Consider the following 114,866-nt stretch of genomic DNA (forward strand, 5'->3'; position numbering starts at 1 on the left):
TCTTCCACATGATCTACCTTTGTCATATCCGGCATAAGCGAAGGATTATCGACAGGAACCATCGTCCCATCAGTACAATATACATGATAAATAACCGATGGTGCCGTAGTGATTAGCGTCAATCCATATTCTCGCTCTAACCGCTCACGAATAACATCCATATGCAACAAACCCAAAAAACCACATCTAAAACCAAACCCTAAAGCCGTAGATGTTTCCGGTTCAAATAACAAAGCCGCATCATTGAGATGTAACTTTTCCAAAGCATCCCGTAGCGCATCGTATTCATTCGTTTCAATAGGATATAAGCCACAATACACCATCGGTACAGCTTTACGATATCCTGGAAGCGGTTCAGCCGCCGGTTTATCAACTAACGTAACCGTATCCCCTACACGGCAGTCACGAACATTTTTCATGCTCGCAGCAAAATATCCTACACTCCCACATTCCAGTGAAGAAACTGTATGCATTTGTGGTAAAAATACGCCCGTTTCAATGACTTCAAAAGTTTTATTCGTTGCCATCATACGAATTTTTTGACCCGGTCGGATACTCCCTTCCATAACACGCACATTGGCAATAGCTCCCTTGTAAGAATCAAAATGGGAGTCAAAAATTAATGCTCTCAATGGTTTATCACTCGCTTCAGGTGGTGCTGGAATATGCGTTACAATCGCCTCTAGCACCTCATCGATACCTTCTCCGGTTTTAGCACTCACAAGAATAGCCTCAGAAGCATCCAAACCAATAACATCTTCTATTTCATGTCGTACCCGTTCTGGATCAGCACTAGGTAGGTCAATTTTATTTATGACAGGAATAATTTCTAAATCATGTTCTAATGCTAAATACACATTGGCTAGTGTTTGTGCCTCTACCCCTTGTGTCGCATCGACAATCAATAAAGCACCTTCACACGCAGCCAAACTACGCGATACTTCATAGTTAAAATCAACATGCCCAGGCGTATCAATTAAATTCAAGCAATACTGTTGTCCATCTTTCGCATCATATATCAGCCGTGCTGACTGTGCTTTAATTGTTATACCTCGTTCACGCTCTAAATCCATCGTATCTAATAGCTGTGCTTCCATTTCGCGTTGTGATACCGTTCCTGTTCGTTCTAATAAGCGATCTGCCAATGTTGATTTACCATGATCAATATGTGCAATAATAGAAAAATTACGAATATATTTCGTCGTCACCGTTATTACTCCTTTTATTTAATAATACCGCCACCCAATACACGCTCTCCCGTTTGGACATCATACAATACTAAGGCCTGACCAGATGTAACTGCCCGTTGCGGTTGCTGAAATTCAACGTATGTCATTCCTTCTGTTGACGGATATACTTGACACAACGCTTCCTTTGCAGCATATCGAATTTTCCCTAATGCAACAAAGGGTTTCGTTGGAATTTCTTCTACCCACGAAACCTCGTAAATAGGAACATGTGTCGTAAACAATTCTTTTTCAGAACCAACAATAACCTGATTATGAGCTACATTTAAAGCAATAACATAATAAGGGCCTCCCGGTCCCCCTAACTGTAAGCCTCGTCTTTGTCCTATCGTATAACAAGGAATGCCTTGATGTCTACCTATGACTTTTCCCGTCGTGTCCACAAAATCACCTGGCTGAAAACAGGCAGGAACACGTTTACGTAAAAAAGATTTATAATCATTATCTGGAATAAAACAAATATCTTGACTCTCCGGTTTATTGAATACAGGTAATTTCCATTCTGCTGCCAACGCCCGCGTATCTGCCTTCGCAAAGTCCGCCATAGGAAACAACAAATGAGGCAATACTTCTTGAGTCAACTGATATAAAACATACGATTGATCTTTTTTGCGATCCGCTCCTCGTAGCAACGAATATACTTGTCTATCCTTATCGTAAACAATGCGTGCATAATGCCCCGTAGCTAAAAAATCCGCACCAAATTGCTTTGCTTGTTCCCACAACAAACCAAATTTAATCCACTTATTACAAGCAATACATGGATTCGGCGTTTTCCCCTGCGTATACGCTTCTACAAAATAAGAAATAACATCTTGTGAGAAAACCTGTCGAAAATCTAAAGTATAATGAGGAATTCCCAATACATCAGCCACTTCTTTCGCATCATCTACAGATGCGAGAGAACAGCACGCATGAATATTATCGGTTACAACACAAGTATTCTCTTCTTCCCATAACCGTAAAGTAATCCCAATCACATCAAAACCTTGTTTCTTTAGTAAGCCAGCCGTAACAGAGCTATCCACCCCACCACTCATTGCTACTGCTACACATTGTTTCATATCCTTGCTCCTTTATCAAAAACCGCGGCGATATCTTTCATAACCGCAATAAAGCGATCCACTTCCGTCTCCGTTGTTTCTTTTCCCAGCGAAATACGCAAACTTCCCTTTAACCACTTTGAAGATATCCCCATCGCTTGTAATACATGTGAAGCTTGAGCTGCTCCCGCTTCACACGCAGACCCAGCCGATACAGCAATCCCTGCTCGATCCAGACGAATCAATAAAACGGCACTATCACATTCAGCCATACTAAAATTCATAATATGGGGTGCACTATTCTCTAAAGTTCCATTATAACGTACATTCTTGGTAGATACAATAAATTCTTGGAAAATACGTTTTTTTAACCGAAATACGTGTTCAGCCCATTCTTGACGATGGGCTTCTACCAACTTAACAGCCGAGCCAAGACCAACAATTGCCGGTACATTTTCTGTTCCCGCATGCAAGCGATGTTCTTGTGGTCCACCAAAGGAATTAGCATGTACCTGTATGCCTGGTCGAATATACAACACACCTATACCCTTAGGTCCATATATTTTGTGTCCACAAATCGTCAACAAATCAATATGCATACGCTTTGGCTGTATATTGATATATCCAAATGCTTGTACGGCATCTACGTGAAAAGCAATGCCCAATTCATGTGCTAACATGCCAATTTGTTTTATCGGCTGAATCATGCCAGTTTCGTTATTTACGGCCATAACCGAAATAAGTACTGTATTTTTCTGACAAGCCGCTCTAACTGTCTGTATGTCTACGCGTCCATCCGCCTGAACTGGCAAAAACGTAACTTCATAACCTTGTGTAGCTAACCACTCAAAGGTACGTAACACTGCATGATGTTCAATAGCCGTGGTTATAATATGACCACCTTTAGGAAAATTAGCACGCAAATATCCTAAAATAGCTAAATTATCAGCTTCTGTTCCCCCTGCCGTGAAAACAATATCCTGATTTTTTACAGCTAAAGCCTTTGCAACAATTTCTCTTGACCGTTGAACAGCTGCACGTGCTTGCTGTCCAAAATAATGCAGACTCGATGGATTTCCATATTGTGCGGTTAAATAAGGAAGCATATCCTCTAATACCTGTTTATCTAAAGGCGTTGCCGCCGCATAATCCAAATAAATTCGTTCCATTATATATTTTTTAAATTCCTCTCTTCCATAACCTAACCAAGCCAATTTATATCAAATGATACAAATAAAGGACCCGTTTCCTTGGAAGCGGATCCTCTTATTCTTCCTATGTATTAAAAGCTATATCCTACCCCTACTTGTACTCCTTTGACCGTATCCTTATATCCTGCCGCATCCACCTTGCTATTACGATATTGAACATGTGCATCAATACCAGGTAATACGGGATATCCCACACCAACTACATACGATTGGGTTCGATTTCCTAAGCCAATATTAGCATATCCTTTGAATCGATAAGGTAAGTCCATTTCTCCCCGTACCCCAAATTGGTATCCCGAAGCACTCCGATAAGTCCCATCAACTTCCGTTTGAATATACGCCCCACCAGCATAGGCAGTAAGATTATCCGTCAAATGATATCCGCCAGTTACATATTGTTCTTGAATATGATTTCCCGTATTTCCACGGGCATAATGATGACTATACTGTACATTCCATTTAGGTGTCACCGTATAGATAACATCGCCACCTGCAAAATGATTATTTGCTGGACGGGATCCCTCTTTTTGCTGTAATCCATAATTTACATTTACTTTTAACGTACCCGGGGTAGCTGCATTTACAGAATATAACCCCATTGTACTACCCATGAGTCCTATTACTACTGTACCCGCTAACAATATCCTTTTCATATCAATACCCTCCCACGCATATAATACTACATTTAGTATACTCTATCCTAACGAAAATATAAAGTATTATGCTATTCCATTTTCCATACAACATTGCTTATACATATGCCATACCTGATCTACTGTAATTTGTGCCATACACTGTGCATCTTTTATTTTAGGATGCCAAACGGTAGCTCTAGATGTCGGTGATATAATAGTATGAATATGTGCATTATCAGTTCCATAATAGGGTGCACTTCGTTCTGCACAAGTAGTACCAAATAACGCAATTAACGGTCGTTTTAGTGCATTAGCAATATGCAATGGACCTGTATCAGCACTAATAAATAAAGCCCCTTGCTGGATAACCGCCATCATTTCTTTTATCGTTGTTTTCCCCATATAGTTTTTAATAAAAGGATGCTGAAGACCTTCTAGTAAGACATCTCCTTTTTTCTTATCGCCTTTACTTCCTAATAAAACCACCGATACTTGCTGCGAAATAAGTCGCTGTATAAACTGCCGCCAATATAAAACAGGCCACTCTTTTAACTCCCAACGACTTCCTGGCACAATAACAACATATGGTTTATGTAAACCATCTTTTTGCAAACGGTATGTCATAGTTTTCTTTTCTTTTGCAAAATCAGGCAAAGGGAATGCCACCGTATTCACCTTCCCCCCCAACACACGCACTGTATCCAAATAACGTTCAATCAAATTTCCATGTTGATATTTTCCAATCAACGGGGTACTAATCGCAGCACTCCCTTCTTGTAATTCCCAAAACCCTACTCTTCGTTTTGCGCCACTACACAAAGCAACGCCACCACTTTTAGCCCATCCTTGTAAATCTAAGGAAAGATCAAAATCATAAGCCCGTAATTGTTTATGCAGGTTCCACCAATATAAAGGATTTATAAACTGCCGTTCATCAATATATACAACTTCATCAATATAAGGTTTTCCTGGTAAAATATCGCGAAATTGTTTATGCACAGCCCAAACAATGCGTGCTTGTGGCCAATTATTTCGTATTGCATATAAAGTCGGTAAAGTATGAATAATATCTCCTAACGAACTCATGCGAATAATCAATATATTCTTATATGATTCCACGTTTCTTCCTTTCTGCCAAAATTCTATTTACAAATTCATATAAATTGTCCCCCATAAATAGATAAGACTCCACACCAGCCCGTTGACCACACTGTATATCACGTACACTATCACCAATAAGAAAAGATCTTGTTTTATCAATATCATAATCTTTACATGCTTGTAATACCATGCCTGGTTCAGGTTTACGCCAATCACTTTTCTTATTATAAGCAGGTATCAAGGCTCCCTCTAAATAAGGACAATAATATACTGCTGCAATGTTGCCTCCTGCTCGTGCTACCTCGCTACACATCCAACGATGCAATTGCCGTACAGCCTCTTCAGTATAATATCCTCGAGCAACGCCACTCTGATTCGTTACCACAATATTAGTATACCCTAATAAAGTTAGCCTTTGCAATGTTTCTTTAGCTCCTGGAAGCCAGCAAAATTGCTCCGTTGTCCCGACGTATCCTGAATCAATATTTAATACACCGTCCCGATCAAAAAACGCAGCCTTTCGCATATTTTACTCCTTTTTTAATTTTTATCTCCATAGACACTATGATAAAAAAGAAACAATCCATATAACATATTGTTTCTTTTTATCTATCCCTATTCTTGTTTTTCTTGTTTTTCTTGTTTTTCTTGTTTTTCTTGTTTTTCTTGTCTTTCTTGTCTTTCTTTTTTTTGTACAGCGTAAATTTTTTGAACCAATGCCGTTGTTGAATATCCTGGAGAAAACGGCATAATTTCAACCGATTTAACAAATTCTTTGCCTACCACTTCATCGCGTTGATAATCTCCACCTTTTACCAATATATCTGGTTTTAATACCGACAATACCTTTTCTGGCGTATCTTCCGTAAACAGTACCGCTTCATCGACACACCGTAACGAACGTAATAATAAAAGCCGATCTTCTTCCTTTATAAAGGGTCTTGTTTTTCCCTTTAGCCGCCGCACCGACGCATCTGAATTCACACCGATTACTAAATGGTCTCCCAACAATGCAGCTTCTTGTAAATATACAATATGTCCGCGATGAACTAAATCAAAACAACCATTAGTAAAAACTACCGTTTCACCTGCACGTTGCCAGTTCTTTATTTTTTCCGCTACTTCTTGCCAAGATGACATGTGATTATTTTGATTCTTACGTGCAAAATGCTGTTGCCACCATTGCAATAAATCTTCTTGATGAATAGGATATGTTCCCACTTTAGATACAGCTATCCCTGCAGCAACATTGGATAAAAGCAAACCCGCTTGAATTGATAAATGTCCCACCATAGCGGCCATAAACACCGCTGCTACCGTATCACCAGCACCAGACACATCAAATACTTCTTGTGCGGTCGCTGCATTATTCCACACCTTTCCGTCGTCACGAATCAAGGTTAACCCCTTTTCCGAACGCGTAACCAGGACATGCTTCACCCGATATTGCTCATGTATATTCATCCCCGCTTGCACAACATCTTCATTGGTATTTTCTATGTCATTCCCCAAACATTGCGCCACTTCTTTAATATTGGGAGTAATAAAATCAGCACCCACATATTTTAGCCAATCCACACCTTTAGGATCAACCAATACTAGTATACCCGCTTTTTTTGCCATATGAATTAATGTTTGAGTCAGGTTCGGTGTCAATACACCCTTTTGATAATCAGAAATAATAAGTCCATCTAATCCTGCCTGTATATGTGCTTGCAACCAAGATATAAAATATTTTTCTTCTTCAGCTGTACTATCCGTATAAGCTTCGAAATCCAACCTCAGCATCTGTTGTTGTGCCCCCAAAACACGCATTTTGGTTGTCATCATACAGTGTTTCCGTACAAGCACCCCTGAACTTTCGATATTAGCATGCTTAACTATTTCACTAAAAATACATGCATTTTCATCATCGCCTATCGTTCCCGCCAAAGCAACCTGACAATGTAAAAAAGCCAAATTAGCTGCTACATTTGCAGCCCCACCCAAAACAGCTTTCGTGTATTCAACCTTATTCACGGGTACTGGTGCTTCAGGGGAAATGCGTTGCACTTTACCAAATACATACTTATCGAGCATAACATCCCCTATCACGGCAATACGCAACTGCGATAAAGTATATTTTAAAAATTCATCAATATATTGCCCCATTTTACGCTCCACTATTTATGAGTTATCTTCCTTACTCCCCATTAAATGCTTCAATTCTGCCATAAAACTATCCAAATCCGCAAACTGTCTATATACAGAAGCAAAACGAATATAAGCTACTTCATCTACTGTCTTCAATTCATTCAACACGATTTCGCCTATTTTCTCGCTACTAATTTCCTGTAACAACAAATTGCGAATAGTCCGTTCCACCCTATTCACAATATCTTCTATTTGTTGTCTCGTAACGCGTCTTTTATTACATGCACGTAATAGTCCATTAATAATTTTATTCCGATCAAATAACTCTCGATCACCCGTTCGTTTTATTACAACTAATGGCACTTCTTCCACCATTTCATAGGTAGTAAACCGCCGGCGACACACTTGGCATTCACGGCGCCGACGAATTGCACTACCTTCATCAGTAGCACGAGAATCAGTAACTTTTGTCTCTGCACTTTTGCAAAATGGACATCTCATGAATTGTCCCTCCTATATCACAAAAAAAGCAGATCCTATCGGGATCCGCTTTTTATTTATCTCATCCAAGCTGGAATTTCCACACCCGCTGAATTTTTGGAATCAATATTACTTGTGCTATTTTGTCCAAAACTAGGAATCGAAGTAGGCTCTTTTCCAAATCCTGTTGCAACAACAGTAATACGAATGGAGTCTTCCATATCGGGATCAATAACTGAACCAAAAATAATATTAGCATCCGGATCCACCGCTTCAGCAACTTTTTCAGCCGCTTCATTAACTTCATATAAGCTAATATCTTGTCCCCCTGTTACATTAATTAAAATACTCTGAGCACCATCAATACTTGTTTCTAATAAAGCACTATGAATAGCACTATCAACAGCATCAATGGCTCTATTTTCTCCCGATGCAATGCCGATACCCATAATTGCTTCACCTTGATCAGACATAATCGTTTTTACATCAGCAAAATCTAAGTTAATCAGCCCCGTAGTCGTAATTAAATCAGAAATTCCCTGTACCCCTTGACGCAATACATCATCAGCTACTAAAAACGCTTCTTTCAACGGCGTTTTTTTATCAATAATCTGCAGCAACTTATCATTAGGAATCGTAATAATTGTATCTACTTTTTCTTTTAAATAAGCAGCCCCTTTTTCAGCCTGTTCTTTTCTTCTTTTTCCCTCAAAAGCAAACGGCTTTGTTACGACAGCTACAGTTAAAGCACCCATTTCTTTAGCACATTCTGCCACAATAGGAGCTGCACCCGTACCAGTACCACCGCCCATACCAGCAGTAACAAAAACCATATCAGCACCTTGCAACGCCTTCATAATTTCTTCTTTACTTTCTAATGCTGCCTGTTCACCTACTTGCGGATTGGCTCCAGCTCCTAGTCCGCGGGTTAATTTTTCACCAATTTGAATTTTTACATCCGCACGAGATACTTCCAGCACTTGATCTTCCGTATTTACGGAAATAAATTGAACCCCTTGCAACCCACTTTCAATCATTCTATTAACGGCATTATTACCGCCTCCACCGACACCAATTACTTTTATATTTGCAAATTCTGCCATGTTCAAATTTCCTCCTTCAAGACCGCACCCATTCTGCGCAGATTATATTCTTTTTTATTGTACACTATCTTGAAAAATTTTTCTATAATTAATTCAAATAAAACACTATTCTTCTGTCCTTTACCGTTTTATTAAAGGAGCACGAATATCTGTATCAATATATTGCACATGCAATTGCTGTTGTTCCACTTGTCGCAATAAATCCATCGTAATATCTGCCCGTTCGCGTGGATGATCAGCCTTGCCCAGATGAATTGCGATACTATCACTCGTATATACAACAATATCCGCTGTATCCGCCATGTTTACTTCCGTAATTTTTTCTTGCACAGCTACTGGTAATATCTTTATATATTGCAATACACCCTGTATAGTTGCATCATCTAACGTATCTCCTAATAATACGGCACCCACTTTTTTTCCCGTAATAATTGGTGCCGACACCCCTTTGATTTGTGATGCAGTTTGAATAATCATGCCCGTATCATCTATATAAGCAAATCCAAACATCGTCATAACAAGGGCAATCGGTTTTCGCTCGGTAAGCTGTATCGCAATCGTAAAGGGAAATTTGCGCGTAACCGTTACCTTCCCAATACGCAAATCCTCATGTAATCTGTTTTCCATTTGATTTGGCGATAATTGTACTACATTAATAGGTTTACCCACTCCCGCCGCACGATACACATCACTTTGTTTCATCGTTTCATTGCCATGCACTTCAACTGTACCAAAAGGAATAGGAGCCAATCGCAACAAACACCATCCTATCAAAAAAACAGCAATTACAAGCCATACCTTCCGCTTAACTAAGGGTTTTCTTTTTCTTATTCTCCTTGTTGAAAGACCTTGCCGTGGTACAGAAGTATGCGTTTCTATTTTTTTATGACCAAAGGAAGAATCATATTTTCCCCTTGTCATAAACTCATTGAATGTATCTGACTCAGTCATCCATCTATTATTATCGTCTGTATATTTCATTGTCTTATCCCATATACTTAAAATTTACCAAATGAAGCCTCTTGAAGAATTTGTTCACATAAGTCTTCAAAAGATACCCCCATAGCACGTGCCGCATCTGGCACCAAACTCGTTTCAGTCATACCTGGCACAGTATTAATTTCTAATACAAAAGGTTGTCCCTTGCGATCCATCATCATATCAACCCGAGCCACCCCACGTGCATGGCAAATTTGAAATACCCGATAAGCTAATTCCTGCATTTCTTTTGTTTTTTCTTCTGAAATAGGTGCTGGACACAGATGTTTTGCTATTCCTGGCGTATATTTTGAATAATAATCATATCGCCCTGTTTCAGAAACAATTTGAATCACAGGAAATATCACCTTTCCCATAACCGCTACGGTAAATTCATCTCCATCAATAAATGATTCAACTACAATAGAATCATTATAAGAAAAGGCTTCTTCTAAAGCAGCTCGTAAATCTTCTGCTCGCCGAACAATTACCGTACCAATACTAGATCCTTGACCAGCTGATTTAACGACAACAGGAAAAGAAAAATGTTGTATCACGTCTTGCTGTATTGATTGTATAGATTGTGTTGAAAAATAATACGAAAAAGGAGCCGTTGGGATACCGGCACCAACAAAGGCACATTTACTCATCACTTTGTTCATCCCTACGGCACTAGCCATAACGCCCGAACCCGTATAAGGAATTTCAAGCATTTCACATAATCCCTGCAATACACCATCTTCTCCGTATTTTCCATGTAAAGCATTAAAGACCACATCAATCTGTAATTCTTTCAATTGCTGTGCTAATTGTCTTGGTTCTAATTCCAATATGTCTAAGTGATATCCCTTACCTTGCAATGCGGCTGCAATAGCAGCACCTGTACGTCGTGATACAGCCGCTTCTGTTGATGGACCGCCTACTACAACAGCGATACGACTTTTTTCATCAAATTTCATATAAGTCTATTCCCCTTTCAGTAACGATATATATGCTTCGCCTACTTTATAAATGTCTCCAGCCCCCATAGTTAAAACTAAATCAAAGGGCTGCACATGTGCTTGTAAGAAAGGAATAATATCTTCTTTATGAGGGATATAGATAGCCTCTTTTCCCGTTTGTTCTTTAATTTTATCAACGATTAACTTGCCCGTTACCCCTGGCATGGGATCTTCATCGGCACCATAAATATCAGTAATAATCAAAATATCCGCTTGTAAAAATGCACTACCAAATTGTTCTAACAATAATTTCGTTCTCGAATACCGATGCGGTTGAAATAAACATATTACCCTATGTGTTCCCATATCACGTGCTGCCGTAAGTGTTGCATTAATTTCAGTAGGATGATGTGCATAATCATCGACAACCCAGATATCATGTACAATTCCCTTCGTTTGAAAACGCCGTTTCGCTCCACGAAAATGACTAAGTGCTGCACGTATATCTGTAAAGGAAATTCCACAATGTAATGCAACTGCAATGGTAGCCAATGCATTAAGCACATTATGCGTACCTGGTATACGAAGGCAGGCCGTTCCCACTAACGTCTGCTTGTGATATACATCAAAATAATGCAATCCCTTTTCATATCGCAATCCTCGTGCCTGATATTCAACATCATCCGAAAAACCATAAGAAATATAATGCCGTCCTATCGTTTTCGCAAGTGCACGAATGCGTTCGTTTTCAAAACAAAGAACCGCCAATCCTTGTACGGGATCTACACGTTGAATAAAATCCTTAAATGCATCTACCACATGTTCTATCGAACCATAATGGTCCATATGATCGGCATCAATATTTGTTACCACTGCAATATACGGTTTTTCCTTCAAAAAGGTGCCGTCACTTTCATCAGCTTCAACAATACTATATTCACCTGTACCTAATATAGAATTACTATGTAAGTAGTCTACTTCGCCACCAATGACAATAGTAGGATCCATTTTACTTTCGATAAAAACTTGCCCCAACATAGATGATGTCGTTGTTTTTCCATGTGCCCCGGCAACAGCAATCGATTTTCCCCAGCTCATAATATAAACCAATGCATCAGAACGATGAATAATAGGAAGCTGTTTTTCTCTAGCTGCAACCAACTCACAATTATCCTGATGAATCGCTGTTGAAACCACTACCACTTCTGCATCTTGTAAATTTTCAGGTCGTTGGCCTATACATATGCGTGCACCCTGTTGTGCAAATCGATCAGTAATATCAGATCGTACACTATCCGATCCAGATACGTCATATCCTTTAGCAATAAAAATATTCGCAATTGCTCGCATACCTGCTCCGCCAATACCAATAAAATGAATTTTTCGTATTGTATGTAAATCTACCACGTATATATCCACTCCTCTTATCTTCAGCTACGACGGTTTGCCATTGTCAATGCTAATTGAGCAATATCATGTGCTGCTTGCGGTTTTCCTAATGCCTTGCTTGCTTTTGCCATCGCCAATAACGCATTTGTATTTTCTTTTAACCGCAATACTTCATCTAATAATTCTTTTCCCGTGAGCATCTTATCTAAAATCATCTTCGCTGCCCCCTGTTTTACTAATTCAAGTGCATTATAACGTTGATGATCTTCTGCTGCATAGGGGTAAGGGATTAAAATAGAGGGCACACCTCGCACTGTCACTTCAGCTAATCCTACCGCCCCAGCACGATACACCACTAGATCTGCTGCGGCCAATGCCTCTGGCATCTGATGCAAATAAGGAATAATAAGACTACCTCGACCATACCTTCCTTTTTCATCCACTTCCGCAAGTGCCTGTACAACTCGTTGATATTCCCCTGCTCCCGTAACATGAATAATTTGAATATCATCCATATCCTTAAAATATTCATGTACCATAAGGGCCGCTGTATTAATAGAACGAGCACCTCTACTACCACCAGCAATCAAGAGAGTAAACGTATCTTTTTTTAAAGATAATGCAGCTCTCCCCTGTTCTTTTGTTACCGTAAGTACTTCTTTACGCACAGGATTACCCGTATAAATTAATCGATCTTTATGGGAAAATCTCTCTGCCGCAGCCTCATACCCCAAAGCAATACAACTAACAAATCTGCTTAAAATGGTATTCGTAACCCCGGGAATCACATTTTGTTCCTGAATAAGCGTAGGTATCTTCCGCATACTGGCTGCTAATAACACGGGTCCACAAACAAATCCGCCTGTACCTATCACAACATTTGGTTTAAATTGATGAATAATATGCATAGCTTGAATAACGCTCTTACCCGTTCGCCCCAATGTAACCACATTTTTCCACGAAATTTTTCGTTCTAATCCTCGCACATCTAACGTAACAAAAGGAATATTTTCTTTGGGAATCAAGGTATTTTCCAGTCCTTGACGCGAACCAACATATAAAAATTCTGTTTTTTCCAATTCCGCAATAGCACGGGCGATGGTAATTGCGGGATAAATATGGCCTCCCGTTCCACCCCCAGAAATAATGACTCGACGCATCTTTTGTCCTCCCTACTATTTACGCCCCTTATAGAGCATTTACAATCCCTTTAAAGACACGACCTCGTTGTTCATAATTATCATACATATCAAAACTAGAGCAAGCCGGAGATAACACTACTGCCTGAGGTGCTTTAGCAATAGAGCGTGCCTCCATAATAGCCCGTTCCATACTGTTTCCCATCAGACGAATATCCTTAACACCAGCCGCTTGTGCTGCTTGGGCAAAACGAGAAGATGCTTCTCCGATAAGAAGTAAGGTGTCCACTTTTTCTTTTACAAGCTTCATGAACTCATCAAGAGATGTCATTTTATCATGTCCACCGGCAATTAAAATAAGATTTCCTGAAAATGCTTCTAAGGCTTTAATCGATGCATCCACATTAGTACCTTTTGAATCATTATAATATGGAACGCCATGAATAACACGCACTTTTTCTAGACGATGTTCTACACCAGAAAAATTCATTATAACCTGACGAATCGTATCTAATGGTACACCTGCCACAAGTGCCAATAACGTTGCAGCTAAATAATTTTGTATATTATGTTTTCCTAATAATGGTAACGTATCAGCCTGACAGATTACCATATCTGCTCCATTATGCCGTATGACTAATTGATTATTTTCATAAAAAGCACCTTCTGGCACGGGGCCTTCCGTAGAAAAATAATACACTTGCCCAACCACATGTGCTGCCATTTCTCGTACTCGTGTATCATCATAATTTAAAACCGCTGCGTCTGTTTTTTCTTGATTTTGAAAAATTCTTTCCTTCGCCGCCGCATAAGCTTCCATCGTATGATGTCGTTCTAAATGATCGGGTGTTATATTTAAAACGGTAGCCCCCTTGGCATGTAAAAAATGAGTGCACTCCAATTGAAAGCTCGATAATTCTGCAACAACTACTGCTGTGTTAGGTAAATCCATCACATGCTCTGACAATCCGATTCCGATATTCCCACCTACAACAGTTTGTCTTCCTGCCGCTTTTATCATTTCACCTAACAACGTTGTTGTCGTTGTTTTGCCATTTGTTCCTGTAACACCTAAAACAGTCGCATTCGTCAACTGGCAAGCCACATCCACTTCACTCCAAATAAGCATATGTCGTTTTTTTGCCTCTTGCAATATATCCATGTCAAGAGAAATAACTGGTGACGGAACAACAATATCTACATCCGCCAACAAAGATATATCTTGGGTACCAAAAACACACTGAATGCCTAATTCTGTAAATCCTTTCCACGGTTCTTCCGCTATATCCTGTAGCTTTGCATCATTTAGCAACACCGTTCCTCCATGTTGAGCTATTGCCACTGCCGCAGACCGACCGCTAATCCCCGCACCTAAAACAAGTACTCGTTTGCCTGAAAAATCCATTATACTCATCTTGTACACCCACTTTATATGAACTATCGCATCAATAACGCCATACCACTAATAAAATAGAAAAAATCGCTACGACGGCAGAAAAGAACCAAAAAGCCGAAACTACTTTTACTTCACTCCATCCAGATAATTCAAAATGATGATGAATCGGACTCATTTTAAAAATCCGAACCCCTCTCAATTTAAAAGAAAGAACTTGTAAAATAACCGATAACGCCTCTAGCACATACAATGCACCAACCAGCAATAACAATAACTCCGTTTTCGTTACTATTGCCATTGCTGCTAATGCACCCCCTAATGCCAAGGATCCTGTATCACCCATAAAAACCTTTGCTGGATGCTGATTAAAATACAGAAAGCCTAAACAAGCTCCCGTAATTACCATAGGAAATAAAGAAAATTGCGTATATCCTAAGGTAAATGCAATAATCACATAAGCAGCAGAAGTAATCGCACATGACCCCGCAGCTAATCCATCTAATCCATCAGTTAAATTAACAGCATTACTAGATCCTACAATCATAAGAAAGACAAAAAAATAATAAAAATCGCCTAAATCTAACTGCAAAGAAGTTCCAGGAATAACCAGTGTCGTTGAAAAGGGTGTTGTCAAGTGCAATAATACACAAAAAACAATTGCAACAAGTGCTTGTCCGCATAATTTTTGTTTTGCCGTTAGCCCTAAATTTCTATGTTTTATTGCTTTAATTCCATCATCAAAAAAACCAATTGCCCCATTGCCTAAAAACAAAATCATCGCTAACCATTGACGACTTTCCACCGAATGAAAAATAAACATCGCCAAAATCATGGTTATCATCGTAGATCCAATAAGTAAAATGCCACCCATCGTGGGCGTTCCCTCTTTTTGCTTATGACTCGCTGGGCCCTCTAAACGTTCAGACTGACGTGCTTTTGCTTTTTTTAATTGTTTTATAAGTGGCCTGCCCAAAAATAATGAAATAACCAGGCTAGCCAAAAATCCAAATAGCAATATGGCTATCATACATTCTACATCCCTTCAAAATACGCAAGTACTTTTTCCATACTAAATCCACGCGAGCCTTTTAATAATATAATTGCTCCTGGCGACAAATGCTCTTTTATTTTACCTGCTGCTTCTTGATGTGTTTTCACTTCATATACCGCTGTCATACCCGCTTTTCTTGCTGCTCTAGCACTTGCAGCTGCTAGTTCTCCTAACGTAATTAACACATCAATATTCGCTTGTACCACGGCAGACCCAAGTGCTTCATGTTCAGTCACAGCCCACTCCCCTAATTCTAACATTCCCCCCAGTACGGCTATCTTTTTCCCTCTCGGTAACATCGACAAGGTTTGAATTGCCGCCATCATGGAAGCAGGATTGGCATTATACGCGTCATTAATAAACGTATATGAACCAATATGTATTAATTCTTCCCGCATGGGAACCCCTTTATATTCACTTAATCCACGTATCATTTGATTTTCACTTAATCCTAATAGCCTTCCCGTAGCAATTGCCGCCAAAGCATTATAGACATGGTGTTTTCCTAACACCGGTATTTTAACTTCAAATCCTTGATCAAAACACCGACACATAAACGAAACACCTTTTTCACTGACCCGTATTCGTTCTGCCTGTACAGCCGCTTCACACGATACCCCATAGCCAATGACCTTCCCTTTACATACATTTGACATAGCAGCAACACGAGAATCATCCTGATTCAAAATCGCTATTCCTTCTGCCGATAGTGCTTCTACCAATTCAGCTTTTGCCCTTGCAATATTTTCAATAGAACCTAATAACTCAATATGGCTTTTTCCCACATTCGTGACTACCCCAACGGTGGGTTCAGCAATAGAAGCCAGTGCTGCGATTTGTCCTAATCCACGCATTCCCATTTCAACCACACAAACCTCATGTGTTTTATCTAACTGCAATAACGTTTTCGGTAAACCAATTTCATTATTAAAATTCTTCTCCGTTTGGCATACATTGAACTTTTGCGATAAAACCGATGCAATAATATTGCGTGTTGATGTTTTCCCTACTGATCCTGTAACCGCAATAACCGGTATAGAAAATCTCCGTCGATGAAACTGTGCTAATTGCTGATATGCTTGCAACGTATCAGCCACCAAAAAGACAATCGCATCCAAAGACCTATATTCCGGTCTATTTTCAGAAACAACGATACCCGTTGCTCCTTTTTTCACCGCCTCCAAAACAAAGTCATGACCATTGAACCGATCTCCTGTTAACGCCACAAATAACGATTGTTGTGTCAATGTACGTGTATCCGTATCTACATGTTGAAAAACTTCTAACCGCGATTTAGGTGCCATCAGCACTTGTGCTTTTGTTGCTTCCTTTACTTCCTGTACTGTAAATGTTGCCATAATTTTACCTCTTCAACGCCAATACGGCCTGACGAGCCTCTTCTCGATCATCAAAATGAATAGTTTTATCACATAAAATCTGGTATGTTTCATGCCCTTTACCAGCAATAATAATAATATCGCCACTCCGTGCCAAGCCAACTGCTTCTTGAATAGCTTTCCGTCGATCGACAATTACCTTATAGGTTTTACCAGCGGTTATCGCTTCTTTAACACCTACTTCAATTTCTTTTACAATAGTTTCTGGATCTTCAGAGCGCGGATTGTCCGATGTAACAATTGATATATCTGCATGTTGTGCAGCAATTCTCCCCATAATAGGACGTTTCGTGCGATCTCGATCACCACCACAACCAAATACCACTAATACTCGTTGTGGATTTAATGCTCGTGCTGTAACTAGTGCTTTTTCCAAACTATCCGGTGTATGAGAATAATCGACAACAATCGCAAAATCCTGACCTGCTTCAACTAACTCAAATCTTCCTGGGACAGCATGAAAATTCCGTACAGCTTGTTCAATTACCTCCGTATCTACCCCTTCAGCATGTGCAGCCCCCATAGCAGCAAGGGTATTATATACATTGAACATCCCCGTCACGGGCATTTCTAACGAAGCATTTACAAAATTACCTTGCACCGTAAATGATGCTTTTTTTAATTCAACACGAACATTTTCTCCACGCAAATCGGCTTTTTGTTCTATTCCATACGTAAGCACTTTCGCCGTTCCACAAGCATCTAGTATTTGTTGTGCCCATTCATCATCCACATTAATAATTGCTGTTTTCCCCTGTTTCTTTTCACGATTTTCCGTCAACCCTCGAAACAGTTCTGCCTTAGCAGCCACATATCGTTCCATCGTTTTATGAAAATCCAAATGATCTTGTGTTAAATTCGTGAATACAGCTGTATCAAATTCAATTCCTGCCACCCGATGTAATGCCAATGCGTGACTGGAAACCTCCATGACAACATGGGTCATTCCTTTATCATACATCCATGATAAAAATCGCTGTAACTCAACCACATCGGGTGTGGTGTTATGAATGGGTAATTCTTCATCATCTAATAAAGCATGAATCGTTCCCAATACGCCTACATGATGTCCTGCCATACGTAACATATGTGCAATCATATGCGTTGTAGTCGTTTTTCCATTCGTCCCCGTGACACCGATCATTCTCATCTTTTTCCCTGGATAATCATAAAAATATGGCACCATCTGTTCTACTGCGACATGAACATCCGGAACAACAATTTGCGTAATCGTCGAAGGTAGTGCTAACGGCTTTACCGTTAAAACAGCTATTGCCCCTTTTTCTATTGCCTGAATAGCAAAATCCCCCCCCATCTACATGAGTGCCTGCTACGCAAACAAATAAATTTCCCTTTTCCACCTCACGAGAATCGGCCACAATACCTGTAATAACACCCGTTTCATTTCCTTGTAGTGTATATACACCTTGTATCTTAGCACAAAGTTCTTGTATTGTTTTCATGAATAATCCTCCTTATATCATCTATCCACCAATAGGAATAGTGTACAACAATAGCAGCCTAAAAAGGCTGCTCGTATATCCTCAGCGTTTTGCCGTCTCTTCGTTTGTTACATTTCCTTGATTCTTCTGATTATATAAAATATATGCTGGTGATACCATACCTAATTCAGTCGTGGCCATGGTATAAATCCGTTCTGGGGCTTCCAACTGGGCAATATCAACGCGTAAATTATCATTTTCCTGTTGTAATTGTTTAGTTTGTAATTTTATATTCGACAAAGCGTACTCGTTAGAAGTTTTAATTGCCGATAAATTTACATATAACACCAAAAAGATAGCTGCCAAACCAATTGCTTTCACTATTCGTTTACAATTTATCGTCATGCATGATTCGGTAGTACGTAGTGGTATCGAAAACGACGGTTGCTTTTTTACACGATATCCCATATATTCTGGATTTCTGGCCAACATATTTTAACACTTCCTCTTTTTTCTTATATTCGAACACCGATACGCAATTTAGCACTGCGTGCCCGTGGATTATGCATAATCTCTTCTGGTGATGGTACAATCACCTTATTTGTTATTTTTAAACTAGCATGATGATCACAAGTACATACTGGCATATGAGGAGGACAAATACACTCTGTCGCCAACTGTTTAAACGTGCGTTTTACAATTCTATCCTCCAAGGAATGAAAGGTAATAACACCTATTTTGCCGCCCCGTTTTAAACAAGAAACCGCAGCTTCTAAAGACTGCTGTAAAATAGATAGCTCCCCATTTACCTCTATACGAATAGCTTGAAATGTACGTTTTGCTGGATGAGGTCCATCTTTTCTAGCCCCCACAGGAATTGCTTTCTTAATAACCTGCACCAATTCTTGTGTCCGTGTGAAGGTTTTTTCTTTCCTCGCAGCCACAATAAACATAGCAATTCGTTTTGCCCATCGTTCTTCGCCATAGTCTTTAATAATACGATATAATTCTTCTTCCCTATACGTATTAACAATATCAGCTGCTGTTTTCTTATTTTCTTGATTCATACGCATATCCAAAGGACCATCATGCATATACGAAAAACCACGCTCGGGCATATCTAGTTGATAACTGGAAACACCTAAATCAAAAATAATGCCATCCACTGCGTCAACACCTAATTCATATAACGTCTCTTTCACTTCTCGAAAATTACGTTGCACACAAGTAACATGACAAGACACCGTTTTATCTAGTCGTGTTTTAGCCGCTTTTAAAGCCTCTTTATCTTGATCTAAGCCGATCAACCATGCTTCATTATCTAATAACATACCTAATGTCGCCGCATGACCACCGCCCCCCAAAGTGCAATCTACATACACTCCATTGGTCGGACCTAATACAGCCTTTACTGTTGCCGAACATAACACACTAACATGATGAAAATCCATACAGCCTCCTAAAAATCCAACGCTAATGTTTCGTCTAAACTTTCGGCTATCTCTTCCATATCAGGAACAACACGAGACGCGTATTCTTCATACGCTTTTTTATCCCAAATTTCAATTTTATCGCCAGTCCCTAACACCGTAACATCTTTATTCAACTTAGCATATTCGCGAAGTGTACTGGGAATAAGTACTCGTCCCTGTTTGTCAAATTCCACTTCAGCCGCACTCCCAAATAAAAACCGTTTAAATGCTCGTACGCTTTCTTTTGAGGCTTTCAACTGTTTCATTCCATTCGCCAACGCCATCCAATGATCAGCCGTATATACGGATAGACATCCTTCTAATCCACGCGTGACAACACAATGAATGCCAAGTTCTTCACGGAACTTCGCAGGCAAAATAACTCTTCCTTTAGCATCAATACTATGTGTATACTCACCCATGAACATTTGTCTATCACCTCTTTCACTTTCCACCACATTTTACCACATTTACACACTAAATGACAATAATAGGAAAAATTTTTTATATAAAAAAAAGAAATCACTGTTTTTTTTACAGTGATTTCTAAATTGGAATAATTATCAAGCGTCTTATTCCTTTTAGCTATTATATATTTTTCAACTCATCTACAAGATTCGTGATAACTATATCTTGTGTAGATAAACACTTCCATTCACTATTCTGAATCAATTCATCAAGCGTATAACAGCGTTTTTCTCTCACGAGTCCACCTCGCCATGCTAAATAAGAGAGAATCTGGGTTGGTCTAATGCCGCATTGACGTAAAGAATCAATCGTAATCCCCTGTTGGCGTTTAGAATATCGATTTCCCTCTGGATCCACTAAAAGAGGTACATGCGTATAACAAGGTATACCATAACCCAATTCACCAAAAAGCCAACATTGCACCGCGGTCCACGCCAACAAATCGTGTCCCCGTACAACATGTGTAATATCCATGGCACCATCATCAGCTACCACCGCTAATTGATAAGAATACAAGCCATCCGCTCGTCGCACAACAAAATCACTTGTCGCATTGGCAAATGATGCTTTCTGTAACCCAAAGACACCATCCACAAAAGAAATCGTACCATCAGGAATATGAACACGCCAAGAAGGTGTCTTAGTTTCATCAAATACATGTGCTTGCCATCGTTTGTAACAATGTCCATCATAGGTGCGATATTCGCCAGCATGGGGTGCATCAATATGTTGTAACCTACTCCGTGTACAATAACAAGGATATAACAATTGTTTTTCTCGCAATATCTCCAACAAATGCTCATAATGTGCATACCGCTGCTGTTGTCGATAAGGAGCATAGGGGCCTCCACGCTGCGGTCCCTCATCCCAAGTCAATCCGAGCCACAACAAATCAAACAAAATTTTTCGCGTATATACTGGCTTAGCACGTTGTTCATCAATATCTTCAATCCGCAATACCCACGTGCCTTGATACTTCCGTACTTGCAGCCATGATAAAAACGCGGTCCATACATTTCCCAAATGCAACTCTCCCGTAGGACTAGGAGCAAATCTTCCGCGCATGATAAATCCCTACTTCGTCAACGGAATAACCTGTGAAAATCGTGCAGCCGCTTCTTTTATTTTGCCCTCATTTCCCATGACACATACATTATTTTCAGCCATTACAGCACGAATTAACGGTGCTAACTGACGAATATCCGCTACGGTTACTTGCAGCAATTGATCTCGTCTATGCTGAGCTACTTCATCTGTTAGCCCGGAAAAATATTGACGCATCGCCTTTTCGCCTCGCAATGATGGCGTCAAAGGGATATCAACTCTACTCAACGTCCCAATAACATATTTTGTCATTTCTCGTTCTGATACAGCAAAACCTTCTAAATAATCAGCGACTGTATCATATACATCCAACGTACTACCTAAATTAGGATCTCGATAAGAACAAAAGATCATGTCCCCATTACCGGAAAAACGAGTCATCGCACCATATGCGCCGCCTTGTACGCGAACCTTCGTCCACAAATAACCATATTGTAAAATTGTATCTAAAATGGCTAATGCACCCGTATAATCAAATCCATGTGAGCGAATATTACCGCCTTTAGCCACATATTGCACTTTACCACTAGTCACAATTCCTTCATTGCGCTGTCGCAATGCAAACTGGCATAACGTCGTTTTTTTACTCCCAGCAGGCAACGATTTTATCCATGGGGCTAACGCCGAAAATGCATCTTGATAATCCGCATCACTACCAGTTATCGCTATGGTCAAAGCCGATTTAGTCATCACTTTTTGCAATATTTTTTGCAACGTATTTGCAAGTGAATCGACCTCTTGTTCGATATTATCTGCTAACTGTGAAATAAATTGATAATATGTCATTTCACCAGCATCACAAAACGCTTCTACTTGTGACACATAGGATAATAAGCGATGTGTTACCAAAATATTTCCACGCCGAAAAGCGTCCATATCCCAATTCGCCTTTACTTCTTCTACCAGTTCAATCAAGCGTTCTTTACGAGTAAAAATCGTTTCCAGCGTAACCTCACGCAGTAAATCACCAATAGCTGCGAAATTAGCCGTCAATCCCTTTGCCTTTACTTTAAAGACAGGTGTATATACCGTATTATCCTGATAATCAGCAATAGCTTCTACGGAAAAATCTAACCCACCCGTCACTAAATCCACCTGCATAGCTAATGCTTCATAAGATTGCTGAGATGTATCTATTTCACCTAACAAATCACTTAGCAAATATACATATGGCAACTCATCAACCGTAAACCCATGCAAATCAAAATATGCCGAAAGATAGGTAATATCATTCGTAATCGCTGGAATATGAATGACCTTTACCCCATCATGCATATATTCACGTCGTTCAATTTTTTCTATTTGTTTCGATAAATCATCTCGCGATAAGATAGGAATAGTCGCCAATGCTTCTGGTGAATCTGGTGCAGCTTGTCGTTTTTTTAACGCCTTAGTATCGGCAATAATCTGTTCAATTTTCGCTGCAGACAACGTTTTTTTATATTCAGCTAATGCTTGTGCCTGTGCTTGATCATGTTTTTCTGTTAATCCTGGTTCTGGTACTAACGATACCAATGCATAATAAGAATTATCCAATATATATTTTTTTAAAATTTCTTCATAATACCGTGTATGTAATCCATTACGCAATACTTTTAAACTTTCTTCATACCGCAAAGAATCCAAGGGATCTTTATCATATAACCATGTATCCATACACCGAATACCATAAATCAACCCTTTTGGACGTCCTGCAAAATCGGCCTCCCTCAAGAGAAATTCTACCCGATTTAACGCTCCCGTCAACGCTTTACGATCTAACCCAGTTGTAATGCATTCTTGTAAAACATTCTGTACAATAGGTATAATCTTTGCTTGATCGTCCGGATCCGAACCATGCACAGAAAGAGACCACATAGGCTGTAAAACGCCATCTTGAAAATCAGCAGAAATATCTTTCCCTACTTGAGCATCTAACAATGCTTTCTTTAACGGTGCTGCTGGTGATGTTACCAACACATAAGTCAATACTTTAAGTGCTAATCCCAACGTTGTATCCAAGGCATCGTCTATAACATAAGTTAAACTATGTAACGTCTTTTGGGTTGTATTTTCATCAGAAGCTACACCATAAGGAAATGTCTTCGTAATCGCCTTAAGACAATGTTGCCGTGTAACAGCCGAATCAATTTTTTGCTTATCAAAATGATGTAAATACTCGCTATCAATAAATGCCAAGGTGTTTTCAATATCCATATCACCATATAAAAAAATATAACTATTTGATGGATGATAATATGTACGATAAAAATTCGTAAATCCTTCAAATGTGAGCGTAGGGATATCATCTGGATCTCCGCCCGATTCCACACCATATGTAGTCTGCGGGAATAACGATGCCATAACATGACGTTCTAATTGAGAATCCGGTGAAGAAAATACTCCTTTCATTTCGTTATATACAACCCCACTATAAGTTAAAGGCGCGGTGGCACTCTCCAATTCGTAATGCCATCCTTCCTGCATCAATACTTGCCGATCATGCAACATGTTTGGAAAAAAGACCGCATCCAAATAAACATCCATTAAATTATGAAAATCTTGAGCATTGCGACTAGCTACTGGATACATTGTTTTATCGGGAAAAGTCATCGCATTTAAAAAGGTATTTAACGAGCCTTTAACTAATTCTACAAACGGTTCTTTGAGTGGAAATTTCCGTGAGCCACATAATGTAGAATGTTCACATATATGTGGTACTCCCGTGCTATCCATCGGGGTCGTTCTAAAGGAAATAGAAAAGACCTTATTATCATCTTCATTTTGAATATATAATACACGTGCTCCCGATTTTTCATGCTGCAATTCATATACCTGACTTGCAATTTCGGTAACATATTCCCCTCGGATAACACGAAATCCATGTACCATACACGCTTTCTTTAACTCCATCATAATCCCTCTTTTCTTTTATCAGCGAAGCAACCATTTGGCTAATTCATCTACACTATATGCCGTAAAATCCGGTTTACATGCTTGTCTCTCTCTTTCACTACCATACCCATATGCTACGGCTACACTTTGTATTCCTACAATATGTGCCCCGTCTATATCATATTTACGATCACCTACCATAACCACCTCTTGTTTAGTCCCAATACAACGTATAATGCGGTTAATGCAATCGATCTTAGTTTCTTTTCCTCCTACAGTTGGGCCCGCAATAGCGGTTAAATATGGCAAAAGTTGAAAATGTTGACAAATTTCTCGTGCATGAATTTCTGGTTTTGACGTTGCTACATACGAACGGATATGCCTAGTTGCTAGTGCTTTCATCAACTGTATAATACCCGGAAATAATCGATTTTCAAATTTGCCAATAGTACTATATCGCTCTTGAAAAAATGCATAAATAGCACGAGCTTTTTTCTCTGAAAAGCCATATGTTTCTTGAAACGTCGTCAACAAAGGCGGCCCTACAATAATCTCCGATGACAACCGATGAGCTGTCGTTTCGCCCGCTTTTTGCAATGCGTACTCAACAGATCGTATAATACCTTCTTTAGAATCAGTCAATGTGCCATCTAAATCAAAAATAACATGTTTAATCATTCTTTTCTCCTACCCTATATCGCTATGTATCTAATAATACCATCTTTGTCTTGTTTCGGCTAGTCATCACCGTGCGTTTGTCCCTTTTCCCTCTTTCTTCCTAATAAAAAAATCTTTCTTGTCAGATATAAAAATACATGCTATGATAGGAAAGTATTCTTTTATACAACATGCGCCTATAGCTCAGGGGATAGAGCACCGGTCTCCGGAACCGGGTGCGAAGGTTCGAATCCTTCTAGGCGCACCATCAAGGTCTTGCATAGCAAGGCCTTTTTTTATACAACACGGGTTCTAAGCCAAAGTATTGATTTTTCTCTATTATGTAGTATGATAAAAGAAATAATAGATAATGATTCCCAAAATCCAAAGAGAGGATACTGCATGAAATCAAAAACCCCTGTTGTACTGCATATGGAAGAAAAAATTTATTATTATACCCTCGAAAGTTCTCGTAATTACATATACTATATAGGATATACTCAAACGGAAAAATTATTAATAACGTGCTTACAATTATTAACGTTTACCGCATCTTATTTGCAATTTATCAATGTATATAGTAGTATTTGTAGCGGTATCATGAGTGGTATCGTCGATATCATTCATTCCATACATTCCTTATCCTTACAACACGCAAATTGGCAAGATTATAAACAACTCGCACTTGCCTTACAACAAGAAAAATTCAATTATATGACCCATCTATCCATTTACACCGATGACTATAAACGAGATGAACGGTTACAACAGCGTATTTATGATCTAATATGTACTTTCCATATCAATCAAGCTACCGTTTCTACCCCTGTATTATCAGTATTGACGTATGGACAATATATCTATAAACTTCGTTCGTTAAACGATAAATTATGTGTCCATTATAAAAATTTTTTTTCCTAACTACTACCTAGACATGAATAAGCGTCTATCATTTGCTCTCTATTATACAAGGAGTTCCTAATAATGAAATTATTAATTGCTTCTGATATCCATGGCTCTGCTTATTATTGTCAAGCCCTAATGCACCAACTAGCCATAGAAAAAGCAGATACTTTATTGCTATTGGGTGATCTGCTTTATCATGGACCCCGCAATGATCTGCCAAAAAACTATCACCCCAAAGAAGTCATTACATTGCTAAACAACTGTCCCAGCCGTATATTATGTGTACGAGGAAATTGTGACTCCGAAGTAGATCAAATGGTACTTTCTTTCTCTATATTAAGTGACTATGCCTTTTTATACCTAACAAAACGGCAAGTATTTATTACCCATGGACATCTATTTAATTTGAACCATTTACCTCCTTCTCTAAAAAAGGGCGATATTTTATTACATGGCCATACCCATGTTCCTGCATGGAAATCCTTTGGCGATGACAATTTATATATTAATCCAGGGTCTATCTCTATCCCAAAAGAAGAAAGTCCCCATAGCTATCTACTCTTAGAAGATCATAACCTAACTTGGAAAACCTTAGAGGGAAAGCCGTATCACCAACTTTGCTTATAAAAAAAGCTCAGCAATAATACTTGCTGAGCTTTTTATTCTTGCAACGAGTTTGTCTTCTATGTGTATAGAAGTTACCAAAGCCACATACCATCAATTTAATTCAAGGGGGGTATCAGAATATTCCGATATAACATTAATGTTATGTAGTCTCCCGTTGCAAGAACAACTTAATGATGAAATAACCGTATTCCCGTACAAGCCATAGCAATGCCATATTTATCACACGTAGCAATCACATGATCATCACGAATAGAACCACCCGCTTGAGCAATATAGGCTACGCCACTCCGATATGCTCGTTCAACATTATCACCAAAGGGAAAAAACGCATCACTTCCCAAACTAACCCCCTGTAACTTCATCAACCAAGCTTTCTTATCTGCTTGTTCTAACACAGGCGGACGCTGTGTAAACAATGTTTGCCAAATGCCATCTACCAGAAGATCTTCTTGATCTGGAGAAATATAAATATCAATAGCATTATCCCGATCTGCTCTTTTAATATCTTCCCGAAAAGGTAATGCCATCACCATAGGATGCTGACGCAACCACCATATATCAGCTTTATTCCCAGCTAAACGAGTACAGTGAATACGCGATTGTTGTCCCGCACCTACACCAATGGTCATACCATCTTTTACATAACATACCGAATTAGATTGAGTATATTTCAACGTAATCAAAGCAATCAATAAATCCTGTTGTGCGGTCAAAGGAATCTCCTTATTTTGAGTTGGTCTATTCTGCAACACCGATGCGGTAAGTTTCACTTGATTCCGTTCTTGTTCAAAAGTAATACCGAAAACATCTTTTTGTTCAATTACTTGCGGTGTATATAATGGATCTACTTGCAATATACAATACTTTCCTTTTTCTTTTTCTTTAATATATCCAATGCTTCTGGCGTATACGCTGGTGCGATAATACCATCCGAAACTTCTCGTTGTAAGACCCTGGCTGTAGACTCATCACAACATGCCGACAAAGCTACAAAATCACCATATGAGCTCATCCGATCCGCCCCACGAGCACAAGCATACGCACTAGCAAGTGGACTTAATACCAAATCATCAACATAATATATTTTTTTTAAAGTATCACTCATATCCGTAGCAATCGCTGCCCCAGCCGGACTAACATGTTTAAAAGATGTCGCTGCTGGTTTTCCCGTTGCTGCTTGTAATTCTCGTACTAATTGAAAAGCATTAAGTGCGTCTAATAAATTAATATATCCAGGCGTTCCATTCAATACAGTAAAAGGCAATTCTTGATTTTGTTTCATATAAACTTGAGCCGACGCTTGATTGGGATTACATCCATATTTTAAAGACAATTTCTGCATGATCTACCTCCTGAAAACAAAAAAACCGACACGTCTGGATACATCGCCCAGACGGTCGGCTATATTCTTCATGCTCCCCGTGGTTAACTCCACTTCCGTCAGTCACATGATATGTATTTAGTATACAAAGTGTTAATTTATTTGTCAATCATTTTTTCTCTATCTATTATCATTTGCCAATAACTTTTGCATTCGTCCCAAGCGAGTAATACATTCGGTTACGGTAGCCGGAATTCGCAAACGCACATAGGCTTTCCCTAAACCATCAAAATCTTCTCCTCGCTCTGTTTTTATTCCCTGTGACAGCAATAGCTGATATAAATCAAGCGTCTGCGATGTATATAATAATAAAATCGGGGTTTCCTCATCCGTTACACTTACGTTTAATTCCGTAAGACAATTTATTATTTGTCGCTTATTTTCTGCCATAATCTGACGACTCCGAGCAAGATGATCCATATCAGACAACGCAACAGGAAGTATCGCCGAAGCAATCCCATTTACAGTCATCTCGCCAGGATAATGTGACATATATGGAATAAAATCAGGATGCATCACAACATAACCTGTACGTAATCCAGCCAGCCCAAACCCTTTTGAGAAGGATTTCACAACAAGTACATTCGGATATTCTGCAATAAGCGTCACAGCCGAGTTTTCCAATGGCATAAATTCTCCATATGCTTCATCTATTAAAACATACGTATCTTGTGCTAATGCTTTATGTGCTAAACGCCGTAACGCCTCAATAGGAATAACCTGCCCTGTCGGATTATTGGGATTATCTAAATACACTAGATGATGTTGTGGCTTGAGGTGATAAATCAATTGATCTATATCAATTAAAAAACGATCTTTTTCTGTCAATGGTACCGCATCAATCGTTCCACCTAACGAACGCATATCACTAAGAGTAGAAGAAAAACCTGGTATAAATGTAAGAATACAGGTTTTTTCGTCAATAAGCAACTTATTGATATTCCAAATAGCCCCCATCGATCCACCGTAAAATCGCACTTGTTCAGGTGTAATCGTAGCAACTGATTCCATGTATTGACAAATACAACGCCGCAACCCTTCATATGGATAATCAGGATACGCATAAATGCGATCATACGCCTCTAAAAATACCTCCTGTGTAATCCGAGGTGAAAACCCTAGCGGATTAATACCTAATGAACAATCTATCACATCCGCACAATTTCTCCCCTCATCTCCATGTAAATATCCTATACTATGATAGTTCTGCAAAGAATGACGAATTCGATATTTCATAATATATCTTTTCCACCTCAAGTATGTTATCTATTTACTTATTTCCTGCAACAAATACATACACCTTTTTCTTATATTTTTTATATAATATGCTCCTTTATTTGCAAAGTCAAGAAATCGCACCGTATTTTCTTTTTATTAAAAATCACACCAAAAAAAATCAAATTTCCTATATCTTCTCCAGACGCTACAAATAAAAAGCTTGCCAAAACACTAAAATTAGTGTAATATACTTATTGTACTAAAAAACGTCTTGGATCATTAGCTCAGTTGGTAGAGCACCTGACTCTTAATCAGGGTGTCCAGGGTTCGACCCCCTGATGATCCACCACAAAAAAAGACCATTGTCTAGCAATGGTCTTTTTTTTATTAAAATTCCACATGTTGACGTAAATTATTAACATACGCTCTACCAACAGGTATTTCTAAATTTTTCTTTCCCTTTAAAATCAATAAATACCGTTGTTTAAACCATGTTGTAATTTGTTTTATTTCATCAACATTCACAATATAATTCCGATGACATCGAAAAAAAGATGTTCCCGCCAATCGTTCTTCAAATTCTTGCAACGTAATTTTCACCCGACAGACTTCATCATCCTTAGTCATAATAAAAACCTGTCTATTTTTACCATAAATCAACCGAATATCTTGACAATCTATAATTTCCAACCGATCTCCTTTATTAATCGTTAATTTACGCAAATAACTATCACTTTCTTTGCCAACACGAGAAGATTTGATTTGCTGCATCCGTTTTTTAATCTTCAATAAAACTCTTGCCAAGCATCGCTTACTAACAGGTTTAACCATATAATCAAGAGCATTAACGGAAAATGCTTGTACCGCAAAATCTACATATGCCGTAACAAACACAATAAGCGGTACTCTTTCCATCTCTTGTAATGCTTGGGCTACTTCAATCCCCCGTAACCCTGGTAATTCCACATCCAAAAAAATCACATCGGGACAGACTTGCTGAATATCTTTTAACGCCGTTTCGCCATCATAACAAACACTACAGACTTCCATATCCGAGCAAAGTCCTTCTACCATGTGTTTTAAATCAGCAGCCGTTGCCTTTTCATCTTCTACTATCATTAATCGAATCATTGTCTTCACCTTCATCCCCCAGCAGTATAATCTGCTTGTCACTTTATCCATAAATAAGCTATTGGTTCCTTACCCCCAAGGAATGATAATAGACACACACGTACCTCCCTCTTTCAGATTTTCTACCAAAAATTTTCCCCGTTCACCATATAATTGATGCATCCGATCATAAATGTTTTTCAAGCCAATACCCGTACTTTCTGACTTCATTTCAATATCATGATCTATAGAAAAATGATTGACTTGTTGTAATGTCGCCTGATCCATCCCCATCCCATCATCTTGAACAGATAAAATCAACTGGTCTTGCTTACGCATAGCACAAATTTGTATAGTACCACCATATTTCTTCTTAAAAATACCGTGTTTAATCGCATTTTCTACCAACATTTGTAATACAAAACAAGGTACCCTTTGCATCCAAGTTTCCACCTGTATATGCTGTATTACTTGCAACCTTTCACCATACCTCATTTTTTCTAAACGAATATATGTTTCTACCGCTTCTAACTCATCCTTTAAACAAATCGTATCAGATGCATGATGCAATCTATTTCGTAAAAAAGAAGATAAATCGCAGATCAAATCTTTTGCCTGTTCTGGTTCTGTACTGACAATAGCTTTTATTGTACTCAACATATTAAAAATAAAATGCGGTCTAATTTGTGATTTTAAAACAGCCACCTCTGCCTGTGAAAGTAATACAGCCTTTCGATCTAATTCCATTTGATACAATTCCAAACTTAATAATTCAGCAAAACGCAACAACCACTGCTTTTCATAGCTTCTAAACGAACGCAAACCTGGTCGCGATACATAAATTTCTGCAATTTTTTTATCCGCCAAAATTAAGGGTAAGCTAATCGTATTGGGGCTATTTTTTTTATCTTTACCTTGCATGCACGCTGCCCATATTCCCTGAGGAGATGAAATCGCCACATAATCTACCGTAAGAATATCGTACATGGTTTTTGCAATATGATAAGCTGCCTCTTGTGTAAATCCTTGCTGACGAAAAACACCCCGCGTGCAAAAAATAATATCAATGACTTTTTTAGCTGCTTTCGCCTTATGAATATCTTCATCTTGATAGACCCCACGAATAATATATACAGCGAGCATCACACCTAGACAAGTAGCCATCCCCGCCGGCAAAGCTATCGTTTTTTCTACACAAAACACATCTACCGATTGAGCTTGCCACAACACGCCTATTCGCAAAATCACTTCAGATAATAGTCCTACTAAACAAGCTATCTTTAAGGAAATTTGTCGTGCACCATATCGTTTATTTATATAGCCCGCAACTATACCAATAATAATATTAGCAATACCGGCTACTACAATAATAGGAATAGCACTAACCGAAATAAAGTATCGCGGTATCATACCGATAATAGACGCACCTACACCTACTAACGGCCCCCCAAATAAACCTCCAATAATCGTTCCGACTAACCGAGTATGTACCATGCCATCCTGTTGAAACGGTACATTTAGATAATTGCCAACAGCCGATAACATACCAAATACCACTAATAATGCCCATTTATCCTTATATGAATAAGACGATTGATTCATGGCTCGTCTAAACGGTTTCCACTGGGTAATCAGATATACGGCAAGGGCAATAACCGAAAGATTTTTTGTAATTTCTAAGACCAGTCCATTCACATCCATCACCCACTACACTCCAGGCTATTTGTTTTCTCATTATTTTTCTCAATTATCAATTTTATTTTATCATATTTTTATTTTAATAAAAAGCAACTTAAATTCCTATTACGAATGGTTATTTCATTTTTATTTAAGCTAAATTATTAAAAAACAAGTATCAACATTCTTTTATACATAAGAAAAGGATAAAACAAAGGTTGCACACTATATGCCGCAATCTATTGTTTTATCCCTTAATTCTTATGATGATTTTACCTATCAATACAATGCTTTATAGATACTATACACTTTATCATAATCCAATTCTACAAAGTTATGCGACATTAACCGACCTTGATTTTTCATAACGGAATCGGCAAATTCAGCCAAATCTTCTTCCGTTACACCATATTCATGCAACGCTTTTTTCGGTAAAATTGTATTTAATAAATTTTCTAATTCTTCATATACATGATCCACATCACAGCCTAAAATTTCTGCAATAAACGCATTAAGACGTGCAATTTCTCCATCCGACTTGATAGACATGTAACAATTCATAACGCCGATGAAGATAACATAATTAGATTCTCCGTGTGGAACGTGATATTTTGCACCAAAAGGATAACTCATAGCATGAACAGCTGCACATCCAGGAGTACTAAAAGCAATCCCCGCCCAGTTGCTTGCTAACAAAAAGTTTTTCATCAACGGACCCCGTGCCTCTAATCCTTTTTCTCGCATTTCCATATATCCATGTAAAATCAAATCAATTGCATGATAGCTGAAAAGGCGGAAACTCGGTGTGGAATGCGGCGATAATGCTGATTCAACAGCATGTACTAAAGCATCAATCGAACTTGTAGCAAATACTTTAAAAGGCAATGTTTTTAATAACTGTGTAATCAATACGGCCTTATCAGCATACATCGCATCATCAGCAATACCTTTTTTGGTATTACGACTAATAAGTGCCATAACCGAAACATTTGTCACTTCACTACCAGTACCGCAAGTAGTCGGAATTAAAATAAGTTCTTTTCCTTTTTCAATGGGTTTCTTTCCATCAAACAAATCTAATATAGGACTTACATGACGTAACGAAAATAGTTTACATAAATCCATGATCGTACCGCCACCAATACCGATAATGCGCGTTACATCTTTCGGCATGTCCCGATACATCGCTTCTGCCATTTCATCTGAAGGTTCACCCATACCATATTTTTCTTGAAAAATAACCGCACAAGGAAGATTCATTTCGCCAAAATTGGGTTCATAAATGTATTCATTCGTAACGATCAAATCACCTTGTCCAATTTTTAATTCATTAACAAACTCTTGGCATGACTCATACGTATAAATAGTTGGTTTTAATTGTAATTCAATCATTGCTCTCATCCCTTTCTAATGGTGTGCAGTGATATCAACTACCACTGCACATATACCGGAAGAAATTAGTCCCACAATTCCTTGGTAGTAGGAATTTTAGCATCTTTAATCACATACGCAACGCGTGAAATATTCAGAAAATGCTTATACGTAATATTTTCTGACATACTGTTACCGCCCCAGCTGCCACAGCCCAACGTAGTTGTCGGATTCAAGCCATTTGTATAGCTTCCACCAGCCGTAGAAGAGCATGGTTGATTTACGGTTACACGGCTAACTGGTAATTTCGTGCCAGCTGCTTCAATATGTTTATCATTAAATGAATGTACCGATGCCGTATGACCTGCACCCTTGAAAAGATAATTATCATTAGCCATTTTAATAGCTTCATCAAACGTATGATACTTCACGCACACCAAAACGGGGCAAAGTTTTTCATCGCATAAGATTTCATCTTTTCCATGTTTATCCAATTCAATTAAGAATACTTTTGTACCTTCAGGAATCGTTAATCCTGCTTCTGCAGCAATTACAGCCGGTGATTTACCAACCAATTTTTTATTCATCACTCCACCAGGGAAGATAACATCACGCATTTTTTGACGAGTAGCTTCATCGCTAATGACAAAAGCACCATCTAATTTAAATTCATTAATAATAGCATCATATTTATCATTAGGAATAAATACACATTGTTCACCCGAACAAATAATACCATTATCAAACTTTCTACCATTAATAATCATAGGAACAGCTTCCGTAATATCTACATCACGGTCAATAATAACTTGCGTGTTACCAGGACCTACACCTAACGAAGGTTTACCACTACTGTATGCAGCAGTAACCATTCCAGGACCACCTGTTGCTACTACGACATCACAAGCTTTCATCAAATCATTAGAGGCTTGAATACTTGCTTCTGGAATAATTTGAACTAAATGTTTCGGTGCACCTACTTTATCCAATGCTTCATTAATCATTTCTACCGTTTTAATACTACATTTTACTGATGCTGGATGGGGCGAAATAATAATGGCGTTACGCCCTTTTAATGCGGACATACTATTCATCATCGGTGTTACAACTGGATTTGTACATGGCTGAATAGCACCTACTACACCAACGGGTTTTGCTACATATAAAAGTCCACGTGCTTCATCACGCTCAATAATACCCACGCTTTTTTTATCTTTTAAATAATTCCAAATCATACCAGATTTACCGCGACACTTTGCGATTTTATCTGCAGCTACACCCATTCCCGTTTCTTCTGCTGCCATGGGACCAAGTAATTCTGCATTTTCATATACCACTCGCCCAATCACACGAACCACCGCATCTACTTGTTCCTGCGTGTATGTGGAAAATTCTTGTTGAGCGACTTTCGCTCTTGCTACATATTCATCCATATTAACTGCCATAATTACAACACCCTTTCTTTTGGAAACTATAAGTTTTAGGCATTTATATTATTCCTGCATTGCCTTATGGCTGTATTGTAAAATATCGTGTAGTTTTTCACAATAAAACGACTACCAATGCCCAAATTTAATAACCCAACAACAAAAAAAGGATGTCCAATAAATATGAATGAAAAAGTTTCACCTCCTTTATCACAAAAAAAACCGCCCTTTATAGTATACCAAAAATAAAAGACGGTTTCATTCACTAATTTATTACACTAATTATTATGCTTTTTCATCTGCTGGTGGTGTTGGTGGCTTATATTGCTTCGACATGGGATTCGTTTGCGGCGTAACATGTTTCATCGGACCGAGTAACTCCGATTGATTTTGATAATACGTATGCAAAAATTCTTCTGACCGTTCTGATAACGGCTTTTCTAAGAAATCATTATATAAATCCTTAATTTCCGGATTTTCCCAGCTAGCTTTTACCGCCGCATCTGTATCAGATTGATACAAAGAAGCCATTCGTGCTTCTTGTACTTTTTTAACTTGTGGCATTTTTACCAAAGGCTGACCGCCACCACCAATGCATCCGCCCGGACAGGCCATGACTTCAACAAAAGCGTAATCAGTCAATGTATTATCACCCATATGTAAATCTAAAAATTTACGAACATTGCCCAACCCACTAATAGCAGCAATCTTCAACGTATAATCGCCAATCGTCACATCCGCTTCTTTAATTCCATTTAGACCGCGAACTGGTTCAAACGGAATAAATTCGGCGGGTGCATTTTCACCTGTTTGGAAATAATACGCTGACCGTAAAGCCGATTCCATAACGCCACCGGTATTACCAAATATCTTTCCCCCGCCAGAAGATTGTCCAAAAACTTTATCAAAGGCACTATCTTCAAGTGCGTTAAAATCAATATTTTCTTCTTTTATCCAATTGGCTAACTCCCGCGTCGTAATACAAATATCTGTATCAACCAAAGTCGGATCATCCCAATAATCGCTAGAAGCATTTAATTGAGGACGAATAATTTCCGATTTCTTTGCCGTACAAGGAGTAACACAAACAACCACCATTTTTTTGACATCAATTTCTTTCTTCTTAGCAAACCACGTTTTAATGATCGGACTAAAAATACTAATCGGACTTTTCGTAGTAGAAAGGTTCGGTATGATTTCAGGATAATAAATTTCAGCAAATTCCACCCAACCAGGACAACAACTCGTAAACTGTGGAGTAGGAATCTCATCCGACTGTACCCGATGCATTAATTCAGTTGCTTCTTCCATAATGGTCATATCCGCACCAAAATCGGTGTCAAAGACAAAATCAGCACCTAACGAACGCAAGGAGGCAACCATTTTCCCTTCTACAAAGGTACCCGGATCCATTCCAAACGCCTCGCCAAGACCAACGCGAACGGCTGGAGCCGTCTGAAAAATAACTATTTTATCCGAATCTTGCAATGCCGCCTTTACGCGCTCAACATCGTTAACTTCTGTAATCGCACCAAATGGACAGGCATTGGCACATTGACCACAATGCACACAAATGGGCATATCGCCTGTACTAGGTAAATAATAATAATCCATAATAGTCTGCGTATTACAGCATGCTCGTAAACACATCGTGCAATTTTTACACTTTTTCACATCAAACTGTACAGAACAATTATGTTCATCAATTGGAACGCGACGCTGTAATTGTTCAAAACGAGAATGAAATTCAGTCATAACGTATATCCTTTCATAAAAACACATTAACGAATCGATCTCATCCGTTAATTTATCTTAATTATACAATATCCTTTTCATATGGTAATACAAATTCATGCCAATTACTATATTTTTTTTGAAATTAATCTTCGTAATTATAGATATATCATATTCAAAAAATACATGACAAATAATTTCACGTATTTTTCCTACAATTTTATTGTACCCCCATCACCTCACAGAGTAAAAATAATTTCATTTTTTCAAATAAAATGAAATTATTTTTTCATCCCGTATCTATATGATTGTTTATACCACGTATAAAACTACATTCACTTATACTCTCTTTCTATATATCTTACCATAACTACTGAAAATAGACCAGCTTTCTCCCCTTCTAACGTATATCATAACTGCAACATACATACCCTCATTTTATCAATTTTTATGCATATTTTCTTTCTTTTGATACTACACTTTTATGTGCCTAATTTAAATTATGAAACTTAGTTATTATTTTCACAATAATTATTTTTCCAATAAAATTACTACCAAGTAGATTTAAAAAGTCCATTCTGACTTGACAAAAAAAATATTTTATCGTGTATTCTCAATAATCACGTATTTTTAATGACTTATATTGCAAAAAAAGTATAACGATATACGTTGCCAAAGTATACAAAAAAACAACAACAGTCACTTCTCCCACCACCTTTTCATTCTCATTTATAAGAAAAAAAGACCTCATCAAGAAGGCTTTCTTCCTTCTCTTGAGATCTTTTTTAATCTATACCTATACTCCTATTGTAATAAGTTATTTACGCATTGCTTTTTTCCGATCATGTTTATCCAAAATAGCCTTACGAATACGAATACTTTGCGGTGTAACTTCCACCAATTCATCCTCATTAATCCATTCTAAGGATTTTTCTAGTCCCATATCCTGTGGTGGAACTAGCCGTAAAGCTTCATCTGAAGACGACGAACGAGTATTTGTCAAATGCTTCTTCTTGCAAGGATTCACATCAATATCAACATCGCGATTGCTTTCTCCAACCACTTGCCCTAAATAAATTTCTTGGGCAGGCTTGATGAACATAATGCCACGATCTTGCAAATTAAAAATACCATATCCCGTTGTTGTCCCCGATTCAAAAGCGACTAAACTGCCTCGTGTGCGACCAGGAATATCACCTTTCCATGGTGCATAGCCATGGAATACATGATACATAATGCCATTACCCTTCGTTGCCGTTAAAAATTCGCTACGAAAACCAATCAACCCACGAGCAGGAATAATAAATTCTAACCGCGTATATCCGGAAACTTCCGTCATATTAACCATTTCAGCTTTACGTGTTCCTAATTTTTCCATAACTGCACCCATAAATTCTTGTGGTACATCAATTGTCAATGCTTCTAATGGTTCACATTTTTGTCCGTTAATTTGTTTCGTAATAACACTGGGCTTACCGATTTGTAACTCATAGCCTTCACGGCGCATTTCTTCAATCAACACCGCAATATGAAGTTCACCACGCCCCGAAACCTTAAAAGCATCAGCACTATCCGTTTCTTCCACTCGCAAGGAAACGTTCGTCTGTACTTCTTTAAACAAACGATCACGCAAATGACGACTCGTTACATAATCGCCTTCTTGTCCCGCAAAAGGACTATCGTTGACATAAAAAATCATTGATAACGTTGGTTCATCAATATCAATTTTAGGTAGAGCTTCTGGATTTTGAGGATCCGTAACGGTTTCACCGATTTTTAAATCACTAATACCCGCAATACAAGCTATTTCTCCCATCACTGCTTCTGTCTGTTCGGTACGTTTTAAGCCTTCATATGTATAAACACGACCAATTTTACCACGTCGTTGTCCTTCACCATCAGTAATCACGACACTTTGATTCGGCATCATCTTACCGCGCACAACGCGACCAACAGCAATTTTCCCTACATAATCATCATAATCTAAGGTCGTAACCATAAATTGCAATGGTCCTTCTATATCCCCTTGTGGACTTGGGCAATGCTCTACAATTGTCTGAAATAATGGTTCTAAATCTTGGCTATCGTCATCCATCGAAAGTTTAGCAATCCCATCGCGACCATTTGCATATACTACAGGGAAATCCAATTGTTCATCCGTTGCATCCAATTCCATAAATAACTCTAATACTTCATCTTCCACTTCGGCAACACGAGCCCCTGGTTTATCTATTTTATTGATAACTACAATCGGCTTTAATTTTTGTTCTAAAGCCTTCCGCAATACATATTTAGTTTGTGGCATAGGTCCTTCAAAAGCATCAACCAATAATAATACACCATCAACCATATTTAAAACACGTTCTACTTCACCGCCAAAATCAGCATGCCCAGGCGTATCAACAATATTAATTTTCACGCCATTATGCATGACGGATGTATTTTTTGACAATATTGTAATACCCCGTTCTCGTTCGATATCACCCGAATCCATAACCCGTTCCGCTACCTTTTCATTAGTCCGGAAAATATGACTCTGTTTTAACATCGCATCAACCAAAGTAGTTTTACCATGGTCAACGTGGGCAATAATTGCAATATTGCGAATATCTGTACGTTCCATTAAAACTCTCTCCTATACAAAATCCAAATTGAAATTTATTGAAGTATATAACTTATTTATTATATCATAAAAGTTTTTATTCGTGAATACTTTTTTTCTCAATATAAAAAAATATAGTCACTTGCTTAATATATCTTTGCCATACTAGGCAAAATACAATAATACCTCCACCGCAGGCCCTTCTATGCGGTGGAACTAACCTCACCATACAACATATTTTCTATCCTACGTTCTGCAAGACCATCCCTACGCCAATTCTAGCTGCAAATAACAACCATATACAAACGATTAAATTTATCTTAAACACCAAAAAAGAAGATTCGTTATCGAATCTTCTTTATGCTTCGCCTAGAATACGCACTTCTGTTTCCAACTGCACACCGTGCACTGAAGCCACTCGCTCTTGTACCATGCGAATTACTGTCAATACATCCTGTGCGGTTGCCTTACCCGTATTAACGACAAAACCAGCATGTTTAGTCGATACTTGTGCTCCTCCATACGTTAGGCCTTTTAATCCAGCAAGGTCAATTAACGTGCCCGCAAAATGACCATGCGGTCGTTTAAATGTACTTCCTGCACTAGCCATCTCTAACGGTTGCTTACTCCGTCGACGCTTCATTAATTCATCCATCCGTTGTTGAATAACCAAGGGATCTTCTTTTGTTAACGCTAGCTCCACTTCTACAATAATTTCATTTGTTTCCTGAAAACGACTATGACGATAGGAAAAAGCACAAGCGGTTGCATCATACGAACATACTTCACCTTTTTCATTTACCGTACGAACATGCGAAACAATTTGACTCATTTCACCCTCATAGGCACCCGCATTCATAAAAACAGCACCACCAATTGTTCCAGGAATGCCACAAGAAAAAGACGCTCCGCCTAACCCATTTTTCTGTGCAAATTGACATACATCTGCTAACATAAAACCCGCACTTGCTACCACCAATTTCTCCTGACATTGCAAGGTCGCTTTCATATTCTGCAACTGAATAACTATCCCACGAATGCCCCCATCTAACACTAATACATTCGATCCGCCCCCTAAAATAGTCAGCGGTAAATTTAATTCACGAGCATATCGCACAGCTAAGACAATTTCTTCTATCGATGTAGGCAAAACCAGTATATCTGCTGGTCCCCCAACAGCAAACGTGGTATGTTGGCGCATAGGCTCATTCTCCAACAAACGTTCTTTCGCAATATACCGTTGCATCCGTGCGAGATATGACGTAAGGGCCTCCTTATTTATCAAGAATACTCATTCCTTCCGCCATGGCATTCTGAATAATTTGAAACACTTCTCCCGCTATCGTTTGCCATGCACGATATTTTTGCAAATAAGATTGGGCCTGTGCGTTATTTTTAATCAAAACTGACATATCATTTAATCGATCTACTTTTTGTTTGTCTTCCTTGCCCCCCATAGATTGTGCATATGCTAGTTCTGCTTGTAAGATCAAAAACTCCTTGACCATTTGCTTTGTTTTTTCATCTTTTTTTAATTCCTTGCCCGCTTCGACAACATCCCGATACTCTTTACATTCTTTAATAGCCTTTGCTAACACGTTTGCCTGATCATATAATTTCATTATGCCACCTCATATTATGTTAAATTAGAAATACCTATTCCTCCTGTTAACTGAGGAAACTGCAATTGTCGTAGTGCTTCGTACGCCACAATTGCAACCGAATTTGATAAATTTAAACTTCTAGCCGCCTCTACCATAGGTATGCGAAAACACCGTTCCGGATGTGCTTTTAACATCTCTTCAGGTAACCCCTTTGTTTCTTTACCAAAAAACAACAAGTCATCTTGTGCAAAAGAAATATCGGCATAACACTGATCCGATTTAGTTGTTAAATAATACATATTATGCCCAGCATATGCATCTAATACTTCTGCCACATTTTCATGCACGCGTACATCCACTAAAGGCCAATAATCCAACCCAGCTCGCTTTAAATACTTATCTTCTAAAGAAAACCCTAAGGGCTTAACCAAATGTAACGTCATATGATTTGCTGCACACAACCGTGCAACATTTCCTGTATTCCCCGGAATTTCAGGTTCTACCATAACGATATGCATATTATAATCACTCTCCAAAGGTTATTGTACAGGATTTATTCTTTTATTTCAATCACTACTTCTATTAATAAAAGAAGGTTTTCTTATAAAAAAAGCACGTTCTTCCTACATAAAGAACGTGCTTATATAAAAATAGTTACACTATTATGCTTTTAATTGAGCAATCTTCGCAGCAAGTTCGGGCATCGCTTCAAATAAATCCCCCACAATACCATAGTGAGCAAATTTAAAAATGGGTGCATCGGGATCTTTATTAACAGCAATAATAATTTCTGCATCCTTAATCCCTAATTTATGTTGTAATGCTCCAGATATGCCCAACGCAATATAAATTTTAGGTGCTACCTTTTTACCAGTAATACCAATTTGAGCTTCATGATCAATCCAGCCAGCATCAACTAACGGTTTAGTAACTCCAAACCCAGCACCAATCGAAGCAGCAAAATCTTGTACCGCATTCATGCCATCAATATCACCTACACCACGACCAGCACCCACAATGATTTCTGCATCTTCCAATGAATACGTCATTTTTTCAGCAGCGACTTCTTCAAAAGACAATACTTTTTGCGTTTTAGCTATATCGCCTACATCAACAGTCAACTCAATAACGTCACCCTGTCTTTTATCATCAAAGGTAGTATGTAAGAATATGTCTTCACTTGCTGTCGCCAATTGAGGTCTTGTCTTCGTCATAATCTTAACAAACAATTTTCCTGTATAAGCGGGACGAATCCACATAACCGTGTCATCCGCACCTTCAAAAGTTGCATCAATACAATCTGCAACTAAACCCAGTTGCAATGATGCCGATAAGCGTCCGCCAATATCTCGACTATCATTCGTAGCTCCTAATAAAAATACTGATGGTTCATACTGTTTAATGGCTTCTGCCGCTATTTTTGCATACACTTGCGAATCAAATGTGTCCAGCTCATCTTGATCTACAACGATAACAGCATCTGCACCATAACCAATTGCTTTCGGGGCTAATGTCTTTACCCCTTTACCAATCAATAACGCAACCACCTTGTGAGGACAAGAATCAGCCATTTCTCTTGCTTTTCCCAGTACTTGTACACTTAATTTGGTTAAAGCATCTTTTTCTTGTTCCATATATACAAATATGCTATTTTTTAATTCCATTTCAAGCGCCCCCTTATATCAATTTTTCCGCTACAAGCTCTTTTATCAACGTATCTACAGCTTGAGCCATCGTATCACCAGCTATCATCTTTCCAACCGTATGAGCTTCTGGTGCAAAAAGGTTCGTCACATGGGTAACCGAACCAGTACTGCCCACTTCTTCAGCCTGCAAACCTAACGTATCCGTACGCCATACATCAAAAACCGCCTTTTTGGCTGCCATTTTTCCCTTAATTCGAGCCTGTCTTGGTGTATTCACTTTTTCCGTAACTGAACATACCGCGGGTAATGAAACAGCAATTGTTTCAATGCCACCTCTATTTTTACGTGTTCCCTTTAATTCCGTACCATCCAAAGATACACTATCCACATGTGATAATAACGACATATGTAACATTTCTGCTAACGATGGCGGAATCTGTCCTGTATCGCCATCATTAGAACGATTGCCCGCAAATATCAAATCGGCACCGCCTAACTTTTCAATAGCCTTACTCAAAATGCGAGCCGTTACTACCGTATCCGAACCAGCCATCTTTTCATCAGAAATCAAAATACCCCGATCCGCTCCAATAGCAATCCCTTCACGCATTACTTCACCTGCCGTAGACGGTCCCATCGTAACTAACGTAATTGTCGCATCAGGACATATATCTTTCACGGCTAATGCTGCTTCAATCGCATGCATATCCACTGGATTTAACATGGATGGTGCTCCTACACGAACCAAATTATTATCTTTTTCATCTAATTGAATATCTGAAATCGCTGGTACTTGTTTTACTAAAACAACTATGTTCATATTTCATACCTCCTTTTATAACTCCCTATTTATCATACTGATATATGTAATAGTGTTATAAGCAATTATGACATATTATGCCATTTATATCAACTATTATTTTTAATTAATAATTATTTCTATTTATATTGAAAGAATAATTTTCTCTTCCGTTTTATACCATGTTTCGTTTTTACATATCAAAAGAAGCTTACCAACTATGTTGATAAGCTTCTTTATTGACTTCATTGCAATGCACTTACTCATTCACGACATACTCATTACCATTATTACGAGCTTCTAAAATGCACTTTAATGCATTTGAACTACTCGTATGTGAACGAACAACTTCTACATTTTTACGCTGTGCCTCTTTTAATGCACATCGCACCATACTATGACTGACGGTACTGGTAAATAACACAACTAAATCAGGCGATCCTATTTTTGATTTAAAATCGCTAGGAACTTGTGTAAATACCTTCGCTTTATAAGAATATTTCTTACAAATCGTTTTATATTGACAAACCATACAGTCGTTACCTCCTACGATAACAACACTCATGACCCTCTCTCCTTTACACATATACAAATTAATTTCGATAATCATCTTCATTTATCATGTATATATTATATGGTATGTCATAAGTATTGTCAATGCTATTTTTAACATATTTTCTAATACAATAGAAAATATACCGTAACTCCTTTTGATATATATCAAAAATAAAGAATATACACTGCAAAATTTTCCCAACATTCTATTTTTTATATGAAAATAATTTCAGTATTATTTTCCGTTTTAAAAGAAATTAATATCGCTACTTATACCAGTTCAACTTTTTTTAAATTGAGACATGTATAATTCATAGTATTTACCCTGATAATTCATCAACGTTTCATGATTTCCTTGTTCTACAATCCGACCGTTTTCTAACACCACAATCACATCGGCATTACGAACAGTTCCTAACCGATGGGCAATCACTAAGGTTGTCCGAGATTCAGATAACCGCTGCAATGAACGTTGTATTTTACGTTCTGTTTCATTATCCAATGCCGACGTAGCCTCATCCAATACTAAAATAGGAGGATTTTTTAAAAAAACACGTGCAATAGCTAGTCGTTGCTTTTGACCGCCCGATAATTTAACACCTCGTTCGCCAATAACACTATCATATCCCTGTGGCAATTCTCGAATAAAAGAATCTGCATCCGCTAAAATGGCGGCCTGTATAATGGCCTCATCTGTTGCCTGAGGATTACCATATAAAATATTTTCTCGCACCGTTCCTGAAAAAAGAAATACATCTTGCTGAACAATCCCAATTTGTCGCCGTAACGAAGCTAAGGTATATTGATCAATCGCAATGCCATCAATATAAATATGTCCACCATAAGGTTCATAAAAACGCAATAATAAACTTACTAAGCTCGATTTACCACTCCCCGTGGTACCTACTAGTGCCACGGTCTGACCTGCCTTTATATCCATAGATACATCTTGTAAAACCATTTCTCCCGGCTCATATGCAAAAGAAATATGGGAAAAAGACACCTGTCCCTTCGTTACCTGGTGATATGTCGCCGTTGGTTTATCTATAATCGCTGATTGAATAGCCATAAGTTCTTCATACCGATTATATCCGGCTAAGCCACGCTGATATTGTTCTGTTAAAGACGTTAGCTGAAAAATAGGCTTAATAAAGACTAATAAATACATTAAAAAAGCAACTAAATCGCCAACACGAAGTTCGCCGCGTAAAATCAAAAAAGCACCCCCACCAATAATGGCTAAATTGATTAAGTTAGAAAAAAACAACACACTACTCATCATATATGCACCTATACGAAACGTCTTCTCTTTTGCCGTTCGCAAACAATTGCTACGATAGATAAACTTCTCCAGCTCAAGTCGTTCATTTGCGAATGCTTGTACCAAACGAATAGCATTCAAACTTTCTCCGGCCTGTGCATTCATTTCGCCTGTTGCTTCGCGCGTTGCGACAAAAGAAACCTTCATCTGTCTATTAAAGTAAATTGTACCTACTGTCTTGATCGCTATCAACGCCAACACCAATATCGCAAGCATCCAATTGATATAAAATAATAACGCCGCACTCCCCACCATCGTAATAGAACAAATAATGAGCAAATTAGGTAGTTGAAACGTAAATTCCCCTATTTCTGATATGTCATTAGTAATACGAGATAATAACTGCCCTGTATGGGTATTATCAAAGAAAGAAAAGGGCAACTGTTCTATATGCTCAAATAATTGACTACGTAAATCATGCTCAATAGCACTGCCCATACTTTTTCCCCAATAATAAATTCCCCAAGAAAAAAATAACGATACACCATATAATATAAACAGCAAACCACTAAGCCAACATAACCGTTGTATATTTGCAAACGGCAGCACTGTTTCTAAAATATTTCGAACAATCATCGGAAAAGTGATATCCAAGGCAGCCGTCACACAAGATCCCAAGACAACAAATAACACCTGCTTATAATACCGTGCATAACATGACCATAACTGTCTCATGTTATCCTCCTTTTATATGTTTTATAAATTCATCGCTTTTCTTATCGTATCATATCATATTTTTTATTATGAGAAAAAGAAAACACACGAGCTGCTCCATAAGAAGCAGCCCGTGTGTTATGGTGCTAAAATTTCCATTGTCCTGAAACTCGCCATTCCCGTCCATCAATAGCCATCACAGGTTCTTTTTTATTAAGGATATTATCCACACCAAATATAGTAGCGAAATCCTTGCTCCACTTCTTTTCTAAGACAAAATCCATGATATTATACGAATAGCTCTTTTGATTTTGATAATAATTAGACGTAAAGCGATCGGATAATACCGCCATAATACCAGCGGCACGATGATCATCATAAGTAAGTTGCACCGTTGTTACCGCTTCGGGACGTCCCGACAACCGTGCATTCGTCTTTTTATCTGTCGCATTAATCGTATTATATACGGCTTTTAACGTAACACGAGGATTGAAATGCACACCTAACGTGAATTCAGTTCCGTTTATTTGTACTTCTCCGACATTGAAATACTCAATTAAAGCAGGCATCCCCTTACGCCCATACTTAGTTGTCTTTGCATCAATTAAGTTATACACGCTATTATTAAAATAGGTAACCTTTGTAAATAGATTTCCCTGTTCGCCTTCTAAAGTAATATCATAACTAGTTGCATACTCAGGCTTTAAATTAGGATTTCCTTTAATACTTACAATAGCCGGCCCCATAGCCCGATTCATATCCATATACAATTCACTAATGGTTGGTGCTTTATATCCTTTACCATAATTTACCTTCAGACGTACATGTGGTTCCAACTCATAGGTCATGCCAATTTTCGGTGTAATTTCTGAACCAAAGCGTTCATTATATTCATATCGTATAGCTGGTATAAACACAAGACGATCAGTTACTTGCCATACATCTTCCACAAATCCGGCATATGATTTTACACTATGTGCTTTTTTCACTTTATTCAATCCTGCCGGTGAACCCCCGAGGCGGGTGCCTTCATAAAAAACATTACGATATTCTGCACCATATGTCACATTGTGATGCTCCCCTATATATGCCGTATTTTTACCTTCTACAATCCAGTTGATATATACAGCCGAATCCATATCTGCCTTCGGATGCTTACCCCCTATCTTTTTTTCTAAATCCTTAGAAAATGTTTCCCTCTTATTAATTAAATTTGATTCTTTATTCAAACGACTATAATATGTACGTATCTGATAGGAATTTTTTTCATTTTTTCCTATATACTCTATACTATATTCATTTTTATCATAATGGTACCATTCTTTTTTATCTTTATTATAAAATATACGTTTCGACAAACTTGTCATATTCGGAAATTCTGCTTGAAAATCATCATTCATATGAAAGATATCAAACCGAATTTTATTCTTATTTTTATTTTCAAAATCATAAATAGCCGTACCATGGAATAAACGATGCATACCATACATATTAGACTCATAACCATCTGTAATAGATCCCCATTCCCCCATGTGTCCGCCTTGTGGTGTTCCCATGTGTCCGCCTTGCGGTGTTCCCATGTGCCCGCCTTGCGGTGTTCCCATGTGCCCGCCTTGCGGTGTTCCCATGTGTCCGCCTTGCGGTGTTCCCATGTGTCCGCCTTGCGGTGTTCCCATGTGTCCACCCGAATAAACATAATGTAAAATCTTACGCTTACTATCAAGACGAGCATCAAAAGCCGTTGTCCAACGCCCATGCTTTCCTAAATTAGCATGCAAAAAAGTAGCTGTATCATACGTTCCCGTATTAATACCCATAGTGATCCCCATTTTTGTTGGCACTTTTGTAATAATATTAATAACCCCACCAATAGCATCCGATCCATATAACGCACTTGATGGTCCACGTACAATTTCAATGCGTTCAATATCATTTACGCTTAACCGTTGTAAGGCATAAGAATTCGCAGTAGATCTCGTATCTTCTCCTGCCATACGCCGACCATCAACTAAAATTAATGTGTGATCTGAATTCATCCCACGTATACGAACAGCATTTCCAGTCATTACCGCACGGGATAAATCAATGTTACTTGCATACGCAAGTACGGAACGAACGTCATTAAAACCTAATGTCTTAATTTCTTTTTCCGTAATAATTTCTACTGCTGCTGGTGATGTACGTACCTTCATTGCTGTTTTATTCGCCGTAACTACGACATCCTTCGTTTGTACATCTGCCGCCGAAGCACTTCCAAACGAGGTCATTAATGCGATAAAAACAGCCGCACTCAAAAAAGATGTTCTATTCCATACTGAATTCTTCATTCTCCCCACTCTCCTTTATTTCTAAACATGATTATATATTATACACAAACATAGTGGCATACCAACTTATGTTGCATAAGGTAAACAAATACGTTGTATATGTTCTCCACTTCCTACGGTTGTAACGATGGCTTTAATATCATAAAGCGGTTCCAATATTTCCGCCTTAAACACCTCCTCCACACTGCCATCAGCCACAATTTTGCCGTTTTTCAATGCCACCAACCGATGACTATAACGCACGGCGTGATTGAGATCATGCATAACCATAACTACCAAAATGCCTAATTCTTTATATAGATTCATGACTAATTCCATCAAATCTAATTGATGATGGATATCTAAATATGTCGTTGGTTCATCTAATAATAAAATCTTTGGTTCTTTTGCTAATGCCATGGCAAGCCAAGCACGCTGCCGTTCACCACCTGAAATTGATGTCAATTGCGCATATTGTAAATCCCACATAGCCGTATTATGCAAGGCCTTATTGATCGCTTGATTATCGTCTTCCGTAAGAGAAGAAAAAATGGTTTGGTACGGTAATCTTCCATACCGTACCAATTCCCGTACCGTCATATCCCCTGGGGCCTGCACCGATTGCGGTAAAACTGAAACAATCTTTGCCAAGGATGAAACAGAAATCTCTTGTAAATCCTTTCCATCCAGATAAACTGCCCCCTGCGTCGGTATCAATAATTTTGCCAATGCTTTTAACAATGTTGACTTTCCCGAACCATTCGGCCCAATAATAGATATAATTTCCGGTTTATCTAAGGAAATCGTCAAATCTTGTACGATCACCCTTGAACCATAGGCCAGCCTGATGCTTTTGGCAAACAACTTATTCATACTTATTCATCCTCCTTTTTAGCAAATACAAGAAGAAGGGTGCCCCTACAAAAGACATAAAGATGCCCACAGGAATTTCCATCGGACTCAATACCGTTCTGGCAACAATATCAGCTACTAATACCAATACCGCACCAAATAACGCAGAGGCTGGCAATAACGTTTCAAAATCCGAACCAATAAGTAATCGCATAACATGCGGAATAATCAGTCCGACAAATCCAAGCAAGCCTGCTACACTTACGGCTGATGCTGCTAACAATGCCGATAAAGCAACCAAAATAGTCCGAGTACGTTCGGCATGCACACCTAATGTTTTGGCTACTTCATCACCTAACTGCAAGGCGTTAAGTTGCCGAAAACTACACAATGCCCCCACTATACCGATTAGACTATAAGGAAAGATCATACGTACATATTCCCAACTACTGCCAGCAAACCCGCCCGCTAGCCATGCCACCGTCCCTTGAATACGATCGGAAAAGAAAACGGATAATGCCGTCATGCCGCCGCCAAAAAAAGCCGCTACAGCCACACCTGCCAGCACCAATCGCAACGGATTAATGCCGCGATTCCAAGACAAAGCAAACACAATCACCGCAGCTGCAATTGCACCTCCAAATGCAGCCATGGGAACAAATGCAGTTAAGGTTGGTGCCACTAACATCAAAAACATTGCGGCTAACCCTGCACCAGCAGAAATGCCAATAATCCCAGGATCAGCTAGAGGATTTCGCAAAATCCCTTGTAAAATACAGCCAGACAAGGCTAAATTAGCACCAGCCAGTGTAGCACATAATACCCGCGGTAAACGCAACGTATAAATAATGCGAAATGTTTCGATATCACCTTTTCCAGCAAAGGACTTGAAAATATCAGTAATAGGAATATGTACAGCTCCTATTGCTACAGCAAACAACATTGCCAAAAACAAAAACACAACGCCTGCAAAAAGCGTAGCCCAGCGTATCATTTCGCGCCGATCCTGTATCGCTTTCGTCATCCTTACTTTCCTCCCTGACCATACAAACAATTTGCCATATATACCATGGCATCACCAATATGACTGCCTGGGTTAACGGTAAATAAATTCATTGGTAAATCAAATACTCTATTTTCTTGAACCGCTTTTAATTGATTCCACGCCGAATTAAGTTTCATCTGTCCCCGTAATTGTGCTTTCATTTGTTCTGATGTGCCCATCGAAATGATAAAAATCGTATCTGGATTTTGTTTAACCACATATTCCATACTCAGTGGTACATACGCCCCCTTTAAGGAAGTATCAAAATCAGCAATATTCGTTCCACCTAAACGATGTAAGATATCTCCAGAAAAACTCTTCCCCGTAGCCATGTTATTACTTGCGGGTGAACTAAAAATAATCAATGTTTTAGGACTCTTTTTTCCTTGCTTAATTTTTTCAATCTCCTGAACCTTAGTATTCAATTCATCAATTTTTTGTTTTACCAGATCCGTTTTTCCTGTCAATGTGCCAAAAAATGTAAGCGTTTTTACCGTATCTTCATAATTATCTAACGAATTAATATACAATGGAATTCCATTATCTGCTAAGGTTTTTCTAATTTGATTATGAAATGGAACGTTAACTCCAATTACTAAATCAGGTTTCAATGACAAAATTTTTTCAACATTAGGCGAATGAATAATTCCTATTTCAGTAACATTAGCCACCGCTTGCTTTACTTCTGGTGAAAATGCTTCCGACTTAGGCTTACCCACAATCATATCAGCACCGCCAGCAGCAACAAACAAGTCTAAATTAGACGGATTTAAAAATACGACCCGCTTAGGATGTGTAGGTATATCTACCTGTGTTCCCGTACTGTCCGTTACCGTTTGCATCGCCTCTACCGATGCAGAAGACTGCGTTTGCCACACATGTGTAATACCTGCAATAATGCCGATTACCACTACAACAATAATACCAATAATAACTTTTCTCACAAATAGCCCCCCCTTGACTTTTAGATAATGATAATCACCAGTAAATAGTATATCAATATATTTGCATAAAATCTAGTCCTAACTAACAACGTATCACTAAACAACGATGCTAATAAAATATAATAGTAAATATCACTTTTATATTTAAAAGAAATATGCTATACTAAGTGTATAAAAAATAAAGGAGTTGTAGCATGAATAAAAAAGCGGAATCATTTAAAAAAGCATTAGACGAAAAAAAAATCAACGATTTTAGTGTAGAAGAATTAAAAAACGATGAACTACATACAGTCCTTTTTAGATCAAAATTAGTGATTACAGGCACTGAATTTAATACCATCTTTGTTTTAGATGACAGTGTATATAGTATGATTCGTGTCTTTATTGCTCCTAATGCAGTTAATGAAAAAAATAAGAACGCACTATACACCTTATTAAATGAATACAATGGTTCTTACAAAGCATTTAAATATGTCATCGATACGGAAGGTAATATCACCTTAGATCTTTGCATCATTAACGAAACAGATACAGTAAATCTGGATTTAGTCTACGCATTATACGATACCATTATTACCCACTTAAACGACAATTACAAACAAATCGTAAATGCATTTTAAGATAAACTTACCACTCCCATAAAGAGAAACCAAAGAGAAACCAAAGAGAAACCAAAGAGAAACCAAAGAGAAACCAAAGAGAAACCAAAGAGAAACCAAAGAGAAACCAAAGAGAAACCAAAGAGAAACGCTATTCATAAATTGAATAGCGTTTTTCTTTATTTCATACGCAAGAACCATCTCTATCCCTGTTCTTGATATCGTTGTTCTATTTTCTTTTCTAATTGTTCTGCCTGTACTTCTGCTGTGGCTAATTGTTCCCTAATAGAATAAACAAAAGCTTCGTCACGAATGAATTTCAAATTAATCTGCACACTATAAAAAGCAGCACGCATTGCGGCTCGTGCTTGTATAGCACCAATCATCGCATCCGTAACAGCCCATGTATTCCCGATAAGCATAATTTTATCAGCTAATCGTAATAACTCGATCATCTGTTTGCCCAAGTAAAAAGGCACACAAGCTGCTTCTCGAAAAGCAAGTTGCACCAGAGCATCTCGTTCAGCCTTTTCTTTCGGTAGTCTTAACTGTTGTAGCACCTGTTGAAACGCCTTCCCATCCGCTGCAATACCCTCAACCGCAGATTTACGAATGGCGTGAGCCGCAACTCCTATCGCTTGTACTTCTGCTTGTATCTGTTCATATCCTTTTTTATGAACCGTCAAATTAGCTACCATTTCAATAAGTGCAGCCGAAGAAGCTGCCATCAATGCAGCAACTCCGCCTCCACCAGGAGCAGGTGCATCAGATCCAACCATATCTAAAAATGTTTCTACCGATACGTCTTTAAATTTTTCTACATCTATCATTAAAACAACCCCACAATTTTTCCATTCTCATCTATATCAACCCCATTAGCAGCAGGGACTTTAGGTAAGCCTGGCATAACTAAAATATTTCTTGTTTGGCACACAATAAATCCTGCGCCTGCACAAAGCCGAACTTGATCTATCGTAATCACAAAATCTCGTGGAGATCCTTTAGCCTGCGGATCATCAGACAAAGAATACTGTGTCTTCGCCATGCAAATCGGCAAAGAAGTTTTCCCTAACGCTACCAATTGTTGTATTTCTTTTTTAGCTTGTGCCGAAAAAGCCACGTCTTTACCACCATATACCTTTTGTACAATTGCTCGTACTTTATTTTCTATCGAATCATGTACATCATATAATGGCTGATAAGAAGCCTTGTCCTGTTTTTGTAAAACATCTATGACAACCTGTGCCAATGCTCGGCCGCCCTTACCGCCATCACGATGACATGTTTGCAAGGCCATCGGAATATGCTGTGCATCACACCAATTTTGAATCGCTTGAACTTCTTCCGTTGTGTCCGCGGCAAAATGATTCATCCCAACAATAGCGGGAACACCAAATTGTCGTAATGTATCTATATGTTTGGCCAAATTCGCCAAACCCGCTTGCACGGCAATAACATTTGCTTGATCTAAAGCATCACGTGCTACGCCGCCATGCATCTTTAAAGCACGTACAGTCACGACAACTACCACTGCATGTGGTGCAAACCCCGCATTTGCACAAACGATATGGAAAAATTTTTCTGCTCCTAAATCAGCTCCAAAACCAGCTTCCGTAATTGCAATATCGCCCATTTTCAATGCCATCTTAGTCGCCATAATAGAATTACAGCCATGAGCGATATTGGCAAAAGGTCCCCCATGAATAAGTGCTGGCGTATGCTCAATCGTTTGCACCAAATTCGGTTTGATTGCATCTTTTAAAAGTACCGCCATTGCACCAGTTACCTGTAATTGTTCTGCCCGTACAGGCTTTCCATCCATATCATAGCCAACAATAATTGCAGCCATACGCCGTTTTAAATCGGCTATATCTGTTGCTAAACATAAAATTGCCATAATTTCAGAGGCAACCGTAATCATAAAATGTTCTTCCCTCGGAATCCCCGAATTCATGCCGCCCATCCCGATAACCGTATGCCGCAATGCACGGTCATTCATATCTAACACACGCTTCCAGACAATCCGCCGACTATCTAATCTCAATTCATTTCCCTGTTGCAAGTGATTGTCGATCGCAGCTGCTAATAGGTTATTCGCTGCCGTAATAGCATGCATATCCCCCGTAAAATGTAAATTAATATCTTCCATCGGTAACACTTGTGCATAACCGCCACCAGCAGCTCCCCCTTTCATACCGAAAACGGGACCCATCGAAGGCTCACGCAAAGCAACGACCGCATTTTTCCCTAACGCCTGTAATCCCTGAGCAAGCCCGATAGTCGTCAACGTTTTTCCCTCTCCTGCAGGAGTCGGATTAATAGATGTCACTAACACTAATTTACCATCTTGCTTTTGAGATAATCGTTTCATCGCACCAAAAGACAATTTTCCCTTATACCGTCCATATAGTTCTATTTCATCTTCTTGTATCCCTACACTCGCTGCCACTTTTATAATCGGTTCTAAAACAGCTTGTTGGGCTATATCTATGTCACTTTTTATCTGCACGTCAAAACCTCCTATATCTCAAAAAAGCCGATCCATCCAGACAGTTGCCTAGACGGTCGGCTATTTACAATCATGATCCCTGTGGTTATTCCACTGCCGTCAGTCCATGATGATGTTGTTATTATACAAAAAGGTAAAACCTACTGTCAACCTTAACGGTATATGTACCAAAAGCTACCCCACAAATCTATCTCGTAACAATCATTCCAATACCGTACCCTTACACATTAAAAAGCATTATGAGAATATTCATAGTACAATTCATTTAATTCTTCCATTTTATCACTCATTATAGCCATTAAATCAGAAGCTTCATCATAATTTTTTTCATTCAAGGCTTGTTTAATACGAGAAAAAATAGATAAACCGCATTCTGTATCCCGGCCTAATTCCGTACGTAATGCATTAATTTTCATCCATCGATTTATTTCTAACTGATTGCCATCATTATCATCATGTAATTTATGTGCCCCAATTACTTTCGTTAAATTTTCCGGAATAATACGATATTGTAATTCCAAAGCCCAACGATTTAAAGCCCCCAAACGGAATGATTCCATAATCCGCCGTTCAAAAGCTGGGCATACTAAATCATCCCATTTTTCTGGATATATATCTAATGCTTTAAAATTTTCCCAAACCGTTTTTGGTGCTTTGCCAAAACGTGCGTTACGTTCTGCTTCATTAAAATGTTCAAATACATCTACTTCCGAACGATAAGCCCTATCTTTCTCTAAATAAGTTGCTTCTTCACCTGGCTCTTTAGATAATTCTTGCAATAATTCTGCCGACGTTTTATTTGCTCGCAAAACATAATCAATCCCATGCAATGCAGCTAAATAGAACAAGGCTATCGCAATATACGTGTTTGTAAAAGGATTAGGTGCACGCATTTCAATACGAGTTGCCAAAGGTGCTTCGACACTGCGAATTAACCCAGCCAATACACTCCGATTACGCGTTGGCACATCTGGTCTTTCCCCTCCCAAAGCAGTTACGATGCACACAGGTGCTTCAAATCCTGGCTTTAACCGATTCAATGAATCTGTCGTAGAAGAAACGAAGGGATTGATTACTTCATAATGCTTTAATATCCCCATTAATGCCCCATATCCCAAGGGTGATAAAAATTCCTTATTCATATCAGTCGGATTAAATAAATTTACCACCTTACCATTTTTGAGGACCGCCCCAATGCCTACATGCGTATGTTCACCGCTACCGGCCACACCTGGAATTGGTTTCGCCTGAAATGTAACATCTAAACCATTTTCTCTAAATACTTCACGAATAATAATCCGTGCCTGAATTTCGTTATCAGCAGTTTGTACGGGATCATGCGAATATTTCCAATCCACTTCCAACTGTTCCAAGACAAAAATAAGTTTTCCCGAATCATCAATATGTGCTTTAATACCCCCTACTTCTTTATGCCCCATTTCTGGTTGTAAACCATAATCATGCAATCGCGTAATCGTCTGTTCCAACGCGGTACGAACAACCCCATGCGTACGTTGCCAATACTGTTCTTGCAATTTTTGGGAAGCCGATAATAAGCGACTCGCTACATCTTGACTTGGTGTTTTAACCCAAAATTCTAATTCCGTCGCCGTAGTAAAAACAATTCGTTCAATATCTTCCACTGGAACAGCTATCCCTTGCATGCCAAACTCTTTAAGGAGAGAAAGAATTTGTTCGCCCACATGTTGTACCGTATTGCGTAAAATAGAACGTGAATCAATATATCCACTAGCATGATGCAAAAAACTCGGAATCCGGAGAGTCCCTACAGGTTTACCCGTTCCTTTATCAATATTTTCATCATTATAATCGACAAACCAATTCACCCCTGGATCAGCTTTAATATCCACACGAGCATTAGACAAGGTAGCAATGCCTGGTAAGACAACAGATGAACCATCCGTTTGGCAAGCAGTAGCATTAAAAAATTTATCATAATCTTCAAAAAACACGGAAATAGGAATTTTTTCATCCGTATCATTACCCGCTAAATCAACCCCTACTAACGAAACAAACTGAATTTCTGGATGCTGTTTTAATAATGCCAAAATACCTTCTTTGCCATATTGTCCTGCTGGAATTACATAAATTAGTTCGTCTTTATTCATGATATACTCCTTCCAAAAAAAAGAAGACTTCTCCTTCTAAAAGAATGAAAGTCTTCTTTGACTACGTCTTATATTATGTTGTTTCTATATGTTATACGATACAATAAGATACACATCTTGTCAAGCAATATCCATTGTTATGACTGTTGCAAAAGTTCTTTTACCACTTGAGAAACGATACGTCCGTCTGTTTTTCCCTGTACCTGGGGCATAACAAGTTTCATTACTTCACCCATTGTTATGCTAGATTTTCCTGCAATAGCTCGTACAACAATTTGTCGTACTTCTTCAGGAGATAATTGTTTTGGCATGTATTTTTCCAAAACCATTATTTCATCCTTTATTTGAGCAATTAAATCATCTCGCCCAGCCTTTTCAAACTCTACCAACGATTCTTTTCGCTGTTTCATTTCTTTCGCAATAACGGCACCTACACCAGCATCATCTAATTCAATTTTTTCATCAATTTCTTTATTCCGTATGGCTGAACGAATCATACGAATAACAGCTAGTGCGGTTTTCCCTTCCGCTTTTGCTTTCATTGCTTCTTTCATATCCTGCAGCAATATTTCTTTTAAAGACATTTTATCACCTTCTGTGTGTCAACATCTATGCTCTAAACTTACGTTTCCGTGCTGCCTCGGACTTTTTCTTTCTACGTACACTCGGTTTTTCATAGTGTTCACGTTTCCGTACTTCGGAAAGTACCCCCGCCTTTTGGCAAGAGCGTTTAAAACGACGAAGTGCACTATCTAACGTTTCGTTTTTACCAACTTTAATTTCGGACATCCTCTATCCCTCCCTCCAATATATGTTAGGGAGTGCTTTACTGCACACACTAAAATTATACTCAAAAAGAGTTCTTTTGTCAATATCCACTAACCGCTTACCGAGCGTATACAGGTGTTATCATTCCTAACTTATCCGCTTGCCCTATATCTACAAAAAAACTTAATCCACTTGCCATGTGCGACTCACTTGTGCCTTTTCTTCCTCTTCCCACATCACTTGAATTTGCTTTTCCTTTTCATACGCCTGCATCGCAAGGACCAATTGTTGTTCCCAAAAAGCTTGTTCTTGCCGTAGCTTATCTAGCGTTTCTTCGATAGGCGATGTTGCTATTTCTTCCTGCCGATAACCCTTTCTTCCATCGTCTTGCACGGGGAAAAGACGCTCTTTCGTTTCTCCTTCATACATAGCCGCCTTTGCTTCTTGATAAGCCTTACGATATGCCATTACTTGTGCTTGTGCAACATCAACTTGCTTACGGCAGGCTGCTAAACGATCTGCTCGTAATTTTTTACGTACATTAATTTCATCAACAGCCTTTCCATCTAGTCGGATATGTACTTCCACTTCAAACAGCCGTTGCCACGGGAATGTAACCTCTATTTGATTTGGTTGTAACCCCAGATACATACGGCCATATCGCTGTAATTGCTCTGTGGCTAAACTTTCTAATTCTCTGTTTTCATCTGCATAATACGGCTTCATATGATATCGATTCATCTTCATTTTCATACGCGAAATATAATCGCGCACATTGGCTTGATATGCCCAATTATCTAAGTATTGTGTCGCTAACATGACCCGCCGTGAATCAGTGGACATATGCGTAGACAATACCCCTTGAGCAATCCCAAAACCAATGGAATTACTTGCCGTATTCCATCCATTATATGCAGCAATAGCATATAACAAGTGTTGCTTATACAACCCATACAGCAATGTATTATCAGCCCCATTAGAAAAACCCACATCCACTACACTAACAGGAATCTGTTGTTGTGTAGCTTGCTGTATAGCCTGTAAAAACTGTTTGGTCGATGACAATAAAACCGGTATATTATCAACTGTTGACGCTTCACCCGCCGTACGTAAAAAAGGCGTATTAATCGCTAACAATATATCTGGTTTATCTGTATCCACAACCTGACCACCCATCGCATCAATGTGCTCTCGCAACGTATTACCAAGCGGTTGTCCATCATAACGAGGCAACATATCCTCTTCTTCCCCTAACGAATATAGCAACTTAATTTTAGGCGATTGATGCATAAACTCATTATGCACACGAGTAATAAGCAATAAACCAAGTTGATCCGCTCCAGGAAAAGAGCCAAACGAATGCACATCTATGTTTCTTTTAGTAGCTTCTAAATACGCTGATTCTAAAGAAGATTGGGTATTTTGTGAATGATCATCATGACCCAAGCAATAGTACGCAAAAATACCTCGTTGTGTTGCTTCTATTAACTTTTCGTTAATTTGCATATTTTTTGCACGTCGTTCATACCAGTCCTGTATGTATTCCAATGGCACCTGTCGCAGGTGAGCAAATAATTGTGCTTCTTCTGCTGCTGACAATACTTGCTTATCCATTTTTGCTTGCCCACTAGCCAGTCCATAAATATGAGAACCATATACTAGATAATAATCAGGCTCAACGCCTTTTCCTCCTGCCCAGGGACTGCGCATAACCGTGCTAAAAACATAAATAGGTATCTGCGGATATAATTGATGAAGCTTTTCTATCCGTTTCAATCGCTGTTTTACCAGTGCCAGCGAATAATTATGTTTACGTGAATCCACTAAACCACCATATAACAACGAATCCATTGATAAAACCATCGCATCCGCCTTAGGTGCTTGCTGATATACCCACGCCCCTAACGCATCAGCATCACCAACAAAAGACCTCCCTGAAAGTATCGTTTGAGAAGGGGTATATATCGTATAACCAGCCGCCTGTGCCGTAGAAACAGTGTATGCCAAATCAACAGGTCGATCATCTTGCGGCACATATATAATCGTCTTCGCCCACACGCCTCCTATAAGTGCCATATATACACACGTTCCTAGAACTATAATTTTTTTGATTATTCCCACATTACTACCTCCCCTATCTCTACTTATAAAAATGACCGCCGATGTTTCCGCCTAATTAAAGGCAAATTCCAATGAAACGTAACCGCCAATAAACGAATAACGACCGTAAGGATAAATGACAATATGGCACCGCCCGCTAACGATAACCATTGTGTATAAAAACATCCTGTCAAAACGGTACTTCCCACCAAAGAAGCCGTAGCATAAATTTCACGTCGAAAAACAAAAGGAATTTTAGCCGCAAAAATATCCCGTATAATGCCTCCACCAACAGCCGTTAAAACGCCTAATAACACAGCAAACAAACTGTATTGCGGATAATAATGACACCCTAAAAGCGTACCTGTTACCGAAAAAGAACCTAAGCCAATCGCATCAAAAATAGTATACAACCAAAAAAAAGCTGGCATAATCCGTGAAAATTTTCGTTTCACCTGTACATTGCGAATCGTAATAATCGCTAAGACCATCGCTAAGACAATAATAATTACATACAAAGATGTGCGAAAAGCGGCAGGCGGGAAATTGCCTAACATAGTATCACGTACAATTCCACCGCCCACAGCCGTAGCTGATGATAAAGCAAAAACACCAAATAAATCCATCCGACGTGAAACGGCAACCAACGCCCCCGAATAAGCAAATGCAGCCGTTCCTAATATATCAAAAACATGCCACCAAAATGATTCCATCGATATATCCTCTCATTAAAAAGTATTATTATCATTATAACACATATTATATCTTACCGAACATAGTAACCCCATATTCCCCTATCATATTGTTTTTTATAACATCCTTTATATAATAAAAGAATGAATATACGTGAAAGGAATGTATTATGGTACAAGATGAACTTTATATGAAAGAAGCATTACACCAAGCTTCTCTCGCCTTTTCCGTTGGCGAAATTCCTATCGGTGCTGTCATCACCTACAATGATACTATCATTGCTACGGCTTATAATTTACGTGAAAGTCTTCCTTGTGCAACAGCACATGCCGAACTGCTCGCAATTGAAAAAGCTTGTCGTGCATTACAGCGTTGGCGCCTTACCGGCTGTACCTTATACGTTACAGTTGAACCTTGTCCCATGTGTGCTGGTGCCATTGTCAACAGTCGCTTAGACCGACTAATATATGGCTGTCCCGATCCTAAAGGAGGTGCTGTCCATACACTCTTTCAAATACTCTCTCATCCTCAACTCAACCACCACCCCGAAGTTATCGCTGGCATTCAACAAGAATCCTGTGCTAATCTCTTAAAAGACTTTTTCAGACAAAGACGGCAGAAAAAAAAGGTTCCCTTACCTAAAAAGGGAACCTTTTTTTCTTATCCCTTGCGCGTAACCGCAAGTTCTTTAATTAATGCCAACACCTCATCCGCTGGTTTTACGCCCATATCACCTTGTGACCGTTCACGTACAGCAATTGTATGATCGGCCATTTCTTTATCCCCTACGACAGCCATATAAGGAGTTTTTTCCATCTGGGCCTTCCGAATTTTATACCCGATTTTTTCATTACTCGTATCAACTTCAACTCGTAAACCAGCTTGTTTAAACTGTTGTGCCAATTCTTTTGCATATGCTAAATGCTTGTCCGAAATCGGCAAAAATTTAATTTGTACAGGTGCCAACCAAACAGGGAATGCACCTGCGTAATTTTCTGTAATAATCCCTAAAAAGCGTTCAATACTCCCAAAACAAGCCCGATGAACCATAACAGGACGATGTTTCTGTCCATCTTCACCCACATAAGTCACATCAAATCGTTCAGGCATTAACATATCCAATTGAATCGTGCCACATTGCCAAGTACGACCAATGCAATCTTTTAAATGGAAATCCAACTTCGGTCCATAAAAAGCACCATCGCCTTCATTGATAACATACGGAATCTTCTTTTCTTCAATCACTTCATGTAACGTCCGTGTTGCTAATTCCCATATTTCATCTGATCCCATCGAATCTTCAGGACGTGTAGATAATTCCACATGATATTCCAAACCAAATTGTTTATATGCCGTATCAAATAAATCCATGATACCCGAAATTTCTTTCTTCATCTGACTTGGTAACATAAATAGATGGGCATCATCTTGTGTAAAGCAACGTACTCGGAATAATCCATGTAATGCCCCATGTAATTCATGACGATGTACTAATCCCAATTCAGCTGCTCGAATAGGAAAATCACGATAACTATGAACATTACTCTTATATACTAATATTCCGCCAGGGCAATTCATTGGTTTAATCGCATAAGGTTGTTCATCAATCGTCGTAAAATACATATTATCCCGATAATGATCCCAATGACCTGATTGTTCCCATAATTGACGGTTTAAAATCGTTGGGGTCATAATTTCATCATATCCAGCAGCTTTATGCAATTCTCGCCAAAAATCCAGTAAGCAATTCCGTACAACCATCCCTTTGGCATGAAAGAATGGGAAACCTGGCCCTTCTTCATGAAAACTGAATAAGTCCAACTGTTTTCCTAATTTACGATGATCTCGTTTTTCCGCTTCTTCTCTCATTTTAACATATGCATCTAAATCACTTTTCTTTTCAAACGCCGTCCCATAAATACGTTGCAACATCTTATTTTTTTCATCGCCACGCCAATACGCCCCAGCAACAGTCAGCAATTTAAAAGCCTTAACACTTCCCGTAGTTTCACAATGCGGGCCTGCACACAAATCCACAAAATCGCCTTGTCTATATAACGAAATAACTTCTTCTTCCGGTAAATCTTCTATTAATTCTACCTTATAGTCTTGATGAGATGCACGATAACGTTGTAACGCTTCTTCACGCGATACTACTATTTTTTCAATAGGTTGATTTTCTTTCACAATGCGAGCCATTTCTTTTTCAATTGCTGCAAAATCTTCCTGTGTAAATCGATGTTCTGTATCTAAATCATAATAAAACCCTTGTTCAATTGCTGGTCCAATCGCCAATTTTACATCTGGATATAAGTGAGAAATCGCCTGAGCCATAACATGCGAAGCTGTATGACGAAGCGTATCTTTTCCTTCTTGTGCTTCAAATGTTAAAAATTCAACGGTCGTTCCATCTACTACAGGTTCACATAAATCTGTAACAATGCCATTTACCTTTGCTACCAATACCTTTTTAGCCAAGCTATTACTAAGTTGTTTAACGGCTTCCCGCAAGGAAATACCATCAGGAAATGTTTTTTTACTACCATCTTTTAATATTACTTCTGCCATACTAAAACCCTCCTTAATAAAAAAAGCCCCGTCCCCAAGGGACGAGAGCTTGCTCACGTGGTTCCACCCTAGTTTATCGTTGCCGATATCTCTAGTGCGATAACGGTGCTACCGGATATTCTTACTAATTTCAGAATATCAGCTCCGAGGTGGTAACAATTCGTTTTTATAGGATACTTTCACCCTTATATCCCTCTCTGCAATAAAAAAGCCAAATTGCCTTATCCTCTTCTATGCTTTTCTTATATAATGTATGCGTTCATTATACGTCTGTCTTTTTTGCTTGTCAAGAAAAAATAGTTTATTTTTTCTATGAAAAACCGCCCAAGACAAATGGGCGGTTTTTCACGTATGTCCTATGTTAGCACTCAGGGGGATGAGGCTATATCTAAAACATATACGCTTATAATAAAAATAACAAGAAAAAAAAGACAAACTGCCTATTTTTTATTACCAACGAAAATATATGCCAACGAAAAAAACCTATCTAAAAAAGATAGGTTTTTTTCTGTGCATCATGAACTAACTATATTAAAAAAGGAGAGTTCACTAATTACATACGCATTGTCTTCGTTTCAGCAAAGCGTTGATGCCAAGACAGTGCTTCCGATAAAATATGTGGTGTATTCGCATGTTGTGTAACGCCCATCGCTCGTTGAAAATAATCTAATAACATAGGTCGATAGTCGGGATGTGCACAATTTTCAATAATACGCAAGGCACGTTCTTTTGGACATAAACCGCGAACATCCGCAATTCCCTGTTCCGTAATAAACACATCCACATCATGTTCTGTATGGTCAATATGCGAACACATCGGTACAACAGATGAAATATCACCATTTTTTGCAATTGATTTAGTAAAAAAGAAAGTTAAGTAAGCATTCCGAGCAAAGTCGCCCGAACCGCCAATACCATTCATGATTTTACTCCCCAATACATGGGTCGAATTAACATTGCCATAAATATCAAATTCTAATGCCGTATTCATCGCAATAACACCTAAGCGCCGAATAACACCAGGACTATTCGATATTTCAAGAGGTCGCAACAATATTTTCTTACGATACATATCCAAATTATCATAAAACCGTTGCAACCCTTTCGCCGATAACGTCATAGATGTACCTGAAGCAAAATCTAATTTACCGGTATCAAACAAATCAAAAATCCCTTCTTGAATAACTTCCGTATATACCGTTAAATGCTCAAAATCAGCTTGACATAAACCTTGTATAACTGCATTGGCCACAGAACCAACGCCCGATTGCAAGGGCAATAAATTATCTGGTAACCGCCCAGCTTGCACTTCTTGATGCAAAAATTGAATCAAATATGAACTCATAGCTTGAAAATCTTCATCTGGTGCCGCTAAGGTCGCTGGTTTATCGGGAATATCACAAGGCACAATAGCCTTTATTTTCTGCGGATCGCAAACAATATAAGGCACACCAATACGATCATCGGAATGAACAATAGGTATTACTTCACGATGTGGGACAGGGCGAACATCATAGATATCATGGAATCCTCGCAATGCTTTCGGCTGAGTCATATTCACTTCTACGATAACCACATCCGCACATTCTACAAAAGCGGTCGTATTCCCTACGGATGTTGTCGGAATTAAATACCCTTCTTCCGTAATCGCACAAACTTCAACAATAGCAACATCCACCTTATGTAAAAAGCCCGAACGAACCATTTGTGACATATGGCTTAAATGAAGATCTCCATACTCAACATCACCCGAATTAATTTGATTACGCAACGTACTATTCGTTTGATAGGGCAAGCGTTGAGCGATACCATTAACCGCTGATAACGCACCATCTAATTCAGGTCCTACGGATGCACCAGTCCACAAATTAATTTTAAATTTTTCTTTTTTAATTCGTTCTGCCAACGCTAAAGGTACCGCCTTAGGATAACCAGCTGAAGTAAACCCACTAGTACCAATCGTCATTCCTGGTTTAATAAGTGCTGCCGCTTCTTCCGGGGTCCTAATCAGTTCACGCAAACATACATTATCAATTCTATCTTGTATATTCATATTATCCACCACCTTGAAGTTAATATGTACGTGCTAACTCGGTATTCTTTTCCACTACTTCTGCATTAAAATCGCGAATAGCTATGGGTATTTCTGGTAAAGCATCTGCTTGTGCTTGTGTTAATACAGATGTTCCATGTTCTACATATCGTCCTGCTGCAATATGTACACCCACTACTTGTGCTCCATGTCCAATATATACATGCTCGTCTATTTCACTACCAATAACTACGGCATTAAAACCTATAAAGGTATCATCATGGATAACACAAGGACCATGTACAACACAACAATGACCACATGATACACGATTGCCCACATAAATCGAATATTCATTTCCTTGCACTACTTTTCTTTTATTCATCAATCCATGCAATACGGCTCCGTCCTGTATATTACTATCTTCACCGATAAAAATCGGCATTCCTTCATCTCCTCGGATCGAAGCCCCTGGACAGACCATCACGCCAGCTGAAATGGTAACACTACCAATAACACTAGCTGCTTCCGCAATATGTGCTGATGCGTTGATCTTAGGAAGTACTTCTGTCTGAGACCAAAATGTTTTAGGCGATGCTTTAAGCATATCTATTCCTCCTTAAATTAATCCCCACCAATGCCAATATGTAAAAACAAAAATACCTAATACAACCAACGAGATAATCGTAAATGGTACACCCATTCTAACCATATCTTTCACTTCAAACGCCTGTGTTCCATAAGGAATCATCGCTTGCGGTGAATGCACGGGCAAGATAAACGAAAAATATACAGTCATCGTAGCAATAAATGCCATTCCCCACATAGGTAGTGCATCGTTATTTAAACTTAATAAAAAGCCAATAACCGTTGGAACCAATGCAGCAGCAGAAGAAGTGGTACTAGCAAACGCAAAGCGAATGATCAACAAAGCAATCATAATCGGGACCATCATCAACAAGGGCGGCAAATGTTCAAGATGCAAATGCCCCAACGACACATCCGCTAGCCATAGAGCCGCTTTCGTTTTTAAAAGGACATTTCCTAAAGAAATACCTGCACCAAAAAGAAGAATCGTACCTGCATCTACACCACGGCACAGTTCTTTCCACCCAGCAATACCAATCGTTGGAAAAATCATCGCCACTACCGACAGCATCGAAATAGTATTCGCATCAATATGATGAATGCCTTGAGTCATCCAAAATAAAATTGTAATTCCAAAAATCAAAGCAATTTTTTTCTCTTTCCGACTCATTGGACCTAATTCTTCCAATTTTTTAGCAATAAATTCCTTACCGCCGGGTGCTTCGTCAAACTCAAACTTATTAAATCGTGTCACTACAAAATAAAATATAATAAGCAATATTATCGAATATGGAGCAGCATATATAAACCATTCCATCCACGAAATATCATGACCTAACTGCGTGGCAATAAACGATAGTGCCACCGGATTCGGTGCTCCAGAAGTCAACAATAACATCCCCGAAACAGACGATGTAATAGCCACGGTAACCAGTAACATACGGCTGAAAGTACTACGTAAATGCAACCCCAATGCCTCTACCAAACCCACAGCAATCGGAGTAATCGTAGCCGCTCGTGCGGTCATCGAAGGGATAACAAAACACAATAATGCCATTAATGCGATAATCCCAGCAAAAATATTTTTTACCTTCGTACCAAAAATCATTAAAACATGATAAGCAATACGTTTTTCCAAACTACAATGGATAATACCCGATGCCATAAATAATCCTGCTACAACGAGTACCCATCCGCCATTAATAAAGCCACTTAAAGCTAATGGTATAGCTTTACTCGTTCCTAATAAGGCTCCACTTGTTCCTTCGGCAGGAGAAAATCCTAGCAATAACGCTAAAAAAGCAATGATTGCAACGGCACTGACAGGATATGATACAGCCTGTGTTACCCACATGATAACCGCAAATACCAATACTCCTAATGTTGCTTTCCCGGCACTAGTCAACCCTGGTAAATCAGGCATAAAAAAAATACCGATCATAAGCACTAAAGCAAATAGAACCGTTGCTTTTTTTCGATCAATCATATAAGACCTCCTTTATATATATTCCGTGTGTATCCTGTTATCACTATAACAAGGATCTTTTCTATGTCTCAACAAAATTCCTACTAACGACATAAAAACAGTGACAATCGCCCAAAAACACGAAAATTTGGAGTTCTTTTTTTCACAAACACACAAAAAAAATAAAGTATGTCATACTATATACAATGACATACTTTATTTCTCTATATTACGCACTTACTGTAATTTTTGCTGTAACAACTGATTTACCAGGCCAGGATTTGCTCTGCCTTTGGTTTCTTTCATAATTTGTCCTACTAAAAAACCAATAGCTTTTTTCTTACCTGCTTGATAATCTGCTACCGATTGAGGATTTGCATCAATAATTTTTTGTACAATCTCTTCTAAGGCATTCGTATCTGTAATTTGTACTAATCCTTTTTCCTTGACCACTTCATCTGCACTCTTCTGAGTACTCCACATTTCAGGTAATACCTGTTTTGCCATCGTACCAGAAATTGTCCCGCCTTGAATTAACCGCAAAAGTGCGGCTAATGCCGTAGGTGTCACAGGAATATGTTCAATAGAAATTCCTTCTTCGTTCAACTTTTTAGCAATTTCACCTAAAATCCAATTCGATACCGTTTTTGCATCAATACCATCCTGCACTACCGCTTCAAAATAATCTGCCGTAGCCTTATCCGCTGTTAATAACGACGAATCATAATCGGATAAACCAAATTCCGTTTTAAATCGTTCTTTCCGAACATCTGGTAATTCTGGTAATTCACGCCGTACCTCTTCAATATATTCTGACGATACTTCAATAGGAATTAAATCGGGTTCAGGGAAATACCGATAATCGCTACTTCCTTCTTTAATACGTTGTAATACCGTAATTCCCTTGGCTTCTTCCCATCCGCGTGTTGCTTGCTGGATCGTACCACCTTCTTCTAAAATTTGTGCTTGTCGTACCGCTTCATACTCAATTCCTTTTTGCACCCCACTAAAGGAATTAATATTTTTAATTTCTGTCTTCGTACCTAATGTTTCTGACCCAACTGGTCGAATAGAAATATTGGCATCACACCGCATACTTCCTTCTTCCATCCGGCAATCCGAAACACCTAAATACTGTAAAATAGAACGGAGTTTTTCTAAATACGCACGTGCTTCTTCTCCACTTCGAATATCCGGTTCCGACACAATTTCAATAAGAGGTACACCCGTACGATTATAATCGACACAAGAGGAATCGGATGTATCAATAGTAGAGCCACTATGCACTAACTTGCCTGCATCTTCTTCCATATGAATACGGGTTAAATGAATACGACGCTGTTTACCCCCTACCTCAATATCCACATACCCATTTAAACAAATAGGCAAATCAAACTGAGATGTTTGAAAATTTTTAGGCAAATCAGGATAATAATAATTTTTCCGATCAAACTTGCTAAATGGTAAAATATCACAATGTAAAGCCAACCCAGCTTTCACAGCAAAATGCAATACTTCTTTATTCAATACGGGCAATACCCCAGGCAACCCTAAGCATACAGGGCATACATGTGTATTGGGCTCTGCTCCAAATTCTGTGCTACAACCACAAAAAATTTTAGTCTTTGTTTTTAATTCAGCATGGACTTCTAATCCAATGACAGATTCATATTTCATGATAGCGTAACCTCCCCGACAGGTGCTTGTTGCTGCACATCTGTCCGCTCTTGTTCAAAAGCATAAGCAACGCGAAGCAACGTTTCTTCTCCTAAAGCTCTGCCAATTAGCTGCATCCCTATAGGCAATCCATTTTTATACCCACAAGGAATACTCATACCAGGCAATCCTGCCAAATTTAACGTTACAGTGCATACATCCGCAAGATACATTGCCAACGGATCATTCACATGTTCACCCACTAAAAAGGCCACATCTGGTGCCGTTGGGGTGAGCAATACATCACATTGTTTTAAGGCTTTATCATAATCTTGCTTCACCAAAGTACGCACTTTCATAGCCCGCAAATAATACGCATCGTAATAGCCCGAGCTAAGTACATATGTCCCTAACAAAATACGCCGTTGTACTTCCGGGCCAAACCCAGCGGTACGCGTTTTTTCATACATTTCAACAATATTTTTACCTGGTACACGCATGCCAAAGCCAACGCCATCATAACGTGCTAAATTAGAACTTGCTTCCGCTGGAGCAATAATATAGTACGCGGCTAAACCATATTTCAAATGCGGCATAGAAACGGATACAATTTCTGCCCCCAACGATTGATAGGTCTTTATCGCTTCTTCTAATGCTTGACGACAAGTAGCATCCAACCCATCACCAAAAAATTCTTGAGGAACACCAATTTTTAATCCCTTGACATCCCGTATAAGTGCTTTTGTATAATCTTTTTCTTCTTGGCATATAGATGTACTATCCTTTTCATCATGTCCAGCAATTGCATTTAAAACAATAGCACAATCCATAACATCCTGCGTGATAGGTCCAATTTGATCTAAAGAAGAAGCATAAGCGATAAGGCCATACCGCGAAACCAACCCATATGTAGGTTTCAACCCGACAACACCACAATATGACGCGGGTTGTCGAATCGACCCCCCCGTATCCGAACCCAATGACCAAACGCATTCCCCTGCAGCAACTGCAGCAGCACTACCACCGGAAGAGCCTCCTGGTACATGTGCAACATTCCACGGATTATAAGTGGGATGAAAAGCAGAATTTTCTGTCGAACTACCCATAGCAAATTCATCCATATTCGTTTTACCTAAACTAATATAATCCTGCTGCAGCAACCGTTCAATAACCGTTGCATTATAAGGAGCACGAAAAGATTCCAAAATATGTGATGCACAAGATGCTTGCTGTCCTTTTTCACAAATATTATCTTTAATCGCCCCTGGAATCCCTGCCATCATACTAATTTCCTGACCAGCCGAAAGTTTCGCATCCACAGCAGCCGCTTGCTGTAAAGCGGTTTCACGCTGGTCTGATAAAAAGGCCTGTACTTTCGGTTCCACCTTATCTTTATGTGCTAAATACGCTTCCGTCAATTCCACAGCCGTAATTTCACGATGTATCAATTTGTTATGCAATCCATGAATCGTCATTGATTTCACAATATCCCTCCTTAATCCTGTAACACTTTCGGTACTTTAAAATACCCATTTTCTTCCTCTGGTGCATTGGACAATGCTTCTCCATGATCTAACGACTTACGCGGTTCATCCGCACGCATAACATTCCGTAACGGAACGGCATGAGCTGTCGGTTCTACGTCCGTCAAATCTACTTCCCCGATTAAATCCATATAAGACAAAATATCACTCATCTGTTTTTCTACTACTGCCATCTGCTCTTCTTTCACAGTAAGCCGTGATAAGAGGGCTATTTTTTTTATTTCTTCGCTAGTGATTTTCATAAAGACACCCCTTAGCCAATAATACTAATCATTTACAACTTCATATTATATCATTTTTACACTTTTACATCTACTCATCCTGTAAGCGAGCTTGAAATTCTTCTTCCCTAATAATCGGCACACCCATTTTTTTTGCTTTATCATATTTACTTCCAGGATCATTTCCACAAACAAGCAATGTCGTCTTTTTGGTTACCGTAGAAGAACAACTTCCCCCTCGCAAAATTACAGCTTGTTCAGCTGCTTTCCTTGAAAAAGATGCTAACTTACCCGTTACCACTACCAATTCACCGACAAAAGTATGATTAATAACCGTTTTTTCTGGTACAGTCATTTGCACGCCAGCCCTAACTAATTTATCCACGAGTTTTTGATTTGCCTCATCATGAAAGAAAGACACCACACTCTTCGCCGTACGCGGACCAATATCAGGAATCGACATCAATTCTTCTTCCGTTGCTTTTTTCAATCCAGCCAACGATCCCATATGTTCTGCCAATACTTGCCCGGTCTTTGCACCAACAAACCGTATGCCTAACGCAAACAACACACGTCCTAAGCCAACTACCTTGCTCTTTTCAATGGCCCCCAGCACATTATCTGCCGCCTTTTCACCATATCCTTCTAACGAAAGGAGTTGCTCTTTTTGCAATGTATATAAATCAGCCGCATCCCGAATCAATTGATGTTCTAACAATTGCCGTACTAACGCATCACCTACCCCATCTATATTCATGGCCTGTCGCGAAGTAAAATGAATCACTTGTTCAGCAATCATTGCCGGACATGCTGGATTGACACAACGAATAGCGGCTTCACCAGTAACACGTACAACCATCTTACCACAACTAGGGCATTGCGTCGGCATACGATAAACCTGTTCACTTCCCGTTCGCACAGATGTAATTGCCCGTACTACTTCTGGTATAATTTCACCAGCTTTTTGAATGATCACCGTGTCGCCAATGCGAATATCCTTTTCTGCAATGTAATCTTCATTATGTAATGTCGCTCGTTTTACTATCGTCCCAGCTAAAGAGACTGGTTTTAAATCAGCCGTCGGAGTCAAGACTCCCGTACGACCAACGGAAATCGAAATATCAGCAACCTGTGTTTTCACCTGTTCCGGCGGAAATTTATAAGCAATTGCCCACCGAGGAATTTTCACCGTATTACCTAATTGTCGTTGTTGCGAAAAAGCATTTACCTTGATCACCATACCATCCGTAGCATACCCTAAACTATCTCTTTTTTCATCCCACGTATGAATATAGTCGATAACATCTTCAATAGTAAAAAAAACACGATATTCGGGATTAACTTGAAAGCGCCACGTTTGCAACTGCTGTAACAACTCCGCTTGACTTGATATAAGCAAGCCATCCATGCCACCTACGGCATAAGCAAAAAAAGCCAATTTACGCTCTGCCGTTATCTGCGGATCTTGTTGCCGCAATGAACCAGCAGCGGCATTGCGTGGATTAGCAAAAGGCTCCATCCCATCAGCAAGCCGTTGTTCATTTAAGATCTGAAAAGACCCAATAGGCATATAAACTTCGCCCCGAATTTCCACATGTGCAGCGGTAGTCGGAATACGCAACGGGATAGTCCGAATTGTCCGCACATTATGCGTAATATCCTCACCTACCCGTCCATCTCCACGGGTTACGCCTCGAACAAAACGCCCCTTTTCATAAATCAAATTAACCGCTAAGCCATCAATCTTCAATTCAACCACATATTGAATCGGTGTAGATAGTAATTCCGCACGTACCCGTTCATCAAATGCTCGCACTTCATCATCCGAAAACACATCACCTAAACTAAGCATCGGCTGATCATGCGTATATTTGGCAAAGCCACCAGCTAACTTAGAACCGACCCGTTGTGTCGGCGAATCAGGAGTAATCCATTCAGGATGAGCTTTTTCTGCCTGTTCTAATTGCCGATACAACATATCATATTCATAATCAGAAACAGTAGGTGCATCTAACGTATAATATTGATAACTTAACTCTTCAATTTTATGACGTAGCTCTTTTATTTGCTTTTCCGTTACTTCACACATCCGCTATCCTCCTATTATACTTTTTCAATCGGTGCATACTTTACCATTACCTGCCGTACACCTTGCGTTGGAAATTGTATTTTTAATTGCATGCTATCGCCCGAACCAAAAACCTCTACTACCTTTCCCTTACCCCAAATTTTATGTTGTACCAAGTCACCTTTTTGAATGGACGTATCCACCTGATGTTTCTTTGGTAAGGACGTAGACACGGCAGTCGATAATACAGAAACACGTTGTTTACTAAGAACAGAAAACCGTTTTTGCTTCATCAAACGAGACATTTCTTTTACATCTTTTAATTCTGCTGGAATTTCCGCTAAAAATCGACTTGGCACATGCGATGATATACTGCCATACCACATACGCGAGATAGCATTCGTCACGTATAATTGACGTTCAGCTCGTGTAATCCCAACATAAGCCAGTCGCCGTTCTTCTTCCAATTGCATCGGATCCATCAAAGAACGACTGTGCGGAAACAGCCCTTCTTCTAACCCCACTAAAAAGACAATAGGAAACTCTAATCCCTTCGCTGCATGCAGTGACATAAGCGTAACTTGCGATTCCTTATTTTCAAAAGAATCAGCATCACTAACTAATGCTACCGTTTCTAAAAAGTCTTGTATCGTCCCGTTAGGATTCCCATCAACATACTCTTTTGCAACTGACAAAAATTCCCCTACATTGGCTTGCCTAGTCTCGCCTCGCGTATCCTTACGAGCTTCAGCGGCTAATAAATCACCATATCCCGTATCCTTTATAACCGTTTCCAATAAAGAAAATACATCCATCGTTGTCGCTTTTTCTGCCAAAGAAAAAATAACATCAATAAAAGCCTTCATTGTCTGTTTTACCCGTTCAGCTATATCAATATTTTCCACTTCTGTCAAGGCATAAAACACACTCATTTGCCGTTCTTCCGCATATGCCACTACCTTTTCCAACGTGATTTGTCCAACGCCCCGTTTGGGCACATTAATAACCCGTAGCAAACTTAGACTATCTTGCGGATTTACTAACAAACGCAAATAGGCAATAACATCCTTAATTTCTTTGCGATCATAAAATTTTGTTCCGCCTACCATCGTATAAGGAATTCCTCGCCTAATAAGTTCTTCTTCCAATATACGTGATTGAGCATTTATGCGAAATAAGATTGCCATATCACCATAAGGCTCGCCTCTTTTATCATGGCGATTATAAATACATCCCGCCACATAATCCGCTTCATCACGTTCTGTGGCACCCTGATAATGAATAATCTTTTTGCCACATTCATTATCCGTCCACAAAACCTTCGATGGCCGTTTTTCATTATGCGAAATAACCGCATTTGCCGCTTGTAAAATCGTTTTCGTTGAGCGATAATTTTGCTCCAACTTAATAGAAACCGCTTCAGGATAATCACGTGTAAAATCAATAATATTACGAATATCTGCGCCACGCCAGGCATAAATACTCTGATCTGCATCACCGACCACACAAATATTACGCCACTTTTTTGCTAAAATCCTTGTCAACATATATTGTGCATAATTTGTATCTTGGTATTCATCAATAAGAATATATTGAAATCGGTCTTGATACCTCGCCCGTATCGTTTCGTCTTCTTGCAATAATTTCACTGTATATGTCAATAAATCATCAAAATCCAAGGCATTATTTTCCTGTAATTCCCGTTCATACCGAAAATACACTTCTGCCACTTTCTGCTGATAAAAATCACCTGCTTGTTTTGCCCATTCTTTCGCTGTAAGCAAAGCATTTTTAGCATTAGAAATCGTACTTAATACAACATGAGGTAAAAACCTATTTTCATCCAGCTGTAATTCCTTGAGCATCTTTTTGACAACCGTCAATTGATCCGTACTGTCATATATAACAAAATTGCGATGATAACCAAATTTCCCATCAAGATGCATACGCAAGAGTTTGGCACAAAACGAATGAAACGTACTAATCCACATAGACTTTGCCACATCGCCAATTAACAAAGCTACCCGTTCCTGCATTTCTTTAGCCGCTTTATTGGTAAATGTGATCGCTAAAATTCGTTGCGGTGCCACGCCCGTTTCCAAGATATGAGCAATTCGACACGTAAGCACCTTTGTCTTTCCTGACCCAGCACCAGCCGTAACAAGAACAGGGCCTTCAATCTGTAATACCGCTTCCTGTTGTCGTGAATTTAGTCCTTCTAAAATAGAACTCATCAACATATCTCCTCACTCTCTCAAAAAAAAAGTCTCACCTCACGATGAGCCTTTTTTCTCTCTTTACTTCATTGCCTCTAACAAAGGAGGTATAATTTGTTTTTTTCGACTCATAACATGAGGTAAATAAACAGCCTGATCGGCTACGTCCTTAGCAAACGCCTTGGCCACTACATGTTCTATGTCCCCAGCAAACAAAAACGTCGTTGCTTCATCAATAATACTCGTAACCATCAAAAAGGACGCAATAAAATCTTTCGATGCACGCAACCGTTCTAAAGCAGCTAATAACTCCGTTTTTTGCTTTAACACATCAGTCGTATCCATTACTTGTACTTGTGCAACCGTAAAGGTATGAATACCATCTGAAAATTCTTTCATATCATTATGAACAATTTGATCTGGTGTTAAATCAGATACATTCGCACCTGCTTTCAACATTTCCATCCCATACGTTTCAACATCGACACCAGCTATTGCCGCTAATTTAATCGCCGTTTTCTTATCTTCTGCTGTACACGTTGGAGAGCGGAACAATACCGTATCCGAAAGAATTGCCGAAAGTAATAATCCCGCAATCGCTTTAGGTATCTCTACGCCCTCTTGCTCATACAGAGAAGTAACAATCGTTGCCGTACATCCTACGGGACGGAACAAAATAAAGATAGGGCCATCCGTCATCAACGTTCCACCAATGCGATGATGATCTACCACACTTACAATTTCAGCATCTTCAATTCCATCAATAATCTGTTTTTGTTCATTGTGGTCAACTAACATCACTTTTTGTTTTTCAGCCAATTCTACATCGGCAGCATTAATCATGCCCACATAAGTTTCGCCATCAACAACAACAAATTCCCCTGTGTCAGGAACATCTAATCCCTTATCACTCGGAGCAAAAACCTGTTTAGGTGTATGCACTAAATCGGCAATTAGTGGTAATTCTTTCCCCAAAACCGAAAGAATAAACGCATCGGCAAATACTTGTTTATCCACCACACCGACAAACGTATTTCCCTCAACAACAGGTGCCACATCTACACCCTGTTGAGAAAACCACTGAACTGCATCTTTTAAACTTGCCTGCTTCGGCAAAGCAGGCACATCGCAACGCACTGCATCTCCCACTTTTCGATATACATCGGTTACTAACGGCTGTGGATCAACCTTAAAATATTGTAAAGCAAACATCGATTCTTTATTTATTTCACCTGCTCGTATAGGTATCGTATTCATGCCTTGTAACTGACGCAATGTTGCAAATGCAATAGAAGTGCAAATAGAATCAGTATCCGGGCTTTTATGCCCCGTAACAAAAATCGGCTTAGACAAAAAAATCACCTCATTTAAAATTATAACTATGTTGATTATAACACACCGCCCCAATTAATGCATACAAAATTACTAAAAATAATTATTATCGTATGCTGTTTTGTAACAGCCATATCCGTAAACACCATTATGATTTGCTCTAGTCCAATTTTGTCACATTTTTCTCTTTCTCACTAAAAAACACGCAATGATATCTCGCCTCATTGCGTGTCTATATACAACTTCTTTTCTCACTCCATTACTATGCGTCTTTTCGCACAAACTGCCTCTTGTTCCACTTCTTATAAATACCCTTGTACAGATATATCATTTTCCCATATTGACGACACTTTTTGCCTTTCCATCGTAGCATCAAGTTGCAAAATAGCTGATAATAATAACTTCATTATAAGCATGACACGGATTAGTAAATAATGTTTTCGACAGGCCCCCCTTTCCTTGATTTTTCCTGAACATCACTAGCGTGCGAGTACCAATATATCGTACTACCGCCAAATCGTTGGTGCAAAAATCATCACAATCCGTTGCCCACTAAAAATTTTTCCTAGATAAGCATACCGATAACGTAATTTCAAACCAACGCTATCTAACAATTCATCTATGCCCATCGTTCCTCCCCCTATCCCGTACCACTCAAATAGAGTGCCTCAGCCAAACTTTCCTGACGGACATCCGTGGGGCAACCGCACTATCCGAATCTTGAAAAGTAAGATAAATCGACAAATGTCCCTTACAACGTTGTGTCATCGCCAACAACAGCATATCTCAAAAATAAATCATGCCAGCCGTTGATATATATACCCCCACCACTAATCATGCGAACGTAGATTTTCCGCACCCCGTTTCGCCTTCTCAATAGGAAAAAGAAATATCATCGTTCGCTTTAATCAGCCGTCCTGACGAAAAGAATAAATCTTTTTTACCTAATCCACCAAACCAAAAGGAACCGTTCATATGAACGGTTCCTTTTGGTTTGCGTAACTTTTTCGTAACTATTATTAAATTAATGGTGACAATTCGTACCACAATCGCTGCCACAACCACAACTGCAAGAATTTCTTTTCTTGTATACACTACGGGCAGCTCCTACAATAACAGCCAACACAATAATTCCTACAATAATGTTTGCCATAATAATTACTTCCTTTCAAATCATTATTTATTTTTATTTCCTTGAACAGCTGATTCCACTGCTTCAATAACTTCAAATTGATCTTGTTGTTTTGGTTTTGCCGCTTTCTTAACAAAGATCAGGTATAAGAAGACAAGAGCAACAATAATAGCTGCAACTGTGGAAATAGTAAAGGCACCAGTCGTAATCCACAAGCCAATACGATAAATCATCAAGCACATTGCATAAGCAAATACGCATTGATAAGTAACAGCAAATAAAGTGTACTTAGCGGACATCATTTCACGACGTAACGCACCAACAGCAGCCATGCAAGGTACGCACAATAAGTTAAATACCATCAAGCTATACCCAGCAAGCGGTGTATATTGACTATGAAGCGTCTGCCAAATAGCAACACTGTCATCCGCATCCACATCAGCAAAGCCATACAATATACCAAATGTACCAACCAAGTTTTCTTTTGCCATTAAGCCCGTAATAGACGCAACGGTTGCTTTCCAGTCGCCAAAACCAACGGGCACAAAGATATGACCAATAACACGACCAATCGTAGCCAAAATAGAATTACCGATATCGTCAACCATGCATAAATGCCAATCAAAGCTGGATAAGAACCAAACGATAACCGTAGCCAATAAGATAACCGTACCAGCTTTTTTTACAAAGGCCAAACCACGATCCAACATAACGTGTAATACGTTCAATGGACTTGGAATATGATAAGCCGGCAATTCAATAACAAACGGTGTCGGATCTCCTGCAAAGAGAGATGTTTTCTTTAATATAATACCAGAAATAACAATGGACAGAATACCTAAGAAATAAGCAGATGGTGCAATCCATGTAGAATCAGGGAATAACGCACCCGTGATCAATGCAATAATAGGTAACTTAGCCCCACATGGCATAAATGTAGCCGTTAAAACAGTCAACCGACGGTCATTATCACTTTCAATCGTACGCGAAGCCATGATTCCCGGGATACCACAACCAGTAGATACCAATACAGGAATAAAAGATTTACCCGATAAACCAAATTTACGGAAAATACGGTCTAAGATGAAGGCAATACGAGCCATATACCCACAGTCTTCCAAAATAGCCAAGCAAATAAACAAGACTAACATCTGCGGTAAGAAACCAATAACGGCACCTACGCCAGCAACAATACCATCCATGATCAATGCATGTAACCATTCGGAAAGACCAATAGATGTTAAGAACGGATCTAAGATGCTAGGAACAATATCGCCAAACAAGTTATCATTGATCCAATCTGTACCAGCTGTACCAATTGTCGAAATCGAAAGATAGTAAACGATAAATATAATAAATACAAAAATCGGCAATGCTAAAATTCGGTTTGTAACAATTTGGTCAATTCGGTCGGAAACAGTCAAGCCTGTTTTATTTTTCTTTTCATAGCAATGTTCTATAAGACCAGAAATATATTCGTATCGAGCATTCGTAACGATACCTTCACTATCGTCATCTTCGCGTTCTTCACAGTCTTTAATAATTGCTTCTACTTTAGCTTGTGTATCTGCATCTAAATCAAGTGCTTTTAAAATTTGTGCATCTCGTTCAAACGCTTTCGTTGTATACCAACGAATACCATCTTGATCCGCCTTATCCTTAATCAAAGCACCAATTTCATCCAAACACTTTTCTAATTGATCGTTATATGTATGGCGAGATACATGAGGTTTCTTCGCTTTAGCTAATTCTACTGCCTTTAATGCAGCTTCTTTAATCCCTTCCCCTTTTAATGCGGAAATAGGGACTACTGTACAGCCCAGTTCTTCGCCCAATTTTTCCATATCAATCTTATCGCCATTGCGCTTAACAATATCCATCATGTTTAACGCAAGCAACACAGGAACCCCTACTTCAACGAGTTGTGTCGTTAAATATAAGTTACGTTCCAGGTTCGATGCATCGACGATGTTCAAAATAGCATCAGGACGTTCATTTACGATATACGTACGTGTAACAATTTCTTCAGTTGTATATGGTGATAACGAATAAATACCTGGCAAGTCTTCGATAATAACTGATTTATCATAACGTAAAGCAGCTTCTTTCTTTTCTACCGTAACACCAGGCCAGTTACCAACATGCTGAACACTACCAGTCAACGCGTTAAACAACGTTGTTTTCCCAGTATTCGGATTCCCGGCAAGTGCAATTCTAATAGTCATAATTTCCTCTCCTTTATTCAACTTCTACCATTTCTGAGTCACTTTTACGAATACTAAGTTCATATCCCCGTACAGTAAGCTCTAATGGATCCCCTAACGGTGCCGATTTACGAATATAAATTTTCGCACCTCTTGTAATCCCCATGTCTAAAATACGGCGTCTTAACGCACCATCGCCACGGACTTTTACGACCGTTACAGTTTCGCCTACAGACACATCACGTAAAGTTTTCATGCCGCTCTCTCCTTTCATCATACGTCGAGGATAATGCGATTCGCCATTATTTTATTCATGGCTAGCCGAGAGCCTTTTACTTCTATAATAATATTACCCTCAATTTCATTCACAGCTTTAACTGTAGCGCCTACCACTACTCCTAAGTCAGCTAAGTGCCGAATGTCTTTTTGTTTTCCGTGAATCGATTTTACAACACCGCTTTCTCCACGTTGCAACATTGATAATGGCATTGTCGCTTACCTCCCTCTTATTATTTTTTAGAAGCAGCGCCTTCACACACAAATGCTAGATGACGTACTACCCCTTCAATAATAATACATGAATTGTTCTGCATATGTTATTCTAATATTGACTTCTTATTCAATTATTTTTATTCCAAATTTACCTGCCATAAAAATGAATTTTAATATCAATATATTTTACACACTCCATATGTTATAATAACAATTAATAAGACCCCCTCGTAAAGAAAGGAGTACATTACCATGACCGATGAAGAATGGACCGCCATAAAGACACGTAACCATGAATATGATGACCAGTTTGTCTATGGCGTGAGCACGACAAAAATAGTTTGCCGTCCCTCTTGTTCGACACGCTTAGCAAACCCTAGTCATATCGTTATATTTCCTACATTTAAAATAGCCGAAATGCATGGCTATCGTCCTTGTTTTCGTTGTCGTCCCGACCTTCCGACATGGAAAGGAGCAAAAAAAGAGTTAACCGAACAAGCACAAAAGTACATCCAACAACACTATACAGAAAAATTTTCATTGCCACAATTAAGTCAAACACTCTATGTCAATGCTTGCTATCTCGTACGCGTATTTCACGAAACGACGGGAGAAACTCCCTTATCGTATCATCATCGATTGCGTTGCCAGGAAGCAAAAAAACTGCTACGATCTAACGAATACTCCATTGCCTATATTGCGACAATAGTCGGTTATGCCTCGGCTTCCCATTTTTCACGGGTGTTTAAGAAATATATACATAGTACCCCCCACATATATAGACTTACTCATACACGCAAAAAAAAATAAATTTTTTTTGCGTGTACTTTATTTATATGTAGAATAAGATTATCATCTTCATCATCATTTATACTCTATCTGGTTAAATGAATTTTCGTTCATATTATTATATAAATACTATTTTTACGGTTTTATATTCATATATTTTTTTATTCAAAAAATGAATAAAAATTCTCTTTAATCTCAATTGTAACTCATTTTAAAAACTATACAGTCTTACCACTTTTTTATCAAATATATTGCTTTCTTTTCTCATTTTTCTTTATACGTTTTTTTCAATTTATCTTCAAATATATTCTTTTTTCGTATGCTTTTATAAAAATTAAATTTATAATCCTTATTGACAAATCCAGATTTACCTTCTCGTTCAGATAATCGCTATTATAAATTTTAAGTTTTTCTTCTATCTGACAAAAAAGCTCCAAGAGGATACCAATCAACTATAAGCAATATAAAAGAGCGTTCTCCCTATTTCTCAGGAAAACGCTCTTTTACGTGCTTTATAACAAGTAATGATCGCACAACTCACAACAGCGGATCAGCCCCATACTTATTTTCACCTTCAGTACCACGCTTAAACAATAGGTATAAGCTCACAACGAAATTAACGATCGGAATAAAACCCAATAAAGTATACCATCCAGATCGATTTAAATCATGAAACCGGCGTATCGTTAATAGAATAGATGCGATGGAGCATAAACAAATAACAATCACACTAACTAACGACACTATAAATATATCCCCTGCCCCCTCACTAAGGCAAGAAAAGAATCCTGTCACAATGCCTAATATAATCATAGATATAATATATGGCTTACGATTCACTCGTCCTCGTGAAGAAAAAAGAAATGCTCCCATTCCGTATCACTCCTCGTAATTTAAGATACTTTTGAAAAGCTATATTGTTGTGTACGATACATTCCGGATGTGCCTAGCAAATATAATACAACACCTATATTAACGCCAGGGATCACTCCCAGTATCATCCACCAACCGGTTTTACCTAAATCATGAAACCGGCGAATACCTAAGGTAATCCCCGAAATACCAGCAACGATAGCTAATATACCCCCAACAACCGCATCCATACCTTGTGCTTGTATCAAACTGGATGCAATCATTCCTACCAATGCCAACGCAATCATTCGCCAAACATATTGTTTTTGTCTAAGGCAACCTTGACAAGAGAAAAAACATGCAATCATGCCTTGGTTCTGTTTATAGACATCTTCTTGTACTTGTTTCATGATGTAACGCCTCACTTTCTACCAGCCTTTCTACCGAAAGGGGTAATACCACTCCAATGTGGTATTCTTTCTATGTTTAGTATACCACGTATTTGTGAAAAGTAAAACAATCTTATCCGCTCATATTGTCTGCGTTTTCTCATTTATTTTATTATAACTCATATAGAGGCGTATATATAACTATATCATTATCACTTTCATTTTTGTATTACAAATTAGCATGTACCTTTTATAACGTATGTAAAAAAGTAATACCCCTATTCCACTAAATATTCTAACCGCCGTACCACTTCACCACCCTGCACATACACACGTGGCACTCGGCGATTAATATTACAAAGAATTTCATGTGCAATCGTACCAATACAACACGCTAATTCTTCTAACGGCACCGACTCATCACCTTGCTGTCCAAACAACACAACCTCATCGCCAACGGCTACCTGAGGGATATCCGTAACATCGATCATACATTGATCCATACAAATATTCCCTACCTGCCTTGCTCGTTTTCCTCGCACTAATACATCGCCACGATTAGATAATGCCCGAGGATACCCATCAGCATAACCAATCGGCAGTGTGGCAATTACTCGTTGTTCCTTGGCTTGAAAATGCCGTCCATAACTAACCGTTTCCCCCGCTTCTAAAACCTTAATATGGGTAATACAAGCCCGTAAAGACATGACGGGACGTGGACAAAACGAGGTAGCCTGTACCGTTGCCGATGGATGATAACCATATTGTAAAATTCCCGGACGCACCATGCCTGCCAAAAGCGATTTTCCCCACACTACGCCAGCACTATTACAGCAATGAACATACGCTGGTACAATATCCACTTGTCGCAACTCATCTAAAAACGCTTGTAATCGCTTATATTGCAATTGTGTATACTCAATAGAAGCCACATCACTTTCATCGGATACGGCAAAATGAGTAAACACACTATCTAACTGAACATGAGGCAACATCGCTATTCGTTGTATCTCGGCAATACTAGACGCATCTGGTCGATACCCAATACGCCCCATCCCCGTATCCACGGCAATATGAACATGAACCATACGTTGTTGTGCTACAGCCGCCTGCGAAAAAGCAAGAGCATCTTCATACCGAAAAACCGTCACATCAATACCATAATTCACCAACTCCGCCGCCTGACTGCCATCGGTATGCCCTAAAATAACAATACGCCCCGTAATTCCCCCTTGTCTCAACTCGATAGCCTCACCAAGACAGGCCACAGCCACTCGATCAGCGCCATGCTCCAAAAACACACGTGCTAACTCTACCGATCCATGCCCATACGCATTCGCTTTCACGACAGACATAATCGCCACATCCGGTCCAACCATACGACGAATCTGACGTATATTAAACGCGGCTGCATCTAAATCTATTTGTGCCCAAACGGGACGTTGCATAAAATGCTGAATTGACAGATTTCTATCCACAGTACACGCTTCTTTCTCTTATAATTTATATAAAATACACAAAATTCTCTTCCTAAATAAAAGAATAGCCCCATATTCGTGTTATATATGGGGCTATCAAGCAACTTAGCTCAATCGTGTAATATCACCTAAAGGCTGAATCAACTGATATACCCAAGTCAATAGATGTAAGCGATTTTCTTTTACCGCTGGATTGTCATGCATAACCAATACATGATCTAAAAATTGATGAATTGGTTCTACACCACGTGCTAATAGACGCAACGCTTCTGCGTAATCATATACAGCATAACAAGCCGACAAAGCAGTCGCTAACGTTTGGCATACATGATACAACCTTTCTTCTTCGGGTGTTTCAAACAAAGTAGGATCTACGGTTATAATCGATTCTTCTTTAACCATATTGCCCACCCGCGTATACGCCTGTAAAAGCGTTTCTTGCTGCATAATATCCACCTTAGTCAACGCGGCTGCTCGTTTCTCTATATCCACAACATTCAACGTATCCGCTTCAGACACACATTCTAAAATACGGTAGTCGTACCCTTTTTCTTGTAACATATTCTTAAACCGCAATTGGAAATAATCATGTAAAGTCGCTTGCACAGCTGCCGCCTTATCCGCATCTACACCCAATAATTCCAATACGACCGTGAATATTTCATGACAATTAATATTCCACCCCGATGTCAATAGCATATTCAGTACACCTATGGTCTGTCGCCGTAATGCAAAGGGATCTTGTGATCCCGTTGGTACATGGCCTAAACTAAACATCCCTACAATGGTATCTACTTTATCAGCCAAGCTCAACACCGTTCCTACCATCGTGGTGGGTAATACGTCACCAGCAAACCGTGGTTCATACTGTTCCTTCAACGCTTCCGCTACAACTTCATCTTCCCCATCAAGCAGAGCATATTCCTTGCCCATCACACCTTGCAATTCCGTAAATTCCATGACCATTTGTGTTGCTAAATCGGTCTTTGCTAAAAAGGCTGCTCGTTGCAACACGTCATCAGACAAGCCTAAATCTAGTTTATGATTCAAATAATAACAAAGCTGTTGTAACCGCAGCGACTTATCATATAATGTACCTAAGCCATCTTGAAAAACAATTTTCTTTAATTTATCAATTCGTGATGCTAAAGGTACTTTCCTATCTTCCGCAAAGAAGAATGCCGCATCATCTAACCTAGCTCGCAACACTCGCTCGTTCCCATGTTGCACTGTTTCCAAATGAAAATCATCGCCATTGCGAACAGTTAAAAAGCGATTCATCACGGTACCATCTGCATCACGTAATGGGAAATACCGTTGATGATCTTTCATGGGAGTAATAACGGCCGCTTCAGGAAGCTGTAAATAAGCTTGATCAAACGTGCCACAAAGGACAGTCGGATATTCAACTAAATATACCACTTCTTCTAATAAATCTTCATCCATTAAGACCATACCGCCCTGCTGCTTGGCCATCTCTTCCAATCCTGCCACAATACGCTGTTTCCGTTCTTCCGGATCGACTAACACAAAATTATTCCGCACCGTTTCTTCATACGCCTTTGCCGAAGGAATAAGAAAATCGCCCGTTCCCAAAAAACGATGACCTCTACTCATATTGCCGGAAACGACTCGTGCCACTTCAAAAGGAATAACCTCATCACCAAAAAGAGCCACCAACCACCGTAAGGGACGAACAAAGCGAAACTCTCCATCGCCCCAGCGCATGCTACGTGGAAAAGATAAGCCCGTAACCACTTGCTTGCAAATATCGCCCAACAACAATGCCGTTTCTTTTCCCTTATGCAACACCTTGGCAAAAATATATCCGTCTTCTACAGCTAACTTATCTACCTCAATTCCCTGACCACGAGCAAACCCAATCGCAGCGGAAGTTGGTTTTCCGTCTTGATCATAGGCAATCTTAACAGATGGACCTTTGCGCACAGTCGAAATATCATCTTGCCATTCAGCTACGTCGGTGACATATAAAACCAACCGCCGAGGAGTTCCCCACGTTTTCACATTGCCATACGAAATATGTGCTTCTTGAAAAGACCGCTGTGCTAATTCGGCCATTTGCGTTAACGCTCCCGGCATATAATGAGCCGGTATTTCTTCTGTACCAATTTCTAATACCATATCTTTGCTCATTTGTGTTCCTCCTTCTTAAGCAACGGAAAGCCTAACGCTTCACGTTGTGTCAAATACGTCTTCGCACATAACCGTGCCATCGCACGTACACGACCAATAAACGCAGCTCGTTCACTCACACTGATAGCACCTCGTGCATCCAATAAATTAAACGTATGCGAGCATTTCAACACATAATCATATGCTGGAATAACCAATCCAACCGCCGCAACCCGCTTTGCTTCGCTTTCAAACTGATCAAATAACGCAAACAATAACTTCGCATCACTCTGTTCAAAAGAATACGTTGACTGTTCCACCTCATTTTGATGGAAAATATCACCGTACGTGACCTGATCATTCCACTGCAAATCGTATACATTCTCTACGCCCTGAATATACATAGCAAGTCGTTCCATACCATACGTAATTTCCGATGCCACTGGATGCACATCAATGCCACCCACTTGTTGAAAATACGTGAACTGCGTGATTTCCATGCCATCAAGCCATACTTCCCAACCTAATCCCCACGCACCGAGCGTTGGCGATTCCCAGTTATCTTCAACGAAACGAATATCATGTTCTTTCGGATTAATACCCAATTCTTCCAAACTTTTAATATATAATTCTTGAATATTATCAGGTGACGGTTTACAAATAACTTGAAACTGGTGATGTTGATACAACCGATTCGGATTATCACCATACCGACCATCCGCAGGACGCCGTGACGGTTCCACATATGCAACCTTCCATGGTTCCGGTCCAATAACGCGTAAAAATGTCGCTGGATTCATCGTGCCTGCCCCTTTTTCCACATCATATGGTTCATAAATAATGCACCCTTGGGAGGCCCAAAAACGCTTCAATGCAAAAATCATATCCTGAAAATTCATCCACTCTACCTCCTACATACAAAAAGTCCCTGTAACACCATGTGTTACAGGGACGAGTATACACCCGCGGTTCCACCCTCATTGGTCATTGACCCGCTTTTTGACTAAGCCATACACATTCAACTGAACTTCCGGCTTCGGCCTTCAGAGCGCCTTCAGCATCGTAACGGCTTACACCATCCCGTTTCGCTATACATGATACCTACTACTCTCCTGCATCGCCACTTTTATTGTCTTCTCCATCATAGCAAACCCATGAAATCTTGTCAAACCTTATTTTCGTCTACCATGACCGTTTACTTAAAACAAATATGTAACTTGTACCCGTGCATAATCACCAAGCCGGAAGTTTTCTGGTCCATAAATGGTATCCCGTGCTTTCATGCCCTTTGCATCAAAAGTGTAATATCCTTGTAAAAAGACATTCTTTCTTGGGACATATCCTGCACCGACCGTAAAGCTACGAATGCCATCCAAATACCGATCCGGCACACCTTCTGCACCGGTACCGCCGAAGAAGGCACCATGTTGAAATGCCTTATAATCGACAAACGCATTCCAGCTACCTTCCACATTAATATTACTACGCCCCATCGCTAATTTCACTGCCCAGAAGGACGGCGTAGAACCAATATTTCTGCCAAGTACTCTAAAATCGGCCGTACCTTTCGTATGCTCAAAAATACTCGAACCGTTCATAAAACGCCCGAAGTCAGTGTAGTTACGACCATAATCAAAAGATAAGGACAAATCCGATCCGATTTGTGCTTTTACACCAATACCCACAACTTGAGCTAATTGCGTGAATGAAGCAACTCCATTTTGCTCTGCCACACCAGCTTGTTGCTTAGCATATTCCATCTTCTCAGCAGTATTATTTTGTCCACGGAAATACCACGCTTGTACCCCAAGGCGTGTATTCATTTGTCGTTTTACTTGCAAGAAAGCTGCCCGTGAAAGAGACGGAATGACATCCTTACGAGTAACCAATCCTTTTGTTTTGATCGGTCTGCCCAATTGTTTTTCCAAAGCTGCTCGAGGCCCTTGAGAGCCACTATCGGAAGCTCGTAAAACAGTCTTATCCAATTGTTCTAAGAAGTTTGCCACAAACTGGGGCATATGTAAGTCATAAATACTATCTTTGCCTTGTCTATTATTTTTAGCCAAGGTATAATTCCCCTTATATAAAATCTCACCCAATTTATCTCCATAATTATCAAACTTATACATCGTTCGCGATGGATATTTCTTCCGTGCTTCTGTCGTCGCCGCCTCATCTTGGTCCAGGCGACCGATTAAATGAGATTCTACGCCATCTAATACCCATTCATCATCTTCAGCATCTTCTATGGACTTACCATTACCAGCATATCTATATTCCTTAGTATCATCTCTATCCTGATACCATTCCCCTTTTTCATTGCGTTTAAACATGCCAGTAGTATCATTTAAATTGCCTTGACTGTAATTATCCAACTCAGCTAACGCATTCGCACGAGCTAGCCATTTATAGGCTTCTTGGGTCTTAGGAGACATCTTGTTAAAGGCTTCAATACCAACCGTACCGTCCGGATTATGCACCATCGTCAACCCCTTCGGATCATTTAAATTCAAGCCGGCATATGATTGCAATGCTTCCTTTGCTTTTGCCCGAGCCTCTTTAATAATAGCAGAGTCGAACATACCCGGTTCTACACCAGTATCCGTCGCTGCACGATAGATATGTTCACCTTTTTTATTTTTCAACCGATACATCCAAATCTTCTTGGACTGATCCGTACCATCACCCAAGTCTCTTTCAAAAGGAACAAATCTGGATGTCTTCGTATTCGTCTTCTTATCATACTGATAAAAAGCATCCGGATAAGCATGGGTTAAAATTTCTTGGAACCGTTTCACCAATTTTAACTGGCGTTCTACAAAAACAGCCTCTTTTTTATCACGTTCCGGACCTTTCGGCGGATTTGTTTTTAAATAGGCATCCCATTCATCTGAAATATCCCGTAATTGTTGATAGAAGAACATATCTACCTGTTTGCCTGCTTTTACATCTTGTTGATATTTTTCTTTATAAATCTTATCGTATTTTTCAGTCTGTTTAGCTAAATCGGTATCACTGGCATCACCATACCCCAAACCTAACAACTCTGCTGCTGTGGGGGGACGATAGAATTCCGTATACACCGAATGCGTATACGCTGAATCATGAATACCCGTACTCTTATCAAAGGCACCAAAACCAACGCGAACCTGAGTCTGCGGTTTCGTATATACGGCACGGATACCATCAAATTCACGACCGAACCAATATCCCGTTACCCCCATCACTTCTTGCAAACGACCTAACGAAACATCCCACTTACCGGCATGTTGTGTTACATCGGCCTTTTCTAAACGCATCTTAGTCAAGCCGCGAGATGGTGCTATATCATACTTAGTCGATACCTGTGCAGAAGCCGAAAGACTCCCTTGGATATCAATCGACGTATGGGATGACAACTTTCCTTTAACGCCTACGGTCAATCGTTGTTCAAACCCATGTTCCGGTGCATTTTGAAGATTACGCCATGCATTTTTTTCTACCATCGTATTACTGCGGAAAGGCGGAATAGCTCGTTTTCTCCCTCCAACAGAAGCGAAAATAGTTTGATATGATCCTACTATCTGTAATCCCGTTTTTTCATCTTCAACAAATCCAGGGGTAATAAAGTCAGTCAATACGGTCTGTTTTAAAGTTTTACGAACAGCTTTCGGCGAAATGCCTTTTGATGCACCCCATTTCACATTAATCCCCCAACGATACATGCGTTCTTGCGTTGCCCGATCGTCATCACGATGATCAAATAAGTTATTAATACCAAAATATACTTTCATATCCGGGGAAATTCTTTTTTGTACCATCACATTCCATGTGCCAAACGTTTTTCGCTCGTACATCGTTACCGTTTTCTTCGTTCCTGCTTGCGGTACTTCCGACAATATATCCGGCCAATAATTTCCCTTGCCTTTAAGCGTATGGCTATCGAGCATATTAATATAATAATCGCCCCATAATTGTCCACTCCAACCGGATTGTTGATTGTCATAGTTTAAGGAAATATCCACCTTATGAACAGGCTTATCAAGCAATTGTTTCGGCATCAATGGATCGCTTTTATTGACTCCATGTAAATAGGTCCATCCCGTTTTTAATGACCAGTGTTGATTGAAATGATGCTTGATTTCCGCTTCTATACCTGTAATTTCGACTTGACCTATATTTTTAAAGCTATAAATCAAATCAGGTGCTTGGGTCCATTTATTTTCCGGTCGTAAATCGGGAGCAAAATCTTGCCATTCACCCGTATAATATACCGTCATATAATTTTTTATCCGATTGTGGAATACGCCTAAACGTGCCGATGTGCGATTGCTTTCACCTTCAATACTCATGTCAAAATTGATAGATGTTTCCGGTTTTAAATCCGGATTGCCACGCCAATACCATCCCATTTTAGCCCGATTCATACTTACGGGATTACTTCCATACATTTCCCAGTTATACCATAATTCTCCCATCCCCGGTTCGGTATATCCCGTTCCGATGTTCACCTTAAAACGACGATGCGGATTGGCATTAATACTGTGTGTCAACCCGATGTTTCCGGATACATGCGTACCGAACAACGAGCTGTTATCTACACGAATAATCGGCATAAAAATCGTATTTTCATTAATTTTAATCGTATCTTGTAAAAAAGCATTATATTTTTTTATGGTTCCCCAACCAGTGGTAATACGATTATTCCGTTCCCAATAATTTTCCAAAAAGCGTTTCCCATTTAAACGAGGAATTTTCTTTTCCAAATCTTTCCACTTTTCTGGCTGAGTAGCTAAGTTTTTCGCCTTATATTCTTCATATTCAATGCCGTACTTAAAATAATCCCCGACAATATTGCCTCGTGCAACTCCATGATTTTCTTTTTCTAAACGATCTTTTAACTCACGCCACGCAACTTTTTTTTCATCAGACATGGAGCCATAATCTTCGCTGTCAATATCCCCGCTCTTCCAAAGCTTATAATTATAATAATCATCAATCGTCAATTGTGGTTTATACGTCTGCTTATTTTTTTCATCATATCCATAGTATTCAAAATCTTTATCCCAAGTTTTACCGTCTTCTTGAAATTTATGGTCATGCAAATGAGACCAAATATATTCCCCTTGACGATTATCATCTTTCATAAAGCTATCTAATTTTTCTACTAACAATTCTTTATCGTAATCAAAGGGATCCACATATTTATATCTTGTATTAGGCGATGATTTTAACCGACTACCTTCGCCAAATTCATGCACATAACCTACACCATAAGAAAGCAAGTGCTTATCATTGACCTGTGTATTTGCTGTTGCCTTTAAATCCGTTTGGCGATGACGAACATCATCTACATAACGCAATTCATTTTTTCCGTCATATTGTGACTTGCCAAAATAATTAATCAAAGAAATGTCATCTTCTTGTAATTTAGAATAATTTGCTTCTATATTCCAATCAGTATTTCCTTTTCTACCGTTCCATGCAACATTATAGCTGTCCCGTGTAGAATTACGACGAAAAATTTGCTGTGGCTCCAATTCATTATCCGTATGCTTCATCGTGCGTTCTAAATCTTCCGTATAATGTTCGCCTCGCCAATTCAGTTTGTGATTATCGGACACATCATACGCACCAGTTATCCCGACGGAATTTACCGTACCATAAAAGCGCAACGCATTCGGTTTAAATTGATTTTTATCTTGTCCTACCAAAATAGAATTGGTTTTCTTCCACTCCCGTGTTGCCAATACGGGCATCACATCCCGTTTACTCATGTATACGCCGACTCGTGCTTTACCTATCTTGCCTGAATCAGCCCGCAAGAAGTAATTGGCATAAGGAGCTATTCCACTCATACCAGCAACACGCATACCTTCTGCATTAAAGAGAATTTGCGGTTTTTTAGTGGCCTTTTTCGTAACGATATTAATAACGCCGCCGATGGCATCGGATCCGTATTTTGCACTGGCCGCCCCTTGAATCACTTCAATATGATCGACATTTTCTGTCCCGATCCGCATGACTTCATCCATTTGTCCGGAGTATTTTGACAAATCTCCCATAACGGACTGTCCGTCTATAAGAATCAACGTATGCCGCGGTTCCGCGCCTCGTATGGATACGCCTACACGTCCCATAGAATCAACCGTACGGGATACGCCCGTTTGTGTAAAAATAATATCTTCAACGGTCTTTGCTTGTTTCTGTTCGATATCTTTTCGCGTAATAATAGATACCTGTTGCGAATTAAATTTCGCTTCTTCTTCCGCTGCCGTAGCTTTAACTACAACATCATGTGTCGAAACCGTTTTTGCTTCTACCCCTTGTTGACCTATAAGTGGTGCTGTCAGCCACAGCGAAACAGCGCAGGATAACAATAATCCCATTCGTTGTTTTTTCAAATTGCTCTGAAAACGCATTTCATTCCCTCTTTTCGTAAAATTGATGACTAGTATTTTGAATATTTATTTCATTATTTTTTTAAGTATATGGTATATAGTATAATTTATCAACTCCATTTAGACACAAAACAATCCATTCAGACATTTATTTCTGCATATTTGTGTCTTTTTCCTTTATTAACTATATTTCCACCAAAAATACAATGAAACTATTCAAAAATTTCTTTCAAAACAGCGTTCTATAATTCGTATATGATTATCAAAAAAAGGTGGTAGCCATACCTTTTATAGCTACCACCTTTATCATTTGCTGTTATCGCCCATCTGGCCATAACAATGTTATTTTTCCCTGCTCTAAACTTGGTGTAATCTGAATAATACGCTGATTTGAAGATCCCCTAAAATACAACGCCGGATCTTTCAACGCATCTATAAATGGTCCATCGACAAGAATATCACAAATGGACAAAAGTTTTTTTTTCTCTTTATCCTTAATAATTTGTTCATACACAAACCCCGAATACACCCAAATATCTTTGTGCGGAAAAAACTTTTTCACCGCTTGGACTAAGGGAATCAATCCTTCCGTATTTTGCATCGGTTCTCCACCTAAGAGGGTGAGTCCCTTCACAGCGGGATTTTGTAAATACGTCAATACTTGCTGTGTTTCTTTTTTCGTCCATACGTTACCTGCATCAAATCGTTGATATTCTACATTAAAACAATTTACACATCCATGCGTACATCCCGTGACAAACACGGATACGCGAATCCCTGGACCATTGGCTATATCAAACTGCCGTATTTGTCCATACCGCATACTATCATCACCTAAATGTGAAGAACCCGATTTTTAATTTCTTTCGTCCGTCCTTCATTCCAAAAATTTTCACCTAAATACCCACACGTACGGCGAATAACCGTCAACTTTGTGCGTTCTGTATTATGACACCGTGGGCATTCCCAATCATTTTGTTCATTCAACACAATTTCGCCATCAAAACCGCAATTATGGCAATAATCCAACTTCGTATTAAATTCAGCATAGGAAATATTGTCGTAGATATACTGAATCATCGCCAATACGGCATCTATATTATGAGTCATATTCGGTATTTCTGCATAGGAAATACAACCACCCGTAGATTTTTTCTGAAATTCTGATTCAAAAGCAAATTTATCAAAAACGTTGATTTTTTCTCGCACATCGACATGATAGCTATTCGTGTAATAGCCTTTATCGGTCACATTTTCGATATCGCCAAAACGAGTCTGATCAATCTTGCAAAAACGATGGGTCAAGTTTTCTGCCGGCGTACCATATAAAGCAAAACCAATACCCGTTTCTTTTTTCCACGCTTGAATATGTTCATCAAAAACATCCATAACTTTCAGTGCAAACCGCTTACCTTCCGGAGCTGTATGGGAACAATGTTTTGTCAACATCGTCGCTTCATACATGCCGATATACCCTAATGAAAGCGTTGCATAACCACCATAAATAAAACGTTCTACCGTTTCGCCTGGTTTTAACCGTGCAATAGCACCGTATTGCCAATGAATCGGCGATACATCCGACGTGATTTGTTTCAATAATTCTACCCGCAAGAGCAATGCCTTTTTGCAAAGTTCTAAGCGCTTATCCAAAATTTGAAAAAACTTTTCTTCATCGCCATCGGCTAAAATGCCAATTTGGGGTAAATTAATCGAAACAACGCCCATATTAAAGCGGCCATCGAATTTATACTTGCCAGTTTCATCCTTCCACGGTGATAAAAAGGAACGACACCCCATTGGACTAAATACATTTCCTTCATAATTTTCTTTCATCTTTTTTGCAGAAATATAATCAGGATACATTCGTTTTGCCGTACATTCTGCCGCTAATTTCGTCAAATAAAAATAAGGACTATCGGCCGTCACGTTATGTTCATCTAAGACATAAATCAATTTTGGAAAAGCAGGAGTTACATATACGTCTGCTTCATTTTTTATGCCTTGAATCCGTTGCCGCAACAATTCTTCCGTAATCAATGCCGCTTCTTTAGCGTATTCATAATCAGGTTTAAAGTACATAAATAGAGTTACAAACGGTGCTTGCCCATTCGTTGTCATCAAGGTGTTAATTTGATATTGTACGGTTTGGATTCCATCTTTAATTTCTTTACGTGTACGCTTCCATGCAATTTCTTCCGCTTTTTTCATATCCGGTTCAATACCATATACTTCTTGCTGTTCTTCCACGACAGCCGCCATGTATTTTTCAAAAGATTTCCGTACATAGGGAGCTAAAATACGATCAATACCATTAATCGACTGACCTCCATATTGACCACTCGCTACTTGGGCAATAATTTGAGTCGTCACCGTGCAAGCTACTTGGAACGATTTCGGCGTATCAATTCTTTTTCCATTAATAACCGTACCATTTGCCAACATATCTTCTAAGTTAATCAAGCAACAATTAAACATGGGTTGAATGATATAATCCATATCATGAAAATGAATTGCCCCCGAATCATGTGCCTGCACAATATCCGCAGGAATCAATTTACGCCGAGCAATATCTTTAGATACTTCCCCCGCAATTAAATCGCGTTGTGTCGATACAACATGACCATTTTTATTAGAATTTTCATTCAACACATCCACGTTTGTATTATCCAACAAACCAAACACATCTGAGTCAGTCGTATTGGTCTGGCGTTTAAACGCTTGAATGGCCTTATAATTTTCATAAGCCCGTGCCGTAGCCGGATTATTGTACTTTAATAAGTATTCATAAACCTTATCTTCAATACCATATATAGTCATATCTTTGCGAATCGCTACGGCATACGCTTCAATCTCTTGGGCAATGCGTTCCGCTTGTCCTGGTTCATAAACACCACTACTACTATTCATTGCCTTTTCAATAGCAATAACAATTTTATTACGATCAAAAGGAACGCGTTTTCCATTACGTTTGATTACTTCCACTTCTATGTACCCCCCATATATAAGTAATACGGATTATATTTATCTAATTTATATTGTGAATAAACACCATTTCGATGGTTTTTTAACGTGCTTTAATAATACTATATATAGTAGAGAGTGTCAATACAAATATACTCTATCATGTTGTTTTTAGTTTTTATCAAAAAAACACACATCCTACACAGAGACTACTTTCTCATTTTACATGTCGTTTTTTAATCAATCTGTACCAATTCACGAATCACCGCACCAGCGATAATAAGTCCAACCGCCCCGGGAACAAAAGAAATACTTCCTGGCGATGCATTTTCCGTTTCCTCTTTTTGCGGTATTATCGGCTTTTCTTTGGAATACACGACCAAAATACCTTGTATGCCTCGTTGTTTTAATTCTTTGCGTATTTTTTTTGCCAACGGATCAACAGACGTCTTTTCAATCTTCTCTATTTCAAACTGTTCAGGATGTAATTTATTGCCAGCTCCCATAGAAGAGATGACAGGAATATGTAAGGTATATGATTCTTCAATAATAGAAATCTTGGCCGCCACCGTATCAATCGCATCAACCACATAATCTGGTTGTATCTGCGAAATGAAGTCACGATGCGTTTCCGGTAAATAAAAAAACTGATGAGTTTGTATATCCGCAGTAGGATTAATCATTAGCAATCGTTCCTTCATAGCGTTTACTTTTGGCTGCCCTATCGTAATAACAGTAGCACCTAATTGACGATTAATATTTGACGGTTCAAAAACATCTGCATCGACAAGTACAAGGTGTCCAATACCAGCACGAATCAACGCTTCGGCTACAAACGACCCTACCCCACCTACGCCAAACAGCAAGATCTTCTTTTCGCCCAATTTCTGCACATTATCCTTGCCTAAAAGCCATGCCGTTCGCTGTGTATATTTTTCTTCCATTTATAGTACCTCTGGAATAATTTCTAACCAATAGCCATCGGGATCGATAATAAAATAAATACCCATATCAGGGTTTTCATAAACCACACAATCCATACTTCGGTGTAAAGCCAATGCATTATCCATATCCGAGACGGCAAACGCCGTATGAAATTCATTCTCCCCTAAATTATACGGGGTAGTACGAGCCTTAAGCCACGTGAGTTCCAAACAAAACGAAGAAACGCCATCGCCTATATATACAATCGTAAAATCTGGTCGTTCAATCCGCCGAATTTCTTTTAATCCTAACGCTTTTTCATAAAAAGCAAGACTTCGCGATAAATCTAATACATTAAAATTAGTATGTCGAAATGTAAATTGCATCTTATACGCTTCCTTTCTGCAAGCCCCCTATTATACTCGATTATACTCGTTTCTTTAACCGCTGCCAATATAATCGTTAATTCAACAATTCAAAAGCCGCCGTACTTCCCTGTTTTGTTTTTTGAATAGCCAAACGAGTCGTAATGCGTTCTTTTAGTTCAGCTACATGCGAAATGATCCCTACCAACCTACCATTACCTTGTAATTGCAACAACGTTTTCAGTGCAAAATCAAGAGTTTCATCATCAAGAGTACCAAAGCCTTCATCAATAAAAATAGTATCCAAATGAATACCGCCCGAATAGGTCTGTACTACATCTGCTAATCCCAGGGCAAGTGCCAGAGAAGCTAAAAAAGTTTCACCACCAGAAAGCGTATTGGCTGGACGAGCATAACCTGTATAGTTATCAAATACTTCAATATCTAAGCCAATTTGTTTCACCCGTTTATCATCCCAACTATGAGAACGCTGCAATTCATATCGTTGCCTACTCATCGTATGTAATCGCAAATTCGCTGCTGCCAATACTTCATCTAATAACGCACCTAAGACATAGCGTTCAAAATTAATTCCCGTTTGCTTACCACTGACCAATTCATACACCGAACCAACTACCTTATATTCTTCCATCAACACGTTTTGTCGCTGTTTCCCTGCTTGCATCCGTTCATATAATTTAGTATCTTGTTGCACCTGTTCATTCAAGGTTGCTTTTTTTTCACTCGCCTGTCGCACCTGTTCATTCACTGCTTGCATGGCTTGTTTTTTTCTTCTACGGCGGGGCGAACCTGTCCTTGTATGCATGCTTCTTCTTTTTTGATCACGCCAATATGCCGCGACTGTTTTTCTTCGTAATCCTGAAGTATTTGTTTTTCTTTGTCCCGTTCTTTCCAACGTTCTTGCAACATACGACACCGGTCCGGACTATCAAAACCAGCCTCTTGTACACGTGTAACTAACAGCTTCCATGCTTCTTTATAATCCGCTTGTAACTGTTTATGCTTCTTGCATTCTTGATCAAATACGGTTTGCAACTGCACTTCTAATCGCCCTTGCTGAAGCCGTTCTTTTTCGGCCTGCTGTACGTTTTCTTTAAACTTAGCTACCGTTTTTTCTTCCTTTTGTATCGCCCTATCTACCGCGTTAGGCATTCTATATTCCACGGGAATTTCCTGTTCTACCATTGCTATGTCCGTGGCTAACCGAATGGCTTCTTCATGATATGTCATATATGTATCTTGCTGTTCCTTTATATCTACCTCTATCGTTTGTAACTGTTTCTCCATATCCGGCATACACTGAAGACTTGTCGTTATCATCTGTACCTGTGTCGATAAAGTCTTAAGCATCTCTTCTAATGTATCTATCTCATTTTGACACTGTGCCACAGTTTTATCTGCCTCATCCCCAGTTATAAGTTTCCCGTATTCCCGTTTCCAGGTTTCTATCTTCGTCATACTTTCCTGAATAATTACTTCTTTTTTCTGACACTTTTCCTTTACTTCTTCTACCTTTTTCTTCTTTTCCTCTACCTCGTCTTGCGTTGGTATGGCTGCCAACGGTATCGCTGGTGCCGGATGTTCTTGCGAACCGCACACAGGGCATGGCATATCATCCTGTAAAGTTGTTGCCAGTACCGCTGCCTGCCCTTGAATAAACAAACAATACACTTGTTCATACTCCCGTGTAAGACGAGAGGCCTCGTCTTGCATGCACTTCAATTGGTCTAACCCAAACTGCATATTTTTTTCTTCGGTCTCTATTTTCTGCTTATACTCTTGTCTACTATTTGCCCTATTTTGTTCATCGTGGGCTTGTTTCAACGCTAGTTGCTTATCCCCTATCGTCGTTTGTATCTGTGCTAACTGTACTTCCGCTTGACGTACGTGTTGTATTTTTGCCTCAACTTCAACCCGCAGCTTTTCCTGTGCAGCCACTTTTTCTTTTACATCCTTTTCTTTCTTTTGTATTAAATCCCACCGTTTTTTCTGTTTGTGGTATTCGTTAATCCGCGATTGCCATCCTTTCCACTGTTGAATTGTACCCGTCAACACCTCAATTTCTCCTTGTTGTGCCTGCAACTTTGCATAGGTTTGTGCCGCTTGCTTTGCCTTTTCACGTGCGTCATTCCGCTGCTGTTCTACTTGCTGCTTACGAATACTTGCTTCTTTTCCTTTCGTTATAATAGCATCTACTTGTTGAAAAGCATCCACTAAAATATGTGCCTGCTCAAGCTGTTCTATATATACTTTACGCTGTGCCATCTCCTTTTCTTGCTTTTGTAACTGTTCATACGCTAACTTTGCTTCCGCAAGTGCCTTAAAATGGCTCTCCAACTCCGTTGCCACTTGTAATTCTTGCGTTCGCTGTTCCTGTAACCGTTGAGCTACCTCAATCTGCTGTTGTATCGCTTGTATCTGATGAGTATTTTCAGTTATCCGTGCTTGTAACAACTCTACCGTTGATAAGTCTGCACTTTCTAATCCCTGTTTTTCCTGTTGCACCAGTTGCTGATATTCTTGCTGTATGGCATCATGCTTTTCTTTCATAAAAAGTTGAAACCGTGCATAACGCTCTGTATGAAACAAAATCTGCATAATTTGTTGTCGTTCAGCTGAACCGGCTAACAGGAGTTTGCGAAAATCTCCTTGCGGTAAAAGAACAACTTGCCGAAATTGTTCCGACTTAAAACCTAAGATAGATTCTACCTGTGCATTTACGTTCTTCGTTGCGATCACTTGCGTATCTTCACCATTCGCATCTGTTTCATACAAAGCCACCATTGCGGCCGCCTTTTTTAACCCCGAACCTCGTAATTTTGCAATTTCTTGCTCGGGACTACGTTCAATCCGATAATAATGAGATCCCACTGTAAAAGCAAAGCTCACCTTAGTCGGCACCTGTGGCGAGGCATATTCACTCCGCATATGTGCCCCCGAACGGCGATTACCACTCGTATCACCATACAAGGCATAACACATAGCATCTAAGATCGTCGTCTTACCTGCACCAGTAGGTCCATAAATTAAAAATAACCGCCGTTCTTTCAAATCTCTAAAATCAATACACTGCTTACCCGCATATGGTCCAAAAGCCTGCATTTCCAAATATAAAGGCCTCATAACATTCCATCACCATCCTCTGCTAGTAACCGTTGCCAAATATCCGTTGCACATGCTTGTTCTTGCACCGATAGCCCCTCGCCTCGCATAGACTGTACAAAACTCTGAAATAACTCAAACTCTGTCGTTTTCCCCACCGCCCGTGGTCCTTCCTGCATTCCCATCATACGACGATTTGGGGTTTCTAAGGCCAACGCATTAGGATACTTTTGTCGAATCTTCGTCATGCCATCTAAAATAGGTTCACTATCCAACACTCGTGCCAAGATAAAATCATCCGTCTGCGTATCCGCCGCAGCCATCAACGTAGCAAAATCACCTTCGATAATACGTACATCGCGCCGCGACATAATGGGAATGGACTCAAAGGCAACCTGCCCATTGCCATCCATATCAACAAGAAGGAATGATTTTTTCTGCCGTGCTTCTCCAAAGGAATATTTCAATAAACTCCCCGCATAGCGAACGTTTTTTCTGCCCCCAGCCTGTTGTGGTCCATGTAAATGTCCCAGTGCAGTATAGGAAAAACCATCGAAACAAGACACATCGACCACTTCTGTTCCCCCAATCGCTAACGGGCGTTCTGAATCACTGGTAATTCCACCCGTAACAAAAGCATGTGCGACACAAACGGAACGTGCTGTTCCGCGAGGATAATACGCTAACACCTGTCGCAACGCACTTTCATGATCATGCACATCCCGATTGCCAAATTGTTGTCGTATTTCCGCTGGATCAGCAAAAGGAATCAAATAAAAAGACACCTTCCCAAACTTGTCTTCCATAATCACGGGATTAACCAATTTATTCCAATCACCAGCTATATAAATCCCCTGTGCTGACAATAGATTATTACCAAAGGAAAGACGAGTAGCGCTGTCATGATTACCACTAATAATCATACAAGGTATATGTGCTTCGTTGGCAATTTTGGTAATCATTTCATCAAATAATTCCACTGCCCCTGTCGGTGGTAAGCTCCGGTCATAAATATCACCTGCAATTACAACCACGTCCACCGCCGCTTCTTTTAACAGTGGTAAAAACTGTTGTCGTAACACATATTCTTGATCATCCGTCAAATATTCACCATAAAACATCTTACCTAAATGCCAATCGGCCGTATGCAATATTCTCATCATCTACTCCTTACTAATACGACTGCACAAAAAAAGAGTACAGACCATTCGTCCTGTACCCTTTATATTACTATATTATTCTTTTTCTTGACAATCTTTACATGTCCCAATAAATGATAGGCTTACATCATCTATGGTAAAGCCCGTTTGACTAGCCGCTAATTCGATTAATGGTGCCTGATCAATATTGACATCATAAATACGATTACACTTCACACAACGAATATGTGCATGCGAATCTATTTTATAGTCATATCGATGTGAATCCTCTCCACATTGCAATACCCTAACTACACCAATCTTAGCAAAAATTTCCATCGTTTTATATACGGTCGCTAAACTCATAGAGGGATAATTAGGTTGTAACTTTTTATAAATAGACTCCGCATTAGGATGAGACATGTTATTATTGATCGCATCATATACAGCCAATCGCTGTGGTGTAACCTTATATCCATTCGTTCTCAGCTTTTCGGCAATATTCATAAAAAACCTCCTTTGCTATTACGATGCATATTGTAATAAATAGTAAACAACTTGCATCTTAATGAACATCATTTATTATATTGTAACTGTTATTAAAAAGAATTACAATATTATAATATAACTTTTATCCCTTATACCTATTTATTATGCATCAATAAAATCGATTATACGCCACCTATGCTTATATAGCAACTGTCTTTTTCCATTTCTACGCAAATACACAAAAAAAGAACCTACCATAGTAGATTCTTTGTATGCTGGCGGAGAGGGAGGGATTCGAACCCTCGGTAGAGCGATAGCCCTACACATGATTTCCAATCATGCTCCTTAAACCACTCGGACACCTCTCCAAGTATATTGGAACCGCTTTCGGAACCGCTTTCGCTATATGGTCGGGGCGACAGGATTTGAACCTGCGACCTCTTAGTCCCGAACCAAGCGCGCTACCAAACTGCGCCACGCCCCGTTATCCTGACTTGTATATGATACCACACATCATAAAAAAGTCAAGTTGTTTTTTCATTCCGTCCCCTTACTACGGCTGTATTTCCATAGAAAACCGCCACCAACAGTAAGTACTAAAAAAACGGCTTTTACGATTCCACTATATGCACGAATATCGCCTATATGAGTAGCTAAATACTGATCCGTAATCACCATAGACGCCGCAGCCCAAGCTAAAATAGCACCCCCTATATAAATCAAGACTGGCAACTTATGCATCACCTTCACTACAACAGTACTACCAAAGACGATGATCGGCACGGAAATCAACATGCCCAAAATCAACAATCCCCAGTGATTATTCGTAACGCCAACGATACCTAGAACATTATCCATACTCATTAACATATCAGCCATCATAATAGTTTTGATTGCACCCAGCAAGGTATTTTTGGCGTCTACCTTCATATCTCCCTCTGCTTCTTTAGCACCAATTAGGGAAATACCAATATACACCAATATCAAGCCTCCAATCGTCTTGGCATAGGGAATTTGCAATACCCATGAAACGGCAAAAGCCATTAAAAAACGCAATAAAATAGCACCAGCCGTACCATACCATATAGCTTTCCGCTGCAACTCCGGTCTTAAATTTTTAGCAGCTAAGCCGATAACAACTGAGTTATCGGCACCTAAGGCTAAGTCAATTAAAATAACTTGTATAACCATCGTGATATCAAATACTAATATAGATTCTAACGATTGCAACTCACTACCTCCATTATCCTCAACATAAATATCACCACTTGCTCGCTCCGTTCACATAGAAACAAAGGCAACCTTATTTTATTATTATGAAAAAGAACTTTCAATTTTGTACACATGTACAAATTGAAAGTTCTCCTATTCATATGGTGGGCGATGACAGGATCGAACTGCCGACATCCTGCTTGTAAGGCAGGCGCTCTCCCAGCTGAGCTAATCGCCCATATGTGGTGACCCCTACGGGATTTGAACCCATGTTCCCGCCGTGAAAGGGCGGTGTCTTAGACCACTTGACCAAGGGGCCATGGCTCCTCAAGTAGGACTCGAACCTACGACAAATCGGTTAACAGCCGATTGCTCTACCAACTGAGCTATTGAGGAATATGTATTGTTCGCTATCGAACAATAAGAATTATACTATGACTTTCATTCTTTGGCAAGTACTTTTTTCTTATTTTTTATTTTTTTACTAAAAAAGCAAGCCGGTCCCTACATTTCAGGTTACAGCTTGCTTTTTTCTTACTTATATTGTTGCATTACTTGTTCAAATACGGGTAAAGCACGATGAATCATATCTTCCTCTACACAATACGAAATTCGCACATAGCCAGGACAGCCAAATGAATCAGCTGGCACAATAAGCAAATTTAAGGCTTTTGCCTTATCCGAAAAGGCCTTGGCATCCGTTTCTGGTGATTTAACAAAGAGATAAAATGCACCATCAGGATACACACATTCATAGCCCATCTTCGTCAACTCAGTATACAATAATTTACGGTTTCTATCATAAATGCTGATATCTGACACCTCGCCCAAGCATTGTAAGATAACATGTTGAAAAAGATGGGGGGCACATACAAAACCCATAGAACGACCAGCACCACAAATCGCCGTATATACATCTGCTGCTGAGGTTACTTGTGGTGGTACTAAAATATACCCAATACGTTCTCCCGGTAAGGACAATGATTTACTATAAGAATAACAGATAATCGTATCCTGATAATGCGAAGGGACATACACAATCGGCTTACCGTCATAAATAATTTCACGATATGGTTCATCCGCAATAATATAAATCGGATGTCCATATTCCTTTGATTTTTCCGCTAAAATAGTCGCTACTTGCTGATATGTTTCTGGGGTATATACGACGCCTGAAGGATTGTTCGGCGAATTTAAGATAACCGCCCGTGTGTGCTCATTAATTGCGTTGGCAAACTCAGCCAGCGGAATTTGGAAATGTTCCGTGTCGGGTGGCACAACACACACCTTTGCACCTGCATTTTTGATGAACACGGTATATTCAGGGAAAAATGGAGCAATGACAATAATTTCATCTGATGATTTTTCCACAATCGCCTTCAAGGTAATCGTCAAAGACGCTGCTGCCCCACAGGTAAGATAAAAACAATCACCCGTTACATTAGCGCCATATTGCTCATTCATGTACGCAGCCAACCCATCGCGCACCTTCTTATCACCAGCCGCTGCCGTGTAACCATGGATATCCGTTGACGAATATGTCATAAATACTTGATGAATAGCTTTTGCCACACACGCTGGAGCAGGTACAGTCGGGTTTCCAATACTAAAATCAAATACATGTTCCTTTCCTATCTTGGCAGCTTGTTCCTGCCCATAAGCAAATAAATCGCGAATAACCGATGCTTGTGATCCTAACGCCATCATATCTGGTGATGCCATATTTATCGCCTCCATTACACTTTTTATAATCATACCACACTTCTATTATATTATAAAATATTTTATTTCTTTTTCTTGATATTTTAATAAAAAAACAGGTTCTTTTTAGAACCTGTTTTTTTTTACTCACAAATCTCAATAATTTTGGGTTTTATTGTATCGTCCGTCCGAAAGGTTCGATCAAACCATTTCATAAGCACAACACCAATAACAAGCCCAACTATGCCACCAAAAACCGCAAAATGTACTTCTTCAACACCCGTTGAAAGTCCATAATAATAGCCGCCAATTGCCCCTAACCCAATTAACAGTAAAGGCAAAATAAAGCAAACAAATGCCCCCATGATAACATTCATTTCACGCATTTCAAATTTCACTTGTTGTCCCACTTTTACACCAATAGGATCAACAACCATAACCACGATGTTATCCGATCCTGGACAGGCTCCACACGCTATACAATCGGAATGACGCCCTACTTTAACTTCAGCCAATCCATTTTCATGCACCATAATGACTGAACCTTCTTCTATTTTCATATCATCCCTTCTTTCTTTTATTCTTATATTTTTCTTCATTATACCATATTCCCATTCTAACGATAATACATCGTAACCGAAAAAAATATCCTCCTCCATTGTTTTTTCCTTGAAACAATACAAAATGATGTACTAAACCAATATGCCTATCACAGACCGTCGGTATTTCCTTCCCTCTTTTGCAGTTATAAAAACACATTGACACATACCCTATTGTGTTGAAGTCATATGCTTCTCTACGTGTGTTGTCACCGCTTGCATTTTTGTATCCATGCCTTTACCCGTCACTGCACAGCCTATTAACTACACTTACCATTCAAGAATAACGTGATAAAACATGCCCATCGCATTACTCTCCCCCATACAAACTAATACAGCTACAAACAACTTACCTTCTTATTTAAATGCCTATTACCGTGCTTCTCAACTAATAACTGCTTAAAAGTCACGTACCATAAATGGAAAGAGATGCAGCCCCATCGCGGACAATGCATCAATACCATTTCAGCATAGCAAAAAAACACCTTACTAATCTACCTTCAAAATACGTTAATAACAGTATAATTAAGTTCTTATACTGCTGCAACACCTGCTATAATACAACCTAGCGTTTGTCATGTACAGTGATTTCCTTCCCCTATTTATCGGTAATCGTACCATTGTTCCCAGAAATTTCTAGTAACAACGTAAAACCTAAAAAGGTATATCGATCTCAACAATTGTGATCGCCCTACTTTCTAAAATATAACCACTAGCACTATCTTGACGTAATCGACACAACATTTCAATTAGTATACATCCATCTACAAGCATACATGTACTCACTAACACAACCGTATACCCATCTTTATATGTGTCTATTTTCTTAAACGATAACATACGCTTTCCAAAAAAATCCGTCCAGACAATTATTTGTCAGGGACGGATACATCTGAGATACACCTTGGCTTAAAACTTGCCTCCTATTATGAATAAAATGTCAACATATTACTTCCGCCTCGAAAAATACCCGGATTTTTCCTTTAACTGCCCTTTTAACATTCCTTTTGACACGCTGCATTCGATCAATTCTCTGTACATGCACGACACCATTTTAACTTCTCCTTCACAGATTTTCATAAACAATGTTTTATTATTATATTGTATATCACTCCCAAAAATATATTTCATCAATTACTTTTCTGTTGTTATTTTCTAAATATAAATCATTTTTTCAAAAATCTTTACGATCCTCTTATCCATCACCACTAATACGGATAACAAAAAAATCGTACCACCAAGGGATTACCCTACGGGTGGTACGATTTTATTGTCCTTACCGGCGTATACGTTTCCGTGTCGACCTTAAAATACTTGCACTATTAAGCACTACCGCTAACGTTGCCGTATTATGAATAACCGCTGCCCACAATGGACTAATACGGCCTAATGCTCCCAGCAACATCGCTGCCGAATTAACTACAATGGTAGCAGTAAAATTCTGATTGATTACCTTCATCGTCCGTTTACCAATCCGCAGAGCTTCATACAAGCGACTAGGATCTTCCGAACGAATAGTGATGGCTGCCGATTCAGCAGCTATATCGGTCTTATTACCTCCCAGGCTAACGCCGATATCGGCCCAAGCCAAAGCTGGTGCATCATTAATGCCATCGCCGACCATCATAACGTTTCCGCGTTTTTGCAATTTTAAGACATAATTTGCCTTATCTTCCGGTAAAATTTCCGCATGATAGGAATCAATATCCATATTTCTTGCTACTTCTGCTGCTACTTCCTTGGAATCACCCGTCAGCATTACCACTTCATCAATACCAATACGACGCATTTGATTCAATGTTTTTTTCATTTCTGGTCGTACTGGATCTTGTATAGTCAAACTACCTATATATTGGCCATCGCGAGCAATATACAGTATATTATTGCCCCACGTTGTATCACTAACTAAAGGAACGCCTAACACTTGTTCTTCCGACATGAAACGCCGGCTACCAACTAATACAGTCCCACCAATAAAATCTTCAAATGGTGGCACGATGGCACGCATTCCCCGTGCCACAACCGTTTCCGAAAGATCATGATGAGGTGTTTCCCAACCTTGTTCTTTGACATATTTCTGCACCGCCACCGCTAACGGATGAACCGAATGCATTTCTGCCGATGCCGCAAGCAATACCATTTCTTTTTCCGTAACACCATCAATCGTTTCAATGTGTGAAATTTGTGGTACGCCCATCGTGATCGTCCCCGTTTTATCCAAAACAACCGTATCAATGTTCGCTAAATTTTCAATATAGTTACCACCTTTGACAAGAATCCCTTGTCGGGCCGATAAGCCGATAGCCGCCGAAATCGCCGTTGCTGTAGATAATTTTAAACCACACGAAAAATCAATAAAGAGCAAATTTAACACACGCTGCCAATCTTTCGTAGCACCATACACAATAGCCGCACCAATAAAAGAAATCGGCACTAGCATATTTGCCATTTTATCAGCAAAATTTTGTACGGGTGCCCGACGAGTTTGTGCTTCTTCTACCAAATGAATGATTTGAGCTAATGACGTATCGGCTCCTACCTTTTCTACAGTAATAACCAGATCCCCTGCCTCAATGATACTACCTGCATAGACAACCGATCCCCCCTGTTTAATAGCCGGATTCGATTCCCCTGTAATAGATGCCTGATTAACAGCAGCATTACCAGCCAAGACGACCCCATCAACACAAATTTTTTCACCTAAATGCACCGCAATGTGATCGCCCACCTGCAATGATTCAACAGGAACTTTCCGTTCACGCCCATCTTCAATAAGCCATACATCACGCTGATCCAATTTTAACAAGCCCGAAATCTGACGCCGAGCTTTTTCTGCGGCATATTCTGTCAACATTTCCGCACCATTAGACAAGGCAAGAAGAGTCAGACTAGATTCAGGCTTACCAGCCAAGACAGATGCCACAACAGCCGTTGCAGTCAACGTATCCGCATTTGCTTGATGATCTTTAATGATGCCCATAACCCCAGTTTTCATGATACGACGAGCAATAAACAACGTAAACAAGCGACGAACCATTAACATACTATCGTAAAATTCTGGATTCGTCTTACGCAATATATTCATCACAATAAAGCCGCCGACCGATAAAATTGCTTCCCGTCGATAAGCTGCTACGTCCCATTCTTTTTTTTCTTCCTTTTGTTTACCATACGCTTTTTCAAAAAGCGAAATAAGGGAGCGAACATATAACCAATCTATTTCCCCTCGATGAAACAGACTAAGCCTATTATCTTCAATTGTAACCGATACAATTCCCGAAACATGACGCAATTTTGCTCCCAATAATGGTCGTACACGAGGGGGCAATATTTTTTGTAACGTCACTACTGTACGAACATACATGCCTATCGCCGTCCTCTCAACAAGGCGGCAGCCCACCACAACATCTGCGGTCCTGTCGGTCTTTGATCAAATGTCAAAATCTTACGAATCCCCCTAACAATGAGCACCAACGAGATAATAGAACGCAAATCAAATAACCGTCCCGTTTTTTGTAAAATAAAATGACTCAATACATCTAACGTTTCATAAATCTTTTCCATATATACCGTCGGTCCGCCATGTGACGACGATACATCATTTTCTTCTTGTTTTACTTGGGGGAATAATTGAAAACGCAAAAATTGTTCAATTTCATCTAAAACGATTTCCTCATGTGCACAAATTAAAATACTACCAGTCAACGCACTAACTTGCACTTTATCCACTCGCGATAATTGAGACAACTGTTCTTCCAACAACGTGGCTAATTCCTGATTTTGCACTAACGAAGCAACTCGATACCGCCGTCTTCCTGGCGTAGCCGCTACACAAGAAAACGCCAACATATGACCAGTATCTGCTTGCCCCTGTTTTGGTGCTTCCGTTCCTTGCTTTACCTTTCTACCTAATAAAGGGGACACATGTAGTCCTGCAGACCCATTTTTTAAAAACATACCATGAATTGCCTTCCCTATGGAAGCCCCTAACATAAGCCCTGAAATTAAAGACATAGCTACCCTCTCCTTTCTGCATGCATCTTAATATATTGTTCTACCTTAGCAAATTGACTATTGACACGAACCGCTTGAGCATTATATAAGATCAAAGCTGAGCCGGTCGTTGTATTAATTTCCACTTTGCGAATTTCTGGGTATTCACTAGCCATTGTCGTCAACTTATTCCCTAACTCCGTATTACCAATTAATTTACTACTCCGCAATCGAATGCGTCCCGGAATATAAGAAGAAATCTGTACGGCACGCAATATAAACTCCCATTTTACATTCGCCAGACCAAAAAAGCCCAACTTGCTCCCTCCTTTTTATGCACTATATGATACCATGCCGAAAAAAGACTGCTACCTCCAAGGCAACAGTCTTTTTTGACTATCTTATTGTTGCTGAGCTGCTTCCTGTGCGGCGATCATATCTTCTAATTCTTCTTTCTGCCGTTGCAATTCAGCTAATGGTACATTTGCTGCAACTGCTCCACCTGCAGGTTGTTGTAATGCCATCAATTGTTGTTCTCTTTCGCTCATCAATTTATAACCAAAAATACCTGCAATTACGCCAACACCTAAACCAATCCAAAAATCACTATTCTGAAACATAATAGCACCTCTCCTTTTCATATAAACAAATTTAATAATTTTGATGTTTTTATTATACGACGGTAATGTTTATTTGTCAATGAGAATGGGCGTTTTTTTTATTTATTTTTCGGCTTATTTTACCTATTTACCGTTATTCTCATTTTCATTATCTTTAATTGTTAACAGTTTTGTGTTCCATATTTAATAAGAAATATTTACAAAATAACTATGTCTTCTCATCTTTATCCCATTTATTTTTATGAATTTTATTTATTGCTCCCTTTTCTAGTATTACAAAAACGAATATCTCTTAAAACAAAACGGCCGATACACTACATTAATACTAACAATACTTTTCAAAAAAATATATCCATACAGGCATTTGCTGTATGGATATATTGTCTATTCTACCCAGCGTGAAATATCGACTGTTTCACCAATCTCACTTTTAATATAACCTTGTGCTAAATATAAGCCTAATAAAGATAGTGTTGACACCTTCAAAGGCGAACTATCCCAAATATCACTTAATTCTGACAATATGGGTGAAATACGTTCCATAATATATAGGGCTTCTTCGCCACTAAAGTGAACGGGACGTTTTTTCGCTAATTGCAATAACCGTTGTTGTATTTTCCTATCTGGAATGCACGCATCTCGGAAAAACTTCGTCATTCCTAGCTCATTCGCCAAAGCTAATTTGAAGAAAGACGCATAAACCGATGGTACTATCCACCCCTTCGGAGAATACTTACCATGCAAAGCCTGATGCAATTCATCCTCCGTCATCCCTCGATAACCAAATAATAAAGGATAAGAATTAGCTAATATTTCAGCAAAACGAGTTTCTTTATTTTCTCTAAATAAACACCGTACATGCTCTAATTGTTGATAATATGCCGTAGCCATAGGAAAATTCGTAAAAAAAGGTAATACTTTTGTATCCAAGAAAGAACAAAACGTTTCTTTATCTACATTAGTTTGATCCGGCAAATATAAAAAGCGTAATAAAATCGATAAAATTTGATAATGAGGCGTTGTTAAATAAGGCATCACATTAAGTGCATCCATAGCGACAACAGGTCGTGTTGAAATAGTGCGACCTCTGGCAATATCATAAAATGCGGTCAATGCCATATATTTCACATAAGGATACGGTTGAGTTACATACACTCGTTGTACTTTTTCCAACGCTTCTTGTACAGAAAGAGAGGCTACCAACTGTTGCCGTTCCGCATCCTTCTGACATCCCACACAAGCAAAGGCAGAAGCCGTAATAGAGCTAACTAATCTACGCCGTTCTCCCATGCCTTCACCAAAACGCTGAATAAACCGCTGTACCCATTCTTGCATAAAGGGAGAAGCCGCTACGGCTTGTTCTACCTGTTTATCCGTAAGTATAACAAGGGGGGATGCCGGCACACTCGTCTCGGTAATCATAATATTTTCTCGTCTTCCCAAAAGCGACGTTTCCTTGCGTGGTACCTCTTTGGAAAGATCCTGCCGCTGAATAATCTGTGTTGCTTCGTCCACCTCATCGTCTTTTTCTCCCATAGAGGAAGAAGACTGTGTCTTAGCTAATAAATCGGCCGTCACAATCGCCCCTAATTGATCTAACGGATTTGTTTCTTCTGCCGCCTGTTGTAAGCATGTCTTTTTTTTCTGCTCTTCCTGTATTGCCTTTTTCGATGCAGCTTCTTCTTTATCTACTTTTTCCATCGCTGCTAATAATTCCGCTCGCGATAAAGCCCGTGTAAATTCCCTATTCGTTGTGCCAGATGCCGTTGCTGGAGGTTCTTCATACACCATTTTTCCATCACGCCGTACAACTTCCCCCTTCGTCGTCACAAACCGTGTTTCCTGTGGATTTTCCTCCCGTTGCTGTATCGGTACTTGCGATACTCGTGGCACTGGTGACGTCTGAAAGGAATTTTGCATACCCCGATTATCTAGATGCCCTTTCTGTTCCATCTTGAGGAGTTTGCGTTTTTTCTTTTTTTTCGTTGACGATCCTGAAAACAAAACATAGCAAATACAGAAAAAAATTACCACTACACCCACAACAATAGCATATGGTAAAAAACTATTCATAACTCTCTCCCCTATTCTTCCTCGAAACATCCTCTAGACTATATAAAAACAACTGCTTTAACCTATTACTTAAATCCAGCTATCCATGAATTAAACTATACTCAAAATCCCGAATAAGCCGTTCCATATCAGCTGTAATCCCCACCGCATAAGGTGCATAATAAATACCTTTTACGGTGGTATCACGATCTGCTTTTACCGGTTTCTCACCAAGCAAAACAAACTGCACATGCCTAGATCCCACCAATGCTGCAACCTGTTGTTTTGTCTTTTCGCCAACAGGATGAGGTACCACACAAAGCAAGCGTTCTTGTTCAAAATCGGGAATGATATATCCCGTTGCATTCATCGGTTCCCTTACCGCAAGCACCTGTTGTACCTCTTTCATATACGTAGTATACGTTTCATAACTCCACCGAATCGGTTTAATACGTACGAATTCTCGCATTTCTGCAAAGAGAGCTATCATTTGTTCCATTTTTTCCGGATACACGCCAATAATATACGTTTCCCCTTGACGATATAGTACCCCTTCTGTCAAAAATGCCGTTGAAGAACCATAATATGACAGCAATCGTTGCCAAATCTGCTCTTCTCGTAACTGATAATTTACATGTACTTTATTTCCATATAACGCAGCGTACACCGCTTGTATCGCTTCTAACCGTGATACAGGCGTTGTTGACATAGATAACGTTTGTCCTTTTATTGGCTGCCATTGATTTACCTTCTGCCATGCCTCCAAAATATCCGCTAATTCCGCTTTTGTCACTACTTTTGACAGTGTCTGTTCTTTCCAAGAAGATGGCACAATCATCGCCAACACTAGCGGAGCGAATCTTTTCTCCTGTAATGACAATCTCCCCAAATTCCCATCGACATCCCAAATCAACTGCATCAATTCTTGCCGTGTAATGGGCTTATGAGGCTGCAATAACGGACCAGGAAACACACGTAAACCCTGGGTCTGCTGCAAATAAGTGATCGCATCCTGTCCCTGTACTAATGCGATATCTTGATATGGCTCCATCCCATATGCCGACAAAGAGAATATACCTCCAATCAGCAAACAGCATATAACTTGTTTTACTTTCATCTCTTCCATCCTATATGACGATCAATAACAAGACATTTCCCACCGCATCTTGTAACGCTTGACGCGTTTCGGTCGACATTCCTTTCATTTTAAACACAATTTTTTCCTGTATGTAATTAATGCGAGCATCTTGTACCTTGCCTTGTGGATTATGAGCAATGTACACCTGTTTTGCTTTCTCTATCAATCGCTGATAATCGACTGTGCTATACTGTGCAGCTTGTACGGTAACCCGTACCGCCATAGTCTGCGGCATCACCGCTACACAACGTTGTACGGCTTCTCGATGCACCGTGCTTTTCATACGCACATGCAATATATCCCCTTGCCAATACAATACGCCATCTTCCGAAAACGCTTTAATGGAACCATATTCCTTTTCTAGTATCGCAAAAACAGCCTGTTCGATTTGTTTTTCCTCAACTACAACTGGTACAACACCTTTTGCTGATGCAGGTACAATTCCTTTCACACCACTGGTTTCCATAAGATTGGTCGTATGAGCCTGCTTCATCCGTGCTTCTTCCTGTACATATAACCGATGCAACCACATTACCGCTTCTTTCCGTGTAACCCATGCACGAGGTAAAAAGGATTCTTTCGTCATAGGCATAATATCATACGTAGCAACAGCATACACCGCCCGTTTCGCCTTCGCCTCAATCTGTTTATCATCTCGATAACGTTTTCCTTGACGTGATACATCCCATTTCTGATATTTCATATAATTATATAAAATAATAGCAAATTGCTGCCGCGATATTCGTCTTTCTGGATAAAACAGCCGTGTCTTCGTACCCGTCATAATTTTCTTTTGCTGTACGGTAGCAATAGCTTGTTCCGACCAACGTCCTTTTACATCCTTATATGAATGCATCCGCCCAACAGGTGAACCAATCATACGTGCAAGAATCGTCGCCAATCCTTCCCGTGTAATATATTCATTCGGATGAAAAGCCTCGCCTCGTCCCTGAATAAACTTATGCTGATAAAACGACTCTATCGCCAATGTACTTTCTGGGGATTTTCCCATTATATCACCCTGCATACACCCCATACCTAACGTCATCACCATACTCATCAAGCAAATCCGACGCATTATTGCCTTCATCATCCAATCCTCCTTAAAAACAGCAATAGCCTTCTTTCGCTGTTATTGTACCATAGTAACAAAAAGAGAACAAGAAAATCCCCCTAATGTGTGTTAAGGATATCTTGTATCTGTGCAGCTGAATACCCCTGTGCTAAGGCCAACTGCACAACGATCTTTGCTTTTTGTGGCGACAAAGAATTCGCCCACAACCACGTTGCATACTCATCAACTTTCGTCACCATGCCACCGAAGGTTCGACTCGTACGCACACATAAAATTCTTCGCTGTTGTAACGCCATAACCTCATTTTTAATCACTTCTGACACACGTCCATGTCCCATACCTACCAAAATAATCGCCTTAGCATTGTCATTAGCAAAAAAGGGGAAAATATTACCACGCATACCGACATGACAATACACAATCGGTACATAGGGCAAGGTATTTGTCACGGGTAAATATAATTGCGATTGCTGCGTACACCGTTTCACTGGCCGCTGATAAAATTCGGGTTTTCCATCTTGAACGATCCCCACATATCCCTGTTGCCGTGACTGAAACGCGTCCACCTGCATCGTATCCATTTTTTCCACAAAACGAGCAGCACACAAACGATTATTAAGCAGTACTAACACGCCATACGAACCAGCCGCAGCATCACAAGCCGTTTGTACGGCTGCTAGAAAATTCAATGGACCATCCGCACTTAACGCCGTTGCCGGCCGCATCGCCCCCGTTATCACCACCGGTTTTTCCGTATGCACCAAAAGATTCAACGCATACGCCGTTTCTTCAAGAGTATCTGTACCATGCGTAAGCACAACCCCATCATATATTGGATCATCCACAATCGCTTGTACACGTGCAGCCAATCCTAACCAATGAGCTTCTGTCATATCGGAACTGTCTATATTACAATACTGTTCCCCTTCTAGCTCTGCTATCTCCCGTACAAATGGTACGGCTTGTACCATTTCTTGCCACGTTGTTTGCCCTGCCTTATATTGCGTAAGATCGCAGGCATCCGTGCCAATTCCGGCAATCGTACCACCACAAGCAATCAAATAAATACGCTTTCGCTTCATTTCCTCGTCCTCCCATAGACTTTACCTCAGTATAACATATTTATCCCAAATTCATCTTCTCCCTTTTCATATTCAGCCTATTCTTGTTATAATGAGTCATATTGATAAACAGGAGGCTCTATGAAAAAACATATAATGAACGTATTAATAGGGCAATGTATCTGGGGATTACTGCCTTTATTTTGGTTATTACTACAACAAGTTCCCTCTCTTTACATTTTAGCTAACCGTATTATTTGGTCCGCCGTACTATGTGTTATCATCCTTTTCATCCAAAAGAAATTCTCCCTTTCAGTCTGTCTTAGACAAATAAAAAAGGAATGGCTCTACATTCTCGGTGCCTGTCTAATGATTACATGTAACTGGGCCATCTTTATTTATTCTATGACGCATGAGTACATCTTACAATCCAGTTTAGCCTACTTCGTGAATCCCGTAGTGGTCATTTTTTTTGGCGGTATTCTCTTTCACGAACCCCTCAGCCGCTTGCAAAAACTCGCCGTATTTTTTGCAAGTCTAGGCTTTGTCATCGCCATTTTCTTATATGGAGAAGTACCCTATATCGCAATCCTTACCTGTGCTACTTGGGCAGCATACAGCCTATTAAAAAAACGAATCACCTTAGACAGCCTTCTTTCGGTCGGACTCGAATCAATTAGCATGGTTCCCTTTGCACTCCTCTTTATTTTCTTTTCCGAATGGAATCATATCGGTGCATACGGGGTCTTAACAGGTTGGCAATGGCTCTTATTACCCGCAACGGGACCCGTAACAGCTATTCCCATGCTCTTTTTTACAGCAGGCATCAAATATGCTCCCATCACCGTTTCGGGTATTTGTTTGTACGTTTCACCTACCCTATCCTTAATTATCGGACTGCTCACTGGTGAAGCTTTTACCTTTCCCTTGCAAATTACCTTTTTCTTTACCGGCATTTCCATTATCCTCTACTTAACAGGATTATTTCTCCAATATAAACAATAAAACTCCTACAAAAAAGCAATTTCATGTTAACC

At 39.3% G+C, this 114,866-nt stretch carries 93 protein-coding genes, 7 tRNA genes, 3 pseudogenes, 2 riboswitches and 1 other annotated feature (1 of these 106 only partly in view); of the genes and pseudogenes, 8 read left to right on the plus strand and 95 right to left on the minus strand.

Features of this window, described 5'->3' with window-relative positions; all coding sequences use genetic code 11:
• The 23 genes and pseudogenes from lepA to HMPREF1040_RS01775 form a co-directional block, all read right to left on the minus strand.
• A protein-coding gene (gene lepA, locus HMPREF1040_RS01665; protein ID WP_007392253.1) for a translation elongation factor 4 crosses the window boundary here: on the minus strand, nucleotides 1-1,208 show its 5' portion. The gene continues 595 nt to the left of window position 1, outside the view; the window shows 1,208 of its 1,803 coding nt (coding positions 1-1,208); the start codon lies at nucleotides 1,206-1,208; its stop codon lies off the left edge, out of view.
• A gap of 14 nt (nucleotides 1,209-1,222) precedes the next feature.
• Nucleotides 1,223-2,311 (minus strand): tRNA 2-thiouridine(34) synthase MnmA, encoded by a 1,089-nt coding sequence (gene mnmA / locus HMPREF1040_RS01670; protein ID WP_007392144.1) that lies wholly within the window; start codon nucleotides 2,309-2,311, stop codon nucleotides 1,223-1,225.
• A complete protein-coding gene (locus tag HMPREF1040_RS01675; RefSeq protein ID WP_007392258.1) occupies nucleotides 2,308-3,459 on the minus strand; it encodes a cysteine desulfurase family protein in 1,152 nt (383 codons plus the stop codon). The genes mnmA and HMPREF1040_RS01675 overlap by 4 nt, the downstream gene beginning before the upstream one ends.
• A gap of 113 nt (nucleotides 3,460-3,572) precedes the next feature.
• Complete coding sequence (locus tag HMPREF1040_RS01680; protein WP_007392153.1) at nucleotides 3,573-4,154, minus strand: hypothetical protein; 582 nt, start codon at nucleotides 4,152-4,154, stop codon at nucleotides 3,573-3,575.
• A 66-nt stretch (nucleotides 4,155-4,220) separates the two neighbouring features.
• A complete protein-coding gene (locus HMPREF1040_RS01685; RefSeq protein WP_007392282.1) occupies nucleotides 4,221-5,255 on the minus strand; it encodes a glycosyltransferase family 9 protein in 1,035 nt (344 codons plus the stop codon).
• Complete coding sequence (locus HMPREF1040_RS01690) at nucleotides 5,242-5,763, minus strand: HAD-IIIA family hydrolase (protein ID WP_007392217.1); 522 nt, start codon at nucleotides 5,761-5,763, stop codon at nucleotides 5,242-5,244. The genes HMPREF1040_RS01685 and HMPREF1040_RS01690 overlap by 14 nt, the downstream gene beginning before the upstream one ends.
• Nucleotides 5,764-5,852: 89 nt before the next feature.
• On the minus strand, nucleotides 5,853-7,388 hold the full coding sequence (locus HMPREF1040_RS01695; protein WP_007392196.1) for a PfkB family carbohydrate kinase: 1,536 nt from the start codon (nucleotides 7,386-7,388) through the stop codon (nucleotides 5,853-5,855).
• Nucleotides 7,389-7,403: 15 nt separating this feature from the next.
• The gene (nrdR, locus tag HMPREF1040_RS01700) at nucleotides 7,404-7,871 is read right to left on the minus strand and encodes a transcriptional regulator NrdR (RefSeq protein ID WP_007392206.1); all 468 of its coding nucleotides are present in this window, start codon (nucleotides 7,869-7,871) and stop codon (nucleotides 7,404-7,406) included.
• 56 nt (nucleotides 7,872-7,927) lie between these two features.
• A complete protein-coding gene (ftsZ, locus tag HMPREF1040_RS01705) occupies nucleotides 7,928-8,953 on the minus strand; it encodes a cell division protein FtsZ (RefSeq protein ID WP_007392250.1) in 1,026 nt (341 codons plus the stop codon).
• Nucleotides 8,954-9,073: 120 nt separating this feature from the next.
• On the minus strand, nucleotides 9,074-9,934 hold the full coding sequence (locus HMPREF1040_RS01710) for a cell division protein FtsQ/DivIB (protein WP_102889422.1): 861 nt from the start codon (nucleotides 9,932-9,934) through the stop codon (nucleotides 9,074-9,076).
• Between the two features lie 17 nt (nucleotides 9,935-9,951).
• The gene (locus HMPREF1040_RS01715) at nucleotides 9,952-10,890 is read right to left on the minus strand and encodes a D-alanine--D-alanine ligase (RefSeq protein ID WP_007392182.1); all 939 of its coding nucleotides are present in this window, start codon (nucleotides 10,888-10,890) and stop codon (nucleotides 9,952-9,954) included.
• Between the two features lie 6 nt (nucleotides 10,891-10,896).
• Nucleotides 10,897-12,279 carry a UDP-N-acetylmuramate--L-alanine ligase gene (gene murC / locus HMPREF1040_RS01720; protein WP_007392226.1) on the minus strand — a complete coding sequence of 461 codons (1,383 nt, stop codon included), beginning with the start codon at nucleotides 12,277-12,279 and terminating at the stop codon, nucleotides 10,897-10,899.
• Between the two features lie 23 nt (nucleotides 12,280-12,302).
• Nucleotides 12,303-13,421: an undecaprenyldiphospho-muramoylpentapeptide beta-N-acetylglucosaminyltransferase gene (murG, locus tag HMPREF1040_RS01725; RefSeq protein ID WP_007392201.1), complete on the minus strand. Its 1,119-nt coding sequence runs from the start codon at nucleotides 13,419-13,421 to the stop codon at nucleotides 12,303-12,305.
• Between the two features lie 28 nt (nucleotides 13,422-13,449).
• A complete protein-coding gene (gene murD, locus HMPREF1040_RS01730; RefSeq protein ID WP_050791348.1) occupies nucleotides 13,450-14,814 on the minus strand; it encodes a UDP-N-acetylmuramoyl-L-alanine--D-glutamate ligase in 1,365 nt (454 codons plus the stop codon).
• A 31-nt stretch (nucleotides 14,815-14,845) separates the two neighbouring features.
• Nucleotides 14,846-15,823 carry a phospho-N-acetylmuramoyl-pentapeptide-transferase gene (gene mraY / locus HMPREF1040_RS01735; RefSeq protein WP_007392151.1) on the minus strand — a complete coding sequence of 326 codons (978 nt, stop codon included), beginning with the start codon at nucleotides 15,821-15,823 and terminating at the stop codon, nucleotides 14,846-14,848.
• A 5-nt stretch (nucleotides 15,824-15,828) separates the two neighbouring features.
• On the minus strand, nucleotides 15,829-17,205 hold the full coding sequence (murF, locus tag HMPREF1040_RS01740; RefSeq protein WP_007392198.1) for a UDP-N-acetylmuramoyl-tripeptide--D-alanyl-D-alanine ligase: 1,377 nt from the start codon (nucleotides 17,203-17,205) through the stop codon (nucleotides 15,829-15,831).
• A gap of 4 nt (nucleotides 17,206-17,209) precedes the next feature.
• Nucleotides 17,210-18,707, minus strand: a pseudogene (locus HMPREF1040_RS01745) (UDP-N-acetylmuramoyl-L-alanyl-D-glutamate--2,6-diaminopimelate ligase).
• A gap of 81 nt (nucleotides 18,708-18,788) precedes the next feature.
• Nucleotides 18,789-19,178, minus strand: a complete 390-nt coding sequence (locus HMPREF1040_RS01750) for a cell division protein FtsL (RefSeq protein WP_007392274.1) — start codon at nucleotides 19,176-19,178, stop codon at nucleotides 18,789-18,791.
• A 23-nt stretch (nucleotides 19,179-19,201) separates the two neighbouring features.
• Nucleotides 19,202-20,137 carry a 16S rRNA (cytosine(1402)-N(4))-methyltransferase RsmH gene (gene rsmH, locus HMPREF1040_RS01755; RefSeq protein WP_007392232.1) on the minus strand — a complete coding sequence of 312 codons (936 nt, stop codon included), beginning with the start codon at nucleotides 20,135-20,137 and terminating at the stop codon, nucleotides 19,202-19,204.
• An 8-nt stretch (nucleotides 20,138-20,145) separates the two neighbouring features.
• Nucleotides 20,146-20,586, minus strand: a complete 441-nt coding sequence (gene mraZ, locus HMPREF1040_RS01760; RefSeq protein ID WP_007392160.1) for a division/cell wall cluster transcriptional repressor MraZ — start codon at nucleotides 20,584-20,586, stop codon at nucleotides 20,146-20,148.
• 160 nt (nucleotides 20,587-20,746) lie between these two features.
• Nucleotides 20,747-21,691 (minus strand): tRNA glutamyl-Q(34) synthetase GluQRS, encoded by a 945-nt coding sequence (gene gluQRS / locus HMPREF1040_RS01765; protein ID WP_007392220.1) that lies wholly within the window; start codon nucleotides 21,689-21,691, stop codon nucleotides 20,747-20,749.
• A 9-nt stretch (nucleotides 21,692-21,700) separates the two neighbouring features.
• Nucleotides 21,701-24,622, minus strand: a complete 2,922-nt coding sequence (locus HMPREF1040_RS01770; protein WP_036257306.1) for an insulinase family protein — start codon at nucleotides 24,620-24,622, stop codon at nucleotides 21,701-21,703.
• A gap of 21 nt (nucleotides 24,623-24,643) precedes the next feature.
• Nucleotides 24,644-25,282 carry an HAD hydrolase-like protein gene (locus HMPREF1040_RS01775; RefSeq protein WP_007392234.1) on the minus strand — a complete coding sequence of 213 codons (639 nt, stop codon included), beginning with the start codon at nucleotides 25,280-25,282 and terminating at the stop codon, nucleotides 24,644-24,646.
• 172 nt (nucleotides 25,283-25,454) lie between these two features.
• Between HMPREF1040_RS01775 and HMPREF1040_RS01780 the strand changes: the two genes are divergently transcribed.
• From HMPREF1040_RS01780 to yfcE, 3 genes are all read left to right on the plus strand, one after another.
• A tRNA-Arg gene (locus tag HMPREF1040_RS01780) sits at nucleotides 25,455-25,529 on the plus strand.
• Between the two features lie 134 nt (nucleotides 25,530-25,663).
• Complete coding sequence (locus HMPREF1040_RS07660) at nucleotides 25,664-26,182, plus strand: DUF4231 domain-containing protein (RefSeq protein ID WP_007392164.1); 519 nt, start codon at nucleotides 25,664-25,666, stop codon at nucleotides 26,180-26,182.
• A gap of 63 nt (nucleotides 26,183-26,245) precedes the next feature.
• On the plus strand, nucleotides 26,246-26,794 hold the full coding sequence (gene yfcE, locus HMPREF1040_RS01790; protein WP_007392276.1) for a phosphodiesterase: 549 nt from the start codon (nucleotides 26,246-26,248) through the stop codon (nucleotides 26,792-26,794).
• Between the two features lie 167 nt (nucleotides 26,795-26,961).
• Here the strand turns inward: yfcE and HMPREF1040_RS08390 are convergent.
• Together HMPREF1040_RS08390 and HMPREF1040_RS01800 are read right to left on the minus strand one after the other, a co-directional pair.
• A pseudogene (locus HMPREF1040_RS08390) lies at nucleotides 26,962-28,136 on the minus strand (phosphoribosylaminoimidazolecarboxamide formyltransferase).
• Nucleotides 28,137-28,174: 38 nt separating this feature from the next.
• A riboswitch (ZMP/ZTP riboswitch) is annotated at nucleotides 28,175-28,252 on the minus strand.
• Nucleotides 28,253-28,295: 43 nt separating this feature from the next.
• Complete coding sequence (locus HMPREF1040_RS01800) at nucleotides 28,296-29,411, minus strand: histidinol-phosphate transaminase (RefSeq protein WP_007392215.1); 1,116 nt, start codon at nucleotides 29,409-29,411, stop codon at nucleotides 28,296-28,298.
• Nucleotides 29,412-29,666: 255 nt separating this feature from the next.
• Here HMPREF1040_RS01800 and HMPREF1040_RS01805 point away from each other — a divergent pair.
• A tRNA-Lys gene (locus tag HMPREF1040_RS01805) sits at nucleotides 29,667-29,742 on the plus strand.
• Nucleotides 29,743-29,780: 38 nt separating this feature from the next.
• Here HMPREF1040_RS01805 and HMPREF1040_RS01810 read toward each other — a convergent pair.
• From HMPREF1040_RS01810 to HMPREF1040_RS01890, 17 genes are all read right to left on the minus strand, one after another.
• Nucleotides 29,781-30,539 carry a LytTR family DNA-binding domain-containing protein gene (locus tag HMPREF1040_RS01810; protein WP_036257308.1) on the minus strand — a complete coding sequence of 253 codons (759 nt, stop codon included), beginning with the start codon at nucleotides 30,537-30,539 and terminating at the stop codon, nucleotides 29,781-29,783.
• Nucleotides 30,540-30,593: 54 nt separating this feature from the next.
• The gene (locus tag HMPREF1040_RS01815; RefSeq protein ID WP_007392207.1) at nucleotides 30,594-32,204 is read right to left on the minus strand and encodes a LytS/YhcK type 5TM receptor domain-containing protein; all 1,611 of its coding nucleotides are present in this window, start codon (nucleotides 32,202-32,204) and stop codon (nucleotides 30,594-30,596) included.
• A 255-nt stretch (nucleotides 32,205-32,459) separates the two neighbouring features.
• Nucleotides 32,460-33,572 (minus strand): 4-hydroxybutyrate dehydrogenase, encoded by a 1,113-nt coding sequence (locus HMPREF1040_RS01820; RefSeq protein ID WP_007392180.1) that lies wholly within the window; start codon nucleotides 33,570-33,572, stop codon nucleotides 32,460-32,462.
• 65 nt (nucleotides 33,573-33,637) lie between these two features.
• Complete coding sequence (locus HMPREF1040_RS01825; RefSeq protein ID WP_007392259.1) at nucleotides 33,638-34,996, minus strand: aldehyde dehydrogenase family protein; 1,359 nt, start codon at nucleotides 34,994-34,996, stop codon at nucleotides 33,638-33,640.
• 267 nt (nucleotides 34,997-35,263) lie between these two features.
• Nucleotides 35,264-36,733 carry a [FeFe] hydrogenase, group A gene (locus tag HMPREF1040_RS01830; RefSeq protein WP_007392189.1) on the minus strand — a complete coding sequence of 490 codons (1,470 nt, stop codon included), beginning with the start codon at nucleotides 36,731-36,733 and terminating at the stop codon, nucleotides 35,264-35,266.
• A 796-nt stretch (nucleotides 36,734-37,529) separates the two neighbouring features.
• Entirely contained in the window at nucleotides 37,530-39,335 is a 1,806-nt protein-coding gene (gene typA, locus HMPREF1040_RS01835) for a translational GTPase TypA (protein ID WP_007392154.1), read from the minus strand.
• A gap of 337 nt (nucleotides 39,336-39,672) precedes the next feature.
• Nucleotides 39,673-40,599, minus strand: coding sequence for a UDP-N-acetylmuramate dehydrogenase (gene murB / locus HMPREF1040_RS01840; RefSeq protein WP_036257313.1), 927 nt, complete (start codon nucleotides 40,597-40,599; stop codon nucleotides 39,673-39,675).
• The gene (locus HMPREF1040_RS01845; RefSeq protein ID WP_007392184.1) at nucleotides 40,589-40,936 is read right to left on the minus strand and encodes a YlbF family regulator; all 348 of its coding nucleotides are present in this window, start codon (nucleotides 40,934-40,936) and stop codon (nucleotides 40,589-40,591) included. Before HMPREF1040_RS01845 ends, murB begins: the two co-directional genes overlap by 11 nt.
• Nucleotides 40,937-40,950: 14 nt before the next feature.
• The gene (locus tag HMPREF1040_RS01850) at nucleotides 40,951-41,436 is read right to left on the minus strand and encodes a tRNA (cytidine(34)-2'-O)-methyltransferase (protein ID WP_007392275.1); all 486 of its coding nucleotides are present in this window, start codon (nucleotides 41,434-41,436) and stop codon (nucleotides 40,951-40,953) included.
• 144 nt (nucleotides 41,437-41,580) lie between these two features.
• Nucleotides 41,581-42,582, minus strand: a complete 1,002-nt coding sequence (locus HMPREF1040_RS01855; RefSeq protein WP_007392165.1) for an electron transfer flavoprotein subunit alpha/FixB family protein — start codon at nucleotides 42,580-42,582, stop codon at nucleotides 41,581-41,583.
• Between the two features lie 13 nt (nucleotides 42,583-42,595).
• The gene (locus HMPREF1040_RS01860; RefSeq protein WP_007392204.1) at nucleotides 42,596-43,384 is read right to left on the minus strand and encodes an electron transfer flavoprotein subunit beta/FixA family protein; all 789 of its coding nucleotides are present in this window, start codon (nucleotides 43,382-43,384) and stop codon (nucleotides 42,596-42,598) included.
• A gap of 238 nt (nucleotides 43,385-43,622) precedes the next feature.
• Nucleotides 43,623-43,928: a DUF2325 domain-containing protein gene (locus tag HMPREF1040_RS01865; protein WP_036257315.1), complete on the minus strand. Its 306-nt coding sequence runs from the start codon at nucleotides 43,926-43,928 to the stop codon at nucleotides 43,623-43,625.
• A gap of 270 nt (nucleotides 43,929-44,198) precedes the next feature.
• Nucleotides 44,199-45,914 (minus strand): ABC transporter ATP-binding protein, encoded by a 1,716-nt coding sequence (locus HMPREF1040_RS01870; RefSeq protein ID WP_007392158.1) that lies wholly within the window; start codon nucleotides 45,912-45,914, stop codon nucleotides 44,199-44,201.
• Between the two features lie 125 nt (nucleotides 45,915-46,039).
• A complete protein-coding gene (locus HMPREF1040_RS01875; protein ID WP_007392249.1) occupies nucleotides 46,040-48,220 on the minus strand; it encodes a TonB-dependent receptor in 2,181 nt (726 codons plus the stop codon).
• A gap of 66 nt (nucleotides 48,221-48,286) precedes the next feature.
• On the minus strand, nucleotides 48,287-49,072 hold the full coding sequence (locus HMPREF1040_RS01880) for an ABC transporter ATP-binding protein (RefSeq protein ID WP_007392138.1): 786 nt from the start codon (nucleotides 49,070-49,072) through the stop codon (nucleotides 48,287-48,289).
• On the minus strand, nucleotides 49,065-50,075 hold the full coding sequence (locus tag HMPREF1040_RS01885; RefSeq protein WP_007392240.1) for an iron ABC transporter permease: 1,011 nt from the start codon (nucleotides 50,073-50,075) through the stop codon (nucleotides 49,065-49,067). The genes HMPREF1040_RS01880 and HMPREF1040_RS01885 overlap by 8 nt, the downstream gene beginning before the upstream one ends.
• 2 nt (nucleotides 50,076-50,077) lie before the next feature.
• Entirely contained in the window at nucleotides 50,078-51,040 is a 963-nt protein-coding gene (locus tag HMPREF1040_RS01890; RefSeq protein WP_007392173.1) for an ABC transporter substrate-binding protein, read from the minus strand.
• Between the two features lie 194 nt (nucleotides 51,041-51,234).
• Between HMPREF1040_RS01890 and HMPREF1040_RS01895 the strand changes: the two genes are divergently transcribed.
• Nucleotides 51,235-51,660 carry a YbjN domain-containing protein gene (locus HMPREF1040_RS01895; protein WP_007392210.1) on the plus strand — a complete coding sequence of 142 codons (426 nt, stop codon included), beginning with the start codon at nucleotides 51,235-51,237 and terminating at the stop codon, nucleotides 51,658-51,660.
• A 182-nt stretch (nucleotides 51,661-51,842) separates the two neighbouring features.
• On the opposite strand, the gene HMPREF1040_RS01900 is transcribed toward HMPREF1040_RS01895, so the two are convergent.
• From HMPREF1040_RS01900 to HMPREF1040_RS01930, 7 genes are all read right to left on the minus strand, one after another.
• The gene (locus HMPREF1040_RS01900; RefSeq protein WP_007392171.1) at nucleotides 51,843-52,469 is read right to left on the minus strand and encodes a cyclodeaminase/cyclohydrolase family protein; all 627 of its coding nucleotides are present in this window, start codon (nucleotides 52,467-52,469) and stop codon (nucleotides 51,843-51,845) included.
• Nucleotides 52,469-54,142, minus strand: coding sequence for a formate--tetrahydrofolate ligase (locus HMPREF1040_RS01905; protein ID WP_218015432.1), 1,674 nt, complete (start codon nucleotides 54,140-54,142; stop codon nucleotides 52,469-52,471). The genes HMPREF1040_RS01900 and HMPREF1040_RS01905 overlap by 1 nt, the downstream gene beginning before the upstream one ends.
• 45 nt (nucleotides 54,143-54,187) lie before the next feature.
• Nucleotides 54,188-54,264, minus strand: a riboswitch (ZMP/ZTP riboswitch).
• A 111-nt stretch (nucleotides 54,265-54,375) separates the two neighbouring features.
• Nucleotides 54,376-56,277 carry a glutamine synthetase gene (locus HMPREF1040_RS01910; protein ID WP_007392188.1) on the minus strand — a complete coding sequence of 634 codons (1,902 nt, stop codon included), beginning with the start codon at nucleotides 56,275-56,277 and terminating at the stop codon, nucleotides 54,376-54,378.
• Between the two features lie 137 nt (nucleotides 56,278-56,414).
• The gene (locus HMPREF1040_RS01915; RefSeq protein ID WP_007392244.1) at nucleotides 56,415-56,861 is read right to left on the minus strand and encodes a GatB/YqeY domain-containing protein; all 447 of its coding nucleotides are present in this window, start codon (nucleotides 56,859-56,861) and stop codon (nucleotides 56,415-56,417) included.
• 25 nt (nucleotides 56,862-56,886) lie between these two features.
• On the minus strand, nucleotides 56,887-57,066 hold the full coding sequence (gene rpsU / locus HMPREF1040_RS01920) for a 30S ribosomal protein S21 (RefSeq protein ID WP_007392176.1): 180 nt from the start codon (nucleotides 57,064-57,066) through the stop codon (nucleotides 56,887-56,889).
• Between the two features lie 162 nt (nucleotides 57,067-57,228).
• Nucleotides 57,229-59,166, minus strand: coding sequence for a DUF4127 family protein (locus tag HMPREF1040_RS01925; RefSeq protein WP_007392252.1), 1,938 nt, complete (start codon nucleotides 59,164-59,166; stop codon nucleotides 57,229-57,231).
• 23 nt (nucleotides 59,167-59,189) lie between these two features.
• A complete protein-coding gene (locus HMPREF1040_RS01930; protein ID WP_007392187.1) occupies nucleotides 59,190-59,858 on the minus strand; it encodes a trimeric intracellular cation channel family protein in 669 nt (222 codons plus the stop codon).
• Nucleotides 59,859-60,007: 149 nt separating this feature from the next.
• On the opposite strand from HMPREF1040_RS01930, the pseudogene tadA reads away from it, so the two are divergent.
• Nucleotides 60,008-60,466 (plus strand): annotated as a pseudogene (tadA, locus tag HMPREF1040_RS07810) (tRNA adenosine(34) deaminase TadA); the annotation flags it as partial.
• Between the two features lie 32 nt (nucleotides 60,467-60,498).
• Here tadA and thrS read toward each other — a convergent pair.
• The 15 genes from thrS to HMPREF1040_RS02005 form a co-directional block, all read right to left on the minus strand.
• Nucleotides 60,499-62,406 carry a threonine--tRNA ligase gene (gene thrS, locus HMPREF1040_RS01940; protein WP_007392175.1) on the minus strand — a complete coding sequence of 636 codons (1,908 nt, stop codon included), beginning with the start codon at nucleotides 62,404-62,406 and terminating at the stop codon, nucleotides 60,499-60,501.
• A gap of 34 nt (nucleotides 62,407-62,440) precedes the next feature.
• Nucleotides 62,441-62,649 (minus strand) — a binding site (T-box leader).
• 310 nt (nucleotides 62,650-62,959) lie between these two features.
• A complete protein-coding gene (locus HMPREF1040_RS01945) occupies nucleotides 62,960-64,459 on the minus strand; it encodes an acetyl-CoA hydrolase/transferase family protein (RefSeq protein WP_007392219.1) in 1,500 nt (499 codons plus the stop codon).
• Nucleotides 64,460-64,478: 19 nt separating this feature from the next.
• Nucleotides 64,479-65,045 (minus strand): hypothetical protein, encoded by a 567-nt coding sequence (locus tag HMPREF1040_RS01950; protein ID WP_007392202.1) that lies wholly within the window; start codon nucleotides 65,043-65,045, stop codon nucleotides 64,479-64,481.
• 12 nt (nucleotides 65,046-65,057) lie between these two features.
• Nucleotides 65,058-66,512, minus strand: coding sequence for a DASS family sodium-coupled anion symporter (locus HMPREF1040_RS01955; protein ID WP_007392260.1), 1,455 nt, complete (start codon nucleotides 66,510-66,512; stop codon nucleotides 65,058-65,060).
• Nucleotides 66,513-66,728: 216 nt separating this feature from the next.
• Entirely contained in the window at nucleotides 66,729-68,168 is a 1,440-nt protein-coding gene (gene gatB, locus HMPREF1040_RS01960; RefSeq protein ID WP_007392142.1) for an Asp-tRNA(Asn)/Glu-tRNA(Gln) amidotransferase subunit GatB, read from the minus strand.
• Nucleotides 68,165-69,622 carry an Asp-tRNA(Asn)/Glu-tRNA(Gln) amidotransferase subunit GatA gene (gatA, locus tag HMPREF1040_RS01965; protein ID WP_036257350.1) on the minus strand — a complete coding sequence of 486 codons (1,458 nt, stop codon included), beginning with the start codon at nucleotides 69,620-69,622 and terminating at the stop codon, nucleotides 68,165-68,167. The genes gatB and gatA overlap by 4 nt, the downstream gene beginning before the upstream one ends.
• Before the next feature lie 20 nt (nucleotides 69,623-69,642).
• Nucleotides 69,643-69,933: an Asp-tRNA(Asn)/Glu-tRNA(Gln) amidotransferase subunit GatC gene (gene gatC, locus HMPREF1040_RS01970; protein WP_007392163.1), complete on the minus strand. Its 291-nt coding sequence runs from the start codon at nucleotides 69,931-69,933 to the stop codon at nucleotides 69,643-69,645.
• 70 nt (nucleotides 69,934-70,003) lie between these two features.
• Nucleotides 70,004-72,001 carry an NAD-dependent DNA ligase LigA gene (gene ligA / locus HMPREF1040_RS01975; protein ID WP_007392251.1) on the minus strand — a complete coding sequence of 666 codons (1,998 nt, stop codon included), beginning with the start codon at nucleotides 71,999-72,001 and terminating at the stop codon, nucleotides 70,004-70,006.
• A gap of 14 nt (nucleotides 72,002-72,015) precedes the next feature.
• On the minus strand, nucleotides 72,016-74,214 hold the full coding sequence (pcrA, locus tag HMPREF1040_RS01980) for a DNA helicase PcrA (protein WP_007392146.1): 2,199 nt from the start codon (nucleotides 74,212-74,214) through the stop codon (nucleotides 72,016-72,018).
• Nucleotides 74,215-74,277: 63 nt separating this feature from the next.
• Nucleotides 74,278-75,558, minus strand: coding sequence for a manganese-dependent inorganic pyrophosphatase (locus HMPREF1040_RS01985; protein WP_353935307.1), 1,281 nt, complete (start codon nucleotides 75,556-75,558; stop codon nucleotides 74,278-74,280).
• Between the two features lie 476 nt (nucleotides 75,559-76,034).
• Nucleotides 76,035-76,157: a hypothetical protein gene (locus HMPREF1040_RS08285; protein WP_007392149.1), complete on the minus strand. Its 123-nt coding sequence runs from the start codon at nucleotides 76,155-76,157 to the stop codon at nucleotides 76,035-76,037.
• Nucleotides 76,158-76,552: 395 nt separating this feature from the next.
• Nucleotides 76,553-76,681 carry a FeoB-associated Cys-rich membrane protein gene (locus HMPREF1040_RS07815; RefSeq protein WP_007392248.1) on the minus strand — a complete coding sequence of 43 codons (129 nt, stop codon included), beginning with the start codon at nucleotides 76,679-76,681 and terminating at the stop codon, nucleotides 76,553-76,555.
• 23 nt (nucleotides 76,682-76,704) lie between these two features.
• Nucleotides 76,705-78,885 (minus strand): ferrous iron transport protein B, encoded by a 2,181-nt coding sequence (feoB, locus tag HMPREF1040_RS01995; RefSeq protein ID WP_007392203.1) that lies wholly within the window; start codon nucleotides 78,883-78,885, stop codon nucleotides 76,705-76,707.
• Nucleotides 78,886-78,898: 13 nt separating this feature from the next.
• Nucleotides 78,899-79,120 carry a ferrous iron transport protein A gene (locus HMPREF1040_RS02000; RefSeq protein ID WP_007392263.1) on the minus strand — a complete coding sequence of 74 codons (222 nt, stop codon included), beginning with the start codon at nucleotides 79,118-79,120 and terminating at the stop codon, nucleotides 78,899-78,901.
• Nucleotides 79,121-79,137: 17 nt separating this feature from the next.
• A complete protein-coding gene (locus HMPREF1040_RS02005) occupies nucleotides 79,138-79,353 on the minus strand; it encodes a FeoA family protein (RefSeq protein WP_007392224.1) in 216 nt (71 codons plus the stop codon).
• A gap of 255 nt (nucleotides 79,354-79,608) precedes the next feature.
• Here HMPREF1040_RS02005 and HMPREF1040_RS02010 point away from each other — a divergent pair, with 255 nt between their 5' ends.
• The gene (locus HMPREF1040_RS02010; protein ID WP_007392212.1) at nucleotides 79,609-80,166 is read left to right on the plus strand and encodes an Ada metal-binding domain-containing protein; all 558 of its coding nucleotides are present in this window, start codon (nucleotides 79,609-79,611) and stop codon (nucleotides 80,164-80,166) included.
• Between the two features lie 516 nt (nucleotides 80,167-80,682).
• Here the strand turns inward: HMPREF1040_RS02010 and HMPREF1040_RS02015 are convergent.
• The 31 genes from HMPREF1040_RS02015 to HMPREF1040_RS02160 form a co-directional block, all read right to left on the minus strand.
• A complete protein-coding gene (locus tag HMPREF1040_RS02015) occupies nucleotides 80,683-81,018 on the minus strand; it encodes a DUF805 domain-containing protein (protein WP_007392277.1) in 336 nt (111 codons plus the stop codon).
• 20 nt (nucleotides 81,019-81,038) lie between these two features.
• Nucleotides 81,039-81,407, minus strand: coding sequence for a DUF805 domain-containing protein (locus tag HMPREF1040_RS02020; protein ID WP_007392192.1), 369 nt, complete (start codon nucleotides 81,405-81,407; stop codon nucleotides 81,039-81,041).
• 257 nt (nucleotides 81,408-81,664) lie between these two features.
• The gene (alr, locus tag HMPREF1040_RS02025) at nucleotides 81,665-82,864 is read right to left on the minus strand and encodes an alanine racemase (protein WP_036257320.1); all 1,200 of its coding nucleotides are present in this window, start codon (nucleotides 82,862-82,864) and stop codon (nucleotides 81,665-81,667) included.
• Nucleotides 82,865-82,969: 105 nt separating this feature from the next.
• The gene (glyS, locus tag HMPREF1040_RS02030; protein ID WP_007392281.1) at nucleotides 82,970-85,018 is read right to left on the minus strand and encodes a glycine--tRNA ligase subunit beta; all 2,049 of its coding nucleotides are present in this window, start codon (nucleotides 85,016-85,018) and stop codon (nucleotides 82,970-82,972) included.
• Complete coding sequence (gene glyQ, locus HMPREF1040_RS02035; protein ID WP_007392241.1) at nucleotides 85,015-85,896, minus strand: glycine--tRNA ligase subunit alpha; 882 nt, start codon at nucleotides 85,894-85,896, stop codon at nucleotides 85,015-85,017. Before glyQ ends, glyS begins: the two co-directional genes overlap by 4 nt.
• 300 nt (nucleotides 85,897-86,196) lie before the next feature.
• Complete coding sequence (locus HMPREF1040_RS02040; RefSeq protein WP_007392139.1) at nucleotides 86,197-91,398, minus strand: TonB-dependent siderophore receptor; 5,202 nt, start codon at nucleotides 91,396-91,398, stop codon at nucleotides 86,197-86,199.
• Nucleotides 91,399-91,693: 295 nt separating this feature from the next.
• Entirely contained in the window at nucleotides 91,694-92,200 is a 507-nt protein-coding gene (nrdG, locus tag HMPREF1040_RS02045; protein WP_007392162.1) for an anaerobic ribonucleoside-triphosphate reductase activating protein, read from the minus strand.
• A gap of 11 nt (nucleotides 92,201-92,211) precedes the next feature.
• Complete coding sequence (nrdD, locus tag HMPREF1040_RS02050; protein WP_007392147.1) at nucleotides 92,212-94,359, minus strand: anaerobic ribonucleoside-triphosphate reductase; 2,148 nt, start codon at nucleotides 94,357-94,359, stop codon at nucleotides 92,212-92,214.
• A 215-nt stretch (nucleotides 94,360-94,574) separates the two neighbouring features.
• The gene (locus HMPREF1040_RS02055; protein ID WP_007392186.1) at nucleotides 94,575-95,282 is read right to left on the minus strand and encodes a ThiF family adenylyltransferase; all 708 of its coding nucleotides are present in this window, start codon (nucleotides 95,280-95,282) and stop codon (nucleotides 94,575-94,577) included.
• The gene (locus HMPREF1040_RS02060; protein WP_007392208.1) at nucleotides 95,283-95,648 is read right to left on the minus strand and encodes a VOC family protein; all 366 of its coding nucleotides are present in this window, start codon (nucleotides 95,646-95,648) and stop codon (nucleotides 95,283-95,285) included.
• Between the two features lie 76 nt (nucleotides 95,649-95,724).
• Complete coding sequence (locus tag HMPREF1040_RS07910; protein ID WP_007392221.1) at nucleotides 95,725-96,405, minus strand: SbcC/MukB-like Walker B domain-containing protein; 681 nt, start codon at nucleotides 96,403-96,405, stop codon at nucleotides 95,725-95,727.
• A complete protein-coding gene (locus tag HMPREF1040_RS02065; protein WP_050791349.1) occupies nucleotides 96,393-98,771 on the minus strand; it encodes an AAA family ATPase in 2,379 nt (792 codons plus the stop codon). The genes HMPREF1040_RS07910 and HMPREF1040_RS02065 overlap by 13 nt, the downstream gene beginning before the upstream one ends.
• Nucleotides 98,768-99,913, minus strand: coding sequence for an exonuclease SbcCD subunit D (locus HMPREF1040_RS02070; RefSeq protein ID WP_255261326.1), 1,146 nt, complete (start codon nucleotides 99,911-99,913; stop codon nucleotides 98,768-98,770). Before HMPREF1040_RS02070 ends, HMPREF1040_RS02065 begins: the two co-directional genes overlap by 4 nt.
• A gap of 72 nt (nucleotides 99,914-99,985) precedes the next feature.
• Nucleotides 99,986-100,396 (minus strand): Fur family transcriptional regulator, encoded by a 411-nt coding sequence (locus HMPREF1040_RS02075; RefSeq protein ID WP_007392245.1) that lies wholly within the window; start codon nucleotides 100,394-100,396, stop codon nucleotides 99,986-99,988.
• 258 nt (nucleotides 100,397-100,654) lie between these two features.
• Nucleotides 100,655-100,746, minus strand: a tRNA-Ser gene (locus tag HMPREF1040_RS02080).
• 39 nt (nucleotides 100,747-100,785) lie between these two features.
• A tRNA-Pro gene (locus tag HMPREF1040_RS02085) sits at nucleotides 100,786-100,862 on the minus strand.
• Between the two features lie 53 nt (nucleotides 100,863-100,915).
• Nucleotides 100,916-101,608 (minus strand): TerC family protein, encoded by a 693-nt coding sequence (locus tag HMPREF1040_RS02090; RefSeq protein ID WP_007392235.1) that lies wholly within the window; start codon nucleotides 101,606-101,608, stop codon nucleotides 100,916-100,918.
• Between the two features lie 144 nt (nucleotides 101,609-101,752).
• Nucleotides 101,753-101,828 (minus strand) — tRNA-Val (locus HMPREF1040_RS02095).
• A gap of 5 nt (nucleotides 101,829-101,833) precedes the next feature.
• A tRNA-Glu gene (locus HMPREF1040_RS02100) sits at nucleotides 101,834-101,909 on the minus strand.
• 1 nt (nucleotide 101,910) lies between these two features.
• A tRNA-Asn gene (locus HMPREF1040_RS02105) sits at nucleotides 101,911-101,986 on the minus strand.
• Between the two features lie 138 nt (nucleotides 101,987-102,124).
• Entirely contained in the window at nucleotides 102,125-103,312 is a 1,188-nt protein-coding gene (locus tag HMPREF1040_RS02110; protein ID WP_007392213.1) for a pyridoxal phosphate-dependent aminotransferase, read from the minus strand.
• A 122-nt stretch (nucleotides 103,313-103,434) separates the two neighbouring features.
• Nucleotides 103,435-103,851: a SoxR reducing system RseC family protein gene (locus HMPREF1040_RS02115; protein ID WP_036257358.1), complete on the minus strand. Its 417-nt coding sequence runs from the start codon at nucleotides 103,849-103,851 to the stop codon at nucleotides 103,435-103,437.
• Between the two features lie 693 nt (nucleotides 103,852-104,544).
• On the minus strand, nucleotides 104,545-104,730 hold the full coding sequence (locus HMPREF1040_RS02120) for a hypothetical protein (protein WP_007392243.1): 186 nt from the start codon (nucleotides 104,728-104,730) through the stop codon (nucleotides 104,545-104,547).
• 436 nt (nucleotides 104,731-105,166) lie between these two features.
• Nucleotides 105,167-107,254: a cation-translocating P-type ATPase gene (locus tag HMPREF1040_RS02125; protein WP_007392167.1), complete on the minus strand. Its 2,088-nt coding sequence runs from the start codon at nucleotides 107,252-107,254 to the stop codon at nucleotides 105,167-105,169.
• 2 nt (nucleotides 107,255-107,256) lie between these two features.
• Nucleotides 107,257-107,904, minus strand: a complete 648-nt coding sequence (locus HMPREF1040_RS02130) for an HMA2 domain-containing protein (RefSeq protein ID WP_007392236.1) — start codon at nucleotides 107,902-107,904, stop codon at nucleotides 107,257-107,259.
• A gap of 2 nt (nucleotides 107,905-107,906) precedes the next feature.
• A complete protein-coding gene (locus tag HMPREF1040_RS02135; protein WP_007392161.1) occupies nucleotides 107,907-108,200 on the minus strand; it encodes an HMA2 domain-containing protein in 294 nt (97 codons plus the stop codon).
• A gap of 84 nt (nucleotides 108,201-108,284) precedes the next feature.
• Nucleotides 108,285-108,503: a hypothetical protein gene (locus HMPREF1040_RS02140; protein WP_007392197.1), complete on the minus strand. Its 219-nt coding sequence runs from the start codon at nucleotides 108,501-108,503 to the stop codon at nucleotides 108,285-108,287.
• A 384-nt stretch (nucleotides 108,504-108,887) separates the two neighbouring features.
• A complete protein-coding gene (locus tag HMPREF1040_RS02145) occupies nucleotides 108,888-110,576 on the minus strand; it encodes an LPO_1073/Vpar_1526 family protein (protein WP_007392262.1) in 1,689 nt (562 codons plus the stop codon).
• A 79-nt stretch (nucleotides 110,577-110,655) separates the two neighbouring features.
• Entirely contained in the window at nucleotides 110,656-111,672 is a 1,017-nt protein-coding gene (locus HMPREF1040_RS02150; protein ID WP_007392177.1) for a hypothetical protein, read from the minus strand.
• A gap of 10 nt (nucleotides 111,673-111,682) precedes the next feature.
• On the minus strand, nucleotides 111,683-112,786 hold the full coding sequence (locus HMPREF1040_RS02155; protein ID WP_007392227.1) for an S-layer homology domain-containing protein: 1,104 nt from the start codon (nucleotides 112,784-112,786) through the stop codon (nucleotides 111,683-111,685).
• Nucleotides 112,787-112,866: 80 nt separating this feature from the next.
• The gene (locus tag HMPREF1040_RS02160; RefSeq protein ID WP_007392159.1) at nucleotides 112,867-113,850 is read right to left on the minus strand and encodes an asparaginase; all 984 of its coding nucleotides are present in this window, start codon (nucleotides 113,848-113,850) and stop codon (nucleotides 112,867-112,869) included.
• A gap of 120 nt (nucleotides 113,851-113,970) precedes the next feature.
• Between HMPREF1040_RS02160 and rarD the strand changes: the two genes are divergently transcribed.
• Nucleotides 113,971-114,834, plus strand: coding sequence for an EamA family transporter RarD (gene rarD / locus HMPREF1040_RS02165; RefSeq protein WP_007392257.1), 864 nt, complete (start codon nucleotides 113,971-113,973; stop codon nucleotides 114,832-114,834).
• The last annotated feature ends 32 nt before the right edge of the window (nucleotides 114,835-114,866 follow it).

Origin of the sequence: Megasphaera sp. UPII 135-E (assembly GCF_000221545.1) — a bacterium.
GTDB lineage: Bacteria > Bacillota > Negativicutes > Veillonellales > Megasphaeraceae > Megasphaera > Megasphaera hutchinsoni.

Coding starts and splice junctions, on each gene's coding strand:
- HMPREF1040_RS01865 (WP_036257315.1), bottom strand. CDS start 43,928: ATGAGTGTTGTTATCGTAGGAGGTAACGACTGTATGGTTTGTCAATAT.
- thrS (WP_007392175.1), bottom strand. CDS start 62,406: ATGGCAGAAGTAATATTAAAAGATGGTAGTAAAAAAACATTTCCTGAT.
- gatB (WP_007392142.1), bottom strand. CDS start 68,168: ATGAAATATGAATCTGTCATTGGATTAGAAGTCCATGCTGAATTAAAA.
- HMPREF1040_RS02160 (WP_007392159.1), bottom strand. CDS start 113,850: ATGAAGCGAAAGCGTATTTATTTGATTGCTTGTGGTGGTACGATTGCC.
- HMPREF1040_RS01855 (WP_007392165.1), bottom strand. CDS start 42,582: ATGGAATTAAAAAATAGCATATTTGTATATATGGAACAAGAAAAAGAT.
- HMPREF1040_RS02140 (WP_007392197.1), bottom strand. CDS start 108,503: ATGTTTCAGAATAGTGATTTTTGGATTGGTTTAGGTGTTGGCGTAATT.
- HMPREF1040_RS01675 (WP_007392258.1), bottom strand. CDS start 3,459: ATGGAACGAATTTATTTGGATTATGCGGCGGCAACGCCTTTAGATAAA.
- HMPREF1040_RS02065 (WP_050791349.1), bottom strand. CDS start 98,771: ATGAGGCCTTTATATTTGGAAATGCAGGCTTTTGGACCATATGCGGGT.
- HMPREF1040_RS01950 (WP_007392202.1), bottom strand. CDS start 65,045: ATGCTTAAAGCATCGCCTAAAACATTTTGGTCTCAGACAGAAGTACTT.
- HMPREF1040_RS01815 (WP_007392207.1), bottom strand. CDS start 32,204: ATGGATGTGAATGGACTGGTCTTAGAAATTACAAAAAATCTTTCGGTT.
- HMPREF1040_RS02015 (WP_007392277.1), bottom strand. CDS start 81,018: ATGGGAGCATTTCTTTTTTCTTCACGAGGACGAGTGAATCGTAAGCCA.
- HMPREF1040_RS01830 (WP_007392189.1), bottom strand. CDS start 36,733: ATGACTGAATTTCATTCTCGTTTTGAACAATTACAGCGTCGCGTTCCA.
- HMPREF1040_RS07815 (WP_007392248.1), bottom strand. CDS start 76,681: ATGGCAAACATTATTGTAGGAATTATTGTGTTGGCTGTTATTGTAGGA.
- HMPREF1040_RS01690 (WP_007392217.1), bottom strand. CDS start 5,763: ATGCGAAAGGCTGCGTTTTTTGATCGGGACGGTGTATTAAATATTGAT.
- rarD (WP_007392257.1), top strand. CDS start 113,971: ATGAAAAAACATATAATGAACGTATTAATAGGGCAATGTATCTGGGGA.
- gatA (WP_036257350.1), bottom strand. CDS start 69,622: ATGACGATTCATGGATTGCATAACAAATTGATACATCGTGAAATTACG.
- gatC (WP_007392163.1), bottom strand. CDS start 69,933: ATGAAAATCACTAGCGAAGAAATAAAAAAAATAGCCCTCTTATCACGG.
- HMPREF1040_RS02055 (WP_007392186.1), bottom strand. CDS start 95,282: ATGGAAGAAAAATATACACAGCGAACGGCATGGCTTTTAGGCAAGGAT.
- ligA (WP_007392251.1), bottom strand. CDS start 72,001: ATGTGTGAAGTAACGGAAAAGCAAATAAAAGAGCTACGTCATAAAATT.
- HMPREF1040_RS02020 (WP_007392192.1), bottom strand. CDS start 81,407: ATGAAACAAGTACAAGAAGATGTCTATAAACAGAACCAAGGCATGATT.
- HMPREF1040_RS02120 (WP_007392243.1), bottom strand. CDS start 104,730: ATGTTATCGTTTAAGAAAATAGACACATATAAAGATGGGTATACGGTT.
- rsmH (WP_007392232.1), bottom strand. CDS start 20,137: ATGGATTTTCATCATGTTAGTGTGTTATGTTCGGCAACAGTAAAGGCT.
- HMPREF1040_RS02145 (WP_007392262.1), bottom strand. CDS start 110,576: ATGAATAGTTTTTTACCATATGCTATTGTTGTGGGTGTAGTGGTAATT.
- murD (WP_050791348.1), bottom strand. CDS start 14,814: ATGAGTATAATGGATTTTTCAGGCAAACGAGTACTTGTTTTAGGTGCG.
- HMPREF1040_RS01875 (WP_007392249.1), bottom strand. CDS start 48,220: ATGAAGAATTCAGTATGGAATAGAACATCTTTTTTGAGTGCGGCTGTT.
- HMPREF1040_RS01800 (WP_007392215.1), bottom strand. CDS start 29,411: ATGAAATATCGAATTCGTCATTCTTTGCAGAACTATCATAGTATAGGA.
- HMPREF1040_RS01695 (WP_007392196.1), bottom strand. CDS start 7,388: ATGGGGCAATATATTGATGAATTTTTAAAATATACTTTATCGCAGTTG.
- HMPREF1040_RS02155 (WP_007392227.1), bottom strand. CDS start 112,786: ATGATGAAGGCAATAATGCGTCGGATTTGCTTGATGAGTATGGTGATG.
- HMPREF1040_RS01870 (WP_007392158.1), bottom strand. CDS start 45,914: ATGAGACAGTTATGGTCATGTTATGCACGGTATTATAAGCAGGTGTTA.
- HMPREF1040_RS01895 (WP_007392210.1), top strand. CDS start 51,235: ATGAATAAAAAAGCGGAATCATTTAAAAAAGCATTAGACGAAAAAAAA.
- HMPREF1040_RS01945 (WP_007392219.1), bottom strand. CDS start 64,459: ATGAATATACAAGATAGAATTGATAATGTATGTTTGCGTGAACTGATT.
- yfcE (WP_007392276.1), top strand. CDS start 26,246: ATGAAATTATTAATTGCTTCTGATATCCATGGCTCTGCTTATTATTGT.
- HMPREF1040_RS02000 (WP_007392263.1), bottom strand. CDS start 79,120: ATGAAAACTTTACGTGATGTGTCTGTAGGCGAAACTGTAACGGTCGTA.
- HMPREF1040_RS02115 (WP_036257358.1), bottom strand. CDS start 103,851: ATGAAAATAGAAGAAGGTTCAGTCATTATGGTGCATGAAAATGGATTG.
- HMPREF1040_RS01930 (WP_007392187.1), bottom strand. CDS start 59,858: ATGGAATCATTTTGGTGGCATGTTTTTGATATATTAGGAACGGCTGCA.
- mraZ (WP_007392160.1), bottom strand. CDS start 20,586: ATGTTCATGGGTGAGTATACACATAGTATTGATGCTAAAGGAAGAGTT.
- HMPREF1040_RS02005 (WP_007392224.1), bottom strand. CDS start 79,353: ATGCCATTATCAATGTTGCAACGTGGAGAAAGCGGTGTTGTAAAATCG.
- pcrA (WP_007392146.1), bottom strand. CDS start 74,214: ATGAGTTCTATTTTAGAAGGACTAAATTCACGACAACAGGAAGCGGTA.
- HMPREF1040_RS02070 (WP_255261326.1), bottom strand. CDS start 99,913: ATGATGAGAATATTGCATACGGCCGATTGGCATTTAGGTAAGATGTTT.
- murG (WP_007392201.1), bottom strand. CDS start 13,421: ATGCGTCGAGTCATTATTTCTGGGGGTGGAACGGGAGGCCATATTTAT.
- HMPREF1040_RS01775 (WP_007392234.1), bottom strand. CDS start 25,282: ATGATTAAACATGTTATTTTTGATTTAGATGGCACATTGACTGATTCT.
- HMPREF1040_RS01880 (WP_007392138.1), bottom strand. CDS start 49,072: ATGAATAAGTTGTTTGCCAAAAGCATCAGGCTGGCCTATGGTTCAAGG.
- HMPREF1040_RS02125 (WP_007392167.1), bottom strand. CDS start 107,254: ATGTATGTTCGTACAGTAGTGACGTTACAAAAAATATTGCCCCCTCGT.
- rpsU (WP_007392176.1), bottom strand. CDS start 57,066: ATGTCCGAAATTAAAGTTGGTAAAAACGAAACGTTAGATAGTGCACTT.
- HMPREF1040_RS01910 (WP_007392188.1), bottom strand. CDS start 56,277: ATGAATAAAGACGAACTAATTTATGTAATTCCAGCAGGACAATATGGC.
- HMPREF1040_RS01885 (WP_007392240.1), bottom strand. CDS start 50,075: ATGACGAAAGCGATACAGGATCGGCGCGAAATGATACGCTGGGCTACG.
- HMPREF1040_RS01750 (WP_007392274.1), bottom strand. CDS start 19,178: ATGTTGGCCAGAAATCCAGAATATATGGGATATCGTGTAAAAAAGCAA.
- glyQ (WP_007392241.1), bottom strand. CDS start 85,896: ATGAATTTTCAGGATATGATTTTTGCATTGAAGCGTTTTTGGGCCTCC.
- HMPREF1040_RS01955 (WP_007392260.1), bottom strand. CDS start 66,512: ATGATTGATCGAAAAAAAGCAACGGTTCTATTTGCTTTAGTGCTTATG.
- HMPREF1040_RS02060 (WP_007392208.1), bottom strand. CDS start 95,648: ATGCAATTTACATTTCGACATACTAATTTTAATGTATTAGATTTATCG.
- HMPREF1040_RS01715 (WP_007392182.1), bottom strand. CDS start 10,890: ATGAAATTTGATGAAAAAAGTCGTATCGCTGTTGTAGTAGGCGGTCCA.
- HMPREF1040_RS07660 (WP_007392164.1), top strand. CDS start 25,664: ATGAAATCAAAAACCCCTGTTGTACTGCATATGGAAGAAAAAATTTAT.
- HMPREF1040_RS01710 (WP_102889422.1), bottom strand. CDS start 9,934: ATGAAATATACAGACGATAATAATAGATGGATGACTGAGTCAGATACA.
- HMPREF1040_RS01850 (WP_007392275.1), bottom strand. CDS start 41,436: ATGCATATCGTTATGGTAGAACCTGAAATTCCGGGGAATACAGGAAAT.
- HMPREF1040_RS02075 (WP_007392245.1), bottom strand. CDS start 100,396: ATGAATATTGCCGAAAAGCTGAGAACGAATGGATATAAGGTTACACCA.
- typA (WP_007392154.1), bottom strand. CDS start 39,335: ATGGAACGTACAGATATTCGCAATATTGCAATTATTGCCCACGTTGAC.
- HMPREF1040_RS01820 (WP_007392180.1), bottom strand. CDS start 33,572: ATGATTGAATTACAATTAAAACCAACTATTTATACGTATGAGTCATGC.
- HMPREF1040_RS02110 (WP_007392213.1), bottom strand. CDS start 103,312: ATGGCATCACCAGATATGATGGCGTTAGGATCACAAGCATCGGTTATT.
- HMPREF1040_RS01845 (WP_007392184.1), bottom strand. CDS start 40,936: ATGAAATTATATGATCAGGCAAACGTGTTAGCAAAGGCTATTAAAGAA.
- mnmA (WP_007392144.1), bottom strand. CDS start 2,311: ATGAAACAATGTGTAGCAGTAGCAATGAGTGGTGGGGTGGATAGCTCT.
- HMPREF1040_RS02010 (WP_007392212.1), top strand. CDS start 79,609: ATGACCGATGAAGAATGGACCGCCATAAAGACACGTAACCATGAATAT.
- feoB (WP_007392203.1), bottom strand. CDS start 78,885: ATGACTATTAGAATTGCACTTGCCGGGAATCCGAATACTGGGAAAACA.
- HMPREF1040_RS02040 (WP_007392139.1), bottom strand. CDS start 91,398: ATGCGTTTTCAGAGCAATTTGAAAAAACAACGAATGGGATTATTGTTA.
- ftsZ (WP_007392250.1), bottom strand. CDS start 8,953: ATGGCAGAATTTGCAAATATAAAAGTAATTGGTGTCGGTGGAGGCGGT.
- mraY (WP_007392151.1), bottom strand. CDS start 15,823: ATGATAGCCATATTGCTATTTGGATTTTTGGCTAGCCTGGTTATTTCA.
- HMPREF1040_RS01680 (WP_007392153.1), bottom strand. CDS start 4,154: ATGAAAAGGATATTGTTAGCGGGTACAGTAGTAATAGGACTCATGGGT.
- HMPREF1040_RS02130 (WP_007392236.1), bottom strand. CDS start 107,904: ATGTCTTTAATTTCAGGGCTTATGTTAGGGGCTTCCATAGGGAAGGCA.
- HMPREF1040_RS02150 (WP_007392177.1), bottom strand. CDS start 111,672: ATGAAAGTAAAACAAGTTATATGCTGTTTGCTGATTGGAGGTATATTC.
- HMPREF1040_RS07910 (WP_007392221.1), bottom strand. CDS start 96,405: ATGCAAGCAGTGAATGAACAGGTGCGACAGGCGAGTGAAAAAAAAGCA.
- gluQRS (WP_007392220.1), bottom strand. CDS start 21,691: ATGCGCGGAAGATTTGCTCCTAGTCCTACGGGAGAGTTGCATTTGGGA.
- murF (WP_007392198.1), bottom strand. CDS start 17,205: ATGGCAACATTTACAGTACAGGAAGTAAAGGAAGCAACAAAAGCACAA.
- nrdR (WP_007392206.1), bottom strand. CDS start 7,871: ATGAGATGTCCATTTTGCAAAAGTGCAGAGACAAAAGTTACTGATTCT.
- HMPREF1040_RS08285 (WP_007392149.1), bottom strand. CDS start 76,157: ATGGGCATAGATGAATTGTTAGATAGCGTTGGTTTGAAATTACGTTAT.
- HMPREF1040_RS01915 (WP_007392244.1), bottom strand. CDS start 56,861: ATGTCTTTAAAAGAAATATTGCTGCAGGATATGAAAGAAGCAATGAAA.
- nrdG (WP_007392162.1), bottom strand. CDS start 92,200: ATGCGGTATGGACAAATACGGCAGTTTGATATAGCCAATGGTCCAGGG.
- HMPREF1040_RS01900 (WP_007392171.1), bottom strand. CDS start 52,469: ATGATAGATGTAGAAAAATTTAAAGACGTATCGGTAGAAACATTTTTA.
- HMPREF1040_RS01810 (WP_036257308.1), bottom strand. CDS start 30,539: ATGAAGGTGAAGACAATGATTCGATTAATGATAGTAGAAGATGAAAAG.
- HMPREF1040_RS01860 (WP_007392204.1), bottom strand. CDS start 43,384: ATGAACATAGTTGTTTTAGTAAAACAAGTACCAGCGATTTCAGATATT.
- HMPREF1040_RS01770 (WP_036257306.1), bottom strand. CDS start 24,622: ATGGAGTTAAAGAAAGCGTGTATGGTACATGGATTTCGTGTTATCCGA.
- glyS (WP_007392281.1), bottom strand. CDS start 85,018: ATGAGCAAAGATATGGTATTAGAAATTGGTACAGAAGAAATACCGGCT.
- HMPREF1040_RS01825 (WP_007392259.1), bottom strand. CDS start 34,996: ATGGCAGTTAATATGGATGAATATGTAGCAAGAGCGAAAGTCGCTCAA.